The sequence below is a fragment of the Lysinibacillus sp. FSL K6-0075 genome (assembly GCF_038592945.1).
Taxonomy (GTDB): domain Bacteria; phylum Bacillota; class Bacilli; order Bacillales_A; family Planococcaceae; genus Lysinibacillus; species Lysinibacillus fusiformis_F.
In genome coordinates this window covers 1,496,772-1,612,114 of sequence record NZ_CP151947.1, presented here as the reverse complement: position 1 = coordinate 1,612,114, position 115,343 = coordinate 1,496,772, and the positions used below count along the sequence as shown (strand labels likewise).

Annotated in this window: 111 protein-coding genes (1 of these 111 only partly in view); 40 read left to right on the top strand and 71 right to left on the bottom strand. The window is 37.0% G+C overall.

From position 1 onward, the window contains the following. From MHB65_RS07750 to prsW, 9 genes are all read right to left on the bottom strand, one after another. Positions 1–180 carry the 5' end (the start) of an NAD(P)H-dependent glycerol-3-phosphate dehydrogenase gene (locus tag MHB65_RS07750; RefSeq protein ID WP_342443008.1) on the bottom strand. Its footprint begins 837 nt before the window's first position, so only the first 180 of its 1,017 coding nucleotides appear in the window; the start codon lies at positions 178–180; its stop codon lies off the left edge, out of view. A gap of 109 nt (positions 181–289) precedes the next feature. Next, the gene (gene der, locus MHB65_RS07745) at positions 290–1,600 is read right to left on the bottom strand and encodes a ribosome biogenesis GTPase Der (RefSeq protein ID WP_205442348.1); all 1,311 of its coding nucleotides are present in this window, start codon (positions 1,598–1,600) and stop codon (positions 290–292) included. 204 nt (positions 1,601–1,804) lie between these two features. Then, positions 1,805–2,293 carry a hypothetical protein gene (locus MHB65_RS07740; protein ID WP_342443007.1) on the bottom strand — a complete coding sequence of 163 codons (489 nt, stop codon included), beginning with the start codon at positions 2,291–2,293 and terminating at the stop codon, positions 1,805–1,807. A gap of 129 nt (positions 2,294–2,422) precedes the next feature. Next, positions 2,423–3,559: a 30S ribosomal protein S1 gene (gene rpsA / locus MHB65_RS07735; protein WP_205442347.1), complete on the bottom strand. Its 1,137-nt coding sequence runs from the start codon at positions 3,557–3,559 to the stop codon at positions 2,423–2,425. Positions 3,560–3,661: 102 nt separating this feature from the next. Then, entirely contained in the window at positions 3,662–4,336 is a 675-nt protein-coding gene (gene cmk / locus MHB65_RS07730; protein WP_342443006.1) for a (d)CMP kinase, read from the bottom strand. 97 nt (positions 4,337–4,433) lie between these two features. Then, on the bottom strand, positions 4,434–5,093 hold the full coding sequence (locus tag MHB65_RS07725) for a flagellar brake domain-containing protein (RefSeq protein ID WP_342443005.1): 660 nt from the start codon (positions 5,091–5,093) through the stop codon (positions 4,434–4,436). Positions 5,094–5,181: 88 nt separating this feature from the next. Next, positions 5,182–6,465, bottom strand: coding sequence for a PepSY1/2 domain-containing protein (locus MHB65_RS07720; protein ID WP_205442343.1), 1,284 nt, complete (start codon positions 6,463–6,465; stop codon positions 5,182–5,184). Positions 6,466–6,480: 15 nt separating this feature from the next. Further along, positions 6,481–7,296 carry a spore cortex-lytic enzyme gene (gene sleB, locus MHB65_RS07715; protein ID WP_205442341.1) on the bottom strand — a complete coding sequence of 272 codons (816 nt, stop codon included), beginning with the start codon at positions 7,294–7,296 and terminating at the stop codon, positions 6,481–6,483. Between the two features lie 98 nt (positions 7,297–7,394). Further along, entirely contained in the window at positions 7,395–8,069 is a 675-nt protein-coding gene (prsW, locus tag MHB65_RS07710; protein ID WP_004232588.1) for a glutamic-type intramembrane protease PrsW, read from the bottom strand. 83 nt (positions 8,070–8,152) lie between these two features. On the opposite strand from prsW, the gene MHB65_RS07705 reads away from it, so the two are divergent. Next, complete coding sequence (locus tag MHB65_RS07705; RefSeq protein ID WP_342443004.1) at positions 8,153–9,121, top strand: asparaginase; 969 nt, start codon at positions 8,153–8,155, stop codon at positions 9,119–9,121. Between the two features lie 17 nt (positions 9,122–9,138). Here the strand turns inward: MHB65_RS07705 and MHB65_RS07700 are convergent, their stop codons facing one another. The 7 genes from MHB65_RS07700 to MHB65_RS07670 form a co-directional block, all read right to left on the bottom strand. Further along, positions 9,139–10,680: an aminotransferase class V-fold PLP-dependent enzyme gene (locus MHB65_RS07700; RefSeq protein WP_342443003.1), complete on the bottom strand. Its 1,542-nt coding sequence runs from the start codon at positions 10,678–10,680 to the stop codon at positions 9,139–9,141. A 5-nt stretch (positions 10,681–10,685) separates the two neighbouring features. Then, on the bottom strand, positions 10,686–11,246 hold the full coding sequence (locus tag MHB65_RS07695) for a glycerol-3-phosphate acyltransferase (RefSeq protein WP_342443002.1): 561 nt from the start codon (positions 11,244–11,246) through the stop codon (positions 10,686–10,688). A 57-nt stretch (positions 11,247–11,303) separates the two neighbouring features. Next, on the bottom strand, positions 11,304–12,269 hold the full coding sequence (locus MHB65_RS07690; protein ID WP_342443001.1) for a YpdA family putative bacillithiol disulfide reductase: 966 nt from the start codon (positions 12,267–12,269) through the stop codon (positions 11,304–11,306). Positions 12,270–12,382: 113 nt separating this feature from the next. Further along, positions 12,383–13,141, bottom strand: a complete 759-nt coding sequence (locus tag MHB65_RS07685) for a metallophosphoesterase (protein ID WP_342443000.1) — start codon at positions 13,139–13,141, stop codon at positions 12,383–12,385. Between the two features lie 143 nt (positions 13,142–13,284). Then, positions 13,285–14,016 (bottom strand): LysM peptidoglycan-binding domain-containing protein, encoded by a 732-nt coding sequence (locus MHB65_RS07680; RefSeq protein WP_205442334.1) that lies wholly within the window; start codon positions 14,014–14,016, stop codon positions 13,285–13,287. A gap of 86 nt (positions 14,017–14,102) precedes the next feature. Continuing rightward, on the bottom strand, positions 14,103–15,545 hold the full coding sequence (locus MHB65_RS07675) for an ATP-dependent DNA helicase RecQ (RefSeq protein WP_342442999.1): 1,443 nt from the start codon (positions 15,543–15,545) through the stop codon (positions 14,103–14,105). Next, on the bottom strand, positions 15,546–16,577 hold the full coding sequence (locus MHB65_RS07670) for a helix-turn-helix domain-containing protein (protein ID WP_342442998.1): 1,032 nt from the start codon (positions 16,575–16,577) through the stop codon (positions 15,546–15,548). Between the two features lie 106 nt (positions 16,578–16,683). On the opposite strand from MHB65_RS07670, the gene MHB65_RS07665 reads away from it, so the two are divergent. The 3 genes from MHB65_RS07665 to MHB65_RS07655 all read left to right on the top strand — a co-directional run bounded on the left by MHB65_RS07665 (position 16,684) and on the right by MHB65_RS07655 (position 18,611). Continuing rightward, complete coding sequence (locus tag MHB65_RS07665) at positions 16,684–16,932, top strand: ferredoxin (RefSeq protein ID WP_004232564.1); 249 nt, start codon at positions 16,684–16,686, stop codon at positions 16,930–16,932. 138 nt (positions 16,933–17,070) lie between these two features. Next, the gene (locus MHB65_RS07660; RefSeq protein WP_342442997.1) at positions 17,071–17,664 is read left to right on the top strand and encodes a hypothetical protein; all 594 of its coding nucleotides are present in this window, start codon (positions 17,071–17,073) and stop codon (positions 17,662–17,664) included. 164 nt (positions 17,665–17,828) lie between these two features. Further along, complete coding sequence (locus tag MHB65_RS07655) at positions 17,829–18,611, top strand: SDR family oxidoreductase (protein WP_342442996.1); 783 nt, start codon at positions 17,829–17,831, stop codon at positions 18,609–18,611. A gap of 52 nt (positions 18,612–18,663) precedes the next feature. Here MHB65_RS07655 and MHB65_RS07650 read toward each other — a convergent pair whose 3' ends face one another. Then, entirely contained in the window at positions 18,664–19,392 is a 729-nt protein-coding gene (locus tag MHB65_RS07650) for a sulfite exporter TauE/SafE family protein (RefSeq protein WP_342442995.1), read from the bottom strand. Between the two features lie 14 nt (positions 19,393–19,406). Continuing rightward, on the bottom strand, positions 19,407–20,606 hold the full coding sequence (locus tag MHB65_RS07645) for an MFS transporter (RefSeq protein ID WP_205442328.1): 1,200 nt from the start codon (positions 20,604–20,606) through the stop codon (positions 19,407–19,409). Positions 20,607–20,905: 299 nt separating this feature from the next. Between MHB65_RS07645 and MHB65_RS07640 the strand changes: the two genes are divergently transcribed. Together MHB65_RS07640 and MHB65_RS07635 are read left to right on the top strand one after the other, a co-directional pair. Continuing rightward, positions 20,906–21,730, top strand: coding sequence for a methyl-accepting chemotaxis protein (locus MHB65_RS07640; protein ID WP_205442327.1), 825 nt, complete (start codon positions 20,906–20,908; stop codon positions 21,728–21,730). Positions 21,731–21,746: 16 nt separating this feature from the next. After that, complete coding sequence (locus tag MHB65_RS07635; RefSeq protein ID WP_342442994.1) at positions 21,747–22,292, top strand: GNAT family protein; 546 nt, start codon at positions 21,747–21,749, stop codon at positions 22,290–22,292. Between the two features lie 41 nt (positions 22,293–22,333). Here the strand turns inward: MHB65_RS07635 and MHB65_RS07630 are convergent, their stop codons facing one another. After that, a complete protein-coding gene (locus MHB65_RS07630) occupies positions 22,334–23,878 on the bottom strand; it encodes a flotillin family protein (protein ID WP_205442325.1) in 1,545 nt (514 codons plus the stop codon). A gap of 15 nt (positions 23,879–23,893) precedes the next feature. Then, complete coding sequence (locus MHB65_RS07625; RefSeq protein WP_004232545.1) at positions 23,894–24,424, bottom strand: hypothetical protein; 531 nt, start codon at positions 24,422–24,424, stop codon at positions 23,894–23,896. A 154-nt stretch (positions 24,425–24,578) separates the two neighbouring features. Between MHB65_RS07625 and MHB65_RS07620 the strand changes: the two genes are divergently transcribed. Then, a complete protein-coding gene (locus MHB65_RS07620; RefSeq protein ID WP_342442993.1) occupies positions 24,579–24,956 on the top strand; it encodes a hypothetical protein in 378 nt (125 codons plus the stop codon). Between the two features lie 150 nt (positions 24,957–25,106). Here MHB65_RS07620 and MHB65_RS07615 read toward each other — a convergent pair whose 3' ends face one another. From MHB65_RS07615 to MHB65_RS07595, 5 genes are all read right to left on the bottom strand, one after another. After that, positions 25,107–25,841 (bottom strand): hypothetical protein, encoded by a 735-nt coding sequence (locus MHB65_RS07615; RefSeq protein WP_342442992.1) that lies wholly within the window; start codon positions 25,839–25,841, stop codon positions 25,107–25,109. A 171-nt stretch (positions 25,842–26,012) separates the two neighbouring features. Next, positions 26,013–26,819 (bottom strand): phosphonate ABC transporter, permease protein PhnE, encoded by an 807-nt coding sequence (phnE, locus tag MHB65_RS07610; RefSeq protein WP_342442991.1) that lies wholly within the window; start codon positions 26,817–26,819, stop codon positions 26,013–26,015. 10 nt (positions 26,820–26,829) lie between these two features. Next, positions 26,830–27,645 (bottom strand): phosphonate ABC transporter, permease protein PhnE, encoded by an 816-nt coding sequence (phnE, locus tag MHB65_RS07605; protein WP_342442990.1) that lies wholly within the window; start codon positions 27,643–27,645, stop codon positions 26,830–26,832. After that, positions 27,602–28,405 carry a phosphonate ABC transporter ATP-binding protein gene (gene phnC, locus MHB65_RS07600; protein ID WP_342442989.1) on the bottom strand — a complete coding sequence of 268 codons (804 nt, stop codon included), beginning with the start codon at positions 28,403–28,405 and terminating at the stop codon, positions 27,602–27,604. Before phnC ends, phnE (MHB65_RS07605) begins: the two co-directional genes overlap by 44 nt. A 101-nt stretch (positions 28,406–28,506) precedes the next feature. Then, the gene (locus MHB65_RS07595) at positions 28,507–29,547 is read right to left on the bottom strand and encodes a PhnD/SsuA/transferrin family substrate-binding protein (RefSeq protein ID WP_342443709.1); all 1,041 of its coding nucleotides are present in this window, start codon (positions 29,545–29,547) and stop codon (positions 28,507–28,509) included. A gap of 215 nt (positions 29,548–29,762) precedes the next feature. On the opposite strand from MHB65_RS07595, the gene MHB65_RS07590 reads away from it, so the two are divergent. Continuing rightward, the gene (locus MHB65_RS07590; protein ID WP_342442988.1) at positions 29,763–31,325 is read left to right on the top strand and encodes a bifunctional UDP-sugar hydrolase/5'-nucleotidase; all 1,563 of its coding nucleotides are present in this window, start codon (positions 29,763–29,765) and stop codon (positions 31,323–31,325) included. 59 nt (positions 31,326–31,384) lie between these two features. On the opposite strand, the gene MHB65_RS07585 is transcribed toward MHB65_RS07590, so the two are convergent. From MHB65_RS07585 to MHB65_RS07570, 4 genes are all read right to left on the bottom strand, one after another. Continuing rightward, the gene (locus tag MHB65_RS07585) at positions 31,385–32,176 is read right to left on the bottom strand and encodes a GNAT family N-acetyltransferase (RefSeq protein ID WP_342442987.1); all 792 of its coding nucleotides are present in this window, start codon (positions 32,174–32,176) and stop codon (positions 31,385–31,387) included. After that, positions 32,169–33,968: an ABC-F type ribosomal protection protein gene (abc-f, locus tag MHB65_RS07580; protein WP_342442986.1), complete on the bottom strand. Its 1,800-nt coding sequence runs from the start codon at positions 33,966–33,968 to the stop codon at positions 32,169–32,171. Before abc-f ends, MHB65_RS07585 begins: the two co-directional genes overlap by 8 nt. A 104-nt stretch (positions 33,969–34,072) precedes the next feature. Continuing rightward, the gene (locus MHB65_RS07575) at positions 34,073–34,213 is read right to left on the bottom strand and encodes an RAxF-45 family protein (protein WP_004232534.1); all 141 of its coding nucleotides are present in this window, start codon (positions 34,211–34,213) and stop codon (positions 34,073–34,075) included. Positions 34,214–34,384: 171 nt separating this feature from the next. After that, entirely contained in the window at positions 34,385–35,413 is a 1,029-nt protein-coding gene (locus MHB65_RS07570) for an AbrB family transcriptional regulator (RefSeq protein WP_342442985.1), read from the bottom strand. A 205-nt stretch (positions 35,414–35,618) separates the two neighbouring features. Between MHB65_RS07570 and MHB65_RS07565 the strand changes: the two genes are divergently transcribed. From MHB65_RS07565 to MHB65_RS07540, 6 genes are all read left to right on the top strand, one after another. After that, positions 35,619–36,068, top strand: coding sequence for a LytTR family DNA-binding domain-containing protein (locus MHB65_RS07565; RefSeq protein WP_342442984.1), 450 nt, complete (start codon positions 35,619–35,621; stop codon positions 36,066–36,068). A 1-nt stretch (position 36,069) separates the two neighbouring features. Next, entirely contained in the window at positions 36,070–36,474 is a 405-nt protein-coding gene (locus MHB65_RS07560) for a DUF3021 domain-containing protein (protein ID WP_342442983.1), read from the top strand. Between the two features lie 6 nt (positions 36,475–36,480). Beyond that, on the top strand, positions 36,481–37,401 hold the full coding sequence (locus MHB65_RS07555; protein WP_342442982.1) for an ABC transporter ATP-binding protein: 921 nt from the start codon (positions 36,481–36,483) through the stop codon (positions 37,399–37,401). Continuing rightward, positions 37,401–38,276, top strand: a complete 876-nt coding sequence (locus tag MHB65_RS07550) for an ABC transporter permease (RefSeq protein WP_342442981.1) — start codon at positions 37,401–37,403, stop codon at positions 38,274–38,276. Before MHB65_RS07555 ends, MHB65_RS07550 begins: the two co-directional genes overlap by 1 nt. A gap of 132 nt (positions 38,277–38,408) precedes the next feature. Then, complete coding sequence (locus MHB65_RS07545) at positions 38,409–39,164, top strand: DUF2087 domain-containing protein (protein ID WP_342442980.1); 756 nt, start codon at positions 38,409–38,411, stop codon at positions 39,162–39,164. 18 nt (positions 39,165–39,182) lie between these two features. After that, entirely contained in the window at positions 39,183–39,524 is a 342-nt protein-coding gene (locus tag MHB65_RS07540; RefSeq protein ID WP_342442979.1) for a GIY-YIG nuclease family protein, read from the top strand. 52 nt (positions 39,525–39,576) lie between these two features. Here MHB65_RS07540 and MHB65_RS07535 read toward each other — a convergent pair whose 3' ends face one another. The 8 genes from MHB65_RS07535 to MHB65_RS07500 all read right to left on the bottom strand — a co-directional run bounded on the left by MHB65_RS07535 (position 39,577) and on the right by MHB65_RS07500 (position 47,971). After that, entirely contained in the window at positions 39,577–39,957 is a 381-nt protein-coding gene (locus MHB65_RS07535; RefSeq protein WP_342442978.1) for an MmcQ/YjbR family DNA-binding protein, read from the bottom strand. Positions 39,958–40,040: 83 nt separating this feature from the next. Further along, positions 40,041–40,859, bottom strand: a complete 819-nt coding sequence (locus tag MHB65_RS07530) for a YitT family protein (protein WP_004232517.1) — start codon at positions 40,857–40,859, stop codon at positions 40,041–40,043. An 87-nt stretch (positions 40,860–40,946) separates the two neighbouring features. After that, positions 40,947–42,245, bottom strand: coding sequence for a M48 family metallopeptidase (locus tag MHB65_RS07525; RefSeq protein ID WP_342443708.1), 1,299 nt, complete (start codon positions 42,243–42,245; stop codon positions 40,947–40,949). 157 nt (positions 42,246–42,402) lie between these two features. Then, the gene (locus MHB65_RS07520) at positions 42,403–43,209 is read right to left on the bottom strand and encodes a hypothetical protein (RefSeq protein WP_342442977.1); all 807 of its coding nucleotides are present in this window, start codon (positions 43,207–43,209) and stop codon (positions 42,403–42,405) included. After that, the gene (locus tag MHB65_RS07515) at positions 43,202–44,272 is read right to left on the bottom strand and encodes an MBL fold metallo-hydrolase (RefSeq protein WP_342442976.1); all 1,071 of its coding nucleotides are present in this window, start codon (positions 44,270–44,272) and stop codon (positions 43,202–43,204) included. The genes MHB65_RS07520 and MHB65_RS07515 overlap by 8 nt, the downstream gene beginning before the upstream one ends. Beyond that, positions 44,265–45,926 (bottom strand): iron ABC transporter permease, encoded by a 1,662-nt coding sequence (locus MHB65_RS07510; RefSeq protein WP_342442975.1) that lies wholly within the window; start codon positions 45,924–45,926, stop codon positions 44,265–44,267. The genes MHB65_RS07515 and MHB65_RS07510 overlap by 8 nt, the downstream gene beginning before the upstream one ends. Positions 45,927–45,983: 57 nt before the next feature. Then, positions 45,984–47,009 (bottom strand): ABC transporter substrate-binding protein, encoded by a 1,026-nt coding sequence (locus tag MHB65_RS07505; protein ID WP_342442974.1) that lies wholly within the window; start codon positions 47,007–47,009, stop codon positions 45,984–45,986. Next, positions 47,006–47,971 (bottom strand): ABC transporter ATP-binding protein, encoded by a 966-nt coding sequence (locus MHB65_RS07500; RefSeq protein WP_342442973.1) that lies wholly within the window; start codon positions 47,969–47,971, stop codon positions 47,006–47,008. Before MHB65_RS07500 ends, MHB65_RS07505 begins: the two co-directional genes overlap by 4 nt. A gap of 138 nt (positions 47,972–48,109) precedes the next feature. Here MHB65_RS07500 and MHB65_RS07495 point away from each other — a divergent pair, with 138 nt between their 5' ends. The 6 genes from MHB65_RS07495 (at position 48,110) to MHB65_RS07470 (ending at position 54,000) form a co-directional block, all read left to right on the top strand. After that, the gene (locus tag MHB65_RS07495; protein ID WP_342442972.1) at positions 48,110–49,021 is read left to right on the top strand and encodes a LysR family transcriptional regulator; all 912 of its coding nucleotides are present in this window, start codon (positions 48,110–48,112) and stop codon (positions 49,019–49,021) included. Between the two features lie 43 nt (positions 49,022–49,064). Next, positions 49,065–49,541, top strand: coding sequence for a PTS sugar transporter subunit IIA (locus MHB65_RS07490; protein ID WP_342442971.1), 477 nt, complete (start codon positions 49,065–49,067; stop codon positions 49,539–49,541). Next, complete coding sequence (locus MHB65_RS07485) at positions 49,538–49,801, top strand: PTS sugar transporter subunit IIB (RefSeq protein ID WP_205442294.1); 264 nt, start codon at positions 49,538–49,540, stop codon at positions 49,799–49,801. The genes MHB65_RS07490 and MHB65_RS07485 overlap by 4 nt, the downstream gene beginning before the upstream one ends. Before the next feature lie 33 nt (positions 49,802–49,834). Then, positions 49,835–51,103 (top strand): PTS ascorbate transporter subunit IIC, encoded by a 1,269-nt coding sequence (locus MHB65_RS07480; protein WP_205442292.1) that lies wholly within the window; start codon positions 49,835–49,837, stop codon positions 51,101–51,103. Positions 51,104–51,355: 252 nt separating this feature from the next. Continuing rightward, positions 51,356–52,342, top strand: coding sequence for a BMP family ABC transporter substrate-binding protein (locus MHB65_RS07475; RefSeq protein ID WP_342442970.1), 987 nt, complete (start codon positions 51,356–51,358; stop codon positions 52,340–52,342). After that, positions 52,339–54,000 (top strand): methyl-accepting chemotaxis protein, encoded by a 1,662-nt coding sequence (locus MHB65_RS07470; RefSeq protein WP_342442969.1) that lies wholly within the window; start codon positions 52,339–52,341, stop codon positions 53,998–54,000. The genes MHB65_RS07475 and MHB65_RS07470 overlap by 4 nt, the downstream gene beginning before the upstream one ends. Before the next feature lie 642 nt (positions 54,001–54,642). Here MHB65_RS07470 and MHB65_RS07465 read toward each other — a convergent pair. Then, on the bottom strand, positions 54,643–55,401 hold the full coding sequence (locus MHB65_RS07465) for a glucose 1-dehydrogenase (protein WP_342442968.1): 759 nt from the start codon (positions 55,399–55,401) through the stop codon (positions 54,643–54,645). Positions 55,402–55,566: 165 nt separating this feature from the next. Between MHB65_RS07465 and MHB65_RS07460 the strand changes: the two genes are divergently transcribed. The 3 genes from MHB65_RS07460 to MHB65_RS07450 all read left to right on the top strand — a co-directional run bounded on the left by MHB65_RS07460 (position 55,567) and on the right by MHB65_RS07450 (position 58,819). Beyond that, positions 55,567–56,748: an AraC family transcriptional regulator gene (locus tag MHB65_RS07460; RefSeq protein ID WP_342442967.1), complete on the top strand. Its 1,182-nt coding sequence runs from the start codon at positions 55,567–55,569 to the stop codon at positions 56,746–56,748. A gap of 134 nt (positions 56,749–56,882) precedes the next feature. After that, entirely contained in the window at positions 56,883–57,881 is a 999-nt protein-coding gene (locus tag MHB65_RS07455) for a permease (protein WP_342442966.1), read from the top strand. A gap of 11 nt (positions 57,882–57,892) precedes the next feature. Continuing rightward, positions 57,893–58,819, top strand: coding sequence for a TIGR03943 family protein (locus MHB65_RS07450; protein WP_342442965.1), 927 nt, complete (start codon positions 57,893–57,895; stop codon positions 58,817–58,819). A 34-nt stretch (positions 58,820–58,853) separates the two neighbouring features. Here MHB65_RS07450 and MHB65_RS07445 read toward each other — a convergent pair whose 3' ends face one another. Further along, a complete protein-coding gene (locus MHB65_RS07445; RefSeq protein ID WP_342443707.1) occupies positions 58,854–60,116 on the bottom strand; it encodes an NtaA/DmoA family FMN-dependent monooxygenase in 1,263 nt (420 codons plus the stop codon). Positions 60,117–60,351: 235 nt separating this feature from the next. Here MHB65_RS07445 and MHB65_RS07440 point away from each other — a divergent pair, with 235 nt between their 5' ends. Next, positions 60,352–60,840: a hypothetical protein gene (locus MHB65_RS07440; protein ID WP_342442963.1), complete on the top strand. Its 489-nt coding sequence runs from the start codon at positions 60,352–60,354 to the stop codon at positions 60,838–60,840. Positions 60,841–60,876: 36 nt separating this feature from the next. Here the strand turns inward: MHB65_RS07440 and MHB65_RS07435 are convergent, their stop codons facing one another. Both MHB65_RS07435 and MHB65_RS07430 read right to left on the bottom strand, forming a co-directional pair. Next, positions 60,877–62,007: a CamS family sex pheromone protein gene (locus MHB65_RS07435; RefSeq protein ID WP_342442962.1), complete on the bottom strand. Its 1,131-nt coding sequence runs from the start codon at positions 62,005–62,007 to the stop codon at positions 60,877–60,879. A 996-nt stretch (positions 62,008–63,003) separates the two neighbouring features. Next, a complete protein-coding gene (locus MHB65_RS07430; protein ID WP_066038252.1) occupies positions 63,004–63,399 on the bottom strand; it encodes a VOC family protein in 396 nt (131 codons plus the stop codon). A 168-nt stretch (positions 63,400–63,567) separates the two neighbouring features. On the opposite strand from MHB65_RS07430, the gene MHB65_RS07425 reads away from it, so the two are divergent. Next, positions 63,568–64,518: a LysR family transcriptional regulator gene (locus tag MHB65_RS07425; protein ID WP_342442961.1), complete on the top strand. Its 951-nt coding sequence runs from the start codon at positions 63,568–63,570 to the stop codon at positions 64,516–64,518. Positions 64,519–64,587: 69 nt separating this feature from the next. On the opposite strand, the gene MHB65_RS07420 is transcribed toward MHB65_RS07425, so the two are convergent. From MHB65_RS07420 to MHB65_RS07365, 12 genes are all read right to left on the bottom strand, one after another. Then, positions 64,588–66,093, bottom strand: coding sequence for a succinate CoA transferase (locus tag MHB65_RS07420; RefSeq protein WP_342442960.1), 1,506 nt, complete (start codon positions 66,091–66,093; stop codon positions 64,588–64,590). A gap of 30 nt (positions 66,094–66,123) precedes the next feature. Next, entirely contained in the window at positions 66,124–66,759 is a 636-nt protein-coding gene (locus MHB65_RS07415; RefSeq protein WP_342442959.1) for an HD domain-containing protein, read from the bottom strand. A 237-nt stretch (positions 66,760–66,996) separates the two neighbouring features. Beyond that, positions 66,997–67,914 (bottom strand): serine hydrolase, encoded by a 918-nt coding sequence (locus tag MHB65_RS07410; RefSeq protein ID WP_342442958.1) that lies wholly within the window; start codon positions 67,912–67,914, stop codon positions 66,997–66,999. Positions 67,915–68,002: 88 nt separating this feature from the next. Then, positions 68,003–69,097: a HAMP domain-containing sensor histidine kinase gene (locus MHB65_RS07405; protein WP_342443706.1), complete on the bottom strand. Its 1,095-nt coding sequence runs from the start codon at positions 69,095–69,097 to the stop codon at positions 68,003–68,005. A 22-nt stretch (positions 69,098–69,119) separates the two neighbouring features. Continuing rightward, positions 69,120–69,812, bottom strand: a complete 693-nt coding sequence (gene vanR, locus MHB65_RS07400) for a VanR-ABDEGLN family response regulator transcription factor (RefSeq protein WP_205447344.1) — start codon at positions 69,810–69,812, stop codon at positions 69,120–69,122. Between the two features lie 138 nt (positions 69,813–69,950). Continuing rightward, positions 69,951–70,358: a hypothetical protein gene (locus tag MHB65_RS07395; protein ID WP_205442272.1), complete on the bottom strand. Its 408-nt coding sequence runs from the start codon at positions 70,356–70,358 to the stop codon at positions 69,951–69,953. A 27-nt stretch (positions 70,359–70,385) separates the two neighbouring features. Then, positions 70,386–70,973 (bottom strand): DUF2247 family protein, encoded by a 588-nt coding sequence (locus MHB65_RS07390; RefSeq protein WP_342442957.1) that lies wholly within the window; start codon positions 70,971–70,973, stop codon positions 70,386–70,388. A 358-nt stretch (positions 70,974–71,331) separates the two neighbouring features. Then, on the bottom strand, positions 71,332–71,910 hold the full coding sequence (locus MHB65_RS07385; RefSeq protein WP_342442956.1) for a pyridoxamine 5'-phosphate oxidase family protein: 579 nt from the start codon (positions 71,908–71,910) through the stop codon (positions 71,332–71,334). A 216-nt stretch (positions 71,911–72,126) separates the two neighbouring features. Further along, the gene (locus MHB65_RS07380; RefSeq protein ID WP_342442955.1) at positions 72,127–72,924 is read right to left on the bottom strand and encodes a DUF817 domain-containing protein; all 798 of its coding nucleotides are present in this window, start codon (positions 72,922–72,924) and stop codon (positions 72,127–72,129) included. A 637-nt stretch (positions 72,925–73,561) separates the two neighbouring features. After that, entirely contained in the window at positions 73,562–74,989 is a 1,428-nt protein-coding gene (locus tag MHB65_RS07375; RefSeq protein WP_342442954.1) for an amino acid permease, read from the bottom strand. A gap of 268 nt (positions 74,990–75,257) precedes the next feature. Beyond that, entirely contained in the window at positions 75,258–76,163 is a 906-nt protein-coding gene (gene rocF / locus MHB65_RS07370; protein WP_342442953.1) for an arginase, read from the bottom strand. 373 nt (positions 76,164–76,536) lie between these two features. Further along, complete coding sequence (locus tag MHB65_RS07365; RefSeq protein WP_342442952.1) at positions 76,537–77,124, bottom strand: TetR/AcrR family transcriptional regulator; 588 nt, start codon at positions 77,122–77,124, stop codon at positions 76,537–76,539. Between the two features lie 126 nt (positions 77,125–77,250). On the opposite strand from MHB65_RS07365, the gene MHB65_RS07360 reads away from it, so the two are divergent. Then, entirely contained in the window at positions 77,251–78,243 is a 993-nt protein-coding gene (locus MHB65_RS07360) for an acryloyl-CoA reductase (RefSeq protein ID WP_342442951.1), read from the top strand. Positions 78,244–78,535: 292 nt separating this feature from the next. After that, positions 78,536–79,663, top strand: coding sequence for an acyltransferase (locus MHB65_RS07355; RefSeq protein ID WP_342442950.1), 1,128 nt, complete (start codon positions 78,536–78,538; stop codon positions 79,661–79,663). Positions 79,664–80,381: 718 nt separating this feature from the next. On the opposite strand, the gene MHB65_RS07350 is transcribed toward MHB65_RS07355, so the two are convergent. Continuing rightward, on the bottom strand, positions 80,382–82,853 hold the full coding sequence (locus MHB65_RS07350; RefSeq protein ID WP_205442261.1) for an S-layer homology domain-containing protein: 2,472 nt from the start codon (positions 82,851–82,853) through the stop codon (positions 80,382–80,384). A gap of 523 nt (positions 82,854–83,376) precedes the next feature. On the opposite strand from MHB65_RS07350, the gene MHB65_RS07345 reads away from it, so the two are divergent. Continuing rightward, positions 83,377–84,276, top strand: coding sequence for a LysR substrate-binding domain-containing protein (locus MHB65_RS07345; protein ID WP_342443705.1), 900 nt, complete (start codon positions 83,377–83,379; stop codon positions 84,274–84,276). 68 nt (positions 84,277–84,344) lie between these two features. On the opposite strand, the gene MHB65_RS07340 is transcribed toward MHB65_RS07345, so the two are convergent. The 6 genes from MHB65_RS07340 to MHB65_RS07315 all read right to left on the bottom strand — a co-directional run bounded on the left by MHB65_RS07340 (position 84,345) and on the right by MHB65_RS07315 (position 90,304). After that, a complete protein-coding gene (locus MHB65_RS07340; RefSeq protein WP_342442949.1) occupies positions 84,345–85,334 on the bottom strand; it encodes an aldo/keto reductase family protein in 990 nt (329 codons plus the stop codon). 227 nt (positions 85,335–85,561) lie between these two features. Further along, a complete protein-coding gene (locus MHB65_RS07335) occupies positions 85,562–85,900 on the bottom strand; it encodes a cupin domain-containing protein (protein WP_342442948.1) in 339 nt (112 codons plus the stop codon). Positions 85,901–85,942: 42 nt separating this feature from the next. Further along, complete coding sequence (locus MHB65_RS07330) at positions 85,943–86,929, bottom strand: ABC transporter substrate-binding protein (RefSeq protein ID WP_342442947.1); 987 nt, start codon at positions 86,927–86,929, stop codon at positions 85,943–85,945. 81 nt (positions 86,930–87,010) lie between these two features. Next, entirely contained in the window at positions 87,011–87,838 is an 828-nt protein-coding gene (locus MHB65_RS07325; RefSeq protein ID WP_342442946.1) for an AraC family transcriptional regulator, read from the bottom strand. A 349-nt stretch (positions 87,839–88,187) separates the two neighbouring features. Continuing rightward, complete coding sequence (locus tag MHB65_RS07320) at positions 88,188–89,495, bottom strand: opine metallophore biosynthesis dehydrogenase (protein WP_342442945.1); 1,308 nt, start codon at positions 89,493–89,495, stop codon at positions 88,188–88,190. A 14-nt stretch (positions 89,496–89,509) separates the two neighbouring features. Continuing rightward, entirely contained in the window at positions 89,510–90,304 is a 795-nt protein-coding gene (locus tag MHB65_RS07315) for a nicotianamine synthase family protein (protein ID WP_342442944.1), read from the bottom strand. A 407-nt stretch (positions 90,305–90,711) separates the two neighbouring features. Here MHB65_RS07315 and MHB65_RS07310 point away from each other — a divergent pair, with 407 nt between their 5' ends. The 5 genes from MHB65_RS07310 to MHB65_RS07290 all read left to right on the top strand — a co-directional run bounded on the left by MHB65_RS07310 (position 90,712) and on the right by MHB65_RS07290 (position 95,868). Continuing rightward, positions 90,712–91,689 carry a Fe(3+) dicitrate ABC transporter substrate-binding protein gene (locus MHB65_RS07310; protein WP_205442251.1) on the top strand — a complete coding sequence of 326 codons (978 nt, stop codon included), beginning with the start codon at positions 90,712–90,714 and terminating at the stop codon, positions 91,687–91,689. Positions 91,690–91,776: 87 nt separating this feature from the next. Next, positions 91,777–92,781, top strand: coding sequence for an iron ABC transporter permease (locus tag MHB65_RS07305; RefSeq protein ID WP_342442943.1), 1,005 nt, complete (start codon positions 91,777–91,779; stop codon positions 92,779–92,781). Next, entirely contained in the window at positions 92,778–93,791 is a 1,014-nt protein-coding gene (locus tag MHB65_RS07300) for an iron ABC transporter permease (protein ID WP_342442942.1), read from the top strand. Before MHB65_RS07305 ends, MHB65_RS07300 begins: the two co-directional genes overlap by 4 nt. A gap of 14 nt (positions 93,792–93,805) precedes the next feature. Further along, positions 93,806–94,594 (top strand): ABC transporter ATP-binding protein, encoded by a 789-nt coding sequence (locus tag MHB65_RS07295; RefSeq protein WP_342442941.1) that lies wholly within the window; start codon positions 93,806–93,808, stop codon positions 94,592–94,594. 653 nt (positions 94,595–95,247) lie between these two features. Further along, entirely contained in the window at positions 95,248–95,868 is a 621-nt protein-coding gene (locus MHB65_RS07290) for a flavin reductase family protein (RefSeq protein ID WP_342442940.1), read from the top strand. A gap of 185 nt (positions 95,869–96,053) precedes the next feature. Here MHB65_RS07290 and MHB65_RS07285 read toward each other — a convergent pair whose 3' ends face one another. After that, complete coding sequence (locus MHB65_RS07285; RefSeq protein ID WP_342442939.1) at positions 96,054–97,058, bottom strand: alpha/beta hydrolase; 1,005 nt, start codon at positions 97,056–97,058, stop codon at positions 96,054–96,056. A gap of 320 nt (positions 97,059–97,378) precedes the next feature. Between MHB65_RS07285 and MHB65_RS07280 the strand changes: the two genes are divergently transcribed. Continuing rightward, positions 97,379–98,236 carry a PhzF family phenazine biosynthesis protein gene (locus MHB65_RS07280; RefSeq protein ID WP_342442938.1) on the top strand — a complete coding sequence of 286 codons (858 nt, stop codon included), beginning with the start codon at positions 97,379–97,381 and terminating at the stop codon, positions 98,234–98,236. A 295-nt stretch (positions 98,237–98,531) separates the two neighbouring features. Here the strand turns inward: MHB65_RS07280 and MHB65_RS07275 are convergent, their stop codons facing one another. Then, positions 98,532–99,467 carry a DMT family transporter gene (locus tag MHB65_RS07275; protein WP_342442937.1) on the bottom strand — a complete coding sequence of 312 codons (936 nt, stop codon included), beginning with the start codon at positions 99,465–99,467 and terminating at the stop codon, positions 98,532–98,534. Between the two features lie 630 nt (positions 99,468–100,097). On the opposite strand from MHB65_RS07275, the gene MHB65_RS07270 reads away from it, so the two are divergent. Further along, positions 100,098–101,012 carry a DMT family transporter gene (locus tag MHB65_RS07270; protein ID WP_342442936.1) on the top strand — a complete coding sequence of 305 codons (915 nt, stop codon included), beginning with the start codon at positions 100,098–100,100 and terminating at the stop codon, positions 101,010–101,012. Between the two features lie 446 nt (positions 101,013–101,458). Here MHB65_RS07270 and MHB65_RS07265 read toward each other — a convergent pair whose 3' ends face one another. The 3 genes from MHB65_RS07265 to MHB65_RS07255 all read right to left on the bottom strand — a co-directional run bounded on the left by MHB65_RS07265 (position 101,459) and on the right by MHB65_RS07255 (position 103,479). Further along, a complete protein-coding gene (locus MHB65_RS07265; protein ID WP_205442243.1) occupies positions 101,459–101,668 on the bottom strand; it encodes a hypothetical protein in 210 nt (69 codons plus the stop codon). Between the two features lie 188 nt (positions 101,669–101,856). Next, positions 101,857–102,510 (bottom strand): MBL fold metallo-hydrolase, encoded by a 654-nt coding sequence (locus tag MHB65_RS07260; RefSeq protein WP_342442935.1) that lies wholly within the window; start codon positions 102,508–102,510, stop codon positions 101,857–101,859. 45 nt (positions 102,511–102,555) lie between these two features. Continuing rightward, positions 102,556–103,479, bottom strand: a complete 924-nt coding sequence (locus MHB65_RS07255; RefSeq protein ID WP_342442934.1) for an EamA family transporter — start codon at positions 103,477–103,479, stop codon at positions 102,556–102,558. Between the two features lie 113 nt (positions 103,480–103,592). On the opposite strand from MHB65_RS07255, the gene MHB65_RS07250 reads away from it, so the two are divergent. Both MHB65_RS07250 and yiaA read left to right on the top strand, forming a co-directional pair. Continuing rightward, positions 103,593–105,011, top strand: coding sequence for a PLP-dependent aminotransferase family protein (locus tag MHB65_RS07250; RefSeq protein ID WP_342442933.1), 1,419 nt, complete (start codon positions 103,593–103,595; stop codon positions 105,009–105,011). Positions 105,012–105,473: 462 nt separating this feature from the next. Further along, the gene (yiaA, locus tag MHB65_RS07245; RefSeq protein WP_342442932.1) at positions 105,474–105,944 is read left to right on the top strand and encodes an inner membrane protein YiaA; all 471 of its coding nucleotides are present in this window, start codon (positions 105,474–105,476) and stop codon (positions 105,942–105,944) included. A gap of 126 nt (positions 105,945–106,070) precedes the next feature. On the opposite strand, the gene MHB65_RS07240 is transcribed toward yiaA, so the two are convergent. The 4 genes from MHB65_RS07240 to MHB65_RS07225 all read right to left on the bottom strand — a co-directional run bounded on the left by MHB65_RS07240 (position 106,071) and on the right by MHB65_RS07225 (position 109,345). After that, positions 106,071–107,120: a 2,3-butanediol dehydrogenase gene (locus MHB65_RS07240; RefSeq protein WP_342442931.1), complete on the bottom strand. Its 1,050-nt coding sequence runs from the start codon at positions 107,118–107,120 to the stop codon at positions 106,071–106,073. Between the two features lie 18 nt (positions 107,121–107,138). Further along, on the bottom strand, positions 107,139–107,777 hold the full coding sequence (locus MHB65_RS07235; RefSeq protein ID WP_205442236.1) for a GntR family transcriptional regulator: 639 nt from the start codon (positions 107,775–107,777) through the stop codon (positions 107,139–107,141). A gap of 482 nt (positions 107,778–108,259) precedes the next feature. Further along, positions 108,260–108,622, bottom strand: a complete 363-nt coding sequence (locus MHB65_RS07230) for a hypothetical protein (RefSeq protein WP_342442930.1) — start codon at positions 108,620–108,622, stop codon at positions 108,260–108,262. 99 nt (positions 108,623–108,721) lie between these two features. Beyond that, complete coding sequence (locus tag MHB65_RS07225) at positions 108,722–109,345, bottom strand: hypothetical protein (RefSeq protein WP_342442929.1); 624 nt, start codon at positions 109,343–109,345, stop codon at positions 108,722–108,724. 850 nt (positions 109,346–110,195) lie between these two features. Here MHB65_RS07225 and MHB65_RS07220 point away from each other — a divergent pair. Continuing rightward, entirely contained in the window at positions 110,196–111,476 is a 1,281-nt protein-coding gene (locus MHB65_RS07220; RefSeq protein WP_342442928.1) for a hypothetical protein, read from the top strand. Between the two features lie 274 nt (positions 111,477–111,750). Here the strand turns inward: MHB65_RS07220 and MHB65_RS07215 are convergent, their stop codons facing one another. Beyond that, positions 111,751–113,427: a cold shock domain-containing protein gene (locus MHB65_RS07215; RefSeq protein WP_342442927.1), complete on the bottom strand. Its 1,677-nt coding sequence runs from the start codon at positions 113,425–113,427 to the stop codon at positions 111,751–111,753. Positions 113,428–113,592: 165 nt separating this feature from the next. Further along, positions 113,593–114,480: a helix-turn-helix domain-containing protein gene (locus MHB65_RS07210; RefSeq protein ID WP_342442926.1), complete on the bottom strand. Its 888-nt coding sequence runs from the start codon at positions 114,478–114,480 to the stop codon at positions 113,593–113,595. Positions 114,481–114,665: 185 nt separating this feature from the next. On the opposite strand from MHB65_RS07210, the gene MHB65_RS07205 reads away from it, so the two are divergent. Together MHB65_RS07205 and MHB65_RS07200 are read left to right on the top strand one after the other, a co-directional pair. Beyond that, positions 114,666–114,875 (top strand): transcriptional regulator, encoded by a 210-nt coding sequence (locus tag MHB65_RS07205; RefSeq protein WP_342442925.1) that lies wholly within the window; start codon positions 114,666–114,668, stop codon positions 114,873–114,875. A 14-nt stretch (positions 114,876–114,889) separates the two neighbouring features. After that, a complete protein-coding gene (locus MHB65_RS07200) occupies positions 114,890–115,228 on the top strand; it encodes a hypothetical protein (protein ID WP_342442924.1) in 339 nt (112 codons plus the stop codon). The last annotated feature ends 115 nt before the right edge of the window (positions 115,229–115,343 follow it).

Below are 115,343 nucleotides of genomic sequence, written 5' to 3'. Positions count from 1 at the left end.
ATGTAAATTTATAGGTAGAATGGTTTCTGGTAAATATTTTTTATTCGTATGCAGTTGATTGATTTCTTCTGCCTGCTCAGCTCTATGTGTCCATACAAGCGTATCATGTCCATTTTCCGCTAGTACCATTGCCAGTGCAGTACCCCATGAGCCTGCCCCTAACACACAAACTTTTTCCATAACAAAATCCTCCCTTTGTTGGGTTGTCTATAATAATTTCTTTTCTTGTAAAAAGACGCCACCCAACAAATATGTCGGGTTGGCGTATTGTATGTGTATAGCTATTACCTTAAGCACGCGCACGTGTAATTAAACGAATTGGCGTCCCTTCAAAGTCAAAGGTTTCACGAATTCGATTTTCTAAGAAACGTTCGTATGAGAAATGCATAAGCTCAGGTTCATTCACAAAAATCACGAATGTTGGTGGCTTAATCGCTACCTGGGTAGCATAGTAAATACGTAAACGACGACCTTTATCTGTCGGCGCAGGATTACGCGCCACGGAGTCCTCAATCACTTCATTTAAAATAGAAGACTGAATACGCATCGCATGATTCTCGCTTACACGTTGGATAATCGGTAAAATTTGATGAACACGCTGTTTTGTATTCGCCGACACAAAAATAATCGGTGCATAATCTAAAAATAGGAAATGCTCACGAATTTGCTGTGTAAAGACATTCATTGTTTTTTCATCTTTTTCAATGGCATCCCATTTATTCACAACGATGATCACAGCTTTTCCAGCTTCATGCGCATAGCCAGCAATTTTTTTATCTTGCTCCTGAATACCCTCTTCTGCATTCAGTACTACTAAAACAACGTCTGAGCGTTCGATGGCACGTAGCGCACGTAACACAGAATATTTCTCCGTTGTTTCATAGATTTTTCCTTTTTTACGCATACCCGCCGTATCAATAATGACATATTCCTGTCCATCATACGCATAAGGCGTATCAATCGCATCACGTGTTGTCCCAGCAATATTACTTACAATAACACGATCCTGCCCTAAGAAAGCATTCACTAAAGAGGATTTTCCAACATTTGGACGACCAATTAAAGAGAATTTAATGACATCATCACCATATTGCTCTTCATCTTCTTTCGGGAAATGTTTCGCACATTCGTCCAATAAATCCCCTAAACCTAAGCCGTGAGAACCTGAGATTGGCCAAGGCTCACCAAAACCAAGCGCATAAAAGTCATAAATCATTTCACGCATATCGGGATTATCGATTTTATTGACTGCTAATACGACTGGTTTTTTTGTTTTGTATAAAATTTTAGCAACTTGCTCATCTGCTGCCGTTACCCCTTCACGACCATTTGTCATAAAAATAATAACGTCTGCTTCTTCAATGGCAATTTCAGCTTGTTGACGAATTTGCTCTAAAAACGGCTCGTCTCCAATTTCAATCCCACCTGTATCAATAATATTAAAATCATGTGTCAACCACTCTGCCGAACTATAAATACGATCACGTGTTACGCCTGGGATATCCTCCACAATTGAAACACGTTCTCCAACGATACGATTAAAAATCGTCGACTTACCTACGTTCGGACGACCTACGATGGCTACTACTGGTTTCGTCATCTGTACTTCATCCTTCCAACTTCTTGTCTTTCGCTATTATACACGAAAAATGCCATTATATCATATCATATCCATAATGTAGAACGCTATGTATGGCTATTATAGGTGTTATCCCTTTTTTTGAGAGTTCTATTAGGTGTTTCGAAGGTTTTATCCGCTATTTTTAGAGTTGTATCCTTCAATTTAAGCGTTCTATCTTTTACTTTAATTTGTATCCTTCACTTTTAGAATCCTATCCGCTACTTTAAAGGTTCTATCCTCTACTTTTAGAGTTGTATCCTTCAATTCAAAGTTTTTATCCGCTTCTTCATTGCTATCCTTCACTTTTAGAATCCTATCCAACACTTTTAAGGTTCTATCCACTACTTTTAGAGTTGTATCCTCCGATTCAAAGTTTTTATCCACTTCTTTATTGCTATCCTTCACTTTTAGAATCCTATCCAACACTTTTAAGGTTCTATCCGCTACTTTTAGAGTTGTATCCTCCGATTCAAAGCTTCTATCCGCTTCTTTATTGTTATCCTTCACTTTTAGAATCCTATCCAACACTTTAAAGGTTCTATCCGCTACTTTTAGAGTTGTATCCTTCAATTCAAAGCTTCTATCCACTTCTTTATTGCTATCCTTCACTTTTAGAATCCTATCCGCCACTTTAAAAGTTCTATCCGCTACTTTTAGAGTTGTATCCTTCAATTCAAAGCTTCTATCCACTTCTTAATTACTACAACCTAACTTTTGAAGTTCTCTCCCCTTCAAACCTTCTATCTACCATTTCAACCATAAAAACAGCGAGGATACATTCATGCATCCTCGCTTTATACATTATTTAAAGTTTTTCAGTTTATCGCCAATGACATCACCGAATGAGAAGCCTGTGTTCTCTTCAGGTAATTCATAATCGATTACTTCTTCTGCTTCTGGATTTTCTAGTAATTCTTTAATACTTAGGGCTAGACGGCCTTCGTCAGCATTGACATCAAGTACCTTCACCTGTACCTCTTGTCCTTCTTTTAATGCTTCATGTGGCGTGTTAATGTGCTTATGCGCGATTTGCGATATATGCACTAAACCTTCAACACCTGGGAATACTTCCACAAATGCGCCGAATGAAGTAAGACGCTTCACTCTACCGTCTAAAATAGTGCCTTTGGCTGCACGGTCTTCAATACTTGACCATGGTCCAGGAATAGTTTCTTTGATCGATAAAGAAATACGTTCATTTTCTGGGTCCACTGACAGAACTTTTACTTTTACATCTTGCCCTTCAGCTAGAACCTCACTCACATCACTCACATGCTCATGCGATACTTGTGAGATGTGTACAAGGCCATCAATACCGCCAAGGTCGATGAATGCACCAAATGATGCTAGACGCTGTACTTTACCATCCAATACTTCGCCAGCTTTAATTTGATTAATAACATTTTTCTTTTGTGAAGCTTTTTCTGCTTCTACCACTGCTCGATGAGATAAAATAAGGCGATTTTTGTCCTTATCAAGCTCAACAATTTTAAAGCTTAATGATTTCCCTTTATAGCCTTCAAAATCATCGACAAAGTAGTCCTCTACAAGCGATGCTGGTACAAAGCCACGTACACCTAAATCTACGACAAGACCACCTTTAACAATATCTTTTACTTCCGCTTCGAAAATTTCTGCAGCGGCAAATTGCTGTTCCAGTGTATCCCATGCTTTTAAAGCATCCACTTTACGTTTTGATAGAACAAAGTTTTCTTCTTCTACCTTTGTGATCATCAACTCTAATTCATCTCCTACAGAGATAACATCAGACGCTTTCTCAATGTGTAAGCTAGATAATTCACTAATCGGAACAATACCATCAAATGGAGCCCCTGGAATTGATACAGATACTGCCTTTTCATCAACTTGCGCGGCAATGCCTTTGACGATATCACCTTCGTTAAACGTTTGTTCTGCATAGTTCATTTCTTCAGACATATGTAACCCTCCTTCGCATCTTCCCTTACTATTTTATTCGATATTGAAGACAAAGACAAAAATAAATCCTTTAAATTCAAAAAATGTCTGAAATTTTAGGATTTATAGCATTTTTTCTTCTGCTAATTTTAAAATAGCTTGTGCTGCATCATCAATGGACAATGCTGTTGTATCTAAAAATAGAGCATCTTCAGCTTTAATAAGTGGCGATGCTTCACGCTCACTATCCTTTTTATCACGTAGCGCAATTTCTTCCTGAAGTTTTTCAAGAGAGGAGTCAATTCCTCTTTTTTGATTATCAATCAAGCGTCGTCTAGCACGTTCCTCTACTGTTGCAGACATAAAAATCTTTAACTCTGCATGCTTTAAGACGTGTGTAGCAATATCACGACCATCCATGACAACCCCACCGTTAGCTGCAAGCTTTTGCTGTTGGGCAACTAATAGCTCACGAACTTTTGCATGGGCAGCTACTTGAGAGACTGATGAAGTGACCTCATTGGAGCGTATCTCCGCTGATACATTGTGACCATCTAAAAAGACAAGCTGTCCCTGTGGGGATGGTTTTAATTCTATAGTGCTTACCTCTAGCATCTCTGCCAATTTTGCTTCATCATCTAAATGTATGTTTTGTTGCATCGCTTTATACGTAACTGCTCGATACATTGCGCCTGTGTCAATGTAAGTAAATCCAAGTGCTTCAGCAACAATTTTCGCGATCGTGCTTTTGCCGGCACCAGCAGGCCCGTCTATCGCAATTTGAATGTTTTTCTTCATAATTCTTCCCCACTTTCTGTCACCTCATATTGTATCATATAACCCCAAAAAAGCCCTCTACCAGGAGAGGGCTTCAACAAAATATTCATGATGAACATTAATCATTAAAAGGATTCATTTCTTTACGGCGATTGACTAATTGGCGTTCAAAGCAAAAACGTACAATATGCTGTTGATCGACGTCATCTGTATCCGTTAGCTGGATTGTCGCAATGCGTTTATCCTCTTTTTCAAAAATACGCACGATCATCGCATCCGTAATGACATATTTGACTTCTCCATTGGCAAAAGGCAATACGATGGTTAATTTTACTTCATCACCCTCATTGAAAGCTACTTGACCTTTCAACATGACTGCTAAGCCTCCTGCACTAATATCCACAGTCACGAGCTGATATTTATAGTCTTTCAACTGAATAGCAACATCTACAGGTGTTTCCACACGAACGTATTCTCGTCGCTGAATTTTTATAAACTCTTCTGGTGTTGGACAATGCAACATAATCATTGGTATATTACCTGCTTTACGGCCAACTACCTCTGTATTAAAAGCAAAGGATTGTTTATCCTCAGTACGGAAGGTTGCTCTAAATTCTGAGCCATCTATTAAAAATGCCGTTTTCTTTGTTGCCATATTAACCGGATAATCAATATATAGAATATTATCTTTCTGCTCTACAACTTTACAGCGGAATTTCTCCAAACGCTCTGTATAAGTTGGTTCAAGTTGTAAATGTGTACCAATTTTTATTTCCATGAGCATCTCCCCGTGCGAAAAATATAGTTTAATTATCTCACGAGAAGTTTATTTTGGCTATATCAATTGGTAGTATTTTCATGTTAAGTTAAGTTAGATATTCCACTTTTAATACGTTATGGTTTTCCGCATCAATGACTATTCTAAATGTCTCTTGTGTATTACCATCACGCAATGCAATAACCTCATAGCAAAGACGTTGTTCAAATTGCCCATTATCTGTGTAAATATTTTTTACCTCTTGTACTTGAATATCGTCCTGGAAGAATGTTTTCCAATCAATTGGCTTAGCTGTTTGCTTCTTAATATTCTCTTCTTGAATATACTCCATTGCATTCGCACCTAACAGCTCGCCTGTGTCTTTCGCTACTTTCAATTGAACACCATCAGCGTAGATTAACGCATTATCTCCTGGATGGACTCGAGCAAATGTCACATGCCATGCTTGATGATTTTCACGTGATTCCACATAGGCTACATCTTTCATGCCTAATTTCTTCACATATTCCTGCGCTTTTTTCATGACTTCCTCTTGTGATAACTTCGCTTCATCAACAGGACGTTCTACTAAATAGGATAATAAATGTCCACCCTTTTCTGTTAAATCAACATAGCCTAGTCGTATTCCTTGATGGAATTGGATATGGTAGAAAGGATATGGTGCTGTATCGCTACTTTTTGTGACTGTAAATGTTGCATCTTTAATGATTGGGAATAAGTATTTCACTTTTTCTAATGCTTCTTTTTCGGTAATAACAGCATCCTGTAATGCCTTTAACTCAATTTTTTTCTGCCAATCAGATTCCGATAAAGTTAACGGGAAATCTTTTTCGCCGTAGCCTTTTAGCGTATCTTTTACAGTATCAAATTGGGTATTTGGATTTTTATTATCTACCTGCTGTAGCCAAACATCCATTTTTCCATCATGCTTATAAAAATCGACGGTTGCTGCTGTCCACTCATCAGAAAGAGATTGTAAATTCGTTGAAACCTTAGGCATTTTTTCACGCCAAGCCTCATAATCACCTGTTTTTGCTGTCCTTTTTGCTTCATCGCCAAGACGCCCTAGATAGTTCATCCATTCACTCGAAAGTTCTTGTCCAATTGGAATATTCGCAATAGAAGAACGAACTTCTGAGCTTAAACGCCAAACCGAATCTAGCTCATTGTGAATCGCCTGCTCGTCTTGAAACAACAGGGATTGTGATACTGAGCGCTGAAGATGGGAAAGTTTCTCAGATGCATCAGTTAACTTATCTGTATACTGCGCTAGCACGGTACGTTGTAAATCTTCTTTATCTCCGTGTAAATCAATACTGTATGCCCCTAACCCAATAACGGCAATCGTTAAGACCACGAGCCAAGTTTTCATCTATGTTCCTCCTTTCTATGAACAGAAAATATGCTCTCCAATTTGTTTAATTTGTGGACGTGACCAAATCCATTTACTCGTTGCTGTTTTTGGATTGAAATAATACAACGCATTTTCAGAAGGGTCCCAGCCGTTCATAGCATCAATAACCGCTTCTTTTGCTCGCTCATTTGGCTCAAGCCAAATTTGTCCATCTGCAACGGCCGTAAATGCCAATGGTTGGAAAATGATACCTGAAATGGTATTCGGGAAATCTGGGCTTTCCAAACGATTCAAAATAACTGCTGCAACTGCTACTTGCCCTTCATAAGGTTCTCCCCTAGCCTCTCCATATACTGCATTCGCGATTAGCTGTAAATCACGTTCTGTATATTTGGGAGGAACTTGTGTCTCTGTGCCATTATTATTGGTACTTCCACTACTGTTGCCACTTCCACCACTCGTATTTTTTTTCACTTGCTGATCAAGTGGCTTACCACCATAATAAGTAAATTGATTCCCTGCATTTAATTGTGCCTTCACCCATTTTTCATCATAATCCGAATAGCCCGCTAACGCTTTTTTTGTCTTCGTGCCAGCAATGCCATCTACTGGTAATCCATAATTCTCTTGGAAATTACGTAAAGCCCAGTATGTGTTATAGCCAAATTTGCCATCAATTTTACTCTTATAAAAACCTAAGTATTGTAGCCTTGCCTGTAATTCAACGACATCATCTCCATAGGCACCACGAGTAATTTGCTGATCGCTAAATGCATTCGCATCGTTTTGAGGAATCGCAATTATACTAATTCCTAATATTAAAGCAAAAAGTATGCTTACTAAACGCACTTTTATCACTCCTTTTTTTTATAGCTTGAAACAAAAGGAGTAATTTATACATGATAAAAAAGAAATAAAGCGTAGAAATCTTTGACGATTTCTACGCTTTATATTTTCTTTTGCATATGCAGATGTTGCACCAGATGATAATGAGCAAGCTTTACTTTGCGCAAGCCAAACCACCATAAAAACAACATAAAAGGAATCATTAAATAAACCCAGTGACCTTTGAATGATAATATTGTATTGTATAGAATGTGAAGTACGACTGGTGCACAAAGCGCCATAGCAATCATTTCTTTTGTCTTAACAAGTTTTGAAAACTTAGCACGTCCATAATAATAGCCCATTACGACCCCGAATAAAGCATGACTTGATACTGGTAATAAGGCTCGCATGAATGCAGTGTCCAAGCCAAATGACAGTAAATAAAGAACATTTTCAATCGTTGCAAAGCCAAGTGAAATGCTGGCACCATACAATATACCATCGTAAGGGTCATCAAATTCTATATGATTGTAGATGGCAATTAATAGTACAAACCATTTAAAAAACTCTTCAATGACACTAGAAAAAAGTACGTCTTGAAGATAAAGATATCGAAAAACCCCTTCCTCTGTTAATACATACTGTAAAAACATGATAGGGAACGTTAAAAATGCGCCGTATAAAAACGTTTGTAGTAAAGTTCTTCTTGGCTCCGTAGCCATCTGATTGCGCAAATAGAAATAACTAAAAAGCGCTAGACCGGGAGCAATGGCAGCAGATAATAAAATGATCATGATGCCGGCTCCTTTCAACAATAGACTGCTATTATTATACCATGTAATGACAAAAAAACTTTTTAAAAGGAGATTTATTTTTTATGAAAAAGACAATTTTATTAATTCATACAGGCGGCACAATCTCCATGGCGATGAGTGATGAAGGAGCGGTCATGCCAAATAAGGAAAATCCTCTTATGAAGGAAAGTAATAAGCTGGCTTCACTAGCAAGTATTATCGAAATAGAAGCTTTTAACCTTCCTTCTCCACATATTACACCGAAAGAAATGCTCTTATTACGTAACTTGATTATGGACCAAATTGACGCACAACCAATTGACGGTGTGGTCATCACACACGGTACGGATACATTGGAAGAAACCGCCTATTTCTTAGAGCTAACAACGAACTTAGCCATTCCGATTGTGCTAACAGGTGCCATGCGTTCATCTAACGAACTAGGAGCAGATGGGATTTATAATTTAGTGGAAGCAGTCCGAGTTGCCGTTGATGAGGAAGCCCGTGATAAAGGTGTGCTTGTTGTGATGAATGATGAGGTTCATCTTGCTGTTAACACAACAAAAACAAGCACTAGTTCAGTAAATACTTTCCAATCTCCACAATACGGACCGATTGGAATTATTACAAAATCACGCATCTTATTCCATCATGCACCAATTCGTCGACAATATGTAGATGTGAACAATTTATCCAAGCGTGTAGCGATGTTAAAAGTGTATGCGGGTATGGAAGAAGATTTATTAGATGTCGTGCTTGCCTGCAAATATGATGGCGTTGTGCTGGAAGGGCTAGGCCAAGGGAATGTCCCACCATCTGTTGTAAAGGGTATTGAAAGCCTTCTACAGCGAGACATCCCAGTAGTACTTGTTTCCCGCTGCTTTAATGGTATTGCAGAAGGTGTTTATGGCTATGTGGGTGGCGGTAAAATGCTCGAAGACTTAGGCGCAATATTTGCCACAGGTATCAATGGTCAAAAGGCACGCTTAAAATTATTAATAGGCCTTAACACAACAGGTACGCCTTTAAACTTAAAGGACTTCTTCCTGTAAAGCTAAAGTATTTCTAATCATACTTCGATCACCTGTTCATAATAGCTCAATATCTCGCTAAGTCGAGCAAAAGCTTCATCAAAATCTGGTTGTATCACAGAAAATTGAATGAAATTCTTTTGTCGTAAATACGGGCTTTCACCATGAACGAATAGTCCGTTCAATGCTAAATCAAGAAGTAGGTTAGCATAAGTATTAGGCAATTGAACCGTTATCAGCATCGGATATTGAATTGTTGGATATTGAAATTGCATGATTGGTAGTTGCAGCAGCGATTGAAAGCGTTGCTGTAGCTGCTCATAGCGTGCTGGATAGGCTTGCAATGCCGTATCCACATTGCCCAGTAATACAGCAGGTAACGTAAATGGTATGGCACCTTGCTGATAATTTGCTAAATCAAGATAAGCAGGTAGTGTAGCAGATGAGGGTGCAAGTGATTGTGAAAACACAAATGCTAGCCCACTTAACGCACCAATGGCCTTGCCACTCACAGCCGTAGCTAAATAGCAGTCTTGTAAGGAAAATGGCATGGCACCGAACGAACTGATACAATCTATACATAACTTTACATTGTATTGTTTAGCTAGTTTATTCAGAAGGCCTAAGTCATTACAAGTTCCTGTGGAAGTCTCCCCATGCACTGCCAGCATCCACTGATAAGACCCCGTTTCAAGTAGTGAAGCCAGTTCTTCGCCATCAAATACTGTACCCCACTCTTTTTCTACCACCTCAAAATGTAATGACCAACGAGCGGCTTGCTTGCGTAAACGCTCACCGAATTCACCATTTGTTAGAATAAGCCCCTTCCCTAATTGCTGTGCCTTTAGTTGAGCAAGCATCACTTCATTTGCCAGCGTTCCTGTCCCAACGATTACACCAACATGATGGGCATTCGATAAATGCAGCAACTTCTTCTGTACTCGTTCATAAAGCGCATTAAAAGGTAGCGAACGATGTGATAACTCGGAATAAGCGATTGCTTCTAATTGCTTCACTGGCCCTGGATAAAATGTAGAGGGTTCCGTCGTTAGTCTATGTTGTAATGATTGCTCAAATTCATTTCTTGTGAGCACCATCGGTAAAAACAAAGCATCCTCTACTCCGACAGCTGGCGCAAACTGTTTAAAACCCATCTGCTTATACAGTTTTTCCTCTCTCGTAGTACCTGAAATCACTGCAGCAGTATAGCCTTTTTCGTAGGCAAATGTAGTTAAGGCTTGTGTAAGTTTCAATAATACTCGACCCGTTCGATAACCTTTCTTCACTGAAAGCAAACGAATTTCACAAAGTTTCGCACAATTTTCCTTTGGTAAATACTGTTCGACCCTACCAATCTTTTCATCAATCGAAAATGGTCGTTGATCTCTAAACGCGACCATGCCAATTAATTCTGTTTCCTTATAAACAACGACATACGTATTTTCCTGGTGAAATCGGTCCACTTTTTTTCTTGTTGGATTTACCTCATGCTGAGGAATTTCTTCCACAAATGTTTCATAATTCAATCGAGCGATCGCCTCAAATTCCTCATTTGTTTGGGCAATTTTACACCAATACATTTTCTTCACGTCCCTCTTTTCAATGACTCCTGAATATTAGACATATGCTTAATAAGCATGCACACGATGGCCACGATTAAAAGTCCATACGACTCTATTTTCCCAGCTTGAATAATTGCACCTAGATAGAAAATAAATCCTCCAACCATGCCAAGCGTCAAACTTCTTGTAAACGCAGATAGAAGTACTGTTCCAATGATCATCCATAAAAATAGGCTCGGTGATAAGGCAAGACCAACACCAATAAAAGTAGCTACACCTTTTCCTCCATTCAATTTCAGCCAGATTGGAAATAGATGTCCTATGATTACCCATGCAGCCCCACCAATAATGACCCATTCATCCAAATGCCACATATAGCCCAACCCGACTACAAGTACACCTTTCAATGAATCACCGAGAAAAGTCCAAAGAAAGGCCCCTTTCCCAATCACACTACCCGCATTACGCGCGCCTAAATTTTTACTACGCTCTTCCTGCAAATTGACACCATATATCTTACCAACGAAATAAGCAGTCAAGATGTTTCCTATTAAATAACTCAAGACCCAATACAAGCCAATCAATGCGTTTCTCCTCTCTAAAAAGGCTGTATAAGCTACATGCCTATACAGCCTTGATCATTATTTTTTTCTCTGTTCAATAATTCGAGCGATACATTCACCATGGAAACGGCCATTTTCAATAAAAATTTCATTGGCATTATTTCCTGCTGCAATCACACCTGCAATGAATAATCCTTCCACATTGGTTTCCATCGTTTCAGGCGTAACATAAGGACGCCCTGTTTCTTCCTCTATCTCCACTCCCATTGCTTTAATAAAGGAATGATCAGGATGATAACCAGTCATAGCAAAAACGAAATCATTTTTTACTACCTTCTCTTGACCATCTACTTCTAAAACAACCTCATGCTCTCGTATTTCTACTACATTTGTATTAAAAAGCATGTCGACTTCTCCAATTTTGACTACCCCTTCAAATTCAGGTAGTACCCACGGCTTGATGCTTGGAGAATATTCACTGCCACGATAGGCAACCGTTACACGAGCGCCCGCTTTATTTAATTCTAGAGCGGCATCTATCGCTGAATTTTTACCACCTATCACAAGAATATCCGTATCAAAGAATTCATGTCCCTCTTTAAAGTAATGGAATACTTTAGGTAACTGTTCACCTTGGATATTTAAATAATTTGGATGATCATAATAACCTGTTGCAATGACAACATATGGCGTTTCATACGTATCCTTATCAGATGTAACAGTAAACATATCCTTATTTTTTACAACACTTTGTACTTTTTCGAAGCGATTAACTTGTATATTTTTTAAACGGACAACCTCTCGATAGTAGACAAGGGCTTGATTGCGTTTCGGCTTACGTCCTTCAATTATAAATGGCACATCACCAATAGCTAACCGTTCACTCGTACTAAAAAATGTTTGATGTGTAGGGTAATGATAGATGGCATTCACGATATTTCCTTTTTCAATCACAATAGGTTGTAATCCAATATTTTGCAAAGCTATTGCTGCTGCTAAACCACATGGGCCTCCTCCAACAATAATTGCATCTGCTTGCTGCATTTCTTGACACTCCAATCGAATTTGAACAGCAAAAATTACTGTTCCATGCTTTCACATTATCATAGAATAGACGATACCTTTTTATTATACGCCTTCTCATAGGATTTGGTTGGTTATTTACTCGAAATATCAATGTCAATAATATGACATTGCGGTTTCGCACCAAGTCGAAAAGGCACTAATGTCGTCCCATAGCCATTACTTACTAAAGTCATAACACCATCACGCTGACGATAGGAACCATTTGGATGGACACCATATGGGCCGAATCGGATTTGCCCTCCGTGTAAATGTCCCCCCATCATTAAATCCGCACGAAACTTTGCACGAACTTTCGCAAAAACCCCTGGATTATGCGCAATGAAAACAACTAAATCCTGTTCTCCTACCTTGGCAAAGGCTTTTTCGAAGCTATATTCTTTTACGGTTGTATCCTCAATTGCACTCAACCAAAAGCGATTTTTCAGCGGAAGTAGTATGGCATCATTGACAATTATTTGAACCTGATATGCCTGTAAAATGTCCTTCAGCCTTTCTTCCCCAATTTCTCTGTCATTATTGCCCCAAATAAAATAGGTTGGTCCCAGGGACGTTAATAATGTTAAATTTTCATGAATACGATCAATTGGTGTACGGCTATCTGCAAAGTCACCGCCAATAATTACTGCATCAAAATGCTGTCCCTGTAACTGTGCAATCATTTTCTTACTTATTTTACGTAAATGAACATCTGAAATAAAAAATAATCGTACCTTTTCCTGTTCACCTTGTAATGAAAGCTGGTGAGACAATACATTATTTTCATATGCCACCTTCCACATATAGAGTAGAAGGGCGATGACTACCAAAAGAAATAGCCCTAAATATAGCATTTTCTCACTTCTCCTTACGACAGCAAAAAGGCGATTCGTTTCTTAAGAAGAATCGCCTTTTTGCTAAATCAGACGTACGTTTTGGTGTGAACGTTTGTCTGTTATTTTATACTAGAAAAACTATATAACCATAAAAAATTCTATTAAGGTAGCTTAATGACTTGCCCAACCATGACGGTATTAGAAGACATACCATTGGCAGCACGAATTTTAGCTAAAGTCGCTTCACTGCCATCGCCATAATGATTTAATGCAATTCGGTATAAGTTCTCATTTGCTTTTACAGTATGTGTACTTGCTTTAGCATTTTGCTTTGCTTCTTGCGCTTTTCTAGCTTCTTCTGCTTTTTTGGCTGCCTCTGCTTGTTGTTGAGCTATTCTCGCTTCCTCAGCTTTTCGAGCTTCTTCTGCTTTTTTTGCTTCCTCTGCCTTTTTAGCCTCTTGTGCTTTTTTCGCCTCTTCAGCAGCTTTTTGTTCAGCTGCTAATTTATCGGCATCTTTTTGAGATTGCTCCTGAGCCTTCTTATCCCCCTGAGCGTCTTGACCCTTATCATTTTTATCTTTATCAGACGCAGATGCCTCTGAAGGATCTAATTCGACAACCTGTTCAGCTGTGTCCTTTTCAGCTTGCTCAATCGTTTTTCCTGGTTCATAAAATTTCCAAAAATAGATAAGGATTGTTAATGGTATCAAGATAAAAATAACAAAAAGAATCGTCATTAACGGTGTTTTACGTTTCGAATTTTTTGGCTTTTTGTTTTTATTACCATTTTTATTCATTCTGGAAACTCTTGATAAGGATTGCTGTTCTTTTTGCTCATCTTCAAATGATTGACGATGCTCTTCTATTTTATCGCGATAATCTTCTTTATTCATTCGCCTTTCCCCCAACCTTACTACGCTTTCTATCATCTCTATTATGACGAATTTTACGAAAAAAGTAAATGACCGTCAGTTTTAGTCTAAATACCCATTAATAGTTGCTGCAATCGACTTTCCCATGATGCCATTTCTACTTTCTTCTTCTCTTTTAAGCGTGTTTTCTTGATTACATCATAATGGATTCCACAATTTTCACAACAGTTTTCCGGTTTTTCCTGCAATTTTTGCCCAAAATACCCGACTAAATGTTCACGAATACAGTCTTTTGTCTGTATGATTTTAAGCATTTCATTCACTGCATGGTATTTCTCTAGGGCTAAATGATTTAGTCGAGCTTTTACTTGTTCCGTAGACTCTCGTTGAACCCAATAGTCTAACACACGGAAAGCCGTCTCACTCAACTCCCCGTTTTTTAGCATTTGGGCTGGCTGTATTTGCTGGGATAGCAGCTCCTGATAGCGATCTACATGGTGTAGTGTTGGTAAATCGCCTGTCACAACAAATTTAGCTAGCTCCTCATCACCATCACTATACAGTAAAATGGCAAGTGCAGATTGACCATCACGCCCTGCACGTCCAATCTCCTGCATATAATTCGCTATATTAGCAGGCATTGATTCATGAATGACCTGCCGTATATCAAGCTTATTGATTCCCATGCCAAAAGCATTCGTTGCGACAATCCAATCCAATTCACCAGCTATAAATTGCTGTTGGATAAATTGACGGTCCTCCGCCCCATAGCCAGCATGATAGGCAGCGACACGAATGCCTGCTTGTAAAAAGGCTTTACTATATTGTTGCGCACGTTTACGTGAGGAAACATATAAAATACCAGGACCCGCCGTTTCTGTAACATGCTGCAAAAGCCATCTAGCTTTATCGGCCTTATCCTCCACTATTACACGACCTAGATGAATATTCGGGCGGTCAACATTATACATAAACTCGAATGGCGCTTTGAGAGATAAAGTTTCTCGTATATCTCGAACAACCTTATTGGTTGCCGTAGCGGATAATGCCAACATGGGTGGACGATTTTCTCTCGATAACCATTCACCTATCCGTAAATAATCAGGTCGAAAATCAAAGCCCCATTGTGATATACAATGCGCCTCGTCTACTACGATTAAACCTAGCTTCATCTGTGCCAGTTTATCCTGTACCTGCTGCTGGAGCAACATCTCCGGTGAAGTAAAAATAAAACGATATTGCTCTAAATAATGTAATACATAGCGTTTCTCTGTTAGAGATAAAAAGGAATTTAAAGCTACCACCCTCTTTTCCCCAAAACGCCGGAGCTCTTCCACTTGATCCTGCATTAAGGAAAGTAATGGTGAAACAATTAACACTGGCTTCTCTAACATATAGGCTGGTAGCTGGTAGCAAAGTGATTTTCCCATCCCTGTTGGCAACAACGCAATGACATCTTGTTCTTGCAGTAAAGCCTCAATGACCTCTTTCTGCCCTGGTCGAAAGGATGAATAACCAAAATGCTTATGCAATAATTGTTCAAGCTCCATTTATACTTCTCCTTTCGCAAGGACAAGCCTTAATTGAAAATAACTCATATCGTTTAAAGCTTCATGTAATATTTTCAATTTTTTTGTTTGATATTGCTTCGATGCCTGCCACACTTTTTGAGCTTCTTCATAGGAGACGAATGGGCCAATAGAAAAGTTCGGTTCGTACATGGCTAATTCCACAAAATGATCCTCAATTGTGCTTTGTTTTAGCTTTCTCATTCGAACAATTTGCTCCATCGAATAACCTTGTTCATATAATTGTGCGGTTTGTTGCGCAGAATCTGTTAGCAATATTTTAACTTTTATTCCTTCTGTCACATGCCCCAGCATTGGATAATCATCCATTTTTTGTTGCACTTCATTTAATAATATATGTAGGGTTTCAATAAAAGCCAATTGACTATCTAGCACGGTTTCCTTCCGTTCATCTGCAAGCTGTTGCCATGTCCATCCTGGTAATTGATAACCACTTAAACGATAAAGAACAAGCTGTTTGCTTGCATCTGAAACAGGGAGAATGTTTAGCACGTGGTTACATTCTGCCAATAATTGCTGCTGCAAATGCCCTTCCTTGTAATGATGATCCTGTAAAAATGATCGCACCCATGCTTGAATCATTGTGTCTCTACTTATCGGTGAAAAGGCACGAACGGCTGCAGCTTGATGTGACAAACTTTGCACAATAAGAGAGAGCCTTGCAAAGAACACATGCTCATTTCCTCGATAGTGCCAACCATCAAAGAAAAAGGTTGGCGTTTGTTGTGCATGTTGTAATCCTAGCTTTTCCATGTAAAAATGACCAGATTCCTGCACTTTTAACCAACTATACTGCATAAATAAGGTTACAGCCTCGTCGAATGTAGGACGAGATAGTTTAGGTAATAGGCCAAAATATTGATGCAGTTGAAAAAGACCAATATCTTGAATTGTCTGGCCTGAACGCTTCCCTCTTAGGACATGATAGGCAGCCGAAATCGTCCGCTCCTTATTGAGTTTTTGAAAGATTTGCAATAAAATTTGATGAAACATTGACGCAAATTCCTCCAATTTAATAGTATTTAAGTTGAAATGTAAGATAAACATCTTTAAAATGAGTATGAAGCTTTGTAGGAACATCGTTAAAGGAGAGAAAAAAATGGCTAAATACACAATAGTTGATAAAGATACATGCATCGCTTGTGGCGCATGTGGAGCCGCAGCGCCAGACATTTATGATTATGATGATGAAGGTATTGCCTTCGTTATTTTAGATGATAACATGGGAACTGCTGAAGTACCAGAAGATCTATTAGAAGATATGCAAGATGCTTTTGAAGGTTGTCCAACAGACTCTATCAAAGTAGCAGACGAAACGTTCGATGGCGATTCATTAAAATTCGAATAGTCTTCAATTGATGTATACCCTAGAAGGCATCCTTCAATGGATGCCTTCTTAATTGATTAAAATACTGGTTAACTTTTGCATCAAGATAATAAGCATATGGTCCATTGCTATACATACCAATCTATTGGAGGAATGTGAATGTTTGAGCAGTTACAAGTTGAGCATAGTTTATTTTATATTGACCAAGACCATATGAATAGATTTAAAAATCTTGCTGCAAAATGGCAATCGATATTTCCAGATGTGTGTGCGAAATGCTTGAATTCAGTAGACGCATGGGCAAACGTGTTAAATAACTGGGTTTTCTTAAAATCACAGCAGACCGATGAGCTCATTCTCAATCCTTCTAAAGCCATCTACTATTCCATCAATACATTCTTACTAGATGAGCTTCAAAAAATTCAAATAATTCAAAAAATAAAAGAATGTGAGAATGATGATTTTCAGTATTTTGCTGCCTTTCAATTAGGCAATGCAATTGATTTATGGGTGTATAATACACTTAAAAAAAGTGCAGAGTCTGATTTGTTAAAATCTCAAAATCGAAAACCTTATTTCCTCGCTTTTTTAGACGATGATTTTCAAACTGACAATGCTTTATTCCATAAAAATCAAACAAGAGCAATCAAAATATTGGCCCAGGTCATTCGGTCACAAAATTGCTTTAGAATCACTGTCAGCAGTGCCATTAATCGAGCAGTAGATATGTATGATCATTATGTAACAAAATAAAATAGCACACTTTTCAATTCGTCTCTACTGTGAAGAGATGAATTTTTTTTGCTCTGTAAACTGCGTCTCTTTTCATCTTGTTATTGCAACGATATTTTATGTATGATAAGATTTTAGTAGTTGGTACTAATAACAGATATTATCTCACAAAGGAGTTCTTTATAATGATGGATAATTTATTACAATTAAAAGATAAGAACATTGTTGTCATGGGCGTAGCAAATGATCGCAGTATTGCTTGGGGCATTGCAAAACGCTTATTTGACGTTGGTGCAAATGTCATCTTCACGTATCGTCAAGAACGCTCATTAAAAAAATTACAAAAACAATTAGAAAATATCGGACAATCTGATTCTCTTGTTGTTCAATGTGATGTGAATAGTGATGACAGCACAAAAGCAGCTTTTGATGAAATCGGCTCAAAGGTTGGCATTATTCATGGGATTGTGCATTCAGTGGCTTTTGCGCATGCAGAAGATTTACACAACCGTTTCCTTGAAACAACTCGAGAAGGCTATGCATTCGCACAAGATACAAGTGCCTATTCACTTATTTCCACAGCAAAAGCAGCTCATCCATATATGACAGAGGGTGGTTCTATCGTTACGATGAGTTACCTAGGAGCAGAACGAGTGCTTGATGGCTACAATGTTATGGGTGTGGCAAAGGCGGCATTAGAGGCTTCTATGCGTTATTTAGCTGCTGATATCGGCCAAGATAATATTCGCGTCAATGCTATTTCAGCTGGTGCGATTCGTACACTTGCTGCAAAAGGTGTTCCTTCCTTTAACACAATTTTACACAAAATCGAAGAAACAGCTCCTTTAAAACGTAATGTTCAACAAGACGAAGTAGCAGATATGACGATTGTGATGCTATCTCACCTATCCCGTGGTGTTACTGGTGAAACAATCTACATCGACGCTGGCTACAATATTATGGGTTAACAATAAAGAAGTATGGAAAATGAATTATCTTTTCCATACTTCTTTTTCTTTTTTATAGCATTGTCCATATCGTTTGGATCAATAAAATGAAACCTGCTGCTATTAAGAGAACATAAATTAATATTCTAAACAGCTTTTGATTTAATCTAGTAAATAACATCTGTCCAAAAATAAGTCCTAAGAAAACAATGGGCAAGGCATACATACTATAAACCCAAACCATTTTACTTGTGCCCTCAAAAATGACTTGAGAAAGTAAGCTAATAAGATAGATAAAAATATAGTAGGCTAGTGAAACTGCTCTAATGGTTTCTTTATTTCTATGTGTGCTCGCAAAATAGAGTAACAGTGGTGGTCCCGCCATCCCAATACTGGTTGTGAATATACCTGATATAAAACCAACGCCATAATCCCTACTCCTTGTTTGTTGAATAGAGAGATTTTTAATCAAGAGAATGGTAAGCCCTATTAGTAGGATGGCAATGAGTAACTTGAATGTCGTCACATCGACTAAGGCAAAGAGTAGGCTACCAAAAGGAGCCCCCACAACACTACCGATCATCACCTTCTTAAGCAACGCTACATCAATATCCTGCCTCACCTTCCATATAAGAGAAAATGAAATAACAAGGGACAGTATTATATTTATTTGCATCGCCTCTTGTGGTGAAAAAAGCAACAGTAAAAAAGGCGTGGCCATAACGGAAAAACCAAATCCCGTACTGGTTTGTAAAATAGAAGCTGCTAGGATAATGAAAAAATATAAAAATAATTCCTGCAAAATGACACCTCACATCATGTTGTGATACGTTGTCTAACAATGAATCTCTTTAATAAGAATGATAGTACACAAGCAATGAATAAAAACAGCGCAATCATCGCTATAACACCTATCCAACCATATTTCATCCAAAAAACGCCACCTATTGTTCCTCCAACACTCGAACCAAAATAATAGAAAAACAAGTAGAGTGAGGATGCTTGTGCTTTATCGTGTGATGCCCGTTTGCTTACCCAACCACTTGCGATTGAATGAGCTGCAAAAAAGCCAAAGGTGAAAATTGTTATCCCTATAATCTTTAAAGTAAGGAGTCCATTGAGTGTCACTAAGGCTCCTGCAAACATAATGGCAATGGCCAGCAAAAGCATTTGTTGTCGTCCATAACGATCAGCTAAACTACCAAACCATGCTGAGCTAAATGTCCCGACTAAGTAAATGACAAATATCCAACCTACAATTGTTGCACTTAAATTATAGGGAGGCGCCATTAATTTAAAGCCAATATAATTATAAAGTGTGACAAAGCTTCCCATTAATAGAAACCCCATCCCATAAAGACACAGCATAGAAGGATCTCTTAAATGTTGCAGTAGGGTTTTGGTCAATGCTTTTAATTGTAAAGGTCGTGCGCTAAAATGTTTGGAGCTTGGTAACATCCAGACAAACAATATACTAACAAAGAGGCTAATTCCTCCAAGCACCATCATGCCTGTATGCCAGTTATAATGGTCCGTTAATGTACCAATAATAACTCGTCCACTTAGCCCCCCTACTGAATTACCGCTAATATATAAGCCCATGGCAACCCCTAAGCTTGATGGTTCCATTTCTTCTCCTAAATAAGCCATGGCGATTGCAGGCAAACCAGCAAAAACGATACCTTGTACAACACGCAAAACTAAAATTGTTTCAAAATTAGGTGAAAATGCAAGTGCCAAGGTCAGAATAGAAGCTGCAAAAATAGAAATCGTCATCAATGATTTTCTTCCCCATGCTTCTGATAACGAACTGACAATGATTAAACTCACTGCTAACGCAAAGGTAGTTACTGAAAGAGATAAACTTGCTACAGCTGGTGAGACGTGAAATACTTCTGAAAATGTCGGTAGTAATGGCTGCGTTACATATAGGTTAGCAAAAGTAATAAAGCCTGCTAAAAATAAGGCCCAATTTGCTTTATGAAACGCCCTCGTACCCTTTTGTATATAGTCCATGAAACGCTCTCCTTCACTTCTTCCACATGCTACTATTATTCTAATACAATATTTCGTAAAACACACGTCTCTCTTGTCAAAAATTAGACAAAAACGTTTTCATTTTTCACTATGAATAGCAAATTATAATTGACAAATAAAAACATCCCAACTTTATTTAATCGTCCTTTAATAAAAAATAAATAGTTATTTTGACTTGGCAAATATTGTGCTACAGTAAATATAATCATCTAGAACCATTGTCACAATGAAGACAGATGACACAACCATTTTCATTGACTAGACTTGGAGGAATTTTTATGAAAATTATTGAAGCTTTAGCCCTTGCAACACCTTATATTCATCTAGCATTAAAGCAAGAAGCCATTGTAGCTGTTGTCGAAAAGGAAAGTGAAACAGTCGTTAAATATTTAGCAGGTAAACGTGTGGATTCAGGCTATCATGATGGACAAAAAGTGAATGCCAATGACCAAAATGTTTTCATCGCCTTTAATGGACAAAATGCAGATGTGGTGATACCAGAGGATGTTTACGGCGTAGCAATCAATGCTTTTTCATTCCCCATTCGTGAAAATGGTCAAGTAGTAGGTGCATTAGCTTTTGGCTTACCAATAGATAATGAACTCAAGCTTGAAGATTATATGGGTACGATGGATAAGATCGTCAACAGTCTACAGGATAAAGTACATACAATTGCTTCCCATTCTGAGGAATTAGCGGCCACTAGTGAGGAAATTAATAAGCAAGCACAACATGCTCTAGAGGATTCTGAAAAAACAAATGCCGTGACAGATTTAATTAAAAGCATTTCTCGTCAAACTAATTTACTAGGTTTAAATGCATCCATCGAGGCTGCTCGCGCTGGACAGCATGGTGCTGGCTTTAATATTGTGGCGCAGGAAGTTCGAAAACTGTCCTTCGAGACATCTAGTGCTACTGAAAATATAGAGTCGTCCTTACGGAATATTAATAGAAATCTAGATAATTTAAAGCAAAATATGGGACAAATCAATGATGCAACGAATGAGCAAGCACAGCTCGTACAGGATTTCAGCGAAATTATTGAAGAGTTAACCGTACTTAGCCGAGAAATGAAAGGCTTTATGCACAATGCATTAAAATAAAAATGAGGTGAACAATATGCAAATAACCATTAACCAAGATTTAGCTTTACGGATGATCACACCTGAGGATGCAGAGAAGGTTTTTGCATTAACGGATGCCTCAAGGGAATACCTGAAAGAATGGCTACCATGGCTAGATTTCACGAGGGAACTGGCGGATACGAAAGCCTATATTGAAGGCTGTATCAAGGGGCATAAAGCGAACAGTAGCCTCTCTCTGGTCATTCTCTTTAATAATGAAATTGTTGGCATTGCAGGCTTTAATACGATTAACCCTAGCAATAAAATCGGCACTATTGGCTATTGGCTGAGTGAAGGAGCACAAGGGCATGGCATCATGACCAAAACGGTAAAAGCTTTATTGCAATATGCCTTTGAAACATTGAAGCTTCATAAAGTAGAAATTCGTGTTGCTGAAGCCAATCACAAAAGCCGTGCAATTCCAGAGCGCCTCGGTTTCATTCAAGAAGGAACCATTCGCGCTGCTGAATGGCTCTACGATCATTATGTAGATCACGTTATTTATGGCTTGCTTGTAAATGAATGGCAGCAACAACAATAAAAAATAGCGACCTGATGAGACGATTCATCAGGTCGCTTTTATTAGGATTGCTCTACCGCTTCTTTCGTTTCTTCAGGTGCTTGCTTTTTTTCAAGCCCTAAAGCAATTTGCTCTAATTCTGGACGCAATGTATGCTTTCCAGCATAGCTTTCGATCAGCTCTTTTACATCAATACCCGAAGTTTCTTTTAATGTTTCTTGTAGTGTAGACATTAAATTGGTTGCATACGACGTCACCTTATTGGCGCCACTGCCTTCCCCACCACCAGTATCGACCACAGTAATCTTATCGATATTGCCAAGTGGGCTTGCAAGCTCTTTTGCATACTCTGGCATCATGCGCACAACCATATCCAGCACAGCTGCTTGACCATAGTATTCAAAGGCTTCGGCAATCTTGCGTTTAGCTTCCGCTTCCGCCAGACCTCGTAGGCGAATAATATCTGCCTCTGTCTCCCCTTGTGCTCGCTCTGCATCTGCTTTAGCAAGACCATCCAAACGAATTTTCTCTGCTTCTGCTTTTGCTAAGGATTCAATACGATATTTCTCCGCATCAGCCTGAGCAAGCTCGCGCATTTTTTCTGCAGCAGCATTTTGCTCCACCGCATAACGATCAGCGTCAGCCTTTTTCTTCACTTCAGAGTCATATTGTTTCTCACGACGTAAAATCTCTTTTTCTTCTAATTCAATTTGCTTTTGACGCTCGATAATGCGAATTTGCATTTCTTGCTCCGTCACTTCTTGCTTTGCACGAGCAGTTTCAAGTTCATAGGCTTGGTCAGCGCGCGCTTTGGCAATATCCTGCTCACGACGGAATTCAGCTACTTTTAATTGGTTTTCTTTTTCCGCTTCCGCAATTTCTGTCGCACGCTCTAGTTCTGCCTTTTGTGCTTCTTTAGACGCTTCTGCACGTTTAATACGTGTTTCTTTTTCTGCATCTGCCGTCGCAATATCAGCATCTCGTTTTACCTGTGCGATTCTCGGTTTCCCTAGTGAGTCTAAATAGCCATTTTTATCTCGTACATCCTTGATCGTGAAGGATACAATGACAAGACCCATCTTCGCTAAATCTTGTGAAGCAACACGTTGAACTTCCTGTGAGAATTTATCACGGTTTTTATAAATTTCTTCAACCGTCATGGAGCCTAAAATCGAACGTAAATGACCTTCTAACACTTCACGTGCTTCCGCTTCACGCTCCGCTTTTTGCTTTCCTAAAAACTGCTCTGCTGCCGTCGCAATTTCAGAAATAGAACCACCAATTTTAATAATGGCCGTACCATCCGCCATAACAGGTACACCTTGCTCTGTATACACCTCAGGCGTTGTCACTTCTAGTTTACTAGAAAGTAAGCTTAACGGTTGTGCTTGCTGGAAAATAGGGAATACAAATGTACCGCCCCCACGAATGATTTTAATGCGATTCCCCGACTCATCCTTATGTACATTTTTAGAGCCGAGATAGCTACCTGTCACAATCAGTGCTTCATCAGGACCCGCAGTACGATATTTTGTCACATATAAGCCTACTAGGGCAATTAATACAAATGCTACAATTCCTAAAACAATTAAAATATCGGTTGACATAGACATATCTCTCCTTTAAACAAATTTTTTCTCATACGTTCTGACAAAAAGTGTTCCGTCCTTCACATCCACCACAAGCACGGTTTCATCATAGTCAATGGCTTCATTATCATAGCCCGTTGCCCGTTTCGAAATCATGCCACTTGTCGTTTCGATGACAACCTCTCCAAAACCATCAACTGGAATTGGCACAATAACTCTTCCTAATTGCCCACCAAGCGATTCCTCTGTGTAAGCTAATGAGACATCAGCGGAACGTAGCGGAACGAGGACAAATAAATAAAAGATGGAACTTAAAATAGCGCCGATAATACATGCAGCAATGATGTTCCAAACGCTAGAGAACCAGGCTAGTTTTTCTAAAATAAATCCTGCTGCTGACATCAACGTAATGAAAGATAGAATGACACTCGGATTAAAAATGGGCAGTCCTTCCCCAATACCTTCGACTGCATCACCAAAAAACATAACCAATACTGTGGCAAGGCCGGCGAAAATTAAAACCACCAAAAAGATCTGCTCGAGTGAATAGCCAAATAGCGTCAAGTTGCTCACCCCTTTTCATCATATTACCTACTATACGGATGTACCTCAGGAAAAGTTTCAAAATTTTTCAAACTCTTCTTTAAAGTATTATTTTTTGCTTTCATTAGAACCATGTTACAATAGAAAAGTATTCTGACAACTAAGGAGATATGGCATGAAGCTTTCAACAGTCTTAAATTTTGTTATTCTAGTATTTTTTACGTTATTATTCGTTAACGATTTCTTCCCTGATACAGCTATTGCTGCGATGCTGACTAAAAAAATAATATTGCTTATATTAGTTGTACTTGTCATCATTCAACTAGCCTTCGACAAGGGTAGATATAAAAAATTATCAAAAAAGGCTTATATCGGATTAACATTGTATACAGTCGGGTTATGGATTGTTTTAACATTACTTGGCGGTCAGTCACAGATTGGCTTATCGTTCACAAGTCCTCTATTCTATATCATTGTTGTACTGCTTGGATTGGATTTACTGCGTCTTTCACGCCAAACTAAACGGGAACAAACAGAGGAGAAAGCGAAGTAAAACACAGCTATCCGTCAATCTTACGGGGCTATCCACCACTTTTGCACTTTTAACCGCTACATCTACTGTACTATCCGTCACTTTTGTCCCTCTATCCGACGCCAACATAAAAAGCATGTCTCTGATCATTTTGACAGAGACATGCTTTTCTTATGATTCTAATACATTTAAAATGGCATCCAGTTCATTGACAGCTAAATCTAGGCGTTCTTTTGCTTCGATATTTTGCTGTTTTAAGTGACTAAACTCTAGTAAATTTTTCTCATGCTTTAATTTGATAGAAGATAAACGTTCGATTCGTGCTTCTACTTTTTCTATTGCTTGCTCACAGACTGTTGTCCAAAGCTTTTCTGATTGTTGCATTTCCGTAGTTGATGGGTTGTGTTGACGCATAATTCTGGCATAGACCATTTCAATTTGTTCAATTAATTCCGAATAAAAATGGCGTTCGACGCGTGTTGTTTGGAATGTTGGGTGCTCTACCTCTTTTGCGTATGGCGTAATTTGACGAAGCAGCTTGCCAGCATTTTCTCCAAAAGCATGGGATAAATTCAAGACATTCATTAATTGCAATAATAAGCGTATTTCTTCTAGATTAATAAGTTGTGAATCGATGCTTTCTTTTAACTTTAATGACTCCATATAGCGTCGATCAAAAAGTTCAATTTCGCCGTTGCGTTGCTCTACTAAATGTACACTTGCATTGTCTTTTAAGCTTTTAATATAGCGTATGGCATGGTTTTTCAGCTCTTCTTTTGACAGCAAGTTAACATCGTCTTGTTGTGGTTTTCCTCGTTGAACATACGCAAATGCATCCATTTTTTTGGGCCATTGTGCTGCTTGGGTTTCTTCTGAGACATTATAGCGTATATAAATTCCGTGCATTTCATATCCTCCAAGTCCATTAAACAAGTATCTCTAAAGACAATAAATCGAATACGGCATTTTTTCAAGTAAAAAACTTATATAATTGAAAATCCTCTTTCTTAACAATAAAACAAAAATCCCGAATAGTCGATACTATTCAGGATTTTACTAGTTTTCATTAATTCGTACTTACCCTTTGACAAGCTTCATTCGCAAGCGATTCGAAACATACTCCACGATTAAAATAAGTAGCACAAGCCCCAATAATATAGATCCTACCTCAGACCATTTATAGGCATTCATCGCAAAAATTAATGGTGCACCGATTCCACCTGCTCCAACTAAGCCGAGTATGGTTGCATCTCGCAAATTCATATCAAAGCGATAGATCACGATGGATAAAAACAACGCTGTTAGCTGTGGCCAAATGCCATAACGTATTTTCTCCATTAATGTACAACCGATTGCTTCCATCGACTCTAATATACTTTTATCTAAATCCTCAATTACATCAACATAGAGCTTGGACAGCATCCCTATGGAGGTTAATGACATGGTTAGGACACCAGCAAATGGCCCCGGACCAGTGACTCTGATGAACATGAGACCATAGACAATGGCAGGGATCGTACGAATGATGATTAACAGCAATCGTACGATAAAAGCAATAGGCTTCGGCACAATATTAGAAGCCGACAAAAAGGCTAAGGGAATGGATAGTAATGCACCAACAATTGTACCAAGAAACGCAATAGCCATTGTTTCGATTAATAAATAAGGGATGCCTGCCGTTGTCCAATTGATGATTAATGACCAATCGGGATTCAGCAGCCCTACGAATATATTTTTAGCAATTTTTGTGCCATTTACCGATACATTCTCAAAATGAATGGTTGTTACAGACCAAATAAATAACAGACATACAATGCCAATTGTCATGATGTATGACATGCGTCGATTTGGTTCTAACTGTAATTGTTTTTCGATAGCATTCATAACATCACCTCTACATTAATTTTTTGCGGAAATATTCACTCGTTGTCTCAATGAGAAAAACGGTACAAACAAGCATCAACAAAATCATGCCCACATTTTCATAGCTTCTCCACCCTAGGCTTTCATTGAGCAGCAAACCTATCCCCCCTGCACCGACATACCCTAAAATGGATGCGTAACGAACGTTCCCTTCAAAGCAAAATAAGGAGGTCGACAAGTAGTTAGGAAGAATTTGTGGCAAGATGGCATAACGAAATGCTTGCATGGTCGTTAATCCCATCGACTGCATGGCCTCATAGGCTTCCATATTAGCGTTTTCTATTTGCTCATATAATAGCTTGCCAACATAGGCAATGGTAAATAAGAAAATGGCTACAGTGCCTGCCATCGTGCCAAGCCCAAAAATAAATGTCGCAATTAGAGCAATAATCAAGGTTGGTAAAGTTCGAAGCAAGCTTAAAATAAACTTGCACATCATCGCCAATCCTTTCTGCTGTGTTATATTGGTCGCAGCAAGTATAGCGATTGGTAAGGCACATAGAGCCCCTGCAATCGAACCAAATAATGACATTTTAATCGTATCAAAGAGGGGCTGCCATAGCTTTGATAAATAGCCCCAATTTGGCGGAATCATCTGTTGTAGGATGACAAAAAACTGTTGTATTCGGTTAACTAAAATATCTAGGCTAAAGCCCGTAATTCGAATAGCAAGTACGGTTAGAATGAATAGAATAAGCCACACGCCCGGTATGAACGAACGTTTCTCCAGTACTTCTTTGCCATTAGGCAATACTATTTTTTTCGGTGATAGCAGCTTCCATTGCATACTTCGTTACGCCTCTCTCTTGATTGGTATTGTGATAGATGAAGGCAAGCGTTTCCTCGTTGATTTCATCTGCTTGCCCATCAAAGACAATTTCACCACTACGCACGCCTATAACACGTGTTGCGTAAGCTAATGCTAGCTCTACATGATGAATGTTAATTAAAATGGTCATGTTTAGCTCTTGATTAATGCGTTTAAAATCCTCCATCACTTGTTTTGCTGTTACGGGGTCAAGGGATGCAACCGGCTCGTCAGCTAAAATAATTTGAGGATTTTGAGCAAGTGTACGCGCTAAGGCAACGCGCTGTTGTTGTCCGCCTGATAACTGATCGACACGAACATAAGCCTTATCCAAAATACCTACCTGATCGAGAGCCATTAACGCTCTACGCTTCTCTTCTTTCGTAAATATACCTAAAATTTTTCGCCAAACAGGCATATTTGGTACAAAGGAAACAAGGACATTTTTCAAGACTGATACACGCGTAACAAGATTAAAAGATTGAAAAATCATGCCGATATTACGGCGTAGCTGGCGAATGCTCTTGCCCTTTAGTTGATGCACGTTCACATGATTGACATGCAAGGTTCCCCCAGTAATATCGTGCATTTTATTAATACAACGTAGCAGTGTTGATTTCCCTGCACCCGATAAGCCGATGATGGCGACAAATTCACCTTGCTCAATTTGAAGATTAATTTGATTTAAGGCAAGTAAGCCATTCGGATAACGTTTTTCTACCCTTTTAAATTCAATCATTGTACCGCTCCATTTCTACAAGAATCTCACAGAATGAAAGAAGAATCTGCTTTCTGCGGGGTATCCGCAAGTCACAGATTCTTCACCACCATAACGGACTATTAGTTCGAACCTAAATTTTGCACTAATTCTTGTGCCTTACGCTCATTGTCATAATCACGATCCTTTGCTGCCTGATAGCCTTCATGACTATAGATTGCAATCACTTCTTTCCCTTTGTCCGTGTTGCCAATATTGATGAATGCCTGTTGAACGGCCTTTTTCAAGTCTTCCGTCATAACCTTCGAGTTTTTACTCACGCTAATCGTATCGTTATAAATGGCTGGCATTACCCCGAGTAAATCTGTCTCCTCCCAAATAGAAGCAGAGCGGCCGAATTCGCCTTGCCAGCTTTCCTCATAATCACGACGTGCGTCTGCATATGTGACCAAAACATCCGTTTGTCTTGCCGCTAAACGTGCAAAGGCACTACCATAGGAATCTGCCTGGACAACCTTCGCTAAATCAGGAATCGTCTTTTCGAAATTCTCGTGTAACCATAGTGTTGGGTAAATATAGCCTGCTGGTGAGGAAGAGGACATCACATTCCAAGTAACATCATTTAAATCTTCAAACGTTAATTTTTCACCGTTATTGACTTTTGCTGCTAATGCCTTGCCTTTCTCAGATGGACCTGCTACTAATATGGCTCTATACGAAGTGGCTTGTGTTGTTGTCGGCGCAGTTGGTTTATTTTGATTCCAATCAACTGGATTATCGGAATCATTATTTAAGCCTGCACGTGTAGCGGTTAAAATGACTTCTGCACCATCATCATAAAGCACATAAGTCCCACCAGGAATTAAGCCAATATCGGTAGTACCTGCGGATAAGGCTTCCCCTACTGCTTCAAAGTTTGTACCTACCGTAATATCGATTTCCTCTACATCAAAACCTAATTTTGCTAGCTCGTCCTTCAGTAACCCCTTTAAAGGCTCCGTTGCTGTAATGATTTCATCTGGATTACGCGAAGGCACGAAGCCAATCGTTAATTTTTCTACGGATTCATTGCCACCTGCATCTGTAGATGTCTCTACCGTTTTATCAGTATTTGATGTACTCGAAGCCTCATTTCCACATGCCATCAAAAATACAGAAAGCATGCATGTTAACGTGAAAAGTAGTAATTTCTTCAAAGTGTTATCCTCCCCATTTTTGAAATGCTTCCTCAGTATAAACAGTAAATATTTTCCTAGTATTAAAAGAGAGTAAATATATGTGTCTAATTCGTAAAATAGTATTTTGATATTGTAAATACACTAATTTTCTAGCTATAACTTTATATACTATGGGTATACTAATGATCGGAGGATCACATATGACAGTAAAAACCTTACAAATACTTGCCACTAGCGATATTCATGGCTATATAATGCCCACTACTTTCCGAAACGACTATCATGAAGCACTGGGCTTAGCAAAGCTCGCAACCATCATTGAAGAAAAAAGACTTGAAATGCCTACCCTTTTAATTGATAATGGTGATTTTATTCAGGGAAGTCCCATGACTTTTTACCATCAGAAATTTCAAGCTCAGGAACTCAATCCATTGATTCAGGTCGCCAATGAGCTTCAATACGATGCCATGGTATTCGGTAATCATGAATTTAATTATGGTCAACAGACATTACAATCCGTTATAAGCCAATCGAATTTCCCATGGCTGGGAGCGAATATTGTTACGGAGGATGGCAAACCTTTTACGAAGCCTTATATAATAAAAGAAATAGAGGACGTTCGACTAGCTATTTTGGGTGTGACAACACATTTTGTGAAAAAATGGGAGGAACCCCTACATATCCAGGGACTTCACTTTGAGGATGCCTTTTCAAGTGCTAGCTACTGGGCAAAATGGATTCGTGCGAATGAACAAATTGACGTGCTTATTCTTTGCTATCATGGGGGCTTTGAACGAAATCTTGAAACGGGAGAATTACTCGAAGCAGAAGATGGTGAAAATCAAGGATACCGCATGTGCGCAGAAATTGAAGAAGTAGACATTATCATTTCTGGTCACCAACATCGAGAGATTAGCACAAAGATCAATGGGAAATCTATTGTTCAGCCTGGTTCTAAAGGGACTTGCATTGCAATGATTGAACTAGAGGTTGTAATGGATGAGCAACATACGATTCAATCCATTGCTCATACACCTGCACTTATTTATAGCTCGGAAAACACGATACCTCAAAAATCCGTTTGCCAGATCATCTCTCCTACATTTGAAAAAACCGAAGCTTGGTTAGATGAAACGATTGGCGTGATTGAAGGAGATTTGCAAATCGAAAATCCTTTTCTGGCGCGTATTCAAGAACATCCTTATATAGAATTTATTAATCGCATTCAAATGGCGGTGTCTGGGGCTTCAATTTCTTGTACGGCTCTTTTTCATAATGAACGAGGTGGCTTAAAGCAAGCTGTCACCATGCGTGATATTGTTACAAACTACATTTATGCCAATACTTTAAAGGTACTTCGATTAACTGGACAGGACATCTTACAGGCCCTTGAACAATCGGCTAGCTATTTTACAGTCGAGGGAGGACAGCTAAAAGTCGCAGAAGCTTTTCTGCATCCTAAGGCACAGCCCTATAATTATGATATGTGGGAGGGAATCGAGTACAGCTTTGACATATCCAAACCTATTGGAGAACGTGTGACGAAACTATTGTACAACGGCAAGGTTATTAATAAGGGTGAGGAATTTAATGTCGTAATGAGCAGCTATCGTGCTACAGGAGCAGGAAATTTTGACTTTTTAAGAACTCGCCCCGTTGTAAAAGAAATACAAATGGATATGACTGAATTAATTGCTGATTATATTTTAAAGCATCCCTGCATCCAAGCAACTTGTAATCAAAATTGGCAAGTACAGTTCTAAAAAATCGCCAAATTCCTTGTAAGCACTACAGGAATTTGGCGATCTTTATGTGTAGCTATTTAAGCCTGTTGGCGAATGTCTTGAATGCTCTTCCCTTCAGTAAATGCATGGATGGATGCAATGGAGCCCACCGATTGAAAATTTGCCTTTTCATAGACCTTGGCAACCTGTTCACTAATCGGTAATATCCAAAGATTGTCCAATCCCAGCTTGACTGATTGCTGTTGGATATGCTGCAACATATAGCCGATTAAACCACGTCCTCGATAGCTTTCCGTTGTTACAACACTTTCGATCCTTCCTTGATTTCCTGATATAAAAATATTTGCCGAACAGCACGCCACTCCATCTAGTCTTAATAAATAATACGTAAAATGTGGTGAATGATACGTTTGCTCAAATGCTTTTTTTATTAAAGAAGGCTCCCCAAAAGCAGCAATGCTCATTTCTACTGCTAATGCTTCCTCCATATTCACATCCGTTACACGCTCAATTTGGATGGCAGGATTAGGTGGAAGTGGCGTATATTCACCGTTCCAGCACTGAATTTCATTCACAAATTGCTCATATTGAAAGCCATAAGTCTCTAATGCCTCTATACATAAATGGTTTTCTTCAAGATTATACAAATAAATTCGTGGAATCAGAGACTTTGATTGGTAGAAATCTTTGATGTTTTGTAAAAACAGATCCGGCTGTTCAATCTTCCCCCAAATCTGTGCATGATTTGCATCATAATAGGTTGGGATAGCCTGATTGTAAAATAAGGCCCCCTCCTTCCAAACCTCCACTTCGCTAAAACTCTTCACATAATCTATATCAAGCTGCATAATGCGTTCTAAATTAAACATGCTCCGCTCCCCCTTCAAACCATCTTTCATATAAATGCTCTAATTGCAATTCAAGCTTCTGCCGTTGTTCATTAGCAAGCGATGGTGCTTGTAGTTTTATCTCTAATTTTTCAATTTGTTGTTCAATCGTTAATTCTTTTTTTGCTGGCTGCGTTTTATTCGCAGGTTGTTGTTCAATCGTTTTCTTTGCGAACTCCTGTCGTTTTTGTCTAGCCCACTCATAATCTCCCTCAAAAACCTGAATCGTTTGGTTTTCAATCCACGCCGTTTTCGAGAAAATTTTCTGTAAGAAATAACGGTCATGTGACACCCCAATAATCGTGCCTTCAAAGGATTCTAGTGTTTCTTCCAATACTTCTCTTGCTTCAATATCTAAATGGTTTGTGGGCTCATCTAAGATTAAGACATTGATATCCTCATGCATTAATTGTGCTAAACGTAAACGCATTTTCTCTCCACCACTTAAGTCCTTCACTTTTTTAAAAACATCAAAGCCATAGAACAAAAATCGTGCGAGTATATGACGGGCTTCCGCCTCTGACACGGCGACACGTTCACGAAAGGCATCAATTAATCGGATAGCAGGGTTTTGATGTTCAAATTGTTGGGAGAGGTAGCCAAATTTCACATTGCTCCCAATATGGCACACTCCCTGATTAGGAACGATTTCACCTAACATCATTTTTAATAATGTTGATTTTCCACTACCATTGCTCCCAACAATTGCTAATCTTTCTCCAAAATAAACAGCTAGATTGCTGTCCTTCAATAAAGGCTTATCAAAGCCATGATGAAGATCTTGTAAAAGCACTACCTCTTTGCCACTACGCTCAGCCATCGTTAACGCTAAATTCATTTTCTTTTTAGTGATTGGCTTCTTAACTCGCTCAATACGTGCTAATGCTTTTTCCATACTTTTTGCACGTCGATGCATCGAGGCGTTTGGTGGATTCGCCTCATTCGCCCACTGCTTTAATCGTTTTATCGTTTCTTGCATCTTTTTAATTTTCTTTTGCTGCTCTTCATAGTTTGCAAACTGTTGTTCAATTTTTGCTTCTTTTTGTGCTATAAAAGCATCATAATGGCCGTTATACGTAAAAGCCTCCCCATCCTCAATTTCGATAATCTTCTGGGCTACTTGATTCATGAATTGACGATCATGGGATACGACAATGACAATCCCCTCAAAGTTTCGCACATAATTTTCAAGCCACTCAATGGCTTGCATATCCAGATGGTTCGTTGGTTCATCTAATAACAAAATAGAGGGCTTTTTCAATAAAATTTGTCCAAGCATAACCTTTGTTTTTTCTCCACCACTTAAGCTACTAAAAGGTTGTTCCAGCAAATCTACTATACCCAGTCCATTTGCAATCATTGCCAACTGGGCATCTACTTCATAGCCCCCTGCTAGCATAAATTGCTCCTGCAGTTGACCATATTGTAAGAGTATTTTATCTGTGACAGTCGACTGCATCTCTTGCTCAAGTGCCGTCATTTTTCCCTTAATTGCATAAATATCCGCAAATGCTTCCTCTAGCACTTCTTTCACAGCATGCTGTGGGTAGTGTGGAATTTGGTGTAAGTAGCCAATCGTCGCTTCTTTACTTTTAATAATTCGACCTTTTTCAGGCACCTCTACCCCTGCTAGTAGCTGTAATAAAGTCGTTTTACCACTGCCATTCACGCCAACAATGGCCACATGCTCGCCTTTATTTACCTCTAGCTGTAAATTCTCGAATAATATATTCCCACCCATAATTTTTTGGATTTGTTCAGCTTTCATTTGCATCGTTTTTTCCTCCAATGAAACGTGCGAAAACATCTTTAGACCACAAAAAAGACTGCTCCTTAACAAGCAGTCTTTTTCTCATTTATATGTGTGAAAAAGAATGGTTAATTCGCTACGTTTGTTATTTGATTTTGCTTAAAAATGGACAGACCTATCCCGTTGTTCGCAAAATCGAAAGTAATCACACGTGCAAAATACATAGCTGTATCCACTTTTACACATGTTTTCGTAGCGTTTTTATTCATTCCTTTTCACCTCCGTTCATAATAGTTATAACTATCATAACATTATTCAGATTATTTGGAAAGGGAAAATTTAACGTTCATTTATCATTATTCAATAATTCTATACTAAAAAATTGTATGAATGATCGGAATTAGCACAAAGAAAAACATGAGAGGTTGATTCATCCCCCCTCATGTTTTCACTTTTTTCACAAATATTTTCACCACAGGCACAAGGAGAATTGAGACCACTAGTACACGAAATAGCTGAAAAGCCGTAACAATTGTGACATTGGCATGTACAGATGCGGCGATAATTCCCATTTGATCAAGACCACCAGGAACAATACTTAAAAAGCTTGTCCTAAAATCAAGGCTGTACAACGCTGTCATCACAAATGTTAAACCATAGGCTGCCCCGATAAAAATGCCTGCTGAGACAAATGCATAAAAGATATGCTTCTTCGATAAATGTAAATCCTCTTTTTTCAATAACAACCCAATATAAATCCCAAGCATGAGTTGGGCGATATGTAGTAATGATAGCGGTAATTTCGGCACTTCCACCCCTGCCATATTTATACCCATTAATAAAAACACTGGGCCAAGCATATAGCCTGTTGGAATTTTTAGCTTTTGTGCCAGCCACCCTGCGCCACCACATACAACAAGTATGCCAACAAGGTTCCATGTATACGCTCCATCAATCATAGAACTATTGCCACCTGCTCCTGACACCATTAAAGGAACAAAGCCAACGATTAAAAGAACACGAAGGATTTGAAAGAACGTGATGACCACCATATCCATGTCTTCTTGCTCCTCCGCAAATGCCACAACCTGTGACATGCCCCCAGGTACACAGCACGTTAAGGCAGTCGCAAAATCCAAATCGGTACGCTTTGCAACAAGAAAACTCACCGCAAAAAATAGCAAAATAAATAGGATGTTTAACACGACCATGCTTCCTAAAAAAAGCTTAATATCCTGTACAGCTTCTGGTGTAAAGGCATAGCCGATAGAATACCCTGCTACAACTAAACCAAAATTACGGAAAGAATGATGCCATTTTAACTGGACATTGGTTGATAGCTGCACGATGAGCACCGCTGTAATCGCTCCTAACAACCAAGGCATCGGTATATGTAAAAATTGAAAAATCACAGCACCTATTAAACCAATGCATAATGTGATGAACATATGCTTATCAAAAACAAACATGGTAGCAACCCCTTCAACTCGATAAGCCTATTATGACGTTTAAGCATCTTTTTTTCTACCGGGCCGACTTTTGAGCTGTTTGCTATCGCTTAAAAAGAACCTGTTATCCATCAAATAAAACCTCTTATCAAACAATTTATCCTTGTTAAAATTTTCTATGCTACATTAGTAATACCTGATTCAGCGTTTTAAAAGGAGGCCTCCTATGAAAATTCATTTAACCATCAATCATGAACTCGAAGAAACAGAGGTTCATATTCATGCCAAGGAATATAATGAGCAAATTGAAAGATTGATGAAGCAGCTTCAAGCATCCCAAACGACGATGCTAGATGGGTATTTTCAACAAGAAATTCATCTATTAAAAATTTCTGATATTTATTCCATTTACGCAGAGGATGCCAAAGTATTTTTGCAAACAGATGAGCAAGAGTTTGAGTCAAAGCGAAAATTATATGAGCTAGAGGCACAGCTAACCAAGGATTTTGTACGCGTGAGTAAATCTACGCTTGTCAATATCCATAAAATCGCCTCTATTCAAATGGGCAAAATCGGCACTACACAACTATTACTCGAAAATGAAGTAGCCATTCATGTCAGTCGAAAATACTTAAAAGAATTAAAGCGACATTTAGGTATTGGGAGGGATTTATAGCATGAAGTATTTACGCATGATGATTATTGGACTACTCATTTCCCTTAGTTCTTCTTACATCTTAGTCACATTAAGCGTCCTTTCAAACAATGCGGTTATGTCAGGAGCAGAATTACTGGAGGAGATTATCATTGCTACCATTCTTGGTATTGCGATTGGACTATTTTCCGCCATTTTTGATATCGAGCCAATCCCTTTTACGGTTCAGCTACTTTTACATTTAATCGCTGTCACAGCATGTGTATTAACGGCAGGCTATTTCGGGAATTGGTTTGAACATTCAGGTGTGACATATGTGCTGCTATCGGAAGCTATTATTTATCCCATTGTTTGGTATATTATATATGTTTTTCAAGTAAGGGATATTGAAAAAATGAATCGAGAAATTCAAAAGAGAAGGGATTAACCACTCATGACTTTTGCGATAAAAGTTGAAAATTTATGTAAACACTATGGCGAACAGCAAGCTGTCAAAGGCATTTCTTTTACAGTTGAACAAGGCACCCTATTCGCTTTTTTAGGTGCAAACGGTGCAGGTAAATCAACAACGATTGAAATACTTTGTACATTACTAAAAAAATCGAGCGGTCAAGTAACCATTAATGGTTTCACTCTTGATGCAAGCAATGATAATGCAGATATCCGTAAATCTATTGGAGTCGTTTTCCAGCAAAGCCTATTGGATGAGCGATTAACAGTACGCGAAAATATCCTCCATCGAGGCAAAACATATGGTTTATCGAAAACACAGCTTACTGAAAATTATCAATTTGTTTCCACCTATTTGCATTTAGAGGATATTGAAAAGAAAAAATATGGCACATTATCAGGGGGACAAAAAAGGCGAGCAGATATTGCCCGTGCACTGATTCATCGTCCTAGTATTTTATTTCTGGATGAACCTACAACCGGTTTAGATCCACAAACACGGCAATTTGTTTGGCAGGCTATCAAGCAGCTTCAGTTGGAAACCAATATGACCGTTTTTTTAACAACCCATTATATGGAGGAAGCGGCAGTCGCTCACCAAGTCACTGTCTTAAAGCAAGGAAAAATTGTCGCGCAGGGGACACCCGATGCACTGAAGACAAAATATGCCTATGATTCAATGGCTCTCGTTTTTCATCATTCGAAGGAGGGTGTAAAATTTCTTGAGGAAAATGCGATCTCCTACACAGAGAAACAAGGGATATACACCATCCGTTTAACTTCTACCTTACAGGCACTTCCCCTTTTAAAAAAAGCTGAGCCACTCATCGCTTCCTTTGAGGTCATTAAAGGATCGATGGATGATGTCTTTCTTCATATTATGGCTGAGGAGGAGGTTGCGTAATGGAAGCATTATTTAGTTTAGTTTTGCGTAATAACAAAATATTTAGGCGGGATAAAACACAGGTGTTCTTCTCCCTACTATCAGTCATCATTGTGATTGTGCTGTACGCTGTCTTTCTCCAAAAGATGCAGGTAGATGCCATTGAGCGACTAACAGAAGCTACGCCTGAATTGATCACCATGGTCAATGAATGGCTTGTAGCAGGATTACTTTCCATGATTGCTGTTTCGACTACACTTGGTGCCTATGGCATTGCTGTTAAGGATCAGGAGTCAAAAGTGCAAGCCGATTTTTTAACAGCTCCCCTTTCTCGTGCAACCATTCAGTTAAGCTATGTACTCAATGCGTTTATTATCGGCTGTATTTTTTCCTTTATCGCTCTCATTGGCTGTGAAATCTTTATTGTAGCAGCGGGTGGTAAGCTTCTAAGTTTTGGGGATTTTGTGCAAGTAATGGGCATCCTATTTTTATCTGTCTTGCTTGCGAGTGTCTTTAACTTATTTCTTTCGCTATTTGTGTCGACACAAAATGCTTTTTCAACACTCGGCACAATTGTTGGTACATTACTTGGATTTTTATGTGGTGTTTATGTTCCTCTTGGAGCTCTACCAAGCTTTGCTCAACATGTAATCATGTACTTCCCAATTAGTCATACAACACTATTATTACGCAATGCTTTTATGGAGAGCTCTATTGCAAATGTTTTTGAAGGTGTGCCTGTTTCCTATGTGGAAGATTATAAAATCAATTATGGCATTGTTTACGAGCTAAATGGACATATACTTAGCTCCTCAACAAGTCTAATTGTGATTGCTTGTACAATCGTAGTTCTTTCTCTAGCATCTATGATTCTATTTAAAAGAAAATATAAATAAATATTAACCAACATCATGACACATCGTTTAGAAAATGATGTGTTTTTTATTGCATTCAAACAAACATTTTGTTATTTTAAATATAAAATAACAAACAAATTTTAAAATTGTTTGTTTTTCGGAGGATTCCCAATGGATGTAAATGAATTGTTTTGGCAAGTTCCTATCGATGATCTTAAAAAGGGTTACATCGATGAAGCGACACACTTCACTTGCCTACTGTGCGGTGAAAAAGTAGAAAAAGGCATTATTTATCCTTATGAAGGCTTACTGTATGAAGCAGAGAAAATGATGCAGCACCATATTACATTGGCTCACCAATCTGTTTTTCATTATTTAAACGGTCTCAACAAAAAAATGACAGGCTTAACAGAACATCAAAGTCATATTTTACTCTTATTTTATGAGGGAAAATCAGATCAGGAGATAAAAGAAGAATTAGAGATTGGCAGTGCTACAACGATTCGTCATCATCGTTTCGCTTTAAAAGAAAAGGAACGCCAAGCCAAAACATTGTTAGTGATGATGGAGTTACTAAAGGAACAAGATCAGAAGGAGGAACCATTTGTGCCTATTCATAAAACAGCTACTATGGTTGACGATCGCTATAACGTAACCCTCACGGAAGAACAGCAATTATTGGAGAAATTCTTTCCACAAGGTATAGGCAAGGAGCTAGTACGCTTTCCTAAACGTGAAAAGCAGAAAATTGTAGTACTTCGAGCCATCACAAAGCTTTTTGATGTAGAAAGACAATATACAGAAAAAGAATTAAATGAAGTCATCAAACCAATGTATGAAGACTATGTTCATATACGTCGTTACTTAATTGAATACGGTTTTCTGGACCGCAAAGCAGATGGTAGTGCCTATTGGGTAAAAAAATAAGAAAGCAGGTTATTAAAAATGGATCATAAAAAAGAGTTAAAAGAAATGTATAAAGAGATGAAAATTGAAGCTGGTGTTTTTACCATGACTAATAAACAAACAGGAAAAGTGTTTGTGGGTAGCTTCAATAATTTAAAGCGTTTAAATGGCTTTCAATTTATGCTAAAAACCAATACACATACGAACAAGGAGCTTCAGGCAGATTACAATTCATATGGTCAAGAAGCTTTTGAAGTGGCTATCGTTGAGCATTTAAAGAAAAAAGAAGAGGGTTATTTTGACGCCAAAAAAGAACTCGAAAAGCTGGAGCAAAAATGGCTCGACACGCTAAAGCCTTATGGTGAACGTGGCTATAATTAGTAATTATATAGTAGCGCATTTGCCATTAAGTAGACGGTAAATGCGCTATTTATCACTTGGTTGTCTTGCTTCCAACGGATTGAATTTCCTGTTGAGCTTTCTTCGTTAATTTATTGAAAACAAGCTCATAGGAATGTTGGATAAGATTCTCTACCAAATCCATCGGAACATCTTCAGCATCCATATAAATAGAATTCCAATGGGTTTTATTCATATAGTAACCAGGTATAATGCTGTCATATGCTTCCCTTAATTCTTCCGCTCGAGAAGGCTCACATTTCAACGTAAGCACAGGTTTGCCCGTTGTATTGCCCCCAAGCATGGCATACATTTTTCCACCGATATGATAGCGATCTGCTTGCCACTCCTCTTGATAGTCATACGTTGTTCCTTGAAGCTGTAAACAGTAAGCATGAATTATTTCTTTTTCCATCTTTACGATCCCCTTCCTACCACAAATAAAAACACACGTTCGATTACGGTTAGTATAACCTAAAACGTGTGTAGAGAATAGCATTATTTAGTTGTACCACGATCAAACATCCCGATAACCTCTGTTGTCTGTAAAATATTCACAAACGACTTTGGATCAGTTTCCTTAATTGTGCTTTTCACATCAGCTAATTGGTAACGCGTAATAACAGTAATTAACACTTTCCGACCTTCACCAGAATATGCTCCCTTTGCATCGATAATCGTTACCCCACGATGCAGCTTTTCTAATAGCTGTTGCTTGACCTCGTCCCCTTTACTCGTAATAATCATCAGCGTTAATTTAATATGGCTCGTATGAATTGTATCAACTACTTTTCCAGTTGCATAAATGGAAACAAGCGTTAACAATGCCGCATCCCAGCTAAAGACAAAGCCAGAAGCTGCCACTACGATACCATTCATAGCTGCAATTAGCGTACCGAGTGGAAAATCGCGTTTGCGACTAAGTAGCATAGCAATAATATCAAAGCCCCCTGAGGAGCCAGCCGCTCGGAAGATCATGCCCATTGCAAAGCCTACAATAACACCGCCAAATAAGGATGCGAGAATTGGCTCTTGTGTCGCTTTGTGTATCGGAATAATATATAAGCTCACTGACAACACAGCCACCGAAAGAATGGTATAGCTGATAAATCGCTTGCCAAGCTTCATCACACCTAAAATCAGTAAAGGCAGGTTAAGCAGTAAATTTAACACACCTGTATTCAAAGGGGTAATAATCCCAAGCATGATGGCAATACCACTCAACCCACCACTCAAAATTTCATGGGGAATTAATAAATAATTATAGGCAAAGGCTACTAAAATGGAAGAAAGTGTAATTATAATCACATTTCGCATAATGCTATCCCCTATCAATCAACGACCAAATTTTGATACATCTTTGTCATAGACTACCCAATTTACTCCCATGAAAAACCTATCCTCTTACTTTTTCTTCTGTTCTTCCTTTAAAGGCATATTTTGCTTCTGTTCCCCAGTATCCGCAACCTTATAGATCCGCTCCAGCATCGGTGGATGTGTATAACGGAACCACTTCACTAAGAGTGGTGGGTTCACTTCACTTAAGCCTGAAATCGTTAGCTTTTGAAACGCTGTTACAGCCGCTTCTCGATCATTCATAAGGTTAATCGCATACTGATCTGCTCTCGTTTCCTGATATCTTGATATCAAATTGGACACTGGATTGGAAGCAAATAGTAATATAGAGGTAATGAGTAAAAATAATGGATAGGAACGAATACTGCTGATTTTATTAATTTTAAAAACCTGTCCATATCGTGAAATCAAGCGACGCATAATTTTCGCTGTTAGCCATAACCCTATCAACATTAAGAATAAATAGCCTGCAATGCCAAAATAAATATGCTTTTCTACATAATGTCCCATTTCATGTGCCATGATAAATAAAATTTCATTGTCCGTTAGTCTATTTAATGTAGTATCCCAAAGCACAATTCTCGAATTGCTCCCAATCCCAGTCACATAAGCATTTAAGGCATTGGTCTTTTCTGCCATATTGACCTCATAAACATGCTCTGCCGGAATATTTGCCTGTGTAGCAAGTGTAAGTATCTTTGTTTCCAGCTCTTTATTTTTTAGCGGATAAAATTCATTGTACAAAGGATCAATGACAACTGGCTGAATGAACATTACAAAGATTGTAAAGGGGATGGTTAAAAGCCAAGCATAGAGCCACCATCTTTTTTCGCTCTTTTTAATGAGCCAATAAATTACCGTAACAATAATCAAGCTAGTGCCAAAGTTCACCCAAAAATCAATGACACCGTCCTTCATCCAAGATGTAAATGCTTGTGTACTGATGCCATAGCTTTTGCTTAGATGATAGCGATAATAATCCAGCGGGAATAGCACGATATATAGTAATAAAGATAATAGGAATAAGTAGCCTGCATTTTGCAATAGCTTCCACTTCGTTTGGGAGGTCGTCACTTTTTCGAAATAACGGGATACGCCCAATAGTAAAATCAAGAAGTAAATAAGCCATTCTAAAGGTGTGGCTACAAAGAATATAAAGTTCCGTATTTTTGAATATTCACCACTTAAAAAAAGCTCCTTGCCAGACATAAACATCACTGGATCTGCCGCCGTTCCTTGTAAGGCACTCGGTATTTTACCACCACCGCTATGGAATATATACCAGTACATACAAAGCACGTAAACACCGAAAAGTAGTAGTGTAACAATGCCCATTTTTTTCGCTATGTTATTTCCCCCTCATATCACCCAAAGTTCGTCCTATAGTAAGTGTAAGCGAAATTAGCAAAGTTAGAACAAACATGGACCTACTTTTTTAATCTCTCTGTTGCCAAAGAAAAAATTCGCCCCATTTCTATATGCGGCGAATTCATTATAGTCCTACTTATTTATCCATGACAAATGCCGTTTTACCACGTTGATCTACACTTAAATAGCCTGCAAATAATAGTTGCTCATACCATTGTTTTTCAATAACAGCTGCTTGAGCGGCATCATCTAACTTTGTAGAAAGTTCAACCATCATGTCTCCTTTGTACTGCCACACTTCTATATCCGCTTCATGTCCTAGAAAACTTCCTTTATAGGTCATAGCATTAGCAGGTCCATATACAACTGCTTGAGACAACGTATTTTTATACCATGCTTCAGAATCCCAATTTACAATTTTCTTTGGAGAATTTTCAAGAATGCGTTTTTTAGCAGCACTCGTATCTACCGTATCGTAAGAGACATCAGCAGAAGTCTTCAAGGACTCCTTCCGGCTAATCGTAAATGTACGATGGTCTCCCTTACTATCTAACTCAAACTTATAATTGGACTCAGAACCAGTAAAACCATGATTCGCTGTTTCTGCAATCGCGTCACTTAATGGTGTATTTAAAAAACGCTTTTTATAGGTTATATCCATTTTATTGCTACCTTTATATACGCGTAAGCGATGAATATAATCATTATGGAGAAACGTTTGGTCAAACGTATCATAAAAATAAATTTTTACATCATCCTTTTTAGTTGCTTGAAAAACCTGTACAATCGTTGATTCCTTAAAAATCTCAGGTTTAATATTGAATTTAATTTCATGCCCTGGCTCAATGGCTGCTTTCGCTTGTGTTGTACTCACACTCATCATACTAATTATTGTCAAGCCCATGACACATATATAAAATGCCCATTTTTTTAGTTTAGTCACGCTTTAACTCCTCCTTCGGAAATGTTGTTGCTAAATTTGTATGTGTACTGTGAAAATAGATAGTTTGTCGTGCACGAATTCTCTGTGACAGAGCCACAATATCACGATAGTCTGGATGTGTTTTATAGAAGAACTCCTCTGAGAGATGCTTCAAAATAGATGGATTGCATGAATGACGAGAATAGCCTGTGTGGACAAAAATAGCTGTTGGATATGCCTTTGCAAGCTCCTCCAATTGAGCCTCATCCTGCTCTGAGACAAAATAAAGTGCATGGTGACTGTCCGGTTTTTGCTTGTGACATACTTGGAGTACCGCTTTATTCGGCCAAATATTTTCGGGATCTTCATCATAATGCTCCAATAAAGTTTGTAGCTTTGCATCTACACTAATCGCTCTGGTTGTATGTTCAGAAAGATAAGACATAATATCCACTGTTTTGCCCGAAAAAGAGGATGGGAAAATAATTGAACGATTGGGATGAGCCTTTACGTACGTAGCCAATTGCTGTAATATCTCAAGATTATGAATGCATTTTTCCACATGTCCACTATCAATAAACGCTACATCATAAACCGTTCCATCCTCCTCTGGTAAGGTCGCCTTTAACAAATACGAATCGACTACATAATCACCAGAGAAAAAAATCATCTCATCAAAAAATCGAATTTTGTACCACACGCTTCCAATTAAATGTCCACTATATCCCCATTGAAAGGCAAGATAATCATTGACCTCTATCCAATTTCCAATCGTATCTGGGTGGAAAGTACGGACTTGTGGAAGAGGCAGTGGAAGCTGCTGAGCAGTTCTATGACTCATTAATACCTGCCCCGTATAGTCCATCTTTTGTAGTAATGGCAATGCCCCTACATGATCAATATGTGAATGAGAAATAAAGACAGCAACTAGCTTTTCAATATGATTAGATGTAATATTTGGTGGCGTTTTTTGAGCATTTTTCATAATCCCACAATCCAATAAAATGCCCTGCCCATGATTTTCAATATAAAAGCAATTGCGCCCATATTCCCCTACACCACCTAAAATTTCAAAACTAAGCATTGGCCTGCCCTCCTCGTCTTTGCAGCCAATCTAATAGGAACATAAATACCACAGTCATCAAAACAGTGATGACGGCAACTGCCATCCCAACCCCTACATTACCTTGCTCAAATTGACTATAGATAAAAGTTGCCCCTGTCTCGACTGAGGGTGGCAAAATTAAGAGACCAGCTACTAGCTCACGCATCGAAATAATAAAAGTCATCATCATTCCTGTCAAAATACCCTGCATCAATAGCGGTAGGATGATGCGACGATAAACCGCCCAATTACTACGTCCAAAAATAGCGGCTGACTGAAAGATAGAGGCATCTAATTGTGAAAAAGAAGATTTAATATACTGCACCGAATAGGGTAAAAACAGCACACAGTATGTAACGACTACCATTGCCTTTGTGTTATAAATCGTTGCGGGAAGCCACGGCGCATTCCAAAACATAATTAAACCTACAACAAAAACAATTCCCGGAATAATATTAGGCATTAAACTAAAAAAATCTAATACTTGCTGCTTTCTGGTTTCTCCTTTTTTAATATAAAGAGCAATAAATAAACCTATCATGGCCGTTATAATGGCCGTTATGATAGAAAAAACAATACTATTTAAAAATGCTGTCAATCCTGCACTTCCACTGGTGAAGACCTCTTGATAGGAAGCAAAGCTGAAATTCCCTGCCTGTAAACCATCTCCCCTTACCTTTTGCAAAGAGGTCACGATAATAGAGAAATACGGAATGCCGATAGACAGCAATAGTACAAGCCCTACAAAAGTCCACGAAGCTGTTTTTATATACCACTTGTCCTTGATCTCACGTCTAGCAGGCGTTTTTCCTGATAGCACACCATATGTATATTTGCGTCCAATGAGATTTTGGAAATACCAAATGACCAAACAAACAGACAATAAGAAAAAGGATAGCGAGGTTGCCATGCGAATATCGACTGGCCATCTTGATAGATAGGAGTGAATTTCGGTTGTAAAAACTTGAAACCCAATCCGACTGCCAAATGTAGCTGGCGTTCCAAATTCAGCAAGCGTCTTAATAAAAATAAGCAGACTTCCCAAGACATAGCTTGAAAGTACAAGGGGTAACACAATCTTTAGCCCATTTTGCCAGGAGCTTCGCCCAAAAATCAGCGCTGCATCTAAAAATGAGCCATTTATTCGAAGCAATGTATTTTTTAACATTAAATACAAAAACGGAAACAGGTGTAAGCTCATGATCAGTACCATGCCAAATAAGGAAAAGAAGGAATCTGTCATCCAAGCAGCACGTGGAATAAGCTGCTGTAAAAAACCATTGTGCTGCATAAACAAAATCCAGCCCATAGAACCAATATAAGGAGGTGTCATAAATGGAATCGTTAACACAATATCGAGCCATTCATATTGATATAAACTTGTTTTCGTACGAATGAAAGCCATAGGTAATGCGATAATTGTTGTCCCAATAATCACGAAAATCCCTAAGACCACAGAATTTCCTAGCGTCCTCCATATTCTCTCGTGTGCAAATATTCGGCTAAACTGTGATCCATCGAATTGCCCCTCATTTGTAAAGGTATAAACTAAAATGGCCATCAACGGAGCGATAGCAAATATGGCAACAATTGTCAGTAAAAATCCAAAAGCTCGTCTTCCTTCCATTATCATGACTACTACAACCCTTCTCTATAAAAACTAGAAAGGAGGTATATCAACCTCCCTTATTTAACGGAATAAATCCGTAAACTTTGTTAGTACTTCAAGCTGTTTCGCTTCCGCACCCATCCAATCAACTGTTAACTGTGGAATTTCATCTAATGCTGCACGATTTTTCACAGCAATATCTTTATTTCCTGGTAATAAGTAAGCATCTGCTACTAGCTTTTGCCCTTCATCCGATAATATAAAATCAACATAGGCTTGTGCAGCTTCTACATGTTTCGCATCCTTCAAAATACCAACCGCTCTAGGACTAACCACTGTCCCACTCGTCGGATAGATAATTTCTACTGGCTCACCGTCCGCTTTTGCTTTATAAGCCATGTAGTCTACCCCTGCGATCGTGGCATTTTTCTCACCCGTAATAACAGCATCCAATGCTTCTTTATTTGCACCATTGACTTGCAAGCCATTTTTCTTCCACGTATCAATTGTGCTCCAAGCTGTTTTTTCTGCTGCTGTATAACCAAATAAGAAATCCACAGCAGAGCCTGACAGACTTGGATCTGGTATATTTATTTTATTTTGCCATTCAGCTTTCGCTAAATCAGACCAATCCTTAGGCGCCTGTGTCGTATTTTTCGTATTATAGGCAATACCTAAAGCAGAGGCACTGTAGCCATAGAAATATCCATCTTGATCAGACCAATCACTGTTGATTTTGTCCTTGTTTTTAGCAGCTTCATAGCTTTGTAATTGGTCTGTTGCCTTTAATCCATCCATTGAGGCGACAGAGGCAAGTACAACAATATCAGCTACAGGATTATTTTTTTCCGCTTCTAGACGAGAGAGAATTTTACCTGTAGTTCCTTGAAACATTTCCACTTTAATCCCTGTTTTTTCTTCAAATGCTTGCTGAATATTTGCAGCTAAACCATCTGGCCCTGCAGAATACACCGTCAGTACTTTCTCATCCTGTGTCTTTGCACTTGCTTCATTTGTCTCTTTTGCCTCTTTATTACCACAGCCAGCTAATGCCAAGGTCAATAAAATGCCAGCAGTTGCCCATAATTTAAAACGTCGTTTCTTCAATGTAAACCCTCCAATTGATAGATTTGTTTTTCATCAATAAATACTTGCAATCTTTTTCCATGCTCTAATGGTTGATTCTCATAAAAGCTCCAAGGCTGCCCATCCACCTGTGCTTGTACTAAATAACGATCTCCAACAAATATGCTTTTCACAATCTCCGCTTGTTTAGCAATCGTACCAGGACGCGATACGCTTGATACACCTTCAGGTCGCACGATCGATTGTCCATGATGAAACCAATTCACTTTGCCAATAAAATCTGCCACATAGGGCGTTGCTGGTGCACGATAAATTTCCTCAGGCGAGCCAATTTGAGCAATTCTCCCTGCCTCCATAACAATAATTTGGTCAGACATCGTCATGGCCTCCGTTTGATCATGTGTTACAAAAATGGCTTGGCAATCAAGTTCATGAATCAGGTGCATAATTTCATCTTGCATTTGTTCTCTGAGAACAGCATCGAGAGCGGATAAAGGCTCATCAAATAAAATCAACCGAGGGTTCTTCGCTAAAGCTCTTGCTAATGCCACCCGCTGCTGCTGACCACCCGATAATTCGCCTGGCTTTCGTTTCTCATAGCCTTGCATTTTTACCAATCGCATCACATGCTCGACTCGTTCAGGAATAGCTGATTTTGCAATAATGCCCTTTAAGCCAAAGGCAATATTTTGGAAGATAGTCATATGTGGCCATAGAGCAAAATCTTGAAAAACCATGGCGATATTGCGCTTATTTGGTTTGACATTTTTATGAGACTGTGAAGAGAAAATCACGGTGTCATCGAATCGAATTTCTCCTTTTGTTGGCTGTTCAAGGCCAGCAATCAACTTTAATAAGGTTGTTTTGCCACAACCCGATTGTCCAAGAATCGTAATAAATTGCTGATCTAACTCCACATCGATTGGCCATAATGCTTGAGACTGCCCATATTTTTTCTCGATATTGGTTAATGAGATTTTCATAAGTATCCTCCTCGTTACTAACAACTATAAATTCCAGATATTTAGAAAATATTAATCTACTATTAATAACACGTTAAAAAAAATCTAATAAACTAAAACAAATACAAGATTTTTTCTAATTTGCTTTAGGAGGATAAAATGAACAATAGTAAATTACAGGCATTTTGCTTACTTGTAGAATTAAAAAAATTAGCTCCTGTCGCCAGAGCACTTGGCATTACAGCACCTACAGTATCCTTTCATATTCGCTCTATAGAGGAGGAATACGGTATTCGTTTATTTCGAACAAACGCAGGAGGATACCGTTTAACAGAAGCCGGCGAAGGTGTGTATCATTACGCTCGTCAAATGGTTCAACTCCAAAAGGATATGGACCGTTTTATTGAAAATCTTTTAGCAGGCCATATTGGTTCATTACGACTTGGGGCGAGTGGCCTACCTGCCCATATTTTTATGCCAGATTTAATTCATCAAGTTTCAACGGCCTATCCTGAGATTCGCATTTCATTAGAAGTAAAAACTGCACCCGAAATTGAAAAAAACGTAGCACTACAAGAATTAGATTTCGGGCTCATCATGGAGACCAAGCAGGAAAATCCTTTACTTCATTACGAAACTATCGGTGAAGATGCACTTGTATTGGCATTCAGCCCATCACACGAGCTAGCAACAAAAAAGAACATCACCAAAGAAGATATTCTTAAGTACAAGCTCTTGTTGCATACATCCTCTAGCTCCACGAATCACTTCATTGAAAAGTGGATGGACCCTTTTCAGCCTTCAATTTACACAATTGAGCTGGATTCTGTGAGCACGATTAAAAAAATGCTGACCTTTGGAAAAAACATGGCGTTTCTATCCGTTTCCTTAATAGAAGAAGAATTAAAATCAGGTGTACTGATGAAGAAAGATCTACATGACGTGACGCTTAATAGAAAGATTCAATTGATTTATCCGAAAACGCGCTTAGATCATAAAATTGATGAATTTGTCAAAATGTCGGTTTACGAAATAGCGAAGCAATTAAAAATGTTTTCTTCGATGACATAATTCCACATGCAGTCGTAATAACATGGAATGGGAGGATATTTTTATGAAAGGAGGGTTGTCCTTGCTAACCAAGCTGTTAACAAAGGATTGTATACAGCTCGCAAACTTTGTCCAATCATGGCAAGAAGCGATTCATTTAGCTGCTAGCCCATTAGTACAGCAACACAAAATTGAACAACGCTATGTCGAAGCCATGATTCGATCTATTGAGCACTATGGCCCCTACGTAGTCATCACACCAAAAGTAGCCATTCCTCATGCACGGCCATCTGATGGGGTTCATGAACTAGCCATAAGTTTGCTATGTTTACAAAAACCTGTTTTTTTCAGCCCCAATCAGCCTGTTTACTTACTAATTGTGCTAGCTGCCATTGACAATGCTTCCCATCTACAGGCGTTGGCTGATGTAGCATTAGTCTTACAAGAACCTAATCAGGTTGATGACTTGATCGCCTGTCAGCATGCGGACACGATATGGGAGAAAATCAAACAATATACGACAAAGGAGTCAACAGAATGAAAATTTTAGTCGTGTGTGGGAGCGGTTTAGGAAGTAGCTTTATTTTAGAATTAAATGTAAAAAAAGCATTAGAGGCATTGGGTAAAGATGCAGAGGTAACACATACCGATTTAGCGTCTGCCAAGGCGGAGAAAGCAGATATTTATTTAGGGGCAGCAGACATTGTGAATGAATTAGCGCAAGACAAGGGAATCATTGTGAGCATTGTTAATATGATGAGTATTGCAGAAATAAAAGAAAAGCTTGAACCTTTGCTTTAAGCATCAAAAATTTGGATAGGATGAGGTGTTGGTATGTTAGATGTTATCATGCATGACATTTTAGGAACACCAGCTATATTAGTCGGCCTATTCGCTTTTATTGGTTTACTCATTCAAAAAAAATCAAGTTCCACTGTTCTGTCAGGTACTTTAAAAACGATAATGGGCTTTGTCATCCTTGGAGCAGGTGCTACGGTTTTGATTGGCTCTTTAGATCATTTTAGTAAAATGTTTGATCATGCCTTTCAAGTACAGGGAGTCATTCCCAACAATGAGGCCATCGTGGCAGCTGCTCAGACTAATTTTGGTACAGCTACTGCACTAATCATGGTATTTGGTATGATTATGAACCTATTATTTGCGCGATTTACGCCATTAAAATATATCTTTTTAACTGGACATCATACATTATTTATGGCTTGTTTAATCGCTGCTTCATTGTCTGTTGGGGGGATGAGTGGTACACCTCTTATTATCGTCGGTTCTATTATTCTTGGACTTTGTATGGTGGTATTCCCTGCCATTTTACAGCCAACAGTTCGGCAAATAACAGGTAGTGATGACTTTGCTGTTGGACACTTTGGCAGTGTTGGCTATTATGTTTCTGCAAAGATTGGCAAGCTCTTTGGCAATAAAACGAAATCCACAGAGGATATACAAGTCCCGAAATCATTAGGCTTTTTACGAGATACCTCTGTCGCTATTTCGCTAACAATGAGTGTGTTCTTTGTGATTGTTGCCCTTTTTGCAGGTCCTTCCTATATAGAGGCACAATTATCTGCGGGCTCTAATTTTATTATTTTCGCTATTATGCAAGCGATTACATTTGCAGCGGGTGTTTATATTATTTTAGCAGGTGTACGAATGTTAATTGCTGAAATTATTCCAGCCTTCAAAGGCATTGCAGATAAACTTGTACCAAACACAAAACCAGCACTTGATTGTCCAACCATTTTCCCATTTGCACCAAATGCAGTTATTATTGGTTTCATTTTTAGTTTTCTAGCAGGGCTGGTTTCCATGTTTATACTCCCCTTCATCGGACTAAAAGTTATCGTACCAGGTCTTGTTCCCCATTTCTTCACAGGTGCAGCAGCTGGCGTCTTTGGTAACGCTACAGGCGGCAGAATCGGTGCCATGTCAGGAGCCTTTGCCAATGGTTTATTGATTAGCTTTATTCCTGCCATACTACTGATCTTTATGGGAGACATTGGTTATGAAGGCACAACCTTTGGCGATTCAGACTTTGGCGTAATCGGCATTATTATTATTAATTTATTAAAATTATTCGGTGCTGTCTAGATAGTAAAGCCTAACGCTATTCGCGTTAGGCTTTTATAGTGCTATACATACAAGGATTGTTACGGAAACCTTAATAAATCCATTACTTTAATAGTAATCTAGCTTTATATTTCTAACTTATTATGTATATAGAAATGAATCCTTATTCTTATACGTTCTCAGAAATTTATTTCCACCGAAGTCTGACATCAGACTAAAAATATTAAGTTTTTGCCGATATATATTTTATACACAACAGGAGGTACACATATTTTGAAGAAATTAATTACTACTTTTCTTTTGATTGCTCTGTTGATAGCAGGCTGTTCTTCAACACCAGCAGAAACATCAACTGAAGGATATAGGATAGGCATTTTACTATCAGATGCAGGACTAGGCGATGAATCATTTAATGACTCCGCTTTTAAAGGATTAGAAAAGGCACGCGATGAGCTTGGTATTTTGTTTGATTACAAAGAGGCTCCTGATGGTAATTACGAGGAAAAGCTGAATGAGCTTGTAGCAGAAAAATATGATGTCATCATTGGTCTCGGTTTCTCTGTACAAGAAGCACTAGAAAAAACAGCGAAGCAATATCCAGACCAGCAATTTATACTGATTGACGGACAATCTGATATTAACAACATCATTTCGATTACCTTTAAAGAACAAGAAGGTAGCTTTTTAGTTGGCATGATTGCCGCTATGACAAGCATAACTGGAAAAATTGGCTTTATTGGTGGTGCAGATGCTCCCGTTATTCATCACTTTGAAAATGGTTTTATCGAAGGAGCTCGTTATGTACAGCCATCGATTGAAATTATGAGTGACTATGCTGGTACCTTTGACGATACCCAGGCGGGTGCAGCAATAGCAGAAAGATATATCAAAAATAACGTTGATTTTATTTACCATGCAGCGGGCTTTACTGGCTTCGGAGCGATTAAAAAGGCCGAGGAAATGGGTATTTATGCAGCAGGTGTTGATATCGATCAATTTTTTGTTGCTGAAAAAACAGTTGTCACATCCATGCTGAAAAATGTTGACCTAGCCGTCTATCAACTTGCTAAAGCATTAGTAGAAGATGGGAAAATTACTGAAAAATCGTTTGCATTAGGTTTAGCGGATCAAGGCGTGGGACTAGCAGATATTCGTGTAATACAACTAACAGCTGAGCAACAAACTGCCATCGAAAAAGCCCAAGAAGCCATTATTTCAGGAACGATAAAAGTTACTGCAGAAAAGGGGAATGGCCAGTGACACTACGTAAGAAATTATTTATGAACACACTGATTCCAATCGTACTGGCTATGGCGATGATTGGCTTTATTATCATACAAACATTCACAATCCAGACCACAGCACAGGATGATACGAAACTTTTACTTGCAGTGAAAGAACTAGAGCAAAGTTTAGTTGTTGCCAGTCAATCTTTAAATAATTTTACCTACTTAGATAGTGAAGCCAATAAAAACGAAGCGCTCGCTATTTTACAAGAAACAAAAAGTAATTTAGGGGCATTAGCCTCTCTAACGAAAATACCTGAGCATCAGACAATCGTCGAAAAAATAGCTAGTAAATTTGAAAATCTAGAAAAAGCGACTGAAAGCGGGTTTCAAGAAAACAATCGCTCTGAAATTAAAAAGCAGTCCATCAGAATTAAAGGGATTTTAAACGATATGTATGTGCTCAAAAAGGAAACGAACGAATGGTATCAAGAAATGATACAAGTAACGAAGCAAAAAATAGGTTTCATTACAACCTCTACCATCATAGGTAGTGTGCTATTAATTATTGCTACGATACTTTATTCCTATGTAGCTGCGAAAAGAATTACCAAACCAATTAATCAGATTGTAGATTGCGCACAAGCCGCAGCAACAGGAAACCTAACCATTGATACCTCTACCCTTTCCTATCAAGCAAACAGTCGATATGAGATTGATCAATTAACAAAAAGCTTTTCAGAGATGATGAATAATTTAAAAAGTACCGTACAATCCATCGATTATATTGGAAAAGACGTTAATTTGTTTACACAAGAGGTGACGAGCCATATGAATACTATTCATGAAAGTAGCAATCAAGTCGCTACTTCTACCGATGAATTAGCAAAAGGCAGCTATACGATGTCTGAAGACATTCAATCAGTGGCACTCCAAATGAATAATATGGCAGATCAATTTAAGGATGTAATGCGTACAAGTGAGCAATCGGCTGACACTGGTAAACAGGCTCTGGAGGCTGTTCAAAATGGTCAGTATTCATTGGAAAAACAATCGGCCATTGCGCAGGATATTTCAACCACATCACTTGATATTAAAGAGGCTGTTACCCAATTCTCTCAATTTACTTCAGAGATTGAAGGAGCAGCCAATGCTGTCCACACGATTGCCAGCCAAACAAATTTATTAGCCTTAAATGCTGCCATCGAGGCTGCACGAGCGGGAGAAGCAGGTAAAGGGTTTGCCATTGTTGCCGAGGAGGTTAAAAAGCTCTCTTCAGAAACGGAGAATGCAACGAATTTAATCACTTCTATGGTTACGCATATTCAAGATGGCATTACGCACATCCTTACTACGGCTGAACGAGGTTTTCAGCTATCAAATGAGCAATCACAATCCATGGTTGAAACGGAACAATCATTTGCCGTTATTACCATGCATATAACAGCTATCCATCGCGATTTACAAAACCTCACAAAAGAAATGGTGCAAACAAATGAAATGAGCCAGCAAGTAAATAGTACCATTGAAAATATTTCTGCTATTACGGAAGAAACGGCTGCCGGTACAGAAGAAATATCGGCATCAACCCAAGAACAGCTACTATCCTTCCAAAAAATTAGTGCTAAAATCGACGAACTTCAAGCTATGACTGATACGTTGATGAATGAGCTCAAAAAATTCACCCTATAGCCGACTCGGTTCATTACCCCAAGAAATCCAGTGAAATGATTCACTGGATTTCTTCTTAGTGTTGAAAACAAAACAGTCTATTGAAAGGTAGAAATGGATTTCTGTTGCAGGTTACTTGCTTTCCTGTGGGCGAGCGCCGAGCCGCTTCCTCCGCACCGCTCCGTTTAGTGGCTCGCCTGTCTCGCTATCCCACGGGAATCAAGTAACCTTCCACTCCAACCCACAAAAGTGTTACCTTTTTAGCAAAGGTTTTCAAATAAAGTGAAGGTGCTCACTACTCTTTATGAAGGGGTGTTGTCACGCATCACTTCTCCACATTAAAAATAAGAGCTTATCCCCTCTAAGAATACAAATAATGAACGATTTAATCGCTATGCTACTATGAAAAAAAGTAAAGACACTTTGCAGAATGGTTGATTGGAGTGGAGCCAGCGTCACTCCTTGGGGATTTAGCGTCACAGAGGAGACCCTGGAGCGAACGAAAGTGAGTGAAGCGGCTCCTCGGACGCCCCCTGGAAAGGACGCTGGCGGAACGGAAATCAACCTCTCACTTTGCAAAGTTGCTTTTTCTGCCGTTGACATCATCTTTTTGCAACAAAAAGAAGAAATCCAGTGAAATGATTCACTGGATTTCTTCTTTCATTATAAAGTTAAGCCACCATCAACTAACACGATGGAGCCTGTCATATAGCTTGCTTTGTCCGATGCTAGGAACACAACCATTTCTGCTAATTCTTCTGGTTTCGCATAGCGGCCCATTCTCATGTTTGGAATTTCCTCTGGCACATAGCCACCTGTTTCAAACATGGCAGTTACACTGTTTGTTAATGCTGTTTCTACTCCACCTGGACAAATACCATTGATACGGATACCTTTTTTTACATACTCCAAAGAAGCAGATTTTGTTAAACCAACTACTGCATGCTTACTTGCAGAATAGACAGCCATACTGTGCTCACTGCGAACACCCGCTGTAGAAGCTGTATTAATAATAGAGCCGCTTCCTTGTCCTTCCATTACTTTTAAAACATGTTTTAAGCCAAGGAATACACCCTTCACATTGATCGACATAATGCGCTCATATTCTGCATCTTCAATCTCTGTTAATGGAGAGATTTTTTGAATAACCCCAGCATTATTGAAAAATATATCAATGCGTCCATACGTATCAACAGCCGTATTGACATATTTCTGAACGTCTTCACTTTTTGAAATGTCAGCCTGAACGAAGATACCTTCTCCACCCTGCTCTTTAATCAAGCTTACTGTTTCTTCCCCTGTTTCTTTGTTGAAATCCACAACTACCACTTTTGCACCATTGCTAGCAAGTTTCAAACTGCTGGCTCTTCCAATACCGCTTCCTGCGCCCGTTACAACTGCAATTTTATTCAAAAGATCCATCTTCTATTCCTCCCTAACATTTTGAAGTCACTGTCTATTTTATTGCTACTTCCCCTTCATTTATTGTATTATTCTACACAAAATAGTACTTTCTCAATGTCTATACAATAAAAATTGTAACGGCTTTCATTTTGATAGCATCATTACGAACTGGAGTGTAGGAACATGAAAATTACCACTATCGACCTTCAATACATAAGTCAATTAATATACGAAACACATCATCTTCCAGTCACTTATATTAATTCGTTGGGAGACATAATTTTTGACTATTCAACAACCAATAATCCATCTTACATTTCTTTAAAGGAACAATTGAAAACATATCCTTATCATAAGGATACAAATGATTATCCGATTTTTTTCTCTTATGCTGAATTTAATTTCTTCTATATCAACGTGCAGTTAGAGGATCAATATTTAGGGGCGATTGTAGTTGGTCCTTCTCTTTCTCCAGAAGTGGTAGACATAAAGACAAATGTTAATCAAGAGCTAATTCCTATTCTTCATTATCAGCAATGTTTAGCCATTAGTTTGTTTGTGTATTACTCGATCTATCAAAAGAAATTAAATAAAACTGCTGTCATTTATCATAACCAAGCATTAAGACCTCTAATTCGTCATGAGGAAAATACTGCGCTTGAGCTCTCATACGCTAGAAGAAATGATATTGTTCATACAAATCTTTATTATGAAAAAATATTGTTAGACAATGTGAAAAATGGACGTATGGAGAAATTAAATGAAGTTTTGAATTATTCCATTGTCGAGCAGGCAGAACTGGGAATACTTTCAAAACGCAATAATTTAAGAAGTGTTCAATATTTGATGATTACAGGAATTGCCCTAATTTGCCGTGCAGCGATTGAGGGTGGTTTAAATGAAGAAACAGCCTTTACATTAAATGATTTTTACATTCAAAAGCTAGAGGATCAAACCAGTTTAATCGATATTCTTTCGTTAATGGAGGAAGCTATTTACGACTTTACAAGCCGTGTATCGCAGGCCAATACAAGGAAATATTCAGCACCCATTACTACCTGTATCCATTTTATTGAAAATCAATTATATGGGGATCTAACACTCGACCAACTTTCAGCTATTTGCCACCTAAGCCCCAACTATCTTTCCTCCTTATTTAAAAAGGAAGTAGGGACTTCCTTTAGTGAATATATTCAGCAGCAAAGGATTGATGAGGCGAAAAAACTCTTAACATTTACCAACTATCCAATTCTAGACATCGGTTCATTACTTAATTTCACAGATCAAAGCTATTTCATTAAAGTTTTCAAAAAATTTACGGGTATCACCCCTAAACAATATAGAACTAAGTATTCTCCTAAATAATTCGATAGAGAGGGAAAGTAAAAAGATGGTAGGAACCAATTTTTACTTTCTCTTTCCTTTTTTGAAGTAATAACAATATCATCTATGTCATATCTTACATTAAAACGTAACCATTACACTTTAAGGAGGTCTATGTGGAACGTCTCCATTTTTCTAAATATGTATTGAATTTTTGGTTCCTCTTCATTTTATTCATAGGCATGCTACCACTACTGTTATTCAACGTCTCAGCACTAAACGACCTTAGTTCCTCTCTACTCAATTTAAATACGATATTTTTAAGTATTTTAATTGAAGCATTACCATTTGTCTTAATTGGAATACTGATTGCTGGCTTTATTCAGATATTTATAACAGAGGAACATATCCAAAGGTGGATTCCTCGAAACCCTGTGATGGCCGTCATCATGAGTTGTCTTGTAGGTGCATTATTTCCAGCCTGCGAATGTGGAATTGTTCCGATTGTTAGAAGATTAATTGCCAAAGGCGTACCTATACATGCAGCTATGGGCTTTATGTTAACTGGTCCACTTATTAATCCCGTTGTTATTCTTTCTACCTATATGGCATTTGGCAATGATTTAAGAATAGCGAGCCTTCGAATGCTCGTTGGCTTTGTCATCGCCATTGTCGTAGCATTACTCATCAGCTTGTTTTTTAAAGGCTCACAATTTAAGAGCTCTTTACAGCCCTACTCATTGACAACCACTAGTCAACAAACATCTTTCGTCACAAAACTATTAAATATGGTCAAGCATGCCATCGATGAATTTTTTGATATGGGCAAATACTTAATTATCGGGGCATTTTTAGCTGCCTTTGTACAAACCTATATATCAACCAAAACACTCGTAGCAATTGGAGACGGTGAATCCTCCTCCATTCTAGTTATGATGAGCTTAGCCTTCATTCTGTCACTTTGCTCTGAGGCAGATGCCTTTATTGGCGCATCCTTTAGTGCTATTTTCTCCACTCCATCCATTCTGGCCTTTCTTATTTTTGGCCCTATGATCGATTTGAAAAATACCATTATGTTGATGAGCGTATTTCGCTTAAAATTTGTCTTTTGGTTAATCGCCTTAGTGGCTACAGTTGTCTACATTAGTATATGGATGCTTTCAGCGTATCTCTAAGGGGGAAAACCATGAAATTTCACGTTCAACAAGCGCTAAGAGCCTTAATGTTACTTGCCTTTTCGGCTATGATAGCCAACCTGCATTGGACCGGAGAACTAACAAAATTCATCAACCCTAAATATGAAAGCCTGAGTAAAACAGCCGCCATCTTATTTTTTATACTATTTCTTGTTCAATTGACTAGAGTTATATCTTTTTCAAAGGCTCCCCACTCATGTGAGCCTACCGGACAAGCTTGCTGTTCCCATCACGACCATGGTCACTCAGCCTTTACAAGAAAAAAAATGATTGCCTACCTCATTATCATGACACCGATAATGACAGGCTTTTTCGTGCCAGCTAAAATTTTAGATGCTGCCGTCGCTGATAAAAAAGGTGGTGCCTTTATTCTCACCCAGCAAAGTCAATCATCTAAAATAGAGGATTATCTCACTTCAAATGAAACAATTGATGAAAACATCTATGATGAGCATGATGCTGATCCGCGACTGATGGAAGAAAAACAGGAAATGACAAAAAAGCAATATGACCAATTAAAGCAACAGTTATCCCAACAATCGATGCTGAAAATGACCGATGAGGACTATACGATCTATTACGAGGAAATTAATCAAAATTTAGAAAACTATTTGGGGAAGAAAATACAGTTGAAGGGCTTTGTTTTAAAAGAAGAAAGCTTTACAGAAAGGCAACTAGTTATTTCAAGATTTCTTATTACGCATTGTGTCGCCGATGCCAGTATCGTCGGCTTTCTAACAGAGTTTCCAGACGCTCCAACACTCACAGAAGATACATGGATTGAAGTGGTCGGTACAATTAGTCAAACAACATATGAGGGTGCAAGCTTACCTGTTATCCATATTGATGATTGGGTAACAATCGAACAACCCGAATCACCTTATCTTTATCCGATTAATATTCGAATGAGTTTCTAGCAATAAAAGGGCAAAGCTTATGGCTTGCCCTTTTTCAGCTATTAATTGGAGATCGCACATCTAAGCCTAAATGGGAACGTAATGTGCTACCTTCATATTCAGCTCGGAATAACTCCCGCTCTACTAACATGGGAATAACGTCGCTAAAGAATAAATCTAAAGATTTCACAGGGCCACCTGGTACAGCAATAAAGCCATCCAATGCGCCCTCCTCATAAAAAGTAACGATTTGATCGACAATATCCTGTGGTGTGCCGATTGCTACAAGATGGGCTGAGCCAATTACCTCGGGGCGTGCTAACAATACCTCAACAGTTGGTTCATTTTCTATAATATAACGACGCACCAAATCTGCATGTGTTTTACTACGTACTTTTTGATCTTTTGGTGGCAACATATCAACGGTCACCTGATCTTCAATTGACAAATGACGAACATCCATACCAATCACAGATTCTAAAGCACTGTAGCGTCGTTCAAGCGTTAAATGTGCATGCGCTTGTCGGTGCATTTCGAGTGCTTCTTCATATGTATCACCTATAAAGAAATACAGCCCAGGTAATAAGCGAATATCGTCGGCAGAACGCCCTACTTCAATGGCACGTTGACGCAAATCATTACGCATCTCAATGCCCACCTCCATAGCTGGTGTAGCTGCGAAAATGGCATTGGAAACAGTAGCTGCAAATTGTCGCCCAACATCCGACGCGCCTGCTTGGAAGAGCGGAATCTCTCCTGCTGGATGCATAGGGAGATTTAGGGGACCTTTAATATGGAAAAATTCGCCCTCATGTTCAATAGGTTTGACAAGCTCTTTTATTTTTTCTATATTCCCATCCGTTTCTAATGTTTCGTAGGGTTGACTATGCCATAGCTGCTTGACCACCTCTGTACATTCTGTAGCTTTAGCATAACGCTCTTCTGAAGAAGGCATAGATTCATTGCTGAAATTATGGGCACCATCTATGGAGGTCACAATATTCCATCCAACTCGCCCATCACTAATCCAATTCAAGGATTGCAATTGACGCGCAATCAGATAAGGTGGCGTAAATGATGTGGAGATCGTTGTCACTAAGCCAATCTGTTTGGTTTCTCTTGCCACCATCGCCATTAAAAAGCTAGGATCTAAGCCAACCGTTCCTTTCATTTTAGCCATTAATTCTGGATGAGCTATTAAATAATCAGCCTTAAATACAAAATCCAATTTTGCTGCCTCAGCACGCTGCGCAAATGCAATATGTTCATCTATCAACGCACCTTGCTTGCCATGATTACCGTGAACAGCTAAATGCATCCCAATAATAAGATGTCTTTTCATTGTTACTCCCCTTTCAACAATTGAAAATGATTATCATTTTCATAATAAACATTCATTTCAAAGATTGCAAAGAAATACTTTTATGTTTTAGAACGCCTTCACCTATAAAAATAGGTGCTCCGTTTTAATGAGCACCTAAACTAATATTTACTATACAGTTAAATAAAGGTATTATTAAGATGATTTCAAAATATATTTAAGCGGAGGAACCATGAGAAAATTTGCCTCTTTATTAACAGTGACTCTTTTTATATTTCCACTTGGTGGAGCATCTTATATAGCTAATCATACACACAGTTCATCTCGTCAGCCGACTCTAGCTGCTACTGCTGAAGAACCTCATTCTACTATCATAGCTGAACAAAGTGATGAAATGGGTGATGGTTCTCCCACTCTTCTTGCAACTTCTACTACCTTTCCAACAGGTCAGGGTTCAATGAGCTTTAATTATCAAGCAACTAGTAATAGCACTGATGCAATTCGAATTTATGTGAAAAATAACAGCACACAAGCTATTAGGTTTATATTAACTGCACCTAATGGAACGGCTTGGATAGAAGGAGAGATCATTAAGCCTGGGCAATCGTTTACGACAAATTACAAGGTGGATGCGAGCCTAGCAGGTGAATGGTTCATGAAATTTGATAATAGTGATGGTTCTTCAATTTCAGTAGATATAGACACAAGCTACGAAATTTGAAATAGGAGCTGACCCCTTTAGATTTCCATTTACGACTTAAATAGGCGATGCAAAAATTTGTTTTTCTATTGGGTCCCAAAGGACAATTCCTACATCCCCATTATGGTCGATTACTCGAACTGTAATGGGAATATAATCAAATAAAATTGTATTTAACTTGGTACTAGTTAACTGTAGCAAGCCAATTAATTCTACATCATTTATCAGAGGAATATGTAAATCCATGTTAATATCTGTTAGTTTGCCATCCTCATAACGCAGTTTCCCTATAATTTTAGGGTTTAAATGTTTAAATCCAGCTTGAATATCCTCTTTAAAAATTAATATTTTATTATACATATTTTGGTCTAAACTATATAAGGCATCTGAAGGGAATGTATAATACTTTTTATTAACCTCAGACCATTTTGAGATGGTATCTGTATCTTTCGAAATAAAGGTTTCAGCTAAAAATATGCCTGGTATAATATCGTTTATATTAGATTCTTGATATAAAGTTAAATAAATAGGAACTCTCGGATACTTTTCATTTTTTCTTATATCCGCAACAATCTTTTTAGCCACTTCTTTACCGTATTTTTCAACATCATTGATTTCATCATCATTTTGATCTACTTTCACTTGGCCCGTGTAAATTAAGCCATTTTCATCGGAAACTCGTATGTCATAAAATTCATTTAATGAGATCGCGATCGATATGCCCTCAACTTTGTTATTCTCTTTATTAATAAAGTTTTGTTCTAATACATGAGAGAGAATCAAAGGATACTTTTTTTCATCCTCCAGCACATTGCCACTTCTCTTTTCAATAGCTGGGTTTAAACAAATACCTTCATCTTTTTTCCTGCTTAACCATTGGGTGATCGTATTTTCATCCAAATACTGACCTTCCTGCATATAAAACTTGTCTGTTGAAAAATGACTCACTGACAAATCCATGAGTCCTCTCTCGATTTCATTGATATTTAGAGCATTGTTCATTTTTTTGACGATTAAACCTCTAGCAATATTGACTTTTGCAGGCTGTTGAATTTCATAAACTTCCTTTTTTTGAACCGATGAAATATACATTTTCTCATTAGCAGTAACACTCTCACCCTCACTACTACAAGAAGCTAACATCATTATGGGTGCGATTAAAAATAACATACGCCTTCTTTTTTTCATTACAATTTCTCCTTGAATACTATGTATCATGTGATAACTTCCCTAATTTAACCATAACAAATTTACCAAAATAAAACATTATATATTTACAAATCTCCCCATTTACCTACCAGATGATCATAAAAGACCTATGTTCGCTTTCTCGAACATAGGTCTTTCTGCTTTAAAGTTTTTTCACCTGATTAAGAGCGAGTTTTTCCCTATTTGAACGGGTTCTCACTACTTTAGAGCGGAGCTTACCATTTTATGAGCGGGTTCCGATCATTTTTGAGCGGGGCTTACCATTTTAAGAGCGGGTTCCCTCTACTTTGGAGCGGCTCTCACCTTTTTAGGAGCGAGTTCTTACTACTTTAGAGCGAGGCTCACCTCTTTAGGAGCGGGTTCCCTCTACTTTGGAGCGGCTCTCTCCTCTTTATGAGCGGGTTCCCTCTACTTTGGAGCGGCTCTCACTCTTTTAAGAGCAGGTTCCCTCTACTTTTGAGCGACTCTCTCCTCTTTAGGAGCGGATTTCCTATACTTTAGAGCGACTCTCTCCTCTTTAAGAGCGGGTTCCCTCTACTTTTGAGCGGCTCTCTCCTCTTTAAGAGCGGGTTCTCCACATCTTGGAGCGACTCTCTCCTCTTTATAAGCGGATTCTCCACATCTTTGAGCGGCTCTCTCCTCTTTAAGAGCGGGTTCCCTCTACTTTTGAGCGAGTCTCTCCTCTTTAATAGCGGGGTTCCCACATCTTGGAGCGGCTTTCACCTCTTTAAGAGCAGGGTTCCCACATCTTGGAGCGGCTCTCTCCTCTTTAAGAGCGGATTCCCCACATCTTGGAGCGACTCTCTCCTCTTTATGAGCGGATTTCCCACATCTTGGAGCAGCTCTCACTCATTTAGGAGCAGCTTCCCTCCATCTTTGAGCGGCTCTCACTCATTTAGGAGCGCAACCTCCTTATATTGGACCAGTTCCCACACATTCAGGAGCAACCTCTCACTTTCCAACATTGAGCAAATACTATTTGGCATTTTTATCAGGCTGGTGAATACCAAATACATTGCCTTCCGTATCAATATAATAGCCTTGCCATGCCATCCCTGGTAATGCATACTTGGGCATGGCTACTTTGCCACCGTTTTCAAGAATTTTTGCTTCTGTTACATCATAACTTTCGACACCCATTGTACAAGCAAAGCCATTCAGCGCTTGGTTTGTTTCTGGTGGAGGACCTTGGCGTTGCATTAAAGCACCGTTAATGCCCAGTTCATCATCTTCACCTGTCACGGCACCGAAGTAAGGCATGCCTGCATAGTCACTCCAGTCCTGAAATGACCAGCCAAATACTTTCCCATAAAAATCCTTTGCCCGATCCATGTCACTTACATGAATTTCAAAATGAACTAATCTCCCCATAGTATCCTCCTTAAGGATGATGTATTTGAACATATTTACTATATATCATTTTTCTGAAGATTAAAATTAATAAATCATCTATCAATTAAATTAACCTATATTTCTCGATGCTCAAGCTGAAAATGCTATAATATATGAAAATTTGAATTGATAAGAAGGTACGTTTATATGGAGATACGACAGCTTGAATATTTTTTTGTTCTATGTAGTGAGCTTCATTTTACAAAGGCTGCCGAAAAATTAAATATTTCTCAGCCCACACTCAGCCATCAAATAAAGGTTTTAGAAAATGAGCTTGGCTTACCTCTATTCGATCGTCTAGGAAAAAAAATCGCTATTACAGATGCTGGTAAAATTTTATATGAACAGTGTACATATATTTTTAGGGCAATGGATAATACGAAAAATCAGATGACTGAACTAAAAGAAATAAAAGCAGGGAAATTAGTGATTGGTACTTTGCCAGGAGAATTAACTGATTGTGTATCAGATTATTTGCTGGACTATTATCAGGATTATCCAGACATACAGGTTTGTATCAATAGCTCAGATGATTTGTTGCAACTATTTAAAAACAATAAAATAGATTTTGCCATTTCCTACAAACAAGACAATATCGATTATGAGGAGGAGCAGCTTCAAATCGTTCCATTGTTTACGGAGGAACTAAAGGTCGTTATTCATAAACAGCACCCTTTAGCAGGATTGGATACCATCCCATTGCAAAAGGTGTTAGCACATCCATTGATTTTATTTCCAATAATACATCAGTGTAGAAAGGTAATTGATGGAGCCGCTCGTAAAGAAAAACTTCACATTACACCAAAATTAGAAACAGCTAGCATCCAAGCGATCTTTAAATTAGTAGAACAAAATGTGGGAGCAACGATTATTTCGAAAACACTTTGTAACTTGCATAAATCGGATACTATTTGTGAGCGTTCGATATGCAATCCACCCCTAACACGTGAAATCGTCCTGCTCTATCGAAAAGATAAATTTATTAATTTTGCGGCTAAAGCTTTCATTCGTCTACTAGTAGAGCAACTTGATCTTGCACAACTTTCACTTTCAGATAAAAGTCGACAACTCATTCGTTCATTAGTCATGTCTCAATAAAAAATGGACTAAACCCAGCACTCGTCGTGTCTGCGTGTAGTCCATTTATTTTTTAGCTAAATAGGCATCTTATTTTTTCATTGTCTTGGCTTTGGCAAGATGCACATGCCAAGATAATGCTTCTTCTAAAATATGTGGCGTATGGTGATTACCTGTTTTCTCCACCGCAGCCTGATAATATGCCCACAATTGCTGACGATAATCAGGATGTGCACAATGATCAATTATTCGTGGTACTCTCTCTTTCGGTGCTAGCCCACGTAAATCAGCTACACCAAACTCTGTGACAATAACGTCCACATCATGCTCTGTATGATCCACATGGGATACCATAGGAACAATACTGGAAATACTGCCTCCCTTCGCATAGGATTTTGTAACAAAGATTCCCAATCGTGCATTGCGCGCAAAATCGCCAGAACCACCAATACCATTCATCATTTTTGTACCTGAAACATGTGTAGAATTTACATTTCCATAAATATCTACTTCAAGAGCTGTATTGACGGAAATGAGCCCTAAACGACGAATAATCTCAGGGTGATTCGATATTTCTTGAGGGCGTAATAGTAAACGATCTGCATATTTTTCTAGCTGACTATACACCTGTTTGCCTCGTTCTTGTGATAGCGTAATGGACGTACCTGAAGCAGATTTTACTTTCCCTGCATCTATTAATTCAAATACAGCGTCCTGCAACACCTCCGAATAGATTTCCAAATCCTCAAATTCAGATTCTAAAAACCCATTTAACACTGCATTGGCTACTGATCCAACACCCGATTGTAGTGGCGCTAATGTCTTCGTTAATCGTCCAGCCTTCATCTCCTCTCTTAAAAAATTGAGTAAATGGTCTGCCATTTTTGCGGTTTCCTCATCTGGTTGTACAATCGTTGAAGGCGCATCAGCAATTTCAGAAAGCACGATGCCTCGAACTTTCGTTATATCTAATGGGATACCAACCGCTCCAATTCGCTCCCCCGCGCTAGTTAAAGGAATAGGATCTCTACTTCCCTGTACATCAGGAATATAAATATCGTGAATGCCCTCTAAAGAAGCAGGATGTGAAACATTGAGCTCAATAATTATCTCTTTCGCCATTTGCACAATAATTGGCGAATTCCCTACAGAGGTTGTAGGTATCAGCAAACCATCTTCTGTAATAGCAGTTGCTTCAATGATGGCGAAATCAATTGGACCCACAATGCCTTGACGCATTAACTCAGCATTATGTGAAACATGTGCATCTGTATATAAAATTTCTCCGTTATTAATCATTCGGCGAATCGCTGGGTCACCTTGATAAGGGGCTCTCTTCCGAATGATCCCCGCTTCAGCCATCTGCTGATCCACCTCTGGACCAAGTGAAGCACCTGTATAAACATCCACCTGAAACTTTTCCACTTTCGCCTTTTCAACAAGCGCTAAAGGTACAACTTTTGCATCTCCCGCCCTCGTAAAGCCACTCATACCTAATATCATACCGTCCTTTATCCAAGAAGCAGCCTCTTGCGCTGAAACAATTTTATTTTGCAAAGCAGTATGACGAATTTTTTTATGTGCCAATTTCAACATGTAAGATATCCCCTTATCCCATTTTAGTTTTTATTCAGACCAAGGTGAATGCAAGACACAGTCACAAAAATTTTTAGGTTTGTAGTTTGGAATAAATAATGCACACACATCTGATTTTATATTGCCAAATGTTGTTTCAGGTTTATGCTTAAACCCTTCAAAAAATGCTGGCAATATCTTTTGTTTAAATTGGTCGCGTGGAAAAGCATTGAGAACGGCATTTCGTTCATCAGCCGTTAAATCATCATAACCATCGCCCATTACATCAAGACCTACGCCTGCATATAACAAGCCAACTTCATGTTCTTTATGCTCAGCAATACCAATTGTCGTATGAAGTGCAATCGCATCCCATACTAGTTGAATTGACTGTTCATCAATATGATGCAATGCTAAAAACTGACGTGCTGCATTAGCGCCATCCACCTCAAAGCGCTTATCTACACTACTAAACTTCTTTGTTAAGCCTAAATCATGAAATAAAGCACTAACGTATAAAAGTTCCGCATCAAATGATTTCTTAGCTTTCTTCCCTTGTATTGCGCCAAATAAATAAACACGATTGGAATGATTCCACAGTAAATCAGAACCATGTTCCTTTAAAACTTCCTGTGCTTCTAAGGCTAAGCGACTGTCAGGTATCTTAATTCCTGCAATATTTGTCATCCATTCTTTCCCTCCTCTGTTAAAATACCAATAACTCGATGGTTTATAGAGAATTATATGGAACTTCATATCTATTAATCAATTCTATTATTTCTATAATAATCATAGAATTTATCTATAATATAACTATCACTTACCTTTTCCTCAATCAGAAAGCAAAAAAATGTATGATTAGAAAATGAAATATCCTCCAATCACACACTATGAAGGCCTCGCAGATTTAGAATAATCTTCACCTTATAATTGACTATATACCGAAATGGCATCTGTGATATTATATTGCTCCGTTCTAGGATTACCGTCAGCTCCTACTGTCACGAACACATATTCTTGTCCATTTATAAGAGCTAAGCTTGCTAAACATAAGCCTGCATCTTCCGTATAGCCAGTTTTCCCACCTAAAATTTCTCCTCCTGGCAATGCACTTGACGTCATATGTTGAAACATGCGACTTGTAAAAGTAATGCCTTCTGGATGAAGGTTTGTGGACTGAATAGAATATCTTTCTGCTGTATAAACATTGCGAAACTCATCGTTTGTTAAGGCATATTGTAAAAGTAAAGACATATCCTTTACGGTTGTATAATGATCTGGATGGTGCAGTCCAGTTGTATTCACAAAATGAGTATTTTTCATGCCTAGCTGCTGCGCCTTTTCGTTCATCAGACTTACAAACTTTTGTTCTGAACCAGCAACATATTCAGCTAAACCCATTGACGCCTCTGCACCTGATGGCAGCATGGAGCCATACAATAAATCCTCTAATGTCAGCTTTTCATTTGGGAGAAAGCCTGCTACTGAAGCATTTTCCTCTAATAAATCCTGAAAGATATGCTTAGGTAAAATGATTTCTTCTTGTAAATTGGAGATCTGCTCAATCGAGACTAGAACCGTCATCATTTTGGTCAAAGAAGCAGGATAAATCCTTTCTTCACTATTTTTATCTAAGAGAATTTGATTTTCATCCAAATTCACTAAAATTGCATTCGAGCTGTATAAATCAAAATCGAGCATATGCGGGCTGGCTGTTTGAACTACTTTCGGTGAATGATCTATTTCCTGACGTAAAGTCATTGGCGATTCTTTCAATAGTAAATAAACAACTATCATCATGAATAAGAACAATAAACTCCATATCCCTTTTCTTTTGAACATAAAAACAACTCCTTCTCTTTATGCTTTTATTCAACCATAAAAAAAGGAGCTTATTTTTAATTTACTATTAGTGAATTCTTAAGGTTTCTTAAGAATTGGTTGGAATCATCACAGTGAATACGGTTGTATCATTACTAGAAGTTGCGGTAATCGTCCCGCCATGGGCCTGTACAATTTCATTAGAAATGGCTAAACCAAGCCCAGCACCTCCTGTTTGGGTAGACCTTGCACTATCTAAGCGGTAAAACTTCTCAAATATCATCTTTAATTTTTCAGGAGGGATCGTCTTCCCTGTATTCGTAAACGAAATTAATGTCTGATTATTTTCGTTTCGCGCACTAATTTCAATTGTACTATTAGGATCACTATAGGCAATTGCATTTTTTAAAATATTATTAAATACCCTCGCTAATTTATTACCGTCTGCATAGATAGTAATATCTTCATCTATTTTGACGATGGCTTGTTGACCCTTTGGTGCCAGCAATGGATAAAACTCGTCAGCCACTTGCATTAACATATGATGTAAAGGAATAAGATCTTTCTCTAAAATGATGGATTGTAAATTAAATCTGGTTATTTCAAAAAATTCATTGATTAATTGTTCCAGTCTATAGGATTTTTCTAATGTAACCGTCACATATTTTTCTTTCTGCTCTACAGGCATATCCCTTGCCTCATCTAAAAGGCTTAAGTAGCCAATAATGGATGTTAAGGGTGTTTTAATATCATGCGCTAAATAGACAACTAAATCATTCTTTCGTTGCTCAGCTTCTTGCGCATCCCTTGCACGCTTTTCTAATTTATATTTCACGTTATTTAATTTTTTCTCCAAAAAATCGAGTTCAGCTGGGAGCACAATTTCCTTCCCTGACTCATCTGCAAGCATGGTGATACTTGAACTAATTTGATGAAAATAACGGGTAAAACGAGACAAGGCGATATAGAAAATAATCAACAATAATAGAATAAATCCTATCGCAAGCCAAAGTGGTTTATTTTGTCTAAATAACACATTATAGGCACTACTTGCAGCATAATAATCAAGCTGCAAGACATTTTCACAAAAGGCAATAAAAGCATCTGCAAAGGGAGCTTGCAAGACCCCATCAATAAATGCAAAATTAATAAATAAGCCTATGATGATAGCGATGACAAGTATAGAAATAATTTGTACAACCATTTTCCTTTTCAGTTTGCCAAACTCATTTTTCAATGGTATACCCCACTCCCCAAACCGTTTTTATATATTTTGGGTTCTCCGCAGAATCCTTCATTTTTTCCCGTAAATGTCGAATATGAACCATTACCGTGTTATTGCTACTAAAGTACTTTTCCCCCCAGATTTCTTGGAATAGTTGCTCTGAACTAATAACTGTCCCTCGATTTGCACATAAATACCAAAGAATAGCGAATTCCGTAGGTGTAAGGGATATAGGCCTTTCATTTAAAAAGACTTGCCGTGTGTTTTTGTTAATCACCAGGCCAGCAAAATCAATGATATCTTCATGTTGCTTCGAGCCTTGGTTGTACAAGGTAAATCTTCGTAGTTGCGCCTTTACACGAGCAACCAATTCCAATGGACGAAATGGCTTTGTTATATAATCATCTGCTCCTAAAGAAAACCCATTTATTTTATCAATTTCTTCTTCCTTTGCCGTAAGCATAATCACTGGAAAATTCAATGTTTCTCGGATTTTTCGTAAAATGGTAAAGCCATCTATATCTGGCATCATAATATCTAGAACAGCTAAATCCACATTTTCTTGCTCGATACATGCCAAAGCCTCTTGAGCTGTATAATATTTAAATACATGATAGTTTTCATTTTTTAAGTAAAGTTCGATTAAATCTGCAATTTCCTTTTCATCGTCAACAACTAAAATATTCAACTGTATTGTCCTCTCCTTCTCCCCACATGTTTTCCAATGATTTTTCACAGGCATTATAGCACTTACATATGGCTATATCTATTAATAAGGTAGTACCTTTGAAAGCTAATGAAAAAAGTAGAGATGGAAAACATCTTTCCAACTCTACTTTTGATAGTTTATGTCGATTAAACGATGGGATAATAAACCATATTGAACGGTACACTGATATGTACCTTCTTTTAAAAAAGCAAAATCCTCAGCATCCGCCTCTATAGTAAGGTCATCTATTATAACTTGATAAAATGTATCTGTGCTAAACCTACCACCCACGCTATCAATCCTTACAATTGTACATAATCCATTGACAGATGGGTTTTGCCCATTTTTAATAATGTCTACTAGTCCCGTTATACCAATAGATAAGCACAACAAGGTGAAAAAACTAAAAGTAATAACCACTAATAGAAAATCTTTGTGTGTTTTTTCCTTTTTAATAAAAACGATTATTATACTTAGAGATGCAATAGTACCAATTATTGAAAAAAGTGTTATACGAAATAGTTCATTCATGTTATTTACCTCAGGATACTTTCATATTTACCAAATCTGGAAACGTTTTTCTTGCTCTTTCAAAAATCTTTTCCATCCTTGATACAAATTCGATAAATCAACTGGAATAGGTTCTTCAGCTATCTCAAAATACAACGGATCTGTAGTATCTTGTTTAAATATGAAATCAAAAATAGTCATATTACTATTGAAGTCATCCCAAATCACCATCATTTGTTGAAAAGCATTATCCAATGGGGGTTGTTCTTCGCCTTCTAGTATCCTGTGTTCCTCCTGATGTTCGTATAACCAGCTAAGTACAAGGTATAGCCACTTTTCTTGAATAAATGTAATACTTTGCATAGGTTCTTGTTCGGCTAAGTTGGATAAATAAGGGACAGCTAAAAATGCCTCATGCTTAAATAAGCTAGCTAGTTCGAATAACGAAGCTGAGATTTCTACTTCTTGTGCGATTAATTTCTCCGCTTTTTGAATGGCCGCTTCAGGGTGAATAAAACCACATTGAACGCCAAAGTACATTTCTTCCCATGTTAAATCCGTTTTATCAATTATGAATGTTAAAGGGATAACAATAGAAAGAGAGTTTTCAACTAAATCATCAGTATGGATAGTCAAATAATTCCCCCTTCACTTTTCATGCAAACAAGTTAGCCATACTTGATAGATAAATTACTTTCCATATGTATAAATAATCCGTCATTCAAATTAACACATCTTGAATGGACTTCTTTTTAATAAATTCCTCAATAACTTTTTGTATTTATGTAATAACTTGTGCAATACATAAATAATACAGCACCACAGCATATCATCATTCATAAACATTTTCTATTATAGATAGTCACTCACTAATATGACTGTGCTAAACTAGCTATTTTTCGTAGCACTTTATGGAAATAATTAATGGTGAAGAACTATTACTACATCAAAAATAGGCTTAGGTTAAATCCCAAGCCTTACAGTTGTTCCATAATTAATTTGTTGGATTCATAATAGATTTTCGATTCATATCCTGTGTGACCTCTCTCCCTGAATAATATTGCATCTGTTCATTTAATTTATGTTCTTTCGCGGTTATACTGGTTGGCTTCACTTTCAGGACAAGTGTCTTGCTACCTAAAGATGATTGATATTTATCGAGATGCTTTTTTGACAAAGGTGCATGATAATAATCTGGTACATATTTATCGAGCATTGCCTGCATAGCAGCAGTAGCTTCATTTAAATCTGTGACAATTTCCACCAAACCATTTGCGACTACACTCATATAAGCCGTATCAGTCTCAGCAGGAACCGGGTCTACCATTGTTCCATAATTTTCGCTTATTGTCATACATGCATTTTGATTGGTTGTTAGAATATCTATTTTTCTTCCTTCGTTGGCACCATGGAAATAAAAAATTCCGTCTTTATAGACATAATTTAGTGGAATAACATATGGTATATGTTGATCCACTAAACCAAGAAATGCAGTTTGTGCGTCTTCTAAAAATTGCTTAATTTGTTTTTCATCTGTACAAGCTCTATTCACCATTCGAATATCTGTTACCATCTTCATTCCCCCTATTCTCTTCTAAGAGGAGTCTACAGTAGGAATGTACTCTAAAAAAGGGACAGTTTGATGAAAGAGAATGGGTACAAACTAAAAATACTAGTTTATCGGAAGCCCATACTATATTTCTTAGAAACTTTGCAAATTCTCTTAATCGTTACTCGCAAATATCATTAAACAAAAGAATGTCATATTTAATTTTTCCTTCATACCTATTTATATGAACTCTTTCTTCTCCAAATTTTCACCTACATCACGATAAAATAGTTTAAGCTGTGCAACAATCATTATGCTAATGACTACAAGTAAAAACCATGAGCTGATTTTACCAAAATGAACAATCGACCAAGATACCTCTTGATTCGGATATGACCATGCCCCAAAGAACGTTGCAATATTTTCAGCAATCCAAATGAAAAAGCCAATCAAAAAGAACGATACAACAATGGGCATTTTATAGATTTTGTTCCGTACTGTAAATTTGACAATTGTACGATAAAACACAATGAATAGAAGTGCCATTAACAGCCATCTAAAATCATAAATAAAATGATGTGTAAAAAAATTCAAGTAGATAACGGCTCCAAGTGGAATAGCTTCATAACTTTTTGGCCAACTTACAATTTTTAAATCAAACCTACGCCAGGCTTGGCAAATATAACTTGCCACACTCGCATACATAAATCCACTATATAAAGGCACACCCCCTATTTTTGTCCACGCTTCTTCAGGATATGACCATGAATTGAAATTCACTTTGTATAGTTCGAGCACAAGCCCAATAATGTGAAACAAACAAATGACTTTTATTTCATCCTTTGTTTCTAAACCAAATGTATACATCAAGTACTGCGTCAATAGACAGATAACAAGAATAAAGTCATATCTGCCTACACCAGGTATTTGAATAGCTTTAGAGAGTGCAAGTGTAGCAAATATCACAACAGGAAAAATACAAGATAATGATTGATGATACGTAAAGGCTCCTAAGTCTTTAAAAAAATTCTTCAACATGAATCCACCTCAAATTAACTTGTTTATAATTAATTTCTTCTTGTATGAAGAATAAATGATAAATTATTCTTTTTCAATATTTTTTTATTGAAAAACGATAAATTATTTCTCTTGCTATCGGAACTATTTCTTGTAAAATACGTCTTTTGTTGTTCTTTACTAACGAAGAAAAGAGATGATGTCAACGGCAGAAAAAGCAACTTTGCAAGATGAGGGGTTGATTTCCGTTCGCTCCAGGGTCTCCTCAGTGACGCTAAATCCCCTTGGAGTGACGCTGGCTCCACTCCAATCAACCATTCTGCAAAAGTGTCTTTTCCTTATCTTTCATACTAACTAGTAGTGAAAAATGTGGAGAAGCGATGAATGACAACACCTCTCCATAAAATGAGTAGTGAATACCTTCACTTTATTTGAAAACCGTTGCAAAAAAACATTTTAATGGGTTGGAGTGGAAGGCTACTTGACTTTGGTGAGATTGCGAGACAGGCGAAACTCTAAACGGAGCGTGAACGGAAGAAGCGGCTCGGCGCTCGCCCACAGGAAAGCAAGTAGCCTGCAACGGAAATCCATTTCTACCTTTCAATTGAATTTTTCAACACTAAGAAAGAGTAGCCACATTAGCGGCTACTCTTTGACCTTAAAGATATATTTTTTGATTTAATTTTAATTGGACTTCTTGTTGGTTTATTTCTAAGTTCGTCACTTTTTTCACTTTTAAATAATAAACGATATAACAACCAATGAAGAATGCTCCACCGCAGTAGAGTGCTAATCGTTGAGCTGGATCAAAAGCCAAGCTTGCCATAACGATACAGTTCGCTAATAAACCTAAAATAGGGATCACTGGATACAATGGTGCTTTGAATTTTAAATCCTCTACTTTTCCTCCTTGACGTATGTAGGAGCGTCTAAATGCAATTTGCGAAGCCGTAATCGCAATCCAACCAATTTGTGCTCCTAAGCCTGCTAGAGATAAAAGCCACACAAATACTGTGTTAGCAGCAAATACACTTGACAGTAATGACAAACCAGCTACTGCGAGTGTGATCAGTAATGCATTCATTGGGATGCCTCTTTTATTAACCTTGCCTAAAACGGGGCTTGCCATTTTTTCGACGGAAAGAGAAAACAACATACGTGTTGCGGCATAAAGGCCTGAGTTTGCAACGGATAATAAAGCTGTTAGGATAACAAAATTCATAATATCCGCTGCATATGGAATCCCTATGCTATCTAATACAACAACAAATGGACTTTCAACAACCCCTGCTTTATCCATTGGAATCATCGCTGCAAGTACAAATATCGAAAACACAAAGAAGAATAACGTACGCCAAACTGTTTGTTTAATAGATTTAGGGATGGTCTTTTCAGGATTTTCACTCTCCCCAGCAGCAATACCAATCAATTCTGTACCCTGGAATGAAAAATTCACCGTAATCATTGTAATAAGCAGTGCTGTTACGCCATTTGGAAATAGTCCACCCTCATAAAAATGAGAAAGGAATGGGGCACTTGTTCCATCTTTCATATCGATTAGCCCAAACATAGCCGCTCCACCAACCGCAAGGAACATAATGATTGCTAAAATTTTAATACTGGAGAAGACAAATTCTGCTTCACCAAATGCTTTTGCTGATAAACCATTCAATACAAAGAGCAGTGCAGCAAATATTAGACACCACATCCATACTGGCGAATCAGGAAACCATCTTTGCATAAGTTGTCCAGCCCCTAAAAACTCAAGAGCAACCGTTACTGCCCAACCTAGCCAGTACAGCCATCCAACGGCAAAACCAGTAGCAGGTCCGATAAATTTCGTCGTGTATGTTTGGAATGAGCCTGATACTGGCATAGCAACAGATAATTCACCCAAACAGAGCATCGTTAAATACATAACTGCACCGCCTACTAAGTAAGCTAGGATGGCACCAGTTGGTCCAGCTTGGTTAATCGTGTAGCCTGATCCCAAAAAGAAACCAGTTCCGATACATCCTCCAAGTGAAATCATAAATAAGTGTCTTGCTTTCATACTTCTTTTTAATTCATATTGTTCTGATGCCATAAAAAACTCCTTACATCCATTATCTTGTAAGCACTTTCTTTTTTTCGTGCACGACAGATAACTATTTAAAATTTGAATGATTAATAGGTAAACCATTTAATATATTTGATAAACTGTCAATTTTCTGACAAAATAAAGGCTATTGATGAGATAAATTGTATTGTAAACTTAATGTAGGGAGAGCTACTTTCTTATATTTGGTTGTGGCGACCTAATTTCTAAGAAAAGTTCTTCCTTTATGAGATAAAAATTGACCTCTCCCCACTGCTTAAAGTAATGTATCGCCGAATAATGAGCTGATTAAAGCTACCGCAGCAATAGCAGTTTTATTGTATTGATCTAATACTGGGTTTGTCTCAACAAATTCTGCCGAAGTGATGATATTTGCTTCTGACAGCATTTCCATCGCCAAATGACTTTCACGGTAGCTAATCCCACCTGCAACGGGCGTTCCTACACCTGGTGCATCGTTTGGATCAAGTCCATCTAAATCTAATGATAAGTGAACACCGTCTGTACGCTCTTTTAAATAGGCAATCGTTTCTGACATCACTGTTGTCATCCCTAAACGATCAATTTCATGCATCGTGTATACTTTAATACCAATTTCCTTAATAAGCTTTTTTTCTCCTGGATCTAAGTCACGAGCACCAATAATAACGACGTTTTCAGGCTTTACTTTTGGAGCATAGCCTCCGATATTCGTCAGTGCTGGATGACCAAGGCCTAAGCTTACAGCTAAAGACATGCCATGGATATTTCCTGAAGGAGATGTTTCACCTGTGTTTAAATCGCCATGGGCATCATACCAAATGACACCTAAATTCTCATAATGCTTCGAAACGCCCGCTAATGTTCCAATAGCAATACTATGATCTCCACCTAATACTAAAGGAAAACGATTTAAAGAAATCTCATGATCCACTTTTTGGCCTAGCTTCTCGTTACTTTCTGTGACAGTTTTTAAATTTTTTAGGTTTGTCTTTCCTTCTATCTCTTTATCTTCATGTACGATGTCAATCGTTAAATCCCCTTCGTCATAAATCGAATAACCAAGGCCCTCAAGTCGTTCAGTTACCCCTGCATATCTGATAGCACTCGGCCCCATGTCTACGCCTCTTCTTGTTTGACCTAAATCCATGGGCACCCCAATAATTGTCACTTCTTTATTCATGATATTTTCTCCTCTCCAATAATTACTTTCACAGTATAAAGAAAATGGAACATTGACTCAACTCGACATTATTTTAAATTTTTATACAGTTTAAATTATTAAAAACATAGATATATTCTTGTATAAACGATTGCATAAACGCTATTTCAATGCATAACAAAACATTTTTTCCTTATTAATATGGATTTTTGTCATAAATTCCTAAACAAAATATTAAAACTGTTCTTTTTTTATAGTTTTTTCCGAAAATTTTGACGGTAATATTATCTATAAATGCAATATAATAATAAAAAACTTCCAAAATCATTCAATTCTCCTTATTTTTTACGGAAAAAAAAGCCCTACTACAATAGTAATAAGACTTTTCAATCCTCTATTTTAATATTCTCACAATACTATTCAAACAGGTTTCTTTATAAAATAGATGTTGCTCTTCTATATCACATGTTAACCATTGAATTAAAGAACCATCAATCATTGCCCTCATCATTTTTGCAGAGGTTAAGGAATCAATGTCTGGGCTAAACACCCCTTCACTTTTTCCTAATTCAATAATTTCTTGTCCAATTCCCCAGCAATTCTCATAAAATTTTAAGTTAATTCTTTTGTACGCTTCATTGCTGTTTGCCTGAGCTAAAAAATCTAAATACACTCTGTAAAATTTTTTATTTTCTTGAGGGGATACAAAAACAGCATTTAAGTAGGCTTGAAGCTTGTCTATAGCCGTTTGATGCTTGCCTATTTCTTGTATTTCATAACTGTAGATTTTGCTCGTAGTGGATTCCAGTAATTCTAATAAAATGTTTTGTTTGCTTGTAAAATAGTAGTGAACTACCCCTTTTGAGACGTTAGCATGATTCGCAATGTCTTGTAGTGTAACGTTATCATAACCTAAATGTGAAACAGCATTAAAGGCTGCTTTCATAATTTGTTTTTTACGTTCTTCCTCTTTCTTTTTCATAGGAGCCTCCGATGACTTGATAGAAGTTATTATACATGAAGAGTCGCTATAATCCAATTTTATATTGACCGGTCAGAATAATTTTGATACTGTTTAATGGAATAAAATTGTAGGGGGACGTTTACGATGACAGTAGATAATTTTAATGCGTTAGTAGTCAATAAAGATGAGGCATTTACAGTGAAAGTGAACGAGTTGACTTTAGAAGATCTACCAAAAGGTGAGGTATTAATTAAAGTTAGTTATTCAGGTATTAATTATAAAGATAGTCTTGCCTCTATCCCAGATGGTAAAATCGTTACGTCTTATCCATTTGTTCCTGGCATTGATTTAGCTGGAACGGTTGTTTCCTCTGAAGATTCTCGCTTTAAAGCAGGTGATGAGGTCATTGCGACTAGCTATGAAATAGGAGTATCTCATTTTGGTGGTTTCAGTGAATATGCCCGTATTCCAGCTCAATGGATTGTACCACTTCCAAAAGGTCTTTCCCTCAAGGAAGCTATGGTGATTGGTACTGCAGGATTTACAGCTGCATTATCTGTTCAAAAGTTAGAGGAAAATGGTATACATCCTGAAAAGGGAAAAATTCTTGTTACGGGGGCAACTGGTGGTGTAGGTAGCTTTGCTGTATCTATCCTCTCAACACTAGGTTATCAAGTTGAAGCGAGCACAGGTAAAGAATCTGAACATGAATATTTACGTTCACTTGGGGCTACTACAATTATAAATCGTGAAGAGGTCTATGATGGAAAGATTAGAGCGTTAGGGAAACAAAAATGGGCTGCTGCTGTCGATTCTGTTGGTGGAGAGCCACTTGCCTCTTTATTAAGCCAAATTCAATATGGAGGGGCTGTTGCATGTAGTGGTTTAACAGCAGGCACACAGCTTCCTACAAGTGTATTTCCCTTCATTTTAAGAGGTGTGAATTTACTTGGAGTTGATTCTGTTTATTGCCCAATGGACATTCGATTGAACATTTGGCATCGTTTAGCGACTGATTTCAAACCAGCAAACTTTGAGGATTTCATTCAGCAAGAGGTAACACTACAACAACTTCCAGAGGTTTTACCTATTTTACTAAAAGGACAAGCAAGAGGAAGAATCCTTGTTACATTATAAGGTGTTTAATCAAGCTTCCTTCTCCTGTCTATTTCCCAGAAAATAATTATAGAAGTTGTCAAATTAACAACATAAAGCTACTACGCATAGCGAGCGTGGTAGCTTTTTTTATTGTTGACATCTCCCTGACATATAAGTCCTTTATAGTAACTCATGAATGCCCCACCTGTTCCCTTTAGACAAATTTAGGTAACAAAGTTTGTCTAAATTAGCATGAACAAGCATACCAATAGAGTATGTAGGCAGTGTTCTGGGAATTCAATACTATAAACAATATTCTGGAGATGATCGTATGAAGCGAGCACATATTAATGAATTAAACATTACACGAGCTTTAGCCATTCTAGCTGTCCTTCTCATCCATTCTACTAGTACACCTGTAACGACTTTATCTAGTGACTCAAAACTATATCCATTTTATGTGTTTTTTAATATTTTCCCTAAATTTGCTGTACCTGTTTTTATTTTCTTAAGTGGATTTGTTTTATTTTACAATTATATACAGAAGGATTTAACAAAGGAGCTTATCATTCATTTTTATAAAAAAAGAGTGACCCAAATACTCATTCCTTATCTCTTTTTTTCTATCTTTTATTATGCAGCGATGCAATTTTATGTGACACATGATTTAGTAGACACATGGCGTTCCCTATTTAGTGTTGAATTTCTAGAGAAACTATTATTAGGCAAAGCGTATACGCATCTATACTATATTTTTATTATTGTTCAATTCTATCTTATGTTCCCATTATTCCTATATATTTTAAAGAAAAAACCAGCCCTATCTCCTCATTTAATTTGGATTGGCTTTGTTCTTCAATGGGTCTTTATTCTATTAAACGCAAAGTTTTGGCAGTATCCCTATAGAGGGAGTATCGCTTTCTCTTATCTCTTTTACTTCTTGACAGGAGCATTTTTAGGGATCTTTTTTGAAAAATACAAAGGATGGCTTCAACTAAAAAAAGAAAATTTCCCTATCACGATACTTTTTGTGTGGTGTATATGGCTAATTTCTACTATATATAATGTGTATTTATATTACTTTGTTTATTCATCACAAACCTATATAGTGAACAGCACCATATTTGAGCTAGTTTTTCAGCTACAATCTGTAACAGCCTGTATTGTCTTACTACAGCTTTCTTTCTGGATCTATGATAAATGGAACCAAGCTTTTGTAAATGGCTTAATCAATCTAGGAACAGTATCATTTGGCATCTATCTATTGCATCCATTTTTCCTTTTCCTTTATAGACAAATAAGTACTGGTGGTAATAGTATAATCTATCACCTATGGAGCATTGGTGGCTTTATCTTTGCTCTATTCGTCACATGGATGATTGTGCTATTGATGGGCAGATTCTTTAAATATCATTGGATTGCCTTTGGACCGATCCCGAGCAAATTTCCTTACAAATAGGCATTCTATATGCACAGCCAGTTGTCGGTTAATTTCAGTCAACTGGCTGTGTATTTAGTTGAGAACCTGTTCGCCCATGATCAACCATTATAGAAAAATTAGTGTTTCTTCAGTGATACATTTTAATAGGAAGAAACTAAATAAAAAACCATGTAGAGACTTCTCTATAGTGCAGACAAACAAAGCCATCAATAGAATTTTTGTGAAAAACGAATAAGGTTTTCTGTTCCAGGGTAATTACTGGCGCTAATGTCCGGCTTTCGTGCAGACTCTCCTATCTCGTTATCCTAGAGAAGTCAAGTAACCTTCCGCATTAATCCATAAAATAAATTGAAAATGTTCACTATTCATTTTATTGATGGCTGTTGGAACTATTACTTTTTCACATGAAAATAAGAACCTATCCTCTCTAATACAATAATGAGCTATTTTTCACTACCGCTAGTATAAAGGACAAAGAAAAGACACTTTTGCAGCATGGTTGATTGGAGTGGAGCCAGCGTCACTCCTAGGGGATTTAGCGTCACATATGAGACCCTGGAGCGAACGCAAGTGAGTGAAGCGGCTCATAGGACGCCCCCTGGAAAGGACGCTGGCGGAACGGAAATCACCCCTCACTTTGCCAAAAGGTCTTTCTCTCCTACTAACATAATCTTATTTAAACAATAAAAAAGCCCTGTAGAGACCTCTCCACAGGGCTTTTCAATGAACGATTTAATTATTTTGCAATAGAACCGTCTTTTACTTTATTGTTATTAGCATCAACTAGGTTTGTTGATTTGAATTCAACTACAATGCTGTCTGTTAATGCATAGTCAGCTTTAGTTGTTACAGTAAGTTTACCACCAGCTACTGTAGCAGAAGCAAGTTCTACAGTTGAGCCTGCAATTTTAACAGTTACACCTGTTGGTGCAGCTTGGTCAGCAATGTTTTCAGAGAAGTCTACTGTAAATGTTTTGCTATCTACTGCAGTTACTTTAGTAGCAACAGGTACAATATTTTCTTTAAGTGTTACTTGCGTTGAAACTTTTCCACCTTTAAGAGTGTTACCTTTTGTATCTACTACATTGCTAGCTTCAAGTACATAATTACCATTAGCTGTGATAGAACCTTCAGGTAAAGTGAATCTTACTTTTTTAGTACCATCTACAAATTGAAGTTGTGTACCAGCAGGAAGCTCTTTTCCTCCTAGTTTGTAGTTAGCAGCATTTGTTGCTGTTGCCGTTACATCTGCAGCATATTCAACAGTGAATACATTGTTATCTGTTACAACAACTGGAGTAGCTCCAAATACTAATGAATCTGTAGGTGTTTCTGGTGTAGCTTCAAACACGCCTGTTGTTACATTGAAAGTCACTGTATCGGCAGTTACGTTGCCAGCTAAATCTGTCACTGCTTTAGCAGATAATTCGAATGTATAAGATGAATTGCTATCTAAATCAATGTCAACTTTTACAGTGTTTTTCTCTGCACCTTCAATTTTACCGTTACCATCTACATCGAAACCAGCATCTGCTTTTACTGCTGTTTCTTTTCCAGTAGTGTAAGCAATACCATTTTGCGTTTTAACTGTTAATGTTCCTTCTACTTTTACTGGTTCACTAAAAGTAAGGTATAGAGCATCAACATCAGTAGTAGCATTCACATCGTCAGCTACTAACATTTTAGTAGCAGCAGATACAAGTGTAGCAGGCGTTAAATCTTTTGAAAGGATAGCATTGAACTCAAATGCATCACCTGCATTACCAGCTAAATCTTTTTGTCCTTCTACTTTAATGTTTGTATTAATGAATGTAGCTGTACCTAAAGCAGATTTAGCATCAATAGTGAATACAGTTTTATCCTCTGTATCTTTAATATCAGCATCTGTTAAATAGAATACAGTTGATCCTACTGTTACTTTTGCATATTCTTTCGTTTCAGCATCTGCATTAAGATTTTGTTTCATTAATTCTTCAGAGAAATCAAACGTAATTTCTGTACCATTCACAGCTGTAGAAACAGTTGGTTTTGAATTATCAACGTCTGCTTTCAAAACTGTGAAGTTTACTGCGATAGGATTTGCGATATTATTAGCGAAGTCAGTTGCACCAACAATGTCTACTTTGTAAGATTGTTCAGCTGTTAATCCAGTAATTGTTAATTTCTTACCAGATAAAGTATAGCGATCTTTTGAAAGTTCAGTACCATTTAAGCTGATTGTTCCTTCACTTTGTACAGGCTCATCGAAAGTGATCACTGCTGTAGTGCCTTTTGCTTCTACAGTATTCACGCTAACAGGCGTTGTATCTGCAAATGTGATTAATTTGTTGAACTCTTCAGTTAGAACTTTAGCATCTGCTTTTGTTTTAATTGGTTTTACAGTTACTTTACCATTTGTTAATTTTACTTCTTTATCAGTTGTTAACGTAACAGTCATTCCGTCTTCAGATACTACTGCGTTTGTGATTGCTACACCTTCAACAGCATATTTCGTTGTGATTGCAGCATCTTTTGCATCAACAGCTGTGTTGAACTTCACTTCAAGTTCCTTTGCATTCAGCCCTTTTACAGCTTCTACAGCTGGTGTTACTTCTTGAACTGCATCAATCGTACGTTTTACCATTGTAGCGAATTCTTCACGGCTAATTTTATCCTGTGGTGCTAATAATGAACCTTTACCATTGATTACGCCATTTTCTACAGCTGTTTCTAAGTAAGATACAGCCCATTTAGAAGCTTTAGAAGCATCTGCAAATTGGCTAAGATCTGCTTTACCTGTTAATTGGTAGCCTTGAACGATAACTTTCGCAGCTTGTTCTCTTGTTAATTGAGCTTTAGGCTCAAATTTACCATTGCCCATACCATCAAATAATTCTGGTGAAGTTGCAAGTACTGCGTTGTAGAACCAGTCATTTTCATTAACATCAGAAAAATCTTCTGTGCCAGTAGCTTTTAAATCTAATGCTTTTGATAAAATTTCAGCAGCTTCTGCACGTGTAAGTGTACCAGCTGGGTTGAAGTTTCCTTTTTCATCGCCTTGGATGAAGCCTTTGTCAGTTAAAAATTGTACAGCTTCTTTTGCCCAAGATGAAATGCTAGCTGCATCTTGAAATTCAGCAGCTGATGCTACCGGTACGATTGCTGATGCTACAAGTGCTGCTGTAGCAGTAGTTGCGAAAAATTTACGACCTTTGTTTTGTTTTGTCATTTTATATTCCTCCAGAATTTTAATAAATTATATTATTCTGTGAGAACAATATTATCGCATTATTTAATTTTTAAAATATGTATAAATTGTTCTCGCAAATAATAATTACAACCAATTATAGGGAAAGCAAACTTCTAAATTTTCCAAGATTAAATATCCCAATGAAACTGTAATTTGCTTTACAAGACAATAATATAACTAGATTACCAATAAATAAACGCTAAAAATAAGGTAATTTTAATACAGTATTGGTTATATAGGTAATCTTTTCATAGAAAATTTCTATAATATAGAAAAAACAGTTGAAATGGTGATAAAATGCATCTTATTTATGGAATTTTACTGAAACATACTTTTCACTTGAATGTGTTATATTACTTTCTTGATATAATAGAGGACACAAAATTAAAGCGATAATGTGAGTTAATTGGTAAAATTAACTTTAGGCATTGTGATCGTTACGTGCCCTAAACACTAACTTGCTAAATGGATTTGATTGCTATTAGTAGAAGGGGGGATAAAAATAGATATTAGAAAAATGCGCTATTTCATTATGGTGGCAGAGGAATTGAATTTTAGTCGAGCAGCAGAGCGTCTTAGAATGGCACAGCCTCCCCTAAGCCAAGAAATTCGTAAATTAGAAGAAGAATTGGGTGTTCAACTTTTTCATCGAACAAAAAGAATGGTTGAACTAACAGACGCTGGGGAAATTTTTTTACAAGGAGCTAAACAAACACTTTTTCAATTAGATAAAGCGATAAAAGAAACACAACTTGCAGCTGAAGGGAAAATAGGGAGCTTAATAATCGGTTTTGTCGATTCTACAGAAATTGTTATAGAAGTTCTTAATAAATTTCGAGAACGCTTTCCTAAAATCCACCTTACATTACGTGAAATGACAACGGAGCAGCAATTGAAAGCACTTTATGAGAAACAAATTCATATTGGATTTATTCGTTCTGAGCAAAACAACGAGATATTAGCTTCTGAAGTTTGTTCTGAAGAATCCTTAAGATTGGTTTTACATCAAGATCATCCTTTGGCCACATTGCCCGAAATTTCACTTCAATTAATAAAGGAAGAACCATTTATTATGTTTCCACGTCATTTAGGACCCAATTTTTATGATTTAATTATTAGTTATTTTGGGGATCATGGAGTAAGTTTGAATGTTATTCAAGAAGCTGTTCAAATGCAAACGATTGTTAATTTAGTAGCTACAGGAATGGGCATTTCTGTTGTACCTTCGTCGGTGGAAAGTTATCAACGTCCTGGCGTTATCTATAAAAAAATCAAAGAGACTACACCAACAGTAAATTTATATGTAGGATGGAGACAAAATGAAATATCTCCAGCAATAGCTCATTTCTTAACAGTCGTTAGAGAGGTGTATTCCTTTTCTCAACTTCACCACCAAAAATAAAACCCACCCTAAATAGGATGGGGAAAAATAGCTGTTATATATATTTCTAGATAAGTCACTTGCAAAGCTTAACCTGTTTTACTCGGATCGTATTCTATGAGACCTTCTAATACTTCGTCAATCTGATTCATTATTGCAGGTTCCAGTTTGACACCAGAAGCTAATGCATTCTCTCTTACCTGTTCTGGGCTTGAAGCACCAATAATAGCTGAAGAGACTTGTTGGTTTTGTAGTACCCACGCCAATGAAAGTTGAGCAAGCGAAAGATCAATCTCTTGTGCAATGGGTTTGAGCGTCTGTATAGCAGAGAGCACATTGTCATCCATCCAACGTTGTGCGAGTTTATCAAAAAATGGTTTGCCTGCAGCTGAATTGGCACGGGATTGAGTTGGCACTGGTTTTTGCGGTAGATATTTCCCGGTCAGTACACCTTGTGCTAGAGGCGACCATACTACTTGCCCAAGTCCCTCCCGTTGACAGGTTGGGATCACATCCGTTTCGATAACTCTCCACAGCATAGAATACTGGGGTTGACTAGCGATGAACGGAATATTTAATTGTCGTGCAAGTGCTGCACCACGAGTGATTTGTTCTGCTGTCCATTCGCTTACGCCGATGTATAGCACCTTTCCTTGTCTTACAAGGTCTGCGAAAGCTAACATCGTTTCTTCAAGAGGAGTCGTTGGGTCAAATCTGTGTGCATAATAGACATCAATATAATCGGTCTGTAACCGACGCAAAGAGGCATGACAGTTTTCTAGAATATGTTTTCGTGATAATCCCTTATCGTTTTGCCCCTCCCCAGTCGGATGGCACACTTTTGTACATAGTTCAATGCTCTCACGTCGTATACCTTGTAAAGATCGACCAAGTATTTCTTCAGCTTTCGTGTCAGAATAAACATCAGCTGTATCGAATGTTGTGATACCGACATCCAGTGCTGCATGAACACATGCATTTGCAGTATCCTCATCTACTTTACCACCATGATTTATCCAGTTTCCATAGGCAATCTTGCTAACTGATAAACCACTATTGCCAAGTTTACTAAACTCCATTGTAGATCCTCCCTTTATACGTGATATCTTTATTATAAAGATCCTGCTTTCATAAGAATAATATATTATTCGTAATGAATTAATATAAAAAAAATATATAAGGATACAGTATGATGACGGCTATCATGTGCACTAGTTATACGTTCTCTCTAAGAGACTGAAGGAGACCATTTAAATAATATAAACGGTCTCCTCCATTTTATAAGCTCAGTAGTATTTACTGTTGGTTATTCAGCCTCAATACCGATTGTATTTACTGCAACTTTAGGCTCTACTAGCATAATATGGCATTCCTTTTCTGCAAAAGGCATGTGTTCAGCTCCTCCAGGCACAATAAACATCTCCCCTTTGGATATTTTCACCTGGCCATCGCGAAAAGCAATGAACATCTCTCCTTCGAGCACAATAAATACTTTATCGGCACCTTGATGCTCATGCCATATAAATTCCCCAGCAATCTTAACCACTTTGAATTGAAAATCGTGTATTTCACCAATGACTTTCGGTGACCAAAGTTCCTTTAATTCAGATAGTTCCTCATTTATATTGATAACTTGATCTTGCATATTCATCTCTCCTTATTTACTTTTTGGAAAAGGTGCTTCCTATTATTCGTTCTTTTGCAAGGCTTCTGTTATATTTTGCAAAGCGTATTCGATAGCTAATGGACCTCCCGTAATAGCGGAAGTATCCATCAAATGAATATTACCTTTTTTTACGGCATTCATATTATTCCAGACATTGCTTTGATTTAACTCACTCATTAAAGTTTCCTTTTTTGTAATGTCACCGATAAGGAAAATATGGTCTGCTTGAATAGTTGAGATTCCTTCAAATGCAGCGAATTGATTATTATTCCCCTTAAATGTATCATCTGGTGTTAGACCCAAGCCCCTTTCTTTATCAAAAGCAAGTGTATAAACAGGGTTCTCTTCACCAAGAACATTAAAAGTTTTTCCATCCCAAGACAAAATAAGGGCAACAGACTCTCCTTGAATGGACTTTAATGCTTCACGTCCTGTTGAGATATCTTTCATCATTTTATCAATTACTTTTTCCGCCTCATCGTCTTTTCCGATAATCTCGGCTACTGTACGAAGTCCATATTGCCAGTCTTCGTAGATGTCCTGAGATTTCAACGTAATGACTGGGGCGATTTTTTCTAGTGATTCATACAACTTTTCGTGATGTTCTGTTGCTAAAATGTAATCAGGGCCAATCGATAGGGTTTTTTCAATACTAGGAGACAATTTATCACCTAATTCTTCTGTTGAATCTAGCTTCCCTTTTAAATAAGACAAAGAAGATAGATAGTCTTTATCAGTAGAAGCTGCAGGAGGCTCACCTAATGCAACTAAAATTTCAGGGTAAAAATACCATAAAGAAGCCACTTTTTCTGGTTTTTTCTCGATCACAAATTCTTTCCCTAAGGCATCCTTAATGGTTCTTGGCCAATCAGTTGCTTCTACATTAACTACTGATGAAGATGTGTCTTCTGTAGTTAACTCCTTATTTTCAGTAGGCGATTTATTACAACCTCCCAATATAACTGCTAGTACTAGCATTGAAAATAACAGTCCTTTAATCTTTTGCATCCGAAATTCCTCCAACATGATCTCTGATATATCCTTAGTATAGTAAAGTCATTTTTGGAGGAGAATGGATGCTTGTTGAACTTAGCATGGATTATTGATGAACTTCTCTCGATATTCAGTAGGAGAGATACCAACTTGCTTCTTGAATACTCTACTAAAATAAAAAGGGTCAGCAATTCCAACCGTTTCCGCAATTTGTTGTACAGGCACATCACTTGTAAACAGTATTTTTTGCGCCCTGTTTATTCGATAGTTTAATAAATATTCTGCTGGTCCCATCCCTGCATGTTTTCGAAATATATAAGATAGTCGATTTCGATTAACGTTATATTGTTCGGCAAGCGAGTTAATGGAAAGGCTTTGATAATAGTTTTCATGAATATAAGTAGTTACCTGTTCGAATAGAGTGTGTGATTCACAGCTATTTTGCCTATTAACAACACATAATAAGGCTTCATTGAGTACATCGCGAAATAGCATTTCTGTCTGAAACTTTGAAATGCCTCCACGCTGATTATATACATGCCATAGACGCATAATTAATTCGATTAGACGAGGAGATTGTCCTATTGGTAATTCAAAATGCTGATGAGAAAAGCTTGTCTCTGCTAATTCTGTGTTCCATATCCTATACAGGACAAGAATATATTCCCAATTTGTATCTCCAAAATTTTTTTGATTTAGTTTCATTTTTGCACCCCCATGCACCACTTTTCCTGGCGAAAAGATATAAGGCGTGCCATTAAATTGAAATTCTATTTTTCCTGTAAGGGGAAAAACAAATCCAGGAAAAGAATCTGTATGGTCAGCGTGAGGCACACCTGTATTTCTAGCATATCGATATATTCCCTCTACTTGAAAAGGCGTGTGTGCTAAATGCTCTGCTAGCTGATTTACGTCGATATTCATATTGTATACCTCATTTCAATAATAGTTTGCTTGTAATACCAGGATTTGTCCTACTGTAAATAGCACATACCTTTCAATAAGTTACTGCTTCAGCCAAAAGACATTAAAGTGTAGGATCGATTTTCAAGGCGTGGTCCTCGGTCGTTGGATTGAGCTATAGTTTTCATCTATTTATACCAAAAATGTGAAAAGGTAGGGATGACGGCTCTCGCCTATCCCCACCTTATCGATAACGATTATCATTGTCAATTAAAATTAGAGCCTCTTAATCTACGCGTGAAAAGCTGGATACTAATCCCTTTTAAAAGATTCTCTGAAAGGTCCGTCAACCACACTCATTTTATATTTTTCACTTCTCTATCTTTTGACCTCTTAATTCCTTACAAATCATCTCTATTTCTTGTGAAAAGGATTTTACTTGGAAGGCTTCTGAAAACCTTTGATCCTCAGATACAGCTACTACTTGTAGCAGTTTTTCTTCATATGTTTGTACAAAATGATCAAGCGTTGGACTCTTTGACTTCAGGGCCTTAGCAATCCCTTGAATGATTTTTACACGATAGTAGTCCTCTTTTGGCATTCTCGGAATATCCCATTCACCGTCGTGATTTTTAAAAATTTTTCTAATAGGAACTGCCGAAAAATCAAAATATCTTCCCTCTTGATTTGGCTTAGAAAATGGATCAATTAATAAAGAAGCATAACGAATATAGAGAAGATATTCTTGATGGATGGACTCAAGTTTATTAAAATTCTCTATGTCTTGTCTGGCTATACTTGCTGGCAGCAATGGATAATTATCATCTACCATAAACTTCAATAGATTTAGGGGTTGAATATCGAAATGACTGACGATTGCCATCATTTCTTTCCAATAATTTAATAATTGATGAATCATTCTATAAGTAATGGGGCCCTCCGGATAGAGTTTATACACATACTTTGTCATTGTCTTTTCATCAAAAATCGCTTGTAATGAAAAATCATTCATAAATAAAGGTGGGTGCACGTACAAAGATATATTTCTTGTTTCTGCCTCAAGAGGAGATGCTACTTTTTTCAGATCAATCCCCAGATGATGAAATAGTTCAGTTAAAATTTCTAGTCTATCTGATTTCGAGTAAGTTGAACCAATATAAACTTTTTTCTTCACACCTGTTGTTAATACCTCATTTGATGGAATTCCACCTATCCATCTCGTATCTCCATAATAGGTTGAAAAACTAATTACCTCTGCCTGAGGAGCTAGATTCTTTAAGAAATTCGTAATTAGATGACTAGAACCAAATGTAGGAGAAACTAATATAAAACATCTAGCCTCCTTTAACACTTTGGTATCGATTTGTGCGAGTACAGAAAGATAAGCATCTGTGGTAACACTAAGTATAACCGTATCCCAATTTCCACAAATTGTATCATAACCCTTAAAAAATGTATCAATTGTACATTCTCCGGCTACAGGCTGATGTTGTGTATTTTGTATAGATACCTTAAGTGCTAGGTGGTGCTGAATGATAGCTTCGAAGAATAGATTGGAGCGTAAAGATTCTCGACCAGCAATCGCTACCTTACTGTTTAAAATTTTTTTGAAATTCACAGCTAATTGAATTACTGTTGGCCCTGTTCCTAGCAATAAAACATTGTTAAAATAAGCCATATTACTCTCCCCATCTATAGTACTTTTTGATATAAAATAACATCAAATACACGTTGAGGGTGCATAACTTCTTCTATTATATGCCATTTGGTTTCGTCTACCCTCTGCATGGGATAATTAAAAAGAGACTTTAATCCATTTCCATAACGCATCGCAATCAGCACATCTTTATTTGTGACATCATATAGTTGATCTAATATGTCATATTTACAGCTAACAGTGGAACTAAATATGATATGGCTAATTTGATTAATCACTGCAAGTTCCCCTACTGTCTTCTTTTCTATTTCAATGGATAAATGACTTCCTAAATTATTGACTACATGTTTTCCCAATTGAATCGCTTCATTATCAATATCAATCCCAAAAACGTCTGCTCCTGTTCGTTCCGCAATCCTTAATAAAGTTATAGGAAAAGGGCCAGATCCCACCAACAGCACCTTCGATTGACTGGTAATTTGAAAACCTCCAAATTCCTTTTCAATGCAATCTTCTATATTTCGAAAATAATCAGTGATCTCCTCTTTTTCACAGGTTACTAGTTGAGCTCGATATTTTTCCATGATTTGCACACAAACAGAAGCGTTATTTCTTAGATTCTCAACTAATGATACAATTTCGCTTGTTTGCTCTAAATTATCCCATAGTTTTTCATTGTCACGATTTATTATAAAAGATGAATAATTATCGATTATTCCACACAACTCTGAATAATCAACTAGTAGGTGATCATTGTTTTGATGGATAAATAACTTAAATTTTTTATCAAAGTAAAGTAATTTCTCAAAAAAATCATCTATATCCTTCACTTGCCTCACTCCTATGTTTAAGGATTAAAGTTCAATATATGCCAAACCTTTTCATACTATTTCAACCCTCCCTTGGATATGTAAATTATTAAAAATCTCTACGGAGCGAAGAATCTTGTAAAATAATTTATTTATCTACAAGGTACGATTGTTACCTCGTTTCTTTACGCACCTTTTCTTTTCATACCAATGCTTTCAAAAGATTTTCTACGGTAGAATATCTAACACCTAAATAGGCAACTTAGTAAACCACTATGAACAAAATGTTCAAAATGAATGATTTACTCATATTATTTTTATTTCACAATACTTTCATTATATTGACCCTGCCAACTGAACAATCTATGATAATCCCTGTTAATGATTATCATTTTCATTTAAAGTAACGGAAAAGGAAGGTTAGAAGAATGCTAAGTTTTACTAAATTAAAGAATTTGAGTGGGCTATCGCTAATCCTGTTATTAGCAATAATGATGGTGTTAACTGGATGCAATGCTCCTCAAAATCATACAGACACAGAGAAAAAGGAACAAACTACTGGAGAAGCAAAAGAATCTAAAAGTAAAACAATTAAACATGAAATGGGAGAAACCGTACTTAAAAATACTCCTAAAAAGATTGTTACCTTAGAGTTATCTTTTGTTGATTCCCTAAATACTTTAGATGTCAATCCGATAGGTATTGCCGATGACAATAAAAAAGATATGATCACAAAGCTAGTCGGCCATGACATAGACTATACATCTGTAGGAACTCGTGAACAGCCTAGCTTAGAGGTTATTAGCTCTTTACAACCGGATTTAATCATTGCAGATGCTGAGCGACACAGTGCTATTTATAAAGATTTACAGCAAATTGCTCCTACAATTGTTTTAAAGAGTCGTGAATCGACATATCAGGATAACTTAGACTCTTTTAAAATAATTGCCGAAGCATTAGATCAAAAAGAGGCTGCTGAAAAGAGATTAGGTGAACATAAAGAAATCATAAATGAAATTAATTCGAAACTGAGTCTTGATACAAATCTAACTGTTTTACCTGCAGTTGTACGAGACACATCATTTCAAGCGCATACTACTTCTTCTTATGATGGAGAATTACTTGAACAATTAGGTCTGAAGGTGGCAATTCAGGACGAACAACCTTATGTTGAAATGAGTTTGGAACAACTTGTCGAAATCAATCCAGATGTACTACTTTTAGCGAATAATGAAGGTAAGCTACTTACTGATGAGTGGAAGGAAAATCCTCTTTGGAAAGACTTAAAGGCAGTAAAAAATGACCAGATTTATAGTGTTGATAGAGATTTATGGACAAGATTCCGAGGAATTATTTCGGCAGAAGCTATTGCTAAAGACACGTTAGCAAAATTGAATGAAAAATAAAGTAAACAAAAGAGAAGTAAGTAAGATACCCTACTTACTTCTTTTTCTAGTAAATCTTATATTTTGTAAGAAAGTGTGTTGTAGTTAATGGAATCTATAGTTAAAGCTAAAGTAAAAATATATAGTACAGCAATAACTGCAATCGTTTTATTGATGTTAGGAATTATCATTAGTGTTTCTGTAGGGATAGCAGATATTGATCTAGTAATGATATTGAAATCTTTTTTCGAGATAAATCCATCAAAGGAACAGTTAATTATACAAACCCTTCGATTGCCTCGAGCTATCATCGGAGCATTAGTCGGTGCAAATTTAGCCGTAGCCGGTGCTCTTATGCAGGCCATTACTCGAAACTCATTAGCCTCCCCTCAAGTATTTGGTGTGAATGCGGGGGCTTCATTCTTTATTGTCACTGCTTTTGCTCTCTTTCCGTCCCTCTCTTCCCCCTCTCTCGTTTTCTCTGCATTTATCGGGGCAGCAGTTGGAGGAATAACAGTCTATTCCTTTGCATCTGGAGGAGGAATGACACATGTAAAACTAGCGTTAGCTGGAATTGCCGTACACTTCCTTTTATCCTCTTTAACACAAGGAATCATTATTTTTAGTGAGCAAGCAAAGGATGTTCTGTATTGGCTAGTAGGATCAATTAACGGAAAATCATGGACACATGTTATGATCATTCTTCCCTGGTCTATTTCAGGACTATTCATTGCCTTATTACTTTCAAGGTCTATTTCTATTCTTGTCCTAGGAGAAAGTACTGCTCAAGGGCTTGGGCAACAAGTAAATCGTATCCGTATGCTAGCTGGAATCCTAGTCATTATTTTGGCTGGCTCTTCTGTAGCAGTCGCAGGTCCGATAGGCTTTGTTGGATTAATTATTCCTCATATTGTTAGAAGATTAGTGGGAGGAGATTATAAAAGAATCATTCCATTCTCTGCACTATTTGGAGCTTTACTTTTAATTTACGCAGATATTCTCGCTCGATTTATCGCTTATCCTTTTGAATCGCCTGTTGGTATTGTGACAGCTATTATCGGGGCACCATTCTTCCTTTATTTAGCAAAGAGAGGAAGGAATATTAAGCAATGAAAAATAAACAAAAATTTATGCTACAACGCAATGTTCATCCTAATCTTATTCTTCTAGTGCTTTTAATAATCATCCTCATTTTATCTATTATAAGTCTAGGTTTAGGAGCCATTTACATTACACCGTCAGAAATCATTCAAAATTTAATTGGAGAAGGAACACAAAGTCAAAAATTTATATTAAGCAATTATCGGATTCCTCGTATTATAATTGCTATCATCGTAGGATCTGGATTAGCAACCGCTGGAGCGATTTTGCAAGGAATCCTCCGTAACCCATTGGCATCTCCTGATGTAATCGGCGTTACGAAAGGAGCCGGATTAGCAGCCGTTATCATTATCGTTCTATTTCCAACGTCACCCATTATTTTTCTTCCCCTTGCAGCTTTTATAGGAGCAGCTATCATTGCTGTCATTCTAATGCTGTTTGTTTATAAAAAAGGGGCTCAACCAAATACACTCGCTTTAGTAGGAATAGCTCTAGGTGCAATATGTCAAGCAGGGATAGAGTATTTTATGATTAAGTTTCCAGATGATGTAAGTGCGACTCTTTTATGGTTGACGGGCAGTCTATGGGCAAGAGGATGGGATCAAGTATATATCCTGCTTCCATGCCTCATTCTTATCCCCCTACTAATTGGATTAACTTCTAAATTAGATATTCTAAGCCTTGGTGATGATATAGCTACTGGTCTCGGGGAACGCTCAAAATTCCTGCGCTATATTTTACTAGGTGTTTCAGTTGTGTTAATTGGCGTATGTGTAGCGACAGTAGGTTCTATTGGATTTATCGGTTTAATCGCTCCTCATATTGCCAGAAGAATTGTAGGATCTAAATTTAAAGTGCTACTTCCTGCTTCCGCTCTCTTTGGTGCTATTCTTCTATTAGTTGCTGATAGCCTGGGTAGAGGTCTCTTCCCTCCAATAGAAATACCTGCTGGAATTATTACAGCAGTGATTGGTGCACCCTATTTTTTATATTTATTACGTTCTGAACGAAAAAAGGCATAAGAAGGTGAGCATTTATGACAACATTATCAGCAGAGCATCTTTCTCTCTCCTATGGATCATCTCAAATCCTTGATAATATAAATTTAGTCGTTCCTGAAGGTAAGATTAGTGTTATTATTGGGGCTAATGGCTGTGGAAAATCTACTATTTTGCGTTCCTTAGCTAGATTATTAACACCTCAAGAAGGAATGGTTTATTTAGATGGTAAGGCCATTCAGCAGCAATCGTCCAAAGAAGTTGCTAAGAAATTGGCGATTTTACCTCAAGGTCCAGAAGCTCCAGAAGATATAACGGTTAAAGACCTATGTTATTATGGTAGACATCCACACAAAGGTCTATTGTCTAGACAAACGCTGGAAGATGATGCAATTGTAAACCGCGCATTATTAGCAACCAAAATGACTGATTTTGTGGATCGTACATTGGATGAGCTATCTGGAGGACAAAGGCAAAGAGCATGGATTTCAATGGCTTTAGCACAAGACACAGATCTACTATTATTAGATGAGCCAACAACCTATTTAGATTTGGCACATCAAATAGAGATACTTGAATTGCTACGTGATTTAAATGTCACTCACGGTCGAACAATTGTCATGGTTTTACATGATCTAAATCAAGCAGCACAATATGCGGATCATCTCATTAGCATTGTTAAGGGCAAAATTTATCAAGAAGGATCGCCTGAAAAAGTATTTACCAAGAGCATGATTAAGGATGTATTTGGATTAGATTGCTGTATTATTGAAAATCCTGTAGACTATACACCACTTTGCATTCCTATCGGCTTATCATTAAGATAAAAAACACAAGGGACCACTACTGTTAAGTTGGAGTGGTCCCTTCATATTGTAGAAACAAAACCATCAATAGAATTTTTGTGAAAGGTGAAAATGGTTTCCGTTGCAGGCTACTTGCTTTCCTGTGGGCGAGCGCCGAGCCGCTTCCTCCGCTACCGCTCCGTGTAGGGGCTCGCCTGTTTCGCTATCCCACGGGAGTCAAGTAGCCCTCCACTCCAACCCACAAAAGTGTTACCTTTTTAGCAAAGGTTTTCAAATAAAGTGAAGGTGTTCACGACTCTTTATGGAGAGGTGTTGTCACGCATTACTTCTCCACATTGAAAATAAGAGCTTATCCCCTCTAAGAATATAGATAATGGGCGATTTAATCGCTATGCTACTATGAAAAAAAGTAAATACACTTTGCAGAATGCTTGATTGGAGTGGAGAGGCTCATCGAACGCCCCCTGGAAAGGACGCTGGCGGAACGGAAATCAACCTCTCACCTTGCAAAGTTGCTTTTTCTGCCGTTGACATCATCTTTTTGCAACAACATGGGACCACTACATTAAAATTGTATTGGCCCTTTTTTGTATTCCACACTTCGATGCTCGTCGAAATGTTTATATTTTACAATGGGTTCTGACAGTGAAAACATTTTGCGGGAGGAACTAAAAATGAAAATAATGAAACAAATGCCAAATACAAAAATGATAAATCCTAAAATATTATATTATGGATTTCCTGTAATTTTACTGAGTACATTAAATGAGGATGGAACAGTGAATATTAGCCCTTTATCTTCTTCTTGGGCATTAGGAGACTGTATTGTCTTAGGTATTGGCCTCGGTGGAAAAGCAATTGAAAATTTAGAACGACATCCTGAATGTGTCCTGAATATTCCTGACCCCTCACTATGGGAGAACGTGGAACAGTTAGCTCCTTACACAGGAAAAAATCCAGTCCCAGATTTTAAGAAACAGATTGGCTTTACATATAGAAAAGAGAAATTTGATATTAGTGGTTTAACACCAATTGGGTCTACAACGGTTATTCCTACTCGAATTATGGAGTGTCCAATTCAAATCGAAGCAAAGGTAAAACATATTCGTATCCCAGATTATGCGCCTAGTTTTGCAATCGTCGAAACACAAACGATACATGTACATGCCCATGAGGATATAATTATAGAAGAAAATCATATTGATCCAAATAAATGGAGTCCCCTAATTTATAATTTTCGTCATTATTTTGGTCTGGGTAGCAAGCTGGGTAACAACTTCCGGTCAGAGATCTAGACATAGATAGTTATATTTATAAATACATCAAAAAGTTAAAAAAAGACCAGGTTCTCATTTGAGCGCCTGGTTATTTGTTTCGAGACTAGCATATAATTGGGGTCAAAATAATATACTTGCTGCTCTTACACACAAAATACTTCACTACTAAGCAATTTAGAAATGAAAAATCTTTCTCAGTACATTCACTTTTCCTCTTTCATAAATTCTCTAAAGTTTTCAACGATTTCTTTTGCTTTAGTACGATATAAATAATGATCCCCTTCAAATGTCATCACTTTTCCATGTACAGAATCTTCTATTTGTTTTTTATGCTCTGGTATCCACCTATCCGTTACTGGATGATTCGCTTGTATAAAGAAAATAACTGGAATATTTTTAGGAAATGATAAATTTTCAGCTGCTTTAAAATTTGCAAACATCGTTTCAGCTTCATTTAATTGGCTAGTATTATACATGTTTTTATGCTTAAGAATTTTCATTTGTTCTTTTGTTTTTTCCTCATATGGTAGTACGGCATATGGGTCATCACTTAGCTTCACTTGCAATCTAGCTAAACCTGATTTTTTAAGTAGTTTTAAAGTAGTTATTATTGAAGACTCAATCTTTTTCTCGCTTATCGTTGGAACACTACTATCGAGCCCGACAAATGCACTCACTTCGTTTGGATATTTGTTCACATAATCCAATCCATAAAGGCCTGAAATGGAGTGGCCCATTAGAATATAACGCTCAATATGAAGTCGCTGTAAAGCTTCATGTATTTCACTGACAATATTCTCTGTGCTTCGTTCTTTTTCAGTTAGATCACTTAATCCATATCCAAAAGGCTCAATAACAACAACCTTGTAAAAAGGAGATAATTCATCTACTAATAATTTAAAATCAAGTGCTGGTGCCGCTGTTCCATAACCAGGTAAGAGGACGACGGTTTCTTCGCCTTCTCCCTGAATGAAGACATTCATTTTTTTCCCATCTACGGTTACAGACTGACCATAAGTTTCTAGTTTTCCTTGCTCCATCTTGCTGCAGACAATATTAACAAGAAAGACAATTGCTAAAAAAAGTAATATGGCTATAACTAAACCCACTATTATTTTACTTATAATGGTGATCGTTTTTTTCATTATATTGGCACGAGGGTTTAGAACGGCAAGCGATAGCCGTTTTCTCCTTTGTTCTCGTACCACACCTCCCTTTCGTTATCTCTTCTCCATATCAGTGTATCCTGGCTATTTTCGCAAATCGTTAAGGATAGCTTATACAATGAAGGTGTACTACCTATGACAACAATATGAACGGAGTATGAACAAAAAAATATTACGACATGATTAATTACAGAAAGGATCTTCAAATCGAAGACCCTTCAGACTGTAGACAAACTATTTTTGGAGAGTTCAGATGCTAAAAAATAGTTTATCTCTTGCTTTATAGCGAATTTATCCAACAACATTTATACGTCATGCTTTCTATGCTACAATTTTCTATACGTGAGGAAGGAAGGTGTCTTATGAAAATATCCGTTTATGTTGCAAGTGCATTTAGCAAGGATCATAAAGGCGGAAATAAAGCAGGAGTAGTATTTATTGAGAATACATTGACCACTACTCAAAAAATGGCAATAGCCAAACAACTGGGCTATGCAGAAACCGCATTTATATCAGAATCTGAAATAGCTGATTATAAATTTGAGTATTTTACACCAAAAGAGGAAGTTGATTTATGTGGTCATGCCACAATTGGCTCTTTCACGATACTGATGCATTTAAATAAACTTTTTAAGGATCGCTATACGATTGAAACAAACAGCGGTGTTCTTACTATTACCATAAAAGATGACATCATATTCATGGAACAAAACAAACCGAAATTTTATGATGTTGTATCTCCAAACAAGTTTATCGACTGTATTGACATTAAAGCTATAGACAATAAATACCCGATTCAAATTGTCTCCACGGGCTTAAAAGATATTTTAATTCCTATAACAAGTGAAACACAACTACATGCACTGCAACCTAATTTTGAAAACATTAAAGAAATCAGCAAGGATTATCATGTTGTCGGGATGCATCTATATACTTTTAATGATGATCGAATAATATGCAGAAATTTTGCTCCACTATACGACATCAATGAAGAAGCAGCGACTGGAACTTCAAACGGTGCATTAGCTTGCTACCTTTATGAACAGCACAACTTGCAAAAAGAAGTCTATGTATTTGAACAAGGCTATTCTTTACTCTCGCCTTCCGAAATATTAGTTAAATTAGCAACCAATAGCAACCATAAAATAGAAAAAGTTTATGTTGGCGGCAAAGGCTACTACTGTGAAACTAAGTATTTAAATGTAGAAAATATGGAGTGAAAATAAAAAAACACCGAATAAAATCTCTCAACCTCAGACTGTAGACAAAGTATCTGATTAATTTCTGGTCTTCACTATTCGAAGATGATTGGTAAAGAAAAAATGCACATGAAAATGGGTCTTACTTTTGCTTGTCTAAATATAAAAAACTTAGCAAACATCCTGAAATTAAGAGACCAAAAGGACTCTATTTTTTTGCCTATTTCGGTGTTTTAATTCAAAAATAGAGAAATAGATAAAAAAACAAACACATTTTTTAATTGAACAATGTGTTTGTCTTCACTCTGAAGGATCTTCAAATCGAAGATCCTTTTGCTACTTCTTTACTGGATTTTTTGTATTTAGTTTTGACGTTTCTTAACAATCCATCTTTTTCTAGTAATGTTGGTAAACTTATACCGATAACGATCGTTACGATACCTGCTATTTGCAAAGTTGTAACCGTTTCGCTTAGTAGGATAACTGATACCATCACCGCGATTGGCAATTCAACAGCACTCAATATGGATGACATACCTAATCCAACTTTAGGAACTGCAATCGTGAATAAGAAAACCGGTATAATCATGCCGAATAACCCTAATGCCAATCCGTAAATCCAAAGTCCTTCGTTAAACAAAGTACCATTCCAAATAATTTCTGGAGACTGAAAAACCGCCGTAATCGTGAAAGCAAAGAAAGAAACCAATACTAAACGGTTAGAAGTTGTCATACTTGCAGTTGCCTTTCCGTTCACATATAAAAATAAGGAATAACAAAGAGCAGCCGCTAACCCCCATAACCACCCTTGAAAAGGTATTTGAGATAAATCTACATCAATTATGCCAGCAGCTGGTATGGTTCCAGCTACCAATATAATTAAAGAGATGAATTCAATTCTGCTTGGGAATTGTCGTTTTGTGATACAAGATATCAACATGCCAATCCATGTAAATTGAAACAGTAGTACAACCGCCAAGGAAGCAGGCAAAAAGTTCAAAGAATGACCATATAAAATATTTGTTAACCCTGTTAAAACGCCTGCAAATACAAGGATTTTAACGCCTTTAAAGCTAAATTTCGATCTATTTGTAAGTAAGAAGATACATACTGCTATACAAAAGCCGATAAAAAACTGACTTGTAACTGCCTCGGAGACAGAAAAACCACTACGCATTGCCAGTTTTATAATAGTTGAAACGATACCAAAACTACTAGCTGCAATCACTACTAATAGGGGATAAAGATACATCTTGATTATTCACTTCCCTCTCAAAACTTGTATATAAATGAAATGTTGTTTATGATTTTGAGATGTCGAAAAAAATCATAATCTCCAATATATATCACTGATTGTTATTTTACAATCTTTTTTTTGTTAATAATGAATTCCCCAGTAGAAGAAAGTCTAATTTTAAAAATGACAAAAAAGCCAAACCCAGATATATCAAGGGTTTGGCTTTTATCCACTATTTCATGAATAATCCAACCCAGTTGATCACAAAATAACAAAAAGTTACGATATTTCACAGGTAGATTTATATCTTTATACAGAGTTAAGATGGGTATTCATTTTTAACATTATGCTTATGAGTTTCTAAGAAATTCTTATATTGTCTTTGCCTTCTTTATTGAATTTATAACTAAAATGGTTTTACTTCTTTCAATTTATAAATACCAACGTTATATTACTAAACTTAAAGATTGCATGTATTAAAAATAGCTGTTGATTTCTAGAAAACTTTTGTATACAATATTTATAATTTGATACGCAAACTCACACAAATTTGTGAGTGGCGGAATTTTGTAGAGTTTTTTCTCTGTTTCATTCGCCCGTCGTCTATAAATAGACGACGGGATTTTTATTTTTTGGAGGGATTTTTTGAATAAATTAAAGTTTTCTTTAGTGGTTTTATTGGGTGCCTGTAGCTATGGGGTCCTATCTTCCATACTTAAAATTGGATTTTTAGATGGATTTTCTTTTCCTGAACTTTTAGGTGGACAATATATATTTGGCTGGTTTGGACTATTATTACTCGTTGTTACCTTTTCTCGTCATAAAGTATCCTTAAAAAATATATTATCATTGTTAGCAGTTGGGATAACAATGAGTTTAACTAGTATTTTTTATGGGCTTTCTGTAAAAGAACTACCTGCATCAATTGCAATTGTATTGTTATTTCAATTCACTTGGATGGGTGTCCTAATGGAAGCAATTGCTAATAAAACCTTGCCAAGCCGCGACAAAGTATTGTCCATTGCCATCTTATTTGTAGGAACGGTATTTGCTGGGGGTGTATTTGATGGAATAGGACAAGAATTATCAACAAAAGGAATCATCTTTGGGTTACTAGCAGCTATAACTTTTTCCATGTATATATTTGCAAGTGGACGTGTATCTACTGATGTTCCAATTTACTCAAAAAGCTTTCTGATGACAACAAGTGCAACCCTTTTTGTTTGCTTAACTTTTCCCCCAACATACTTGATTGATGGTACACTGCAGGCTGGATTATGGAAATATGCTTTAATTTTAGGTTTCTTTGGTGTTGTTATACCAGTCATTTGTTTTTCAATTGGTGTACCAAAGGTTGGGACGGGTTTAGGTACAATTTTAGGAGCTGTCGAACTCCCTACAGCAGTTATTGCTTCAATTACACTTGTCCATGAAGTCGTATCGCCTTTACAATGGATTGGGATTCTTTGTATTTTATTTGGAGTTTTCTTCCCTCAAATGTTCATAATACAAAAAGAGAAGAAACAAATTCGTTTTCATGAAAAAACTACACATTTTTAGGTAGGCTTCTAGAAATTGCTACAAACTAAATCGGCTTTTGATGTTTTCAAAAAGAATTTTATATTGAAAAATTTAGTAATACAGTGTTTTTTATTAAATTTTATTTTTGATAGGACGAGTTATGTTGCTACTTAACAAGTACTTGCACGTGCTATGAACTAGGAGTCATACTACAGATTCTAAATTCGTGCAAAAATTATTTAAATGGTTATTAGAACAAGGAGTAGCCTAATAAAGAGACATAAATTAATAATATCGAAACAAGGAATTCGACTCCTCCTGTCCTAGAAGACTACTAACATAATTTTTACAGTTAACTAAGAACATAGATAGTCAACAATTAAAAGATTTGCTTGAATAAAAAAGATTCTTTTGATACAGCTTTAAGGGTACAAAGCAGCATCAAAAGAATCTTAATTTCTCTTTAATAAAAATCGGCAATGCGTTTAGCGTGACTCTTTTGGTGGTTGGCATACATCACATTTTCGTTGATTTTTATTTTTAAATTTCGTAAATGTTTTTTCAAAGTTACTACCACATGCACATTTAAATAGTAACTTTTGAGAAAAACCATGATATTCCGTCGTTAACAACTTACTTTCTGAATTGTTCTCAACAAATTTCTGAATTTCACCAATCGTCCAACGTTTATTCATTCTCTTACACCTCCATATTTGATCGTTCTGCGGAGGCTTTTCTTGGCATCCGTTATAAAAAAGATCTTAAGCGCCTCATTATAACATGAGCTGGCTAACAATTAAACAGATGTTTTACAAACCTGTGAGTACTGTTACGATTCGAGCGAGCCTCCCAGCACTTGGCGTACCAAGGAACCTTGTAAGATTCAAAGCTTTTGAATCTGCTCTTTTATATCTACCTTACATAATCCTCCGTGGTAACAAATCACGGATTCAATGTCTAGGTCTACATATTTCTTTAAAGATTGTTGAGCAACCTCTATATCCAAAGTGGTTGGAGCATGTATTCCCCCCAGTGCTCCGTTTACGCTATACATTGAATCGCCAGCAACAAGCATTTTACTTTGCTTCAAATATAAACTAATATGGCCAGGCGTATGTCCTGGCGTATGGATAACTCGTATCCCCCCACAATATGGTAATTCTTGACCGTCTTTCAAGGTCTCATCCACTTTCCCCATAGGTGGGTTCGCTATGTGCCCATCTTTCAAAAGTGGTAATTCCCCCTGAATATAGGGCTTATCTAATTCGTGCGCATAAACTTTTATATTACCTCCGCAATTTTGTAATATCTCAGGGAGACTGCCTATATGATCTATATCCTGATGTGTCAAAATCACAACTTTTAGTTGATCGAACGACACGCCTACCTTCTCCATTGCTATGCATAAATCTTCCATTTGACCTGAGCATCCAGTGTCAATTAAAACAGCCATCTCCTGATCCCATATAAGAGTTGGATGAATAATGGCTTCATTAAAATCAAGCTCCAGAATCTCTACTCCCTTAGTAACTTTCATAATTTTCTTCCCCTTTATAAGTAGATTTTATCATCCAATAATATGTTAATTTTTTACATCACGAAGAACAGTCCTCTTACGCCAAAGGAACTCTCTCAATGTTTCGAAATTGACTAGAATCGTTCCCACAATAATTGTCAGAGTACCTATGCCTGTTAGCCACGAAATATATTCATGATAGAAGGTACCACCTAATATAACAGCAATGACTGGTGATATATATAGCCATGTAGAAGGAAAAACAGGATTTGTCCGTGAAACAAGCCAATAATAAATACTATGGCCGATCATTGAACCAAAAATAATTAAATAAAAAAGAGAGCCAATTGAAGCTGGGCTTAAAAGATAATGAAGCTGAATGTTCTCGGTAAAAAGTGACAAAATGATTAATAAAATCCCTCCATGCATCATTTGTGCTGCATTTAAAGCAATCGGGGATGTCGTTTCAAATTTTCGGATGACATGCTTCGTATAAATCGTTCCAGATGCGTAAAAAACTTCACCTAATAGAATGGCGAAACATCCAACCATCCAGAGGGGACTAATCTCAATTGAAAAACTAGGTAAGAGCAAGAACGTGACACCAATAACTCCGACGACACAACCAATGAATGATTTCCGATTTCCTTTTTGCTTCAAAAGGAATGTCTGAATAACGATGATCATCATCGGACCTGTAGCAGATAAGATAGCTGCGATTCCAGATGTCACATACTGTTCTGCCCAGTATAACGTGGCAAACGTCCCAAAGGTTAAGCCCACTCCTGTAAAAAGCATCTCTTTCCGAAATAATAACCGGATTGTCGTTTTTTCTCTCCAAACCATAAAACTAAATAGTAACAAACCAGCAATGAAAAATCGAAGGCCAGCTGATAAAAACGGAGGCACTCCTGCATCTACACCAATTTTAATCGCTAAAAATGTTGTCCCAAAAATCAAACACATAAAGAAATAATTAATCATTACCATATCAAACTCCTCCTCTTTTTCTAGCATAAAGGAAGGAGGATAGAACAGATTGAAAAGGATAGAACAGATTAGATAGGTTCGTGGTACAATCGTTTTGAATAGGAGGAATCGATGTGGGCAAAGCAATTCAAAATGAAGATTATCTTTTTAAGAAAGTCTATGATGATGTACTGCACCGAATAGAGCGTAAAGAATGGAAAGAACATGAAAAGCTTCCCTCCGTTCGGCAATTAGCATCTGAAATGAATGTTCATCGACTAACGGTATTAAAGGCTTATCAATTACTGAAACAGCATGACAAAGTTTATGTAAAAGATAAAGCAGGCTATTTTGTCCAATCAAATGTAACGAAAAACCTTGAATATCTAGATCAGGACAACCCCATTGTTTCAGCATACGTAAAAAAAAATCATTTATCCGAAATCCATCAACCATCTGTTTCCTATCATTTTTCTCAGGCATTGATTGATCCCAATCTTTTGCCTAATCATTATTTTTCAGATTACGTGAAGGAAGTGTTTGACCTTCATCCCAAAGTACTGGCAACCTACTCAACTGTACAAGGTGATTTAGAGTTGCGTGAAACACTCACTCAGTATTTTATCAACCAATATAAAACTCATCTCAGTGCAGATGATCTGTTAATAACGTCTGGCTCACAGCAAGCCATTCACTTAATCGCTCAAGCTTTTATTAAGCCAAGAGACGTCGTTTTATTTGAACGTCCAAGCTATAGTGCAGCGATTGATATTTTTAGAGCACAGGGGGCACAGATTGTAACGATTGATATCCATCCTGAGGGCTACGATTTAGAACAGGTTGAATACTATATTAAGCAATATAAGCCACGCCTATTTTATCTCAACCCCACATTCCATAACCCAACAGGTTATACTGTTCCTGTAGAGCAGCGTAAAAGATTAGTAGAATTAGCTGAACACTATCGATTTTTATTAATAGAAGACGATGCCTATCACGACATCTATTTTGATGAAGCCCCGCCACCACCAATTTACACATATGATAGTGCTGGGACAGTCATTTATATCCGAAGTTTTTGCAAATATATCTCTCCTGGTTTGAGAATAGCGACTGTTATTTGTCCATCATCATTAATGAACTCACTACTAACAGAAAAATCGTTAGCTGATAATGGCTCACCACTTCTCAATCAAAAAATTTTTCTCCATTACTTTTCCTCACTAAGGTTGCAGCAGCACTTGGAGAAAATTCGGATTGCTTTACAGATCCGAAAAGAAATCATGGAGGAAGAGTTAGCAGTAACAGGTTGGCGATGGATCAGCCCAAAAGGCGGTCTGAATTTATGGGTGCAGCTCCCCGATAAACTTCCAACTGAATTATTATTATCCAAAAGTATCGAACAATCGATATCCTTTGTGCCAGGTCAAATTTGTGATCCATTAAAACAACTATCTTCCTGGATACGTTTGAGCTATTCTTATGCAAATGAAAAACAGCTAAGAGAAGGGGTACAAAGGTTGGTTGCAGTGGCGCAATCGGTTTCTAAGTGATCGGACTAGCAATTTAATTTCATCTATAAACGGTGGTTTTCACAGCTTTATCAACCATTTCAATTATTTCGTTCAGAGCTGCCATGAATCGAAAAAAGCAGTGGACACAGCAATAATACGCTACCACCTCCACTAACATATTCAGCTGTCAATTTGAATAATATGAAAAAAAGTTATACATCTAGCTCATATCTCTACAAAATAATTGCAACGAAGGACAGCAAAAGATTGTTCTAGGTGAAGAGCACAAATGTACCAAGGAATGATAAGAGTGCCTTCAGATTTGATGAAGCCACATTGACTCTCATATTCCCGCGAAATAGTGGCCCAATTTAAAGCCCTCCTTTAAGAAAAGTTATTTTATTATTAAAAAGCGCGATTTAGAGAAATTTCTATTCTCATAACATCCCTGTAGAATGATAGAATGTTTTTATACAGTGATAGAAGGAGGAGAACGATTCATTGTCTGATCAAAATGAGAACTCATTAGATAAGGGAAAACAGCCTGATCCGAAAATCAAAGTAGAAAGAAAAGAGGGAGAACCTACTACTGCTTTCAAAGGTGCTTCCTGGGCTGCATTGTTAGTAGGTGTTACTGCTTATTTTATAGGCTTGTTTAATGCAACGATGCAACTAAACGAGAAAGGATATTACTTAGCTGTTTTAGTATTTGGACTCTATTCAGCAATATCTTTACAAAAAGCAGTAAGAGATAAAGAAGAAGGAATACCCGTCACGAATATTTATTATGGTATTAGTTGGGTTGCACTTATTGTATCTATTTCATTAATGGGCATTGGGTTATATAATGCTGGCAGTATTGTTTTAAGCGAAAAAGGGTTTTATGGTATGTCATTTGTTCTTAGTTTATTTGCATCCATCACGGTTCAAAAGAATATTAGAGACACACAGAGAGCAAGAGAAAGAGAGTAGGTTATATTACTGAAAGAGTCGAGAAGTTCATTCTCGATTCCTTTTGTCATTTTTTCTTAAGCTCCATGCTCCTCCAGACTATAAAAAAGAGCATGGCTGTCATAAGCCATACTCCTGTCAATTTTATTAATTTTCTCCACTTATCTCGACTAAAATCTTAGATTGTGTTTTGTCATTTGTTAACGTTTTGAATCCTTTTTCAACAATCTCATCTAGTTCAATTTGACTTGTGATGATCCCTTGTGGATTTAGTTGACCAGCGCTCATTGCATCAATTGTTCTTTGGAAAATGGACGGTGTATAAACAATGGATGATAATACATTAACACCTGTGTTTGTAAGTTGCATTGGATTCCATTCGATTGGTCTTGCAAAAATCGAAACAATCATCATGTTTCCACGAGGTTTTGTTACATCAATTGCTTGTTTAAATGTAGGAGCAACTCCCGCCACTTCAAAGGATACATCAACCCCATCTGCAACAATCGCGCGAACAGCTTGTACAGGATTTTCTTTACCTGAGTTAATAGCGTGGGTTGCACCTAATTCTTTTGCCTTTTCTAATCGATCATCCGATAAATCTAATACGATAACTTTACTAGCACCAGATGCTTTTGCAGCGATTACTGTTAATAATCCAATTGGTCCAGCCCCAAATACAGCAACAGAATCCCCTAATGTAACCCCAGCATCTTTGACAGCTTGTACAGCAACAGCCATTGGTTCTACCAGTGCACCATCTTGTAATGTTAAGTTATCTGCTAAACGGTGTACATTTGTTACAGGGACATTAACATAATCCGCAAATCCACCGTTTCCATGTAAGCCAATGAAGTTAAATCCATCATAACGATCGACATCTTCATGTTTATTTCTATACGTTAGTGTAGGATTGATGACAACTCGGTCCCCTGCCTTAAAGTCAGTAACCTTAGAGCCAACTTCTTCGATGATACCAGCAAATTCATGTCCCATTGTAAGTGGGGCAACTTCACCTGTTAATTCAGCTTTTACATCAACTGGTACGAAAACCGGACCCTCTTCGTATTCATGTAAGTCACTTCCACAAATACCAGCCCATGCTACTTTTACTTTCACTTCTTCTTCTCTTAAAGCTCGTAATTCAACCTCTTCGACTCTAATATCTTTCACACCATGCCAAACTGCAGCTTTCATTTATGTTACCCCCAAAAATTATTTAAATTGGTACCATAAAATAACATCCTTAATAGCCATTCGTGCATTTTCAAAATCCGACACTTCTATACACTTGATAAATGTATTGATGGACATATGGTAGGATTCAACTAGATTCATTTTCCATTTTGTTTGTGCAGCTACATTTGTAACAAATATTGTTTCTTTAAAGAATCGTAGCATGGCAATATTTCCTGTAACATCAAAAAACAATTGTAGCAAGTGAGCAAACGAAACAACATATTCATAAATATTTTCAGCAGACTTTCTTTGTTTCATCGCTTCAAAACGAAGTAATAGTTCATTTTGCAAATCGGCAGTCCATTTAGATTCACACTCGGTAAGTGCAATATCCAATAGATGATAAAGCGCTTCCAAATAATCCTTTAATTCCTGATCCGTTATAATCTTTACTCTTACACCTTTATGTTGTACTTTTTCAACTACACCATCTTTTTGTAAAAGATAAAGGGCCTCACGGACAGGTGCATGACTTACTTGTAACTCCTTTGCAATTTCCGCTTCGATTAAGCGCTGACCTTGTTCATAATAACCAGAAAATATGCGAAATAATAATCGTTCCGCTATTTGCTCAGAAATTGTTTTTTTTGAAATTGAATTTTCATCAAACCCCATTAAACCACTCCAATAAATTTATATCCTTTTATTTTAACATAGTTCAGTGTATAGGGTGATTAGCTAAAAGTGTTATATATTATGGATTATAGATTATCGATAATCTATAAAAGTATTTTAATCTATAAATTCATTTCTTTCAATTATCTTGTTTCGGTTATAGTATCTTTTAAAAGAAATATCAAATTCTAAGAAAGTGTTATTAAGCTGATGAGCGAAGTACAGTGGGATTGTTCGCAGAGAGGTGGATCAAATGTTCCAAAGCACTAAGCATTTCATTTTAGAGTGCCTAATTTTACAATAAACTTCTAAATAGGATTTACTTATTTTCCTTTTTTGAAGTAATAAGTTGTATTATCATTTACTGCTTCGATTAAAAGCCTAAGAGATACATCGAACTTTCCAAAAAGCCACAATAGAAAACTGTATAAATATGCAATAAAAAAGATCAGGCTTTATGCACCTGACCTTTGCTATAGTTATTAATTTAACGGAATTGCCGGTACAACTTGTTCTGCATTAGGGATTGGTTGAGGATAAAAAAAGTTGCTTTCTCCATTAGATTGATTAATATATTTCTTTGATTCCTTGTACTGTTGTCTTAGTCGGTTTTCAAATTCTTTAGGTGTCATATTTTGAATGCTATTTAAAAACTTTTCTTTGTTTTTTTCTGGAATATACATTTCTATCCCATATTCTTTACTAAGTTTTATCAATATTTTATTGTAAGGTATGAGTAATAACTCAATATCATTGTCATATGTTGACTCAGCATTATAATGAGTAGTTGAACAAAAAACAGAAACCATGATACAAATCAATGTAATATTTATTATCTTCTTCATGCTTTTTCTCTCCTTTATTGTTCCTTTCCCCTTACTTATATCCGAATTATTTAATAATAAACACATTTTTATTTTTTTCATTTTTAAACAATAAGCCAACTAATTTGCATAGAATGTATTTGATGCTGTTAAAGAAAGTGCAAGTGCAACACCATTAGCATCTTCTGGATGTCCTCTTAGAGAGACTGTACAACTTTTTAAATCACTACTTAATTTATGTGAAGCACTATCAACTTCCCAATGATAACCTGTAAAACTTGATGGCCAAGTTGTTCCATATGATTTTATACTTTGATAAGTGAAAGTTCCTTGATTACCTGATGCACTAAAAACATTTGAGTTCAAGTACATTGAAGAATTATAGCTTAATGCAACTAGTTGAGTAATATTTTCACTAATAGATAATGGAGAAACCGCAGAGTCACTATTAGATAGCTTATCATTATAAAAATTATCTAAGAACTCTTTATATTGTTCTCTTAGTAATTTTTCTAATTCATCTGTGCTCATATCTCCTACATTGTTATAAAAGTGTTCCTTTTTTTCTGGATTAATATAAAATTCTACGCCAAATTCATTAGTCAGTTTATTCAGCACTTCCTGATATGGACTAATAGATTTTTCAAGATTTACATTTTCACTTGCAGACACACAGGTGATTAATGATAAGGAAATGCTCAAACATAAAAAGGATGTAAATAATAACTTTACAAATTTTTTCATAGTATGACCCCCAAACTAATTTTCCTGTATTTACATTTAAATACATATTAATACATGTATTCATCATTTTCAACCTTATATTTACACAATAAAGCTAAAATAAACTCTCAGAAAACCTGATTTGAAAGCGTTGTTTTTTTGACAAATGACATGACCGTAATGTTTCAGTTCTGAGTTCAGGTAGATAACGTATTATGTCATAAATACTAAGAATTGCTTGTTACAGTATATATACTTTGCGAAATTATCTAGAAATGTATTTTTATTTGATTTCTAAATAATCATTAAATTTAATAATACTTCCATTATTGAGTAATTCTTGATTTAAAATCTTAAATCTACATAAACAAACTTCATTTTTAAAAATGATTATTTAAAATAGATTTATCCTTTTTACTTAGCATGGATTTTAATAATAAAATTTGATTATTTTTGTACTTGTTATTCCTCTAAGCAATCCATTAGTTAAACAACTAATTTAAATCATTCTGTTTCTTATGTGAAACAGCAACTAATACTACAATCGAAGTCCCAACACATGGTGCATCATTTGGATCAAGTCCATCTCAAACTAGAGTTAAAGAATAAACTTCACATATTTAGATTACCAAGGGCATTTGCGAAATGACACCTAAATTCTCAACAGCTAATATTCCAATAGACATTCTATAATCTCCCCTTAAAACTAAAGGATAACGATTTAATGAAATGACATTTTCTACTTTTCAACTAAACTTGTTATTAGCTCCTACTTTAAGTTTGCAACTAATTTTCCAGAATTTTTTTGAAATCATCACCATCTTTTTTTCTCTTCATATTCTATAGAATCAGATTATTGAGGGGGAAACATATGGGGATTGAATTCACAGCTCTCCATTGGATTTACGTTGTTTTTATTGTGCTCATCATCGGTTTTATGGTTAAACGTCGCGATACCACCCTCATTTGTGTAGTAGGCATCTTTATGCTAGCGATTGTTGCGACTGGCGATTTTACTTCGTCCATAAGTGGTGTGTTTAACAGCTTTATTTATGCCATAACAGAGCTGTTATCAACGATTCTTATTATTTCGATTATCGTGGCGATGAGTCGAGTCATGATGTCTTCAGGTATTAATGAGGTTATGGTTGCACCTTTCACAAAGATCATTAAAACACCAGCACTAGCTTATTGGACGATTGGACTATTAATGATGTTTATTTCTTGGTTTTTCTGGCCATCACCTGCAGTGGCTCTGTTAGGGGCGGTGCTCTTACCTGTTGCGATTCGGGCGGGCCTCCCAGCACTAGGTGTTGCCATGGCGATGAACTTATTTGGGCATGGTATTGCGTTATCAAGTGATTTTGTCATTCAAGGGGCTCCAAAATTAACGGCTGATGCTGCTGGTATCCCTGTTGGCGATGTTGTTTCAGCCAGTATTCCACTTGTTATCACAATGGGCGTTGTGACGACAATTGTTGCTTATATTTTCTTACGACGTGATATGAAACGAGGCACTTTACTTTTAAACACTGCCAGCAAGGAAGACGAAGATAGTACACAAGCAATGGAGGAAAATTTACTATCGATCGGGCAAAAACGATTCTTTGCTGTACTTATTCCTATAGCTTTCATCCTGGATGTTGTTGCAATGTCTGTTTTTAAATTGCAAGGTGGCGATGCTACGGCTTTAATTGGGGGAACTTCTGTTTTTATTCTATTGCTGCTTAGTGTTGTTGCTCATAAATCAGAAGGACTAGAAAAAACAACAAGTTATTTGATTCAAGGATTTCAATTTGGCTTTAAAGTCTTTGGACCCGTAATTCCAATTGCTGCTTTCTTTTATCTTGGAGATGCTGGCTTTACACAGATTCTTGGTGATCACCTTCCCGCTACCTCACACGGTATTGTCAATGATCTTGGTGTAGGTCTTGCAGCAATCGTTCCGTTAACAAAGGAAATAGCTGTTGTCACGCTAGCAGTTGTTGGCGCTATTACAGGATTAGATGGTTCTGGCTTCTCAGGAATTTCTCTGGCTGGCTCTGTTGGCAGTTTGTTCGGCAATGCCATTGGTGAAGGAACGGCAACTTTAACAGCTTTAGGGCAAATCACAGCTATTTGGGTTGGTGGCGGAACACCACTGCCCGTGTAAAACAAATTAATTAGAGGCTGGGACAAAAAGAAAAAATGTTAGACCAAGATATAATTGTTCTAACATTTTTTTGATTTAGGAAGGCGTATTTAACTACTTGAAGTAAAAAAATAATATACATTTTTATTGTTTTTCAATATAATCGAGTTATGTCCCAACCTCTTTTTATAGTACTTTATTATCTATGCAAGCATATAACTCGTTTAGCACTATTTTACACATAATGTCAACCTATTTGTATCTGAACACAAAGTTTATGAGAGAATTCAAATTTTCAATTTAATATCTTTACATTTTTAGCTTGTAACCCTTTAGGAGTACTTATTATAGTGAAACTAACATTTTCCCCCATACTCAATGATTTATATCCTCTTTTATTTATTTCAGAATAATGAACGAATATGCTCTTTTCCTTTTCTGTTTCTAAGAATCCATACCCTTTATCATTATAGAAATTGGTAACTTTCCCGATTTTTTGGTTTGATTTAATATCAGATATTTTTAAAGCATCTCTAAAACTAGGGTGTATCTCCCAAGTGAACCCTTTGTCAGGATCAATTTGAGAGTTAAGAAGAGTGTGATCATCTTCAAAATGATGATGTTTATATTCATCATTTGTTAACTCTTCTCTAGCAGTAATGAACCCCATCCTAAAAAGAAAATAAGCTATATCCATTTCATTGGGGTCTCCAATAACACCTTCAATAGAAGGTTGCATTTTCGAAATAATATTATTTTTTATTAAATCTAATAACTCTTCTGTTGTATATCGAACTTGCTTTTTTGCAAAGATATTAATAAACTCTCTGATATTCGGGCTTTGGTGTTGATGTTCTCTAACAATATCTGTAATTCTCCTTTTTCCATATTCCTCTAAATTCGCTTTTAGTTCATATATACCAATTTTATCTTTCCCTTTCTTAATTGCAGCTTTGCCAGCGAAAGAGCAAAGGTGTATAGCCCATCTAGGTCTTCTGTTTGATAATGTATATATAACTACAGCTGGTTTTCTTTTACCTTTTCCCCATGGCAATATTGGCTTGAAAATTTCATTCATAATATATTCAATTTTTCTAGGATCATCAAAATTATTTTTTATGTACCCATATTTGTTATGATTTTTAACATGGGCTATAATATAGCTTTTTATCCTATTTGCAATTATATTCTCAACTTCATCTTCAGACCAACTTAAATCCATCATGTATTGAGGTTGATCTACTTTATCTAGCGCCTCATCCTCATCAGCAATTACAGTCCATACGTCTGTACGAATAGAAGCTCTAATAAATAATCCATTAACTTCTTGAATTAAATATCTACATGCAGTAAAAAAACTTGATAATCGTTTAGTTTCTTCTTGTGAATTATTAAAAGTTGCATCAATATCATCAATAAAAAACCAAACCCTTCGATCTTTTTTCTGTTGATATCTTTCTAGAAGAGCCAATGGATTTTCCATTTTAGGTTTGTCTAACTCTATTTTTCCAACCTTTCGTTTTAACCTTTCAACTAGGCAACCAATTATATTTTTTTCTTTAAAGCCTTCTAGTTCTGAGTTCTCTACCATAGTTATGGTATCATCTGTAAGAGCTAGAGATAAATTTTTCCCTATTTCAGCAGTTATTCTACTACAAATGGCACTCTGCCAAATATAAATTAATTGTTGAACATCCAAGGTTTGAGGAAAATTATTTTTTATTAGATCTGAACCTTTAATTTGTATAACTATATCATCTTGGTTAGCATTAACTTTTTCATAAGCAACTTTTTTTAAAAGTGCTGACTTTCCCATACCTTTTTTTGCTCTAACAATCCATAATTTATCCTCACTTCTAAAATAATCATAAACAGATTTATCTACAAAATAAGAATCTAACAAGTCTATGTCTTCATCTTCAGCTGCTAAATTACCAAATAATTTAGGGTCATCTAGTTTAATATTATTCATTTATGAACACCTCTAACATATATTTTTTCTACCATTCCCTTAATTATACATTATATATTTTTTTTACACATTTTAATTTTTATTAGGATAAGTTCTATATAATGTTTTTAATAAAAACACCCTATTTCATTAGACATCATATCGAGTTACAAGTGGGTATAAAAATCACCATACCAACCAATTATCCAAAGTCGGTCTACTAATTGATTGGTGATGACTATCACGCTCATTCAGCCAATTATAGAAAGGTACTGGGCGCTCTCTATCTGCTTTTTCTTCTATAGATGATGATTTATTAAGCTTCATACTTGAACGCTCTACAGCCTTGTTATATGCTCCTGTGAATACGGCTCGTAATGTGCTTGTGACTGTTAAAATACCTTCTTTAATATCCATAGCAATTTTGAAAATCACGTTCTTAGCTTTTATAAATTCAACCACAGAATTTACTTGTGAAGCTAAAACACATTTATGTAATTCATCTTTTAGTGAGTCTGATAACGGTAATGAGTGCATGAAATCAAATAGCATCACCTGGTATTCATTCATGTATTCCTTATGAGCTTCTTTTTCAGCGTGAGCATTATTATATATTTCTTGTAAAGTGCTTGTTTTATAAGATAAATGATTAAAAGATTTAGATGATTGGTTTTCAGTTTGTTGCACTTCGTCCTTACTCTCACAAGGCTTTTCAGCATTTCCACGCTTGGACATTGACGGTGGGACATTGTAAGGCAAAATAATGTAGATGCTTGCTCCTTGCCCACCTTTGCTTTTTACAGTCGTTTCTTTCTTAACGATCCCCAATGATTCCAGTTTTGAAATAGCTCGATAAACCGTCTTTGTGCTGATCTCCAATGCTGCAGCAATTGTGGCAGCTTTCAGGTGGCAAGCTCCTGGATATTCCAAAGCATGACTAGCAAGTTTGAAAACGATGGCACGTTCTGATTCCGTTAAATCGTAGTAATGAGCCGCCATGTGGTCCTCCACACTCTTATCCATATCTCCTACTGAATCGAATGTTATGTATTGTGCTAGGTATTCGAATGCCATTTGTGTTTCACCTCTTCTCCATCTTCAATTAACACATGAATAACTTTTGAAACTTTATAGTTACATTATACATAATTTAATTACCTTGTAAACACTTTATGATTTAATTTTCAACTTATTAGTTTACACTGTAATTTTTAAGTGTATAATTAAAGTATTAATATAAAACGAAAGATGGTGATAAAGTGGGTAAAACCGAAGAAATAAAAATACTTTTAATCAAAACAGGAAAGTCAGTAACAGAGGTTGCTGAAGCATTGGGGACATCATCACAAAACTTATCCAACAAAATGCGTCGTGATGATTTTAAAGTAAGTGAATTAGAAGAAATAGCTAAAGTATGCGGAGCGAAGTTTGAAAGTAGTTTCTTATTAGAAGATGGTACAAAAATATAAAAAAGGAGAATAACATGATTAAAACAGAAACCATTAATTTTTTAGAAGATTATATAAAAAACTATCCCTATTTAAATTCTCATCTTATTAAAATGACCATTTTTGATTGTAATATAAATGAGCAAATAAATTATTTTAGAGAATTTGGATTACAACCCAAATTGGAAACAAATTCAGAAATTCATTTTGATATCTTTAGAGATGCAATAGAAATCTCATTCTTCAACATTGAACCTTTACCATCAGGTATTAAAATTCACAGATGGGAAGACATGACAGCGGATTTAGTTGACAGAGAACGGTTATTAGAAGCAATTGATAAATACGTTGATTATATGACTAAAAAAAGATAACTAAATAGGGTTGTCGATATTTTGTTTTATCTATCCTCTAAATACCTATAGGACGGTGATAACGTGGATAAAAAACGATGCTATAATTGCAAAGCTATTTGTACTGGTTCTGCTA

What these genes read in the sequence shown, in the direction of transcription:
- MHB65_RS07410 (WP_342442958.1), bottom strand. Translation starts at nt 67,914, where the DNA reads ATGTTCAAAAGAAAAGGGATATGGAGTTTATTGTTCTTATTCATGATG.
- MHB65_RS07290 (WP_342442940.1), top strand. Translation starts at nt 95,248, where the DNA reads ATGAAAATAATGAAACAAATGCCAAATACAAAAATGATAAATCCTAAA.
- MHB65_RS07435 (WP_342442962.1), bottom strand. Translation starts at nt 62,007, where the DNA reads ATGAAAAAAAGAAGGCGTATGTTATTTTTAATCGCACCCATAATGATG.
- MHB65_RS07330 (WP_342442947.1), bottom strand. Translation starts at nt 86,929, where the DNA reads ATGCAAAAGATTAAAGGACTGTTATTTTCAATGCTAGTACTAGCAGTT.
- MHB65_RS07575 (WP_004232534.1), bottom strand. Translation starts at nt 34,213, where the DNA reads ATGAATAAAAACGCTACGAAAACATGTGTAAAAGTGGATACAGCTATG.
- MHB65_RS07305 (WP_342442943.1), top strand. Translation starts at nt 91,777, where the DNA reads ATGGAATCTATAGTTAAAGCTAAAGTAAAAATATATAGTACAGCAATA.
- MHB65_RS07560 (WP_342442983.1), top strand. Translation starts at nt 36,070, where the DNA reads ATGAAGTATTTACGCATGATGATTATTGGACTACTCATTTCCCTTAGT.
- MHB65_RS07445 (WP_342443707.1), bottom strand. Translation starts at nt 60,116, where the DNA reads ATGCATTTAGCTGTTCACGGTAATCATGGCAAGCAAGGTGCGTTGATA.
- phnC (WP_342442989.1), bottom strand. Translation starts at nt 28,405, where the DNA reads ATGATTGAATTTAAAAGGGTAGAAAAACGTTATCCGAATGGCTTACTT.
- MHB65_RS07450 (WP_342442965.1), top strand. Translation starts at nt 57,893, where the DNA reads ATGAAATTTCACGTTCAACAAGCGCTAAGAGCCTTAATGTTACTTGCC.
- MHB65_RS07640 (WP_205442327.1), top strand. Translation starts at nt 20,906, where the DNA reads ATGAAAATTATTGAAGCTTTAGCCCTTGCAACACCTTATATTCATCTA.
- MHB65_RS07280 (WP_342442938.1), top strand. Translation starts at nt 97,379, where the DNA reads ATGAAAATATCCGTTTATGTTGCAAGTGCATTTAGCAAGGATCATAAA.
- MHB65_RS07720 (WP_205442343.1), bottom strand. Translation starts at nt 6,465, where the DNA reads ATGAAAACTTGGCTCGTGGTCTTAACGATTGCCGTTATTGGGTTAGGG.
- phnE (WP_342442991.1), bottom strand. Translation starts at nt 26,819, where the DNA reads ATGAATGCTATCGAAAAACAATTACAGTTAGAACCAAATCGACGCATG.
- prsW (WP_004232588.1), bottom strand. Translation starts at nt 8,069, where the DNA reads ATGATCATTTTATTATCTGCTGCCATTGCTCCCGGTCTAGCGCTTTTT.
- MHB65_RS07310 (WP_205442251.1), top strand. Translation starts at nt 90,712, where the DNA reads ATGCTAAGTTTTACTAAATTAAAGAATTTGAGTGGGCTATCGCTAATC.
- MHB65_RS07485 (WP_205442294.1), top strand. Translation starts at nt 49,538, where the DNA reads ATGAAAATTTTAGTCGTGTGTGGGAGCGGTTTAGGAAGTAGCTTTATT.
- MHB65_RS07320 (WP_342442945.1), bottom strand. Translation starts at nt 89,495, where the DNA reads ATGGCTTATTTTAACAATGTTTTATTGCTAGGAACAGGGCCAACAGTA.
- MHB65_RS07395 (WP_205442272.1), bottom strand. Translation starts at nt 70,358, where the DNA reads ATGAATGAACTATTTCGTATAACACTTTTTTCAATAATTGGTACTATT.
- MHB65_RS07660 (WP_342442997.1), top strand. Translation starts at nt 17,071, where the DNA reads ATGTTTGAGCAGTTACAAGTTGAGCATAGTTTATTTTATATTGACCAA.
- MHB65_RS07665 (WP_004232564.1), top strand. Translation starts at nt 16,684, where the DNA reads ATGGCTAAATACACAATAGTTGATAAAGATACATGCATCGCTTGTGGC.
- MHB65_RS07700 (WP_342443003.1), bottom strand. Translation starts at nt 10,680, where the DNA reads ATGTATTGGTGTAAAATTGCCCAAACAAATGAGGAATTTGAGGCGATC.
- MHB65_RS07725 (WP_342443005.1), bottom strand. Translation starts at nt 5,093, where the DNA reads ATGGAAATAAAAATTGGTACACATTTACAACTTGAACCAACTTATACA.
- MHB65_RS07590 (WP_342442988.1), top strand. Translation starts at nt 29,763, where the DNA reads ATGACAGTAAAAACCTTACAAATACTTGCCACTAGCGATATTCATGGC.
- MHB65_RS07680 (WP_205442334.1), bottom strand. Translation starts at nt 14,016, where the DNA reads ATGAATAAAGAAGATTATCGCGATAAAATAGAAGAGCATCGTCAATCA.
- MHB65_RS07460 (WP_342442967.1), top strand. Translation starts at nt 55,567, where the DNA reads ATGAAAATTACCACTATCGACCTTCAATACATAAGTCAATTAATATAC.
- MHB65_RS07230 (WP_342442930.1), bottom strand. Translation starts at nt 108,622, where the DNA reads ATGAAGAAGATAATAAATATTACATTGATTTGTATCATGGTTTCTGTT.
- MHB65_RS07420 (WP_342442960.1), bottom strand. Translation starts at nt 66,093, where the DNA reads ATGTTGAAATTGGCACATAAAAAAATTCGTCATACTGCTTTGCAAAAT.
- MHB65_RS07645 (WP_205442328.1), bottom strand. Translation starts at nt 20,606, where the DNA reads ATGGACTATATACAAAAGGGTACGAGGGCGTTTCATAAAGCAAATTGG.
- MHB65_RS07490 (WP_342442971.1), top strand. Translation starts at nt 49,065, where the DNA reads ATGAAAGGAGGGTTGTCCTTGCTAACCAAGCTGTTAACAAAGGATTGT.
- MHB65_RS07260 (WP_342442935.1), bottom strand. Translation starts at nt 102,510, where the DNA reads ATGAAAGTTACTAAGGGAGTAGAGATTCTGGAGCTTGATTTTAATGAA.
- MHB65_RS07265 (WP_205442243.1), bottom strand. Translation starts at nt 101,668, where the DNA reads ATGAATAAACGTTGGACGATTGGTGAAATTCAGAAATTTGTTGAGAAC.
- MHB65_RS07360 (WP_342442951.1), top strand. Translation starts at nt 77,251, where the DNA reads ATGACAGTAGATAATTTTAATGCGTTAGTAGTCAATAAAGATGAGGCA.
- MHB65_RS07275 (WP_342442937.1), bottom strand. Translation starts at nt 99,467, where the DNA reads ATGTATCTTTATCCCCTATTAGTAGTGATTGCAGCTAGTAGTTTTGGT.
- MHB65_RS07425 (WP_342442961.1), top strand. Translation starts at nt 63,568, where the DNA reads ATGGAGATACGACAGCTTGAATATTTTTTTGTTCTATGTAGTGAGCTT.
- MHB65_RS07415 (WP_342442959.1), bottom strand. Translation starts at nt 66,759, where the DNA reads ATGACAAATATTGCAGGAATTAAGATACCTGACAGTCGCTTAGCCTTA.
- MHB65_RS07235 (WP_205442236.1), bottom strand. Translation starts at nt 107,777, where the DNA reads ATGGGGTTTGATGAAAATTCAATTTCAAAAAAAACAATTTCTGAGCAA.
- MHB65_RS07380 (WP_342442955.1), bottom strand. Translation starts at nt 72,924, where the DNA reads ATGTTGAAGAATTTTTTTAAAGACTTAGGAGCCTTTACGTATCATCAA.
- MHB65_RS07365 (WP_342442952.1), bottom strand. Translation starts at nt 77,124, where the DNA reads ATGAAAAAGAAAGAGGAAGAACGTAAAAAACAAATTATGAAAGCAGCC.
- MHB65_RS07630 (WP_205442325.1), bottom strand. Translation starts at nt 23,878, where the DNA reads ATGTCAACCGATATTTTAATTGTTTTAGGAATTGTAGCATTTGTATTA.
- phnE (WP_342442990.1), bottom strand. Translation starts at nt 27,645, where the DNA reads ATGCAATGGAAGCTGCTATCACCGAAAAAAATAGTATTGCCTAATGGC.
- abc-f (WP_342442986.1), bottom strand. Translation starts at nt 33,968, where the DNA reads ATGCAAATGAAAGCTGAACAAATCCAAAAAATTATGGGTGGGAATATA.
- rocF (WP_342442953.1), bottom strand. Translation starts at nt 76,163, where the DNA reads ATGAATAAAGAAGTGACAATTATTGGGGTGCCCATGGATTTAGGTCAA.
- MHB65_RS07500 (WP_342442973.1), bottom strand. Translation starts at nt 47,971, where the DNA reads ATGAAAATCTCATTAACCAATATCGAGAAAAAATATGGGCAGTCTCAA.
- MHB65_RS07535 (WP_342442978.1), bottom strand. Translation starts at nt 39,957, where the DNA reads ATGGAAAAAGAAATAATTCATGCTTACTGTTTACAGCTTCAAGGAACA.
- MHB65_RS07335 (WP_342442948.1), bottom strand. Translation starts at nt 85,900, where the DNA reads ATGCAAGATCAAGTTATCAATATAAATGAGGAACTATCTGAATTAAAG.
- MHB65_RS07595 (WP_342443709.1), bottom strand. Translation starts at nt 29,547, where the DNA reads ATGCTTTCTGTATTTTTGATGGCATGTGGAAATGAGGCTTCGAGTACA.
- MHB65_RS07355 (WP_342442950.1), top strand. Translation starts at nt 78,536, where the DNA reads ATGAAGCGAGCACATATTAATGAATTAAACATTACACGAGCTTTAGCC.
- MHB65_RS07670 (WP_342442998.1), bottom strand. Translation starts at nt 16,577, where the DNA reads ATGTTTCATCAAATTTTATTGCAAATCTTTCAAAAACTCAATAAGGAG.
- MHB65_RS07385 (WP_342442956.1), bottom strand. Translation starts at nt 71,910, where the DNA reads ATGGTAACAGATATTCGAATGGTGAATAGAGCTTGTACAGATGAAAAA.
- MHB65_RS07690 (WP_342443001.1), bottom strand. Translation starts at nt 12,269, where the DNA reads ATGCAGCAAGCAGATGCAATTATTGTTGGAGGAGGCCCATGTGGTTTA.
- MHB65_RS07300 (WP_342442942.1), top strand. Translation starts at nt 92,778, where the DNA reads ATGAAAAATAAACAAAAATTTATGCTACAACGCAATGTTCATCCTAAT.
- MHB65_RS07430 (WP_066038252.1), bottom strand. Translation starts at nt 63,399, where the DNA reads ATGGGGAGATTAGTTCATTTTGAAATTCATGTAAGTGACATGGATCGG.
- MHB65_RS07200 (WP_342442924.1), top strand. Translation starts at nt 114,890, where the DNA reads ATGATTAAAACAGAAACCATTAATTTTTTAGAAGATTATATAAAAAAC.
- MHB65_RS07685 (WP_342443000.1), bottom strand. Translation starts at nt 13,141, where the DNA reads ATGCTATATTTAGGGCTATTTCTTTTGGTAGTCATCGCCCTTCTACTC.
- MHB65_RS07325 (WP_342442946.1), bottom strand. Translation starts at nt 87,838, where the DNA reads ATGAATATCGACGTAAATCAGCTAGCAGAGCATTTAGCACACACGCCT.
- MHB65_RS07440 (WP_342442963.1), top strand. Translation starts at nt 60,352, where the DNA reads ATGAGAAAATTTGCCTCTTTATTAACAGTGACTCTTTTTATATTTCCA.
- MHB65_RS07465 (WP_342442968.1), bottom strand. Translation starts at nt 55,401, where the DNA reads ATGGATCTTTTGAATAAAATTGCAGTTGTAACGGGCGCAGGAAGCGGT.
- MHB65_RS07405 (WP_342443706.1), bottom strand. Translation starts at nt 69,097, where the DNA reads ATGGTTGTACAAATTATTTCTATACTTGTCATCGCTATCATCATAGGC.
- MHB65_RS07620 (WP_342442993.1), top strand. Translation starts at nt 24,579, where the DNA reads ATGAAGCTTTCAACAGTCTTAAATTTTGTTATTCTAGTATTTTTTACG.
- MHB65_RS07545 (WP_342442980.1), top strand. Translation starts at nt 38,409, where the DNA reads ATGGATGTAAATGAATTGTTTTGGCAAGTTCCTATCGATGATCTTAAA.
- MHB65_RS07585 (WP_342442987.1), bottom strand. Translation starts at nt 32,176, where the DNA reads ATGTTTAATTTAGAACGCATTATGCAGCTTGATATAGATTATGTGAAG.
- MHB65_RS07220 (WP_342442928.1), top strand. Translation starts at nt 110,196, where the DNA reads ATGGGGATTGAATTCACAGCTCTCCATTGGATTTACGTTGTTTTTATT.
- MHB65_RS07655 (WP_342442996.1), top strand. Translation starts at nt 17,829, where the DNA reads ATGATGGATAATTTATTACAATTAAAAGATAAGAACATTGTTGTCATG.
- MHB65_RS07340 (WP_342442949.1), bottom strand. Translation starts at nt 85,334, where the DNA reads ATGGAGTTTAGTAAACTTGGCAATAGTGGTTTATCAGTTAGCAAGATT.
- MHB65_RS07515 (WP_342442976.1), bottom strand. Translation starts at nt 44,272, where the DNA reads ATGCTTAGTTTTGAAATTTTAGGTGGTGTAGGGGAATATGGGCGCAAT.
- MHB65_RS07705 (WP_342443004.1), top strand. Translation starts at nt 8,153, where the DNA reads ATGAAAAAGACAATTTTATTAATTCATACAGGCGGCACAATCTCCATG.
- MHB65_RS07540 (WP_342442979.1), top strand. Translation starts at nt 39,183, where the DNA reads ATGGATCATAAAAAAGAGTTAAAAGAAATGTATAAAGAGATGAAAATT.
- MHB65_RS07240 (WP_342442931.1), bottom strand. Translation starts at nt 107,120, where the DNA reads ATGAAAGCTGCAGTTTGGCATGGTGTGAAAGATATTAGAGTCGAAGAG.
- MHB65_RS07215 (WP_342442927.1), bottom strand. Translation starts at nt 113,427, where the DNA reads ATGAATAATATTAAACTAGATGACCCTAAATTATTTGGTAATTTAGCA.
- MHB65_RS07510 (WP_342442975.1), bottom strand. Translation starts at nt 45,926, where the DNA reads ATGATAATGGAAGGAAGACGAGCTTTTGGATTTTTACTGACAATTGTT.
- MHB65_RS07635 (WP_342442994.1), top strand. Translation starts at nt 21,747, where the DNA reads ATGCAAATAACCATTAACCAAGATTTAGCTTTACGGATGATCACACCT.
- MHB65_RS07615 (WP_342442992.1), bottom strand. Translation starts at nt 25,841, where the DNA reads ATGCACGGAATTTATATACGCTATAATGTCTCAGAAGAAACCCAAGCA.
- MHB65_RS07350 (WP_205442261.1), bottom strand. Translation starts at nt 82,853, where the DNA reads ATGACAAAACAAAACAAAGGTCGTAAATTTTTCGCAACTACTGCTACA.
- MHB65_RS07295 (WP_342442941.1), top strand. Translation starts at nt 93,806, where the DNA reads ATGACAACATTATCAGCAGAGCATCTTTCTCTCTCCTATGGATCATCT.
- MHB65_RS07570 (WP_342442985.1), bottom strand. Translation starts at nt 35,413, where the DNA reads ATGTTTGTTTTTGATAAGCATATGTTCATCACATTATGCATTGGTTTA.
- cmk (WP_342443006.1), bottom strand. Translation starts at nt 4,336, where the DNA reads ATGAAGAAAAACATTCAAATTGCGATAGACGGGCCTGCTGGTGCCGGC.
- MHB65_RS07495 (WP_342442972.1), top strand. Translation starts at nt 48,110, where the DNA reads ATGAACAATAGTAAATTACAGGCATTTTGCTTACTTGTAGAATTAAAA.
- MHB65_RS07480 (WP_205442292.1), top strand. Translation starts at nt 49,835, where the DNA reads ATGTTAGATGTTATCATGCATGACATTTTAGGAACACCAGCTATATTA.
- MHB65_RS07210 (WP_342442926.1), bottom strand. Translation starts at nt 114,480, where the DNA reads ATGGCATTCGAATACCTAGCACAATACATAACATTCGATTCAGTAGGA.
- MHB65_RS07255 (WP_342442934.1), bottom strand. Translation starts at nt 103,479, where the DNA reads ATGGTAATGATTAATTATTTCTTTATGTGTTTGATTTTTGGGACAACA.
- MHB65_RS07550 (WP_342442981.1), top strand. Translation starts at nt 37,401, where the DNA reads ATGGAAGCATTATTTAGTTTAGTTTTGCGTAATAACAAAATATTTAGG.
- MHB65_RS07675 (WP_342442999.1), bottom strand. Translation starts at nt 15,545, where the DNA reads ATGGAGCTTGAACAATTATTGCATAAGCATTTTGGTTATTCATCCTTT.
- der (WP_205442348.1), bottom strand. Translation starts at nt 1,600, where the DNA reads ATGACGAAACCAGTAGTAGCCATCGTAGGTCGTCCGAACGTAGGTAAG.
- MHB65_RS07530 (WP_004232517.1), bottom strand. Translation starts at nt 40,859, where the DNA reads ATGCGAAATGTGATTATAATTACACTTTCTTCCATTTTAGTAGCCTTT.
- MHB65_RS07565 (WP_342442984.1), top strand. Translation starts at nt 35,619, where the DNA reads ATGAAAATTCATTTAACCATCAATCATGAACTCGAAGAAACAGAGGTT.
- rpsA (WP_205442347.1), bottom strand. Translation starts at nt 3,559, where the DNA reads ATGTCTGAAGAAATGAACTATGCAGAACAAACGTTTAACGAAGGTGAT.
- MHB65_RS07375 (WP_342442954.1), bottom strand. Translation starts at nt 74,989, where the DNA reads ATGGCATCAGAACAATATGAATTAAAAAGAAGTATGAAAGCAAGACAC.
- MHB65_RS07225 (WP_342442929.1), bottom strand. Translation starts at nt 109,345, where the DNA reads ATGAAAAAATTTGTAAAGTTATTATTTACATCCTTTTTATGTTTGAGC.
- MHB65_RS07555 (WP_342442982.1), top strand. Translation starts at nt 36,481, where the DNA reads ATGACTTTTGCGATAAAAGTTGAAAATTTATGTAAACACTATGGCGAA.